The organism is Paraplanobispora takensis (assembly GCF_016863195.1).
Classification (GTDB): Bacteria; Actinomycetota; Actinomycetes; order Streptosporangiales; family Streptosporangiaceae; genus Planobispora; species Planobispora takensis.
In genome coordinates this window covers 1-115,343 of record NZ_BOOK01000021.1, presented here as the reverse complement: position 1 = coordinate 115,343, position 115,343 = coordinate 1, and the positions used below count along the sequence as shown (strand labels likewise).

The following is a 115,343-nucleotide window of genomic DNA, read 5'->3' as shown; positions in this document are numbered from 1 at the left end:
GCAGGTCCGCCATGACCAGGTGTTCGAGCTGGATCTGGTGGACGTCCAGCAGGGCGGGGAGCGAGGCGAGCGTGGCGCCCCAGCCCGGCAGGCCGGCCAGCCGGCGCAGCAGGAGATAGACGCACACGGCGATGGCCAGCCCGAGCAGGTGCTGGGCCACCACCACGGTCTGGACGCTCTGCAGGGGGCTCAGCAGCCACAGGAACAGCGAGTAGCCCGAGGGACGCGACTCCATGGGCCGGGGGTCGAGGCCGGCGTTGAGGTAGACGAAGGAGTCCGCCCAGAACCACAGGGCGGGGCGGTAGCCGAGCACGGCCAGGGCGCGCAGCCCGCCGCCGACCAGCAGCGCGACCGCGAACAGCCAGTGCGCGCGGAGGAATCGCCCCACCGGCCGGGTTCCCGTCGTCACCGAGACCTCCAGACCTTCGTGAACAGGTCCCAAACGATAACCGCAGGGCTGCGGGCTACTGTACGAGATTGCGAACTTCGTGGTGATGTTTCCGGCGAGGTCAGCACTCGATGACGTTGACGGCCAGGCCGCCGCGGCTGGTCTCCTTGTACTTGTCCAGCATGTCGCGGCCGGTGTCGCGCATCGTCTTGATGGCCTTGTCGAGCGAGACGAAGTGCCGGCCGTCGCCGCGCAGCGCGATCCGCGAGGCGGTGATGGCCTTGATGGAGGCCACCGCGTTGCGCTCGATGCACGGGATCTGCACCAGGCCGCCGATCGGGTCGCAGGTCAGGCCCAGGTTGTGCTCGATGCCGATCTCCGCGGCGTTCTCCACCTGCTCGGGGGTGCCGCCCAGGACCTCGGTGAGCCCGGCGGCGGCCATCGAGCAGGCCGAGCCGACCTCGCCCTGGCAGCCGACCTCGGCGCCGGAGATGGAGGCGTTCTCCTTGAACAGCACGCCGACCGCCCCGGCGGTGAGCAGGAAGCGCACCACGCCGTCGTCGTCGGCCCGGTGGACGAACCGGTCGTAGTAGGTGAGCACGGCCGGGATGATGCCCGCCGCGCCGTTGGTGGGGGCGGTGACGATCCGGCCGCCGGCGGCGTTCTCCTCGTTGACCGCCAGGGCGAACAGTGAGACCCAGTCCATCGTCTGCAGGGAGTCCTTCTCGGGGGACTCGCTCTGCAGCTGCCGGTGCAGCTGGTGGGCGCGCCTGCGGACCTTCAGCCCGCCGGGCAGCACGCCCTCCTTGGCGATCCCGCGGTTCACGCACTCGGTCATGACCTGCCACAGGTGCAGCAGCCCCGAGCGGATCTCGGCCTCGGTGCGGCCGAAGGCCTTCTCGTTCTCCAGCATCAGCCCGGAGATCGACAGGCCCGTCTCGTGGCAGTGGGCCAGCAGCTCGGCGGCCGTGGTGAAGTGGTGGGGCAGGACGGTGTCGTCGGCCTTGATCCGGTCGGCGCCGGTGGCGTTCTCGTCCACGACGAAGCCGCCGCCGACCGAGTAGTAGACCTTCTGCCGCAGGATCTCCCCCGCCTCGTCGAAGGCGGTGAAGCGCATGCCGTTCGGGTGGCCGGGCAGGGAGATCTTGCGCTCGAAGACGAGGTCCTCGCCGACCACGAAGGGGATCTCGCGGGAGCCGTACAGGCGGATGGTGCCCGAGTCCTTCATGGCGGCCAGCCGCCCGTCGACGGAGTCGACGTCGACGAGCTCGGGCTTCTCGCCGGACAGGCCGAGCAGGACGGCCTTGTCGCTGCCGTGGCCCTTGCCGGTGAGCCCGAGCGAGCCGTACAGGATCGCCTCGACCCGGGCGGTCTTGTCCAGCAGCCCGTCGCCGTCCAGGCCGCGGGCGAACTTGTGGGCGGCGGCCATCGGCCCGCCGGTGTGCGAGCTGGAGGGGCCGATGCCGACCTTGAAGAGGTCGAAGACGCTGATCGCCATTGATCCGGTCCTTCGTGCCGCCGTGACCGTGCGCGCCCGGTGGCGGCCCGCACGATCACGGCAATAGGTGAAATATCAGGACTCGCCAGAGGTGAGGGCGGCATACTCCTGGGCGGACAGCAGGTCGTCGGCGTCGCCCTCCAGGCGGACGCGGAACAGCCAGCCCTCGCCGTAGGGGTCGCTGTTGACCAGCGACGGGTCGTCCACGACGGCAGCGTTGACCTCGACGATCTCACCGGCCACGGGAGCGTAGATGTCGCTCACCGACTTGGTCGACTCGACCTCGCCGACCGCGTCACCGGCGGCGATGGAGGCACCCACCTCGGGGACCTGCACGTACACCACGTCACCGAGGGCCTCGGCGGCGTAGGCGGTGATGCCCACCGTCAGGGTCAGGCCGTCGTCGACGCCGGCGATCCACTCGTGCTCCTTGGTGTAGTTCAGCTCTTCGGGAATGCTGCTCACTTGTTCCTCCGATAGAAAGGCAGGTCGACGACCTCGACCGGCTCGTGGCTACCCCGGATGTCCACGGCCAGACCTTCGGTCGGGCCGTCGTCCACGTACGCCATCGCGATGGGCCTGCCCAGGGACTGGGAGGGCGCCCCGCTGGTGACCTCGCCGACGACCGCGCCGCCGGCGTCCACCACCGGATAGCCGTGCCGGGGAACCCGGCGCCCGGTCGCGACCAGGCCCACCAGGCGGCGGGACGGCGGGACGTCCTTGAGCGGTTCCAGGGCGGCCCGGCCGACGAAGTCGCCCGGTTTGTCAAACCTCACCACACGGCCCAGGCCCGCGTCGAACGGGGTCAGAGCGGCCGACAGCTCGTTGCCGTACAGCGGCATGCCCGCCTCGAGGCGGAGCGTGTCGCGCGCGGACAGCCCGGCCGGGCGCAGGCCGTACGGCTCACCGGCCTCGGTGAGCGCGGCCCACAGCGGCTCGGCGTCGGCGCCCTCGACGAACAGCTCGAACCCGTCCTCGCCGGTGTAGCCGGTGCGGGCGATGAGCGCCGGGCGGCCGGCGACCGTGGCGGGCAGGCCCGCGTAGTACTTGAGCCCGCCGAGGTCGGCGTCGGTGAGCGTGGCGAGGATCTCCTGGGACCGCGGCCCCTGCACGGCGACCAGCGCGTAGCGGTCCGAGCGGTCGTCCACGACCGCGTCGAACGCCTTGGCGCGCTCGGTCAGCTCGGCGGCGACCATCGGGTAGTTGGAGGCGTTGGCGACGACCATGAACTCCTCCGGCGCGAGGCGGTAGACGATCAGGTCGTCCAGCACGCCGCCCTCGGCGTTCACGATCATCGTGTAGCGGGCGCGGCCGGGCTCCAGCGCGGAGATGTAGCCGACGAGCGCGTAGTCGAGGGCCTCGGCGGCCTGCGGCCCGGTCACGAAGATCTCGCCCATGTGGGACAGGTCGAACAGGCCCGCCGCCTGGCGGACCGCGTTGTGCTCGGCGGACTCGCTGCCGTAGCGGAGCGGCATCAGCCAGCCCGCGAAGTCGGTCAGCGTGGCGCCGAGAGCCTCGTGGACGCCGCGCAGCGGCGTGGGTCGGGACATGTTCGCACCTCAGACAGGGGTCGGATGAGAGCATCCTCCCCCTCTGTCATGGTTGCCTGAGAGCTTCGCCCGGTTTTTACCGGACTTTCACCTTCGGCGAGACCCCGGAGGCCTGCTTTCCAGAGGGCACCTACCCGCACGGTCCTTTGCCTTGAGAGGTTCGCGGGGAGGGCTTGCTCCTTCAGGGGTCCTGGGCTGGATGTCAGGACGCTCTCCCGCACGGGTTCATCGGTGTCGCCGCCAGCCTAACGGCCAGGACCCGCCGAGCGAAATCCCCCATGCTGCCCCGTCCCGGCTCAGGCCTCCCCGGCCGCGGCCTCGGGCCGTACGGCGTGCACGTCCCCGGCCGCGGCCTCGGGCCGTACGGCGTGCACCTCCCCGGCGTGCGCGGCCGACGCGGCCAGGCGCTCCTCGGCGCCGTCGACGACCTGCAGGTCGGCCCGGGTGTGCGCGATCGCCGCGTCGACGAGCAGGGAGACCAGCGGGTCGTCCTGCTCGCGGCGCAGGCGGGTCAGCGCCGCCAGGTCCGACAGGTAGGCCTGGCGCTGCGCGGAGACGAACGCGGAGAGGGTCTGGGGGCCCAGCCGGGTGCCGGCGAGCAGTTTGAGGAACAGCTCGTCCCGGAACCCCGACACGCGGGCCCAGGGGGAGACAGCCCACTCACGCAGTTCCCCGGCCCCCGCCTCGGTGAGCCGGTAGAGCGTCTTGTCCGGGCGGTCGCTCTGCGCGACGTGGCTGCGGATGACGTGGCCGTCCCTGACCAGCCGGTCGAGGATCTGGTACAGGTGCCCGATGTTGAGGCCGCCCCACTGCGGGCCGACGGCCGACTCGAACTTCGACTTGAGCTCGTAGCCGTGGCTGGGTCCGTCGGCGAGGAGGGCGAGGACGGCGTGACTGAGCGGCATGGTCCCTACATTGTCACAAGATAGAGCCTTCCCGGCCTTCCTGCATTGTGACAATGTAGGGACATGGGCGTTGTGATCAGTGTGCGAGACGTCAGCCGTGCCTACGGGCCGGCCAGGGCGCTGGACGGGATCGACCTGGAGATCGAGGCCGGTCAGGCAGTCGCCCTCATGGGCCCGTCCGGGGCGGGCAAGTCCACGCTGCTCCACCTCGTCGGCGCGATGGACCTCCCGGACGGGGGCGAGGTCCATGTGGCCGGGGAGCGCGTCGACACCCTCAGGCGCCGGGGCCTCGACCGGCACCGGCGCCGGGTCGGCTTCGTCTTCCAGCGCTTCCACCTGCTGCCCGCGCTGAGCGTGCTGGACAACGTCCTGGCCCCGGTGCTGCCGCGCCGGGTGGACTTCGACCGCCGGGCGCGGGCCCGCGAGCTGCTGGAGGCGGTCGGGCTGGCGGACCGGGAGCGGGCGCTGCCCGGCGAGCTGTCCGGCGGCCAGCAGCAGCGGGTGGCCATCGCCCGCGCGCTGATCGGGCATCCGCCCCTGCTGCTGGCCGACGAGCCGACCGGCAACCTCGACAGCGTCACCGGGCAGGAGATCGTCGACCTGCTGTTCACCCTCCGCGAGGAGTACGGCATGACCATGCTGCTGGCCACCCACAACCCCGAGGTGGCGGCGGCGTGCGACCGGGTGGTGCGGATGCGCGACGGCCGGATCGTCGGTGACGACCGGGTGACGCCCGCCGAGAACGTCCTCGACCGGATCGGGCGCCTCGGGTGACCCGCCTGGTCCGGGCCCAGCTCCGCCACCGGATCGGCCGGGCGCTGGTGCTGCTGCTCGGCGTCGTGGTCGCGGCCACCGCCTTCACCGTGCTGACCGGCACCGCCGAGACCCAGCGCCTGGAGATCGTCGGCGCGGTCGGGAAGAACTTCCGCTCGCAGTACGACATCCTGGTCCGCCCCAAGGGCTCGGCCACCGCTCTGGAGCGCTCGCAGGGCCTGGTGCGCGCCAACTATCTGTCGGGCATCTTCGGCGGGATCGGCATGGAGCAGTACGAGAAGGTCAGGCGGATCGACGGCGTCGAGGTCGCCGCCCCCATCGCCATGATCGGCTATGTGACGCAGGGCGGCACCGAGGCGATCGACGTGACGGACCTGCTCCACGAGGGCGACCGCACCATGTTCCGGGTGGAGCGCACCCGGGTCACCGACCGGGGTCTGACCCGCATCCCGTTCCGGCAGCCGCAGTACGAGTACATGACCCGCCGTCCGGTCGCGCTCGGCTTCGACGAGCTCAAGCGGAAGAACGCCACTCTCGTCATGGGGGCCCAGGAGGTGCTCCCCGGCGATCGGCGGGCCCCCCTGAAGACCTCGCTCGGCTGGCCGGAGAATTCGGCGCGGGCGAGCTCCTATCCTTCCGAGGGGAGGCTTCCGGTCGCCCACTACTGGTCGCTGAAGACGGGCTGGGGAGAGTTCGACCCCTCCAACATCGGCCTGCGGACCGGGCGGGCGACCGTCGTGATCAGCCAGAGTTTCCCGTTCGTGCTCGCCGCCGTCGATCCGGACGCGGAGGCCCGGCTGACCGGCCTGGACCGCGCGATGGTGGGGGGACGCTATCTCAAGGACGACACGCCCGCCGAGACCTCCGGTGAGATCAAGCTGCTCGCCTCCTCGGTCCCCTACGCCGACCAGCAGGACGAGATCGTGATCCGCAGGCTGCCCCGGGAGGCGGCGGAGCGGGTCGTCCAGGGGGTGCCGGCCGGGAAGTTCCTGCCCTACCTGGACACGCACCGGGGCGAGGTGATCAGGCGGGTGACGATCGGCGCCGAGCAGGTCTACGAGCGGATGCTCACGCAGTGGTCGGACATTCCGGCAGGGCACTACCTGCCGTTGAAGCGGTACTGGACGTCGGGGCCCACCTCCTACCGCGAGCGGGGCGGGCGCAGGCTCGCCGCGCTCCCGGTGCGCAACGAGACGGAGGTCTGGAAGAACCCGCACGCCGGTGACGAGTGGGGGAGCGACCTGTCGATCGCGCCCGTGGGAGCGGCCGACACCCAGTTCCGGCAACTGACCCCGAGGACGGTCGAGGGCACGGTGGCCGACGGTCTCACCTCCCGCGTCGTCGGCCGGTTCGACCCCGCCAAGCTCCCCGGGTTCAGCGAGCTGACCCGGCTGCCGATGGAGACCTACAACCCGCCCGTCGCCGCGCCCGGCGACGGGCGGACCGCCGGCCTGCTCGGGAACCGGTCCCTGCTGCCCAATGACAACGTCGCCGGCTATCTCCAGTCGCCGCCGCTGCTCCTGGCCAACCTCCAGGACATGCGGAAGATCGCGGAGAAGACCGAGGGACGGCCCGCGGCGAAGGCGCCGCTGAGCGTGATCCGGGTGCGGGTCTCCGGCGTCGTGGGGACCGACCCGGTCAGCCGCGAGCGGATCAGCCAGGTCGCCCGGGACATCGTCGCCGCCACCGGCCTGGAGGTGGACATCACGCTCGGCTCCTCACCCTCGCCGGTCACCGTGGAGCTGCCCGCCGGGTCCTACGGCCGCCCCGCGCTCACCCTGGAGGAGGACTGGGTGGACAAGGGCGTCGCCTACCGGATCCTCAACGCCGCCGACCGCAAGTCGCTGGTGCTGTTCGTGCTGGTCCTGGCCGTGTGCGCGCTGTTCGTGCTGAACGGCGCGGCGGCGGCCGTGCGGGCCCGCCGGGCCGAGCTGGGCGTGCTGGCCTGCCTGGGCTGGTCGCGGCCGAAGCTGTTCGGGACCGTGCTGTCGGAGGTGGGCGTGATCGGCCTGCTGGCCGGTACGGCCTCGGCCGGGCTGGCCGGGCCGGTCGCGGCGTGGTCCGGGGTGGCCCCGCCGGGACAGCGGATCTGGCTGGCCGTCCCGGCGGCGGTGCTGCTGGCGCTGCTGGCGGGCCTGGTCCCGGCCTGGCGGGCCTCGCGGGTGCCGCCCGCCGAGGCGGTACGGCCCGCCGTACGGCTGCCGCGCCGGGCCCGCTCGCCCCGCGGGGTGGCCGGGCTCGCGCTGGCCGGGCTGTCCCGGGTCCCCGGCCGGACCCTGCTGGGCGCGGCCACGCTCGCGGTCGCGGTCTTCGGGCTGACGGTGCTGCTCGGCGTCACCCACGGCTTCCGGGGCCGGGTGGTGGGCTCGCTGCTGGGTGACGCCATCGTGGTCCAGGCCCGCCCGGCCGACTACGCGGCGGTCGCGGTGATGTTCGCGCTGGCCGCGCTGGCCGTGGCCGACGTGCTCTACCTGGGCATGCGCGAGCGTGACACCGAGCTGGCGGCGCTGCGCGGGTCCGGCTGGCCGGGCGGCGCGCTCGCCCGGCTGATCGTGCTGGAGGGGACGGGCATCGGCCTGCTCGGGGCGCTGGCCGGGGCGGCGGGCGGAGCGGCGGCGGCGTTCGCGCTGACGGGCGGGCTGCCGGTCGCGGTGATCACGGGGGCGCTGGCCGCGGCGGGGGTCGCCGTCGCGCTGGCCGCCCTCGCCTCGGCCGCCCCCGCCCTGCTCGTCCAGCGCCTCCCGCTGGCGCGGATCCTCGCCCAGGAGTGAGGTCCGGGGTCAGCGGCGGATGTGCTCGACCAGGCCGGCGAACAGGGCGCACTCCTCGTCGGCCTCCGGGTGCCACTGCACCCCCACCGCGAAGGGATGGCCCTGAAGCTCCGCGGCCTCGACCGTGCCGTCCTGCGCGTGGGCGGTCACGGTCAGGCCCTCGCCCGGCCGGTCGATCGCCTGGTGGTGATAGTGGGCCACGTCCGCGGGCCCGTCCCCCAGGATCTTCGCGACCCGGCTGCCCGGTGCGAGCCGTACCGGCATGCGGCCGAAGCGGCCCGGGGCCGGGGCGTGGCCGCCGTGTCCCACCACGTCGGGCACGTGCTGGTGCAGGGTGCCGCCCAGGACCGTGTTGAGGACCTGCAGGCCCCGGCAGACGCCGAGGAGGGGCAGGCCGCGGTCGAGGGCGGCGCGGACCAGCCCCAGCTCCGCTTCGTCACGGAACCGCCGGATGTAGCCGGTCCGCTCGTGGGGCGGCTCGCCGTACCGCGCCGGGTCGATGTCACCGCCGCCCGCCACGATCAGCCCGTCCAGCCGCCCGGCCAGCTCGGCCGGGTCGCCCGCCGGGGGCAGGATCACCGGCTGGCCGCCCGCGCGCACCACGTGCTCGACGTAGCCGTACGGCAGCAGCGCGGCGGTCATCTCCCAGACGGTGAAGCGCGCCGGCTCGACGTAGCAGGTGATGCCGATGACGGGACGGGACACGGCCTGCCCTTTCGCAGCGGGGTCTACAGCGGGGTCTACAGCGGGGTGACGTAGGCGCCGGAGATGCCGCCGTCCACCAGGAACTCCGCGCCGGTGACGAAGCTCGCGTCGTCGGAGGCCAGGAACGCCACCGCCGCGGCGATCTCGGAGGCCTCGGCGAAGCGGCCGAGCGGGATGTGCACCAGGCGGCGCTGGGCCCGCTCGGGGTCCTTGGCGAACAGCTCCTGCAGCAGCGGGGTGTTCACCGGCCCCGGGCACAGCGCGTTGACCCGGATGCCCTCGCGGGCGAACTGCACGCCCAGCTCGCGCGACATCGCCAGCACCCCGCCCTTGGAGGCGGTGTAGGAGATCTGCGAGGTCGCCGAGCCCATCACCGCCACGAACGACGCCGTGTTGACGATCGAGCCCTTGCCCTGCCGCTGCATGTACGGGATCACGTGCTTGCAGCACAGGTAGACGCTGGTCAGGTTGACCTCCTGGACCCGGCGCCAGGCGTCGATGCCCGTCGACAGGATGGAGTCGTCGTCCGGCGGGGAGATGCCCGCGTTGTTGAAGGCGATGTCCACGCTGCCGTAGGCGTCGAAGGCGGCCTGGTACATCCGCGCGACGTCGTCCTCGTTCGTGACGTCCGCCTTCACGAACATCCCGCCCACCTCGGCGGCGGCCTTGGCCCCGGCCGGCTCGTCGACGTCGACGCACACCACCCGGGCGCCCTCCAGGGCGAAGCGGTGCGCGGTGGCCAGGCCGATCCCGCTCCCGGCGCCGGTGATGACGGCCACTCGGTCCTGCAGGCGCTGCATATCCCCTCATTCCTCCGAAATGAAGACGTTCTTGGTCTCGGTGAAGGCGGCCAGGGCGTCGGGCCCCAGCTCGCGGCCCAGCCCCGACTGCTTGAAACCGCCGAACGGGGTCCAGTAGCGCACCGACGAGTGGGAGTTGACGCTCAGGTTGCCCGCCTCGACGGCCCGGGCCACCCGCAGCGCCCGCCCGACGTCACGGGTCCAGATGGACCCGCTCAGGCCGTAACGCGTGTCGTTGGCGATGCGCACGGCCTGCTCCTCCCCGTCGAAGGGCACGACCGACACCACGGGACCGAAGATCTCTTCGATGAACGCCGGGTCGTCCGGCTCGGGGGTCAGCACCGTGGCCGGGAACCAGAAGCCCGGCCCCGAGGGGCAGGAGCCCTGCAGGTACGGCGCGCCGGAGACGAAGGAGGCCACCCGGTCGCGGTGCGCGGCGCTGATCAGCGGGCCCATCTCGGTGCCCTCGTCGAGCGGGTCGCCGACCTTCACCCCGAGCACCGCCGCGCGGAGCCGCTCCATGAACTCGTCGTAGACCGGGCGCTCCACCAGGATCCGGGAGCGCGCGCAGCAGTCCTGGCCCGCGTTGTCGAAGACCGCGTACGGCGCGGTGGCGGCGGCCTTGGCCACGTCGGCGTCGGCGAAGACGATGTTGGCGCTCTTGCCGCCCAGCTCCAGGGTGAGCCGCTTGACCTGCCCGGCGCACGTGGCCGCGATCTGCTTGCCCACCTCGGTCGAGCCGGTGAACACGATCTTCGCCACGTCCGGGTGCCCGGCCAGCCGGGCGCCGGCCACCTCGCCCTCGCCGGGCAGGACCTGGAGCACCCCCTCGGGGATGCCCGCGGCCAGGGCCAGCTCGGCCAGGCGCAGCGCGGTCAGCGGCGTCTGCTCGGCGGGCTTGACGACCACCGTGTTGCCGGCCGCCAGGGCCGGGGCGACCCCCCAGGTCATGATGACCATCGGGAAGTTCCACGGCACGATCACCCCGACCACGCCCAGCGGCTCGGCGAAGGTGACGTCCAGCCCGCCGGGCACCGGGATCTGCTTGCCGTGGTTGCGCTCGGGCGCCCCGGCGTAGAAGTCCAGGACGTCCCGGACGTTGCCCGCCTCCCAGCGGGCGTTGCCGATCGTGTGCCCGGCGCCCGCGACCTCCAGGGCGGCCAGCTCGGCGGCGTGGGCGTCCACCAGCGCCGCGAACCGGCGCAGCAGCCGGGCGCGGTCGCCGGGGGCGACCTTCCGCCAGGACGCGAACGCGGCCCTGGCCTGCTCCACCGCGCGGTCCACCTCGGCCGCACCGGCGAGCTCAACCTCGGCGACGACCTCCTCGGTCGCCGGATTCAGGATCTTCATCGTCACATCCGCTCGAATCCCCGCAACAGCTCCCAGTCGGTCACCGCCGCCTCGAAGGCGGTCAGCTCGACCCGGGCGTTGTTGGCGTAGTGGGCCACGACCTCCTCGCCGAAGGCCTCCTGCGCGACCTTCGAGCCCTCCCACAGCGCCAGGGCGTCCCGCAGGGTGTGCGGGACGGTGTCGGCGCCCGAGGTGTAGGCGTTGCCGGTGAACGCCTCCTGAAGCTCCAGCCCGTTGTCGATCCCGTGCAGACCGGCCGCGATCATCGCCGCCACCGCCAGGTAGGGGTTGACGTCGCCGCCCGGCACCCGGTTCTCCACGCGCAGCGACGGCCCGTGCCCGACCAGGCGCATCGCGCAGGTCCGGTTGTCCACGCCCCACTTGACCGCGGTGGGGGCGAAGCTGCCCGGCACGTACCGCTTGTAGGAGTTGATGTTCGGCGCGTGGAACAGGGTGAGCTCGCGCAGGCAGGCGAGCTGCCCGGCGATGAAGCTCCGCCCGGCCGGCGACAGCCCGTGCGGGCCGTCCCCGGCCATGACCGGCTCGCCGTCGTCGGAGCGCAACGACAGGTGGATGTGACAGGAGTTGCCCTCGCGCTGGTTCGGCTTGGCCATGAAGGTGATCGACATGCCCTCCTGGGCGGCGATCTCCTTGGCGCCGTTCTTGTAGACGGCATGGTTGTCGCACGTGGCCAGGGCCTCGGTGAAGCGGAAGGCGATCTCGTGCTGGCCGAGGTTGCACTCGCCCTTGGCGGACTCGACGTACATCCCCGCGCCCTCCATGCCGAGCCTGATGCGGCGCAGCAGCGGCTCGATCCTGGCGGTGCCGAGCAGGGAGTAGTCGACGTTGTAGAGGTTGGCGGGGTTCATGTCCCGGTAGCCCCTGCGCCAGGCGTCCTCGTAGCTGTCGTTGTAGACCACGAACTCCAGCTCGGTCCCGACGAACGCCCGCCACCCCCGCCCGGCCAGCCGGTCGAGCTGCCGGCGCAGGACCTGCCGGGGCGAGGGGGGCACGGCCGAGCCGTCCTCCCACACCAGGTCGGCCATGAGCATGGCCGTACCCTCCTGCCATGGCACACGGCGCAGGGTGGACAGGTCGGGCCGCATCACGAAATCCCCGTACCCCCGATCCCAGGACGACATCGCGTAGCCGTCCACCGTGTTCATGTCCACGTCCACCGCGAGCAGGTAGCTGCAGCCCTCCGAGGCGTGGTCCAGCACCTCCTCCAGGAAGTAGCGCGCCGACAGGCGTTTGCCCTGCAACCGCCCCTGCATGTCGGCGACCGCCAGCAACACCGTGTCGATCCGTCCCGCCGCCACCTCGTCGCGAAGCTCGCTGACGTCCACGCCGCCCTCCTCGCCGGAGACTTATTGGGCTAGTGTCAGACCATTGATGTGCACGAAGGTTTCGCTTGTCAAGAGCCGGAGGGGAGATTGGACGAGTCGCCGATGCTGACGACCGTGCTGCGGCCGGTGCGGGCGGGCAACGCCTTCGAGGAGACCGTGGAACGGCTGCTCCAGGCCATCAAGCTCGGGGCCGTCGTCGAGAAGCTGCCGCCCGAGCGCGAACTCGCCGCGCAGCTCGGGATCAGCCGCGTCACCCTGCGCGAGGCGATCCGCGCGCTGCAGGAGGCCGGCTACCTCGACGTGCGGCGGGGCAGGTACGGCGGCGCGTTCGTCACCTACACCCCGCCCCCGCCCCGCCAGGAGGACCTGCGCCGGGCCGTGGCCGACATGGGCACCGACGACCTGGCCGACGCGCTCACCTTCCGGATGGCCGTCGAGTGCGGCGCGGCGCAGGTGCTGGCCGCCACCGCCTCGGCCGGAAGGCTGAGCCGGGAGCGGCGCGAGGAGCTGCGCCGGCGCCTGCGGGAGGTCAACTCCGCGGGCCCGGACGACTACCGCCGCCTGGACACCGCCTTCCACCTGGCCATCGCCGAGCTGACCGGCTCCCCGCTGCTGGCCGCCGCCTGCGCCGACGCCCGCCTGCGGGTCACCGACCTGCTCAACGCCATCCCGGTGCTCCAGCGCAACATCGAGCACGCGGCCGCCCAGCACGAGGCGATCGTGGAGGCGATCCTGGCCGGGGACACCGAGGCCGCCGGCCGCGCGGTGGCCGAACATCTGGAGGCGACGGCGGCGCTCCTGCGGGGTTTCCTCGCATAGCCTGGACGGGCTGTGGGGGATTGGTTCCAACAACGGATCATGGAGACAGGACGGCTGCCGCTGTTCTGTTTCTTCGTCGCGCTGATCCTCGCCTTCGTCTTCACCCGCATCAACGTCCGGCTCATCCGGGCCAAGATCGGCTGGTTCCGCAACGTCAACGTCGGCGAGATGCACATCCACCACGTGGTGTTCGGCGTGGTGCTGAGCCTGCTCGGCGGGGTGGCCGGGCTGCTCGTGTCGGGCGTCTCCGAGAGCTGGTACGCCGTGACGGCCGCGGTCTTCGGCGTCGGGGCGGCCCTGGTCCTCGACGAGTTCGCGCTGATCCTGCACCTGCACGACGTCTACTGGGAGGAGGAGGGCCGCACCTCGGTCGACGCCGTGTTCGTCGCCATCGCGGTCACCGGCCTGCTCCTGCTGGGCCTGCGCCCGCTGGGCTGGGACGACTCCGACGGCACCCCGCAGGGCTTCTGGCTGACCGGCGGCCTCATCGTGGTCAACCTCATGCTCGCCGTCGTCACGCTGCTCAAGGGCAAGATCTGGACCGGCCTGGTCGGCCTGTTCGTGCCGATCCTGCTGATCCCCGGCGCGCTCCGCCTGGCCCGTCCCGGCTCGCCCTGGGCCCACTGGTTCTTCGCCCCCGGCTCCCGCCGCCCCCGCCCCGGCAGGATGGCCCGCGCCGAACGCCGCGAGGAGCGCTGGCGCCGCCCCGTCATCCGAGCCAAGATCGCCTTCCAGGAGTTCGTCTCCGGCCGCCACGACCTGCCCTCCACCCGGCTCAGGCGCCGCTGATCGCGACCCCCTCCTGCAAGCGGAGCGCGGTCGGCATACTGGGAGGAGCGGGCGAGCCACGGGCGCGGCCGGCGGAGGAGCGCACGTGAGCGAGCGGAGCCATGGACACAGCAGGGCAGCGGACGCGGCCGGCGGAGGAGCGCACATGAGCACACTCCCGTCCCGCTGGGAGCACGTGGATCGGCTGATCCCCGACTCCCTGGCCGACCTGCGCGGCCCCGGTACGGGAACGGTCGCGCTCCCCCCCCATCTCGCCTGGTCCGGGCAGGCCGAGTTCGATCTGGCGAACCGGCGGCTCCGGATGAGCATGTACCGCACGGTCATCACCGGAGGCGGGCGCGCCGACGCCGAGCTGTATCTGAACGCGGACATCCTGGTCGCCGACTGGCCCCTGCTCCGCAGAGGACTCGGTCCGAGCTACCGCAGGGCCTGGGAAGACAAGATCTCCGCCTTGGGGGCGTAATGGGATTCCCGCCGTTCCAGGAGAAGATCCTGCGGGTCGCGATGCCCGCCTGCGATCGGTTCGGGCTGGTGCTGGCCGGAGGTCACGCCATGCGGATGCACGGCCTCACCGACCGGCCGAGCAGGGATCTCGACTTCGCGACGGCGGCCGAGACGCCGCTGCCGGAGGTCGCGGACGGGCTGGCGGAAACCTTCCGGCAGGCCGGATTCGAGGTCACGACGCATGAGGTGACGCCCCGCATGGGCCGCCTGCTCGTCACCGATCCGCTGACCGGGCAGAGCTGCGAGTTCGACCTGCTGCGAGAAGCCCTGCAGCACGGGCCCGTGACGATCGGAGACCTGTCCGTGGTCGGGCTGGCGGACGCCGTGGGGCTGAAGATGAGAGCCCTGCACGAGCGCAGCCTGGCCCGCGACGTCATCGACGTGGCCGCGGTCTCGGAGCTGTACGGCTTCCGCGAGCTGGAGCGCCTGGCCCGCCTGCACAACGAGGAGTTCTCCCTTGAGGAGCTGGTGATGCGGCTGGAGTTCGTCGACCTCATCGCCGACGAGGAGTTCGAGGCCTACGGGCTGGACGAGGAGCGGATCAGGGAGATCCGCCGCTTCGCCACCGCGTGGGTGGAGGACATCAAGCTCCGGCGCGCCGACGAGGGCGACGCCGAGTACGACTCCGACGTCCCCGACCTCGACTGAGCCCGCCCGGAACGCGGTGTCGGGCGGGACGGGACGCTCCCCGCAACGGGTCGCGGACGGCCGGGGGGCATGATCGGCCGGTTTCCGGGCAGGTGGTGGCTCACACTGACATGGAGGAGTGAGAACCGTGAGTCTCATGGAGAAGCTCAACCTGCGTGAACTGAAGGCCCGTGCCAAGCGCCGGATGGGCACCCGGACGGGGAACCGCCGCCTGGCCGCCGAGGGCCGGACCGAGGAGGCCGAGGCGAAGCTCCTCAAGACCCAGGACGAGATCCTGGACGCCGTCGCCGAGATGCGCCGCGAGTACGGCATCCGCCGCCGCGTCCGCTGAACCTTCCGGGCCCGCCGCTTCAGGCCGGGTCCCGCGCCACTCCCCGGCAGGCGACGGTGAGGTTGCCCAGGCGGTCGTGACCCGTCTCGGCGTCGATCCCGAAGACGCCTCGCAACCGGCCGGGGGTGAGCACGGTCCCGGGCGGGCCGGACGCGACGAGCGAGCCGCGGTGCATCAGGACGAGCCGGTCGCAGTAGCGGGCGGCCAGGGACAGGTCGTGCAGCGCGACGAGGACGGTCCGGTCCGTCCCGGCCAGCAGGTCCATCAGCTCGTACTGATGCCGCACGTCCAGGTGGTTGGTGGGCTCGTCCAGGAGGATGCACCGGGGCCGCTGGGCCAGGGCGCGCGCGATGTGCGCGCGCTGGCGCTCCCCTCCCGACAGCGTCCTCCACGCCCGGTTCCGCAGCCCGGTGAGGCCCAGCCGGGCCAGCGCCGCGTCGACTACCTCGCGGTCGGTGCGGTCCGGTCCCCTCCAGCGGCCCCTGAACGGCATCCGGCCCAGCGCGACGACGTCGCCCAGCCGGAGGTCGGTCTCCGCCTCGGTGGCCTGCTCCACGAAGGCGGTGTGCCGGGCGATCCGGCGGGCGCTCCAGCCCCGGATGTCCTGCCCGTCGTACCGGACCGCCCCCGCCGAGGCCGGCCTGATCCCCGCCAGGCAGCGCAGCAGGGACGACTTGCCGGAACCGTTGGGGCCGATCAAGCCGAGGGTCTCACCGGGCCTCACCTCCAGATCGACGTCCCTGACGATGTCCCTGCCCGAGGCGGACCAGCTCAGCCCCTCCACTGTGATCCTCACAGCTCACCCCGCCTGCGCAGGACGAGGAGGAACAGCGGGACGCCGAGCAGGGCGGTGAACACCCCGACAGGCACCTCCTGGGGCGAGAACGCGACCCGTGCCAGCGTGTCGGCCCACACCAGGAAGATCCCGCCCGCCAGCGCCGTGAACGGCAGCAGGACCCGGTGCAGCGGGCCGGCCAGGAACCGCACGCCGTGCGGCACGATCAGGCCGACGAATCCGATGGCGCCCACGGAGGCCACGGCCGTCGAGGTCAGCAGCGCCGTGGTGACCAGCAGGACCAGCCGCGTCGTCCGGACGTCGACCCCCAGGGATGCCGCGGTGTCCGCGCCGAAGGAGAACCCGTCGAGGGCGGGTGCGCACGCCTGCACCACGACCATCCCCGCCGCGCCCGTGACGGCGCACACGGCCACCGCGTCCCAGCGGGCCGACGCCATCGAACCGAGGAGCCAGTGCGTGATCGCCCGAGTGATGTCGGCGTCCCCCGAGGTCATCAGGACCAGCGAGGTGAGGGCGGTGAAGAGCTGCCCCACCACCACCCCCGTCAGCACGATCCTGGAGGAGTCCAGGCCGGTACGGCGCAGCAGGAGCATGAGCAGGCCGAACGAGACGAGAGCGCCGGCGAACGCCCCTCCGGTCAGGCCCAAGGAACCCGAGCCCACGCTGAGCACGGTCACGGCCACGGCACCGGTCGAGGCGCCGGAGGACACGCCCAGCAGGTAGGGGTCGGCGAGGGCGTTGCGGGTCACCGCCTGCAACGCCGCCCCGCAGACCGCCAGGGACGCCCCGACCAGCGCGGAGAGGAGGACGCGCGGCAGGCGCAGGTCCCAGATGAGTGAGTCGAGCAGCGGAGGGAGCGGCTCGGTCACCAGGCCCAGCCGCCGGCCCAGCGCGCCGGCGAGGTCGGAGTAACCCACGTCGCTGCTGCCGACGCGCACGCAGATCACCACCGAACCGGCCAGGGCCGCGATTCCGGCGGTGAACAGCGCCGCAGCCGAGAGCCCGGAGAGCCCGTCCCGGGCGGGCGTGGCGGAGGGCGCGCTCTCCCCGGCGTCGGGATGTGCGGCGGGCGGGTTCTGCGGGCTCTCGCCGGTGTCCGGGGACGGGTCCTGCGGGCTCTCCCCCGCGTCGGGGGACGTGGCGGACGGGAGCTTCCCGCGGGCCGCCGGGTGGAGGGCGGAGACGGACCCGTCCGGGGGACTAACGGACATGGCCGAACCTCTCCAGCCCTTCGGTGACGAGCCGCAGGGTGTTCACGGTGCGCACCGACGGGTCCAGCTCGATCCCCGGGACCTCGATGAGGCGGTTCTCCCGCACCGCGGTCAGTTTCGCGGCCAGCGGGTTGTCCCGCATCATCGCGATCTTCTCCGCGGCGGAGTCTCCCGGCCTGCCGCGCTCCGACAGGTCGCCGATCACGATGACGTCGGGGTCCCTTTTGGCGACCTCCTCCCAGGACACCTCCGGCCACAGCTCGTCGACGTCGCCGAAGGCGTTCTCGGCGCCGAGGAGCTCGCTCATCGCGCCGGGCATGCCGCCGTCGCCCGCGACGTACGGGACGCCGTTGAACATCGAGTACAACCAGACGATCGAGGGCCTGCCCGCCGCCTTCTTCCCGGAGGCCGCCGCCGCGTCGACCGCGGCCCGCTGCTCCGCGACGAGGGCGGCGGCCCGGTCCTCGATCCCGAAGATCCGTCCCAGGTTCTCGTAGTCCTGGAACAGCAGGTCGAACGGGGTCAGACCGGCCTTCGCCAGGTCGGGGCAGTCCACCGCGCTCACGTAGGTCGGCAGGCCCGCCCGGTGGAGCTCCTCCCGGGTGCCGGCCCGGTCCTTGGTGAAGAGGGAGGTGAACGGGGAGACGGCCAGGTCGGGGGTGGCCGCCCGGAGCTGCTCGGTGGTGATGATCTTGGGGTTGAGTACCGGGATCCTTCCGTACGCCTCCCGGTACCGCGAGGGGATCTCCGTCTTGAGGTTGGAGGTCCCGGCCATCCGGTCCTGCAGGCCGAGGGCCAGGAGGAGCTCGGTCGAGGACTGCTCCAGGGTGACGACCCGGGACGGAGGGCGCTGGAAGGAGAGCTCGTGGCCGCAGCTCGTCACCGTCGTCGCCCGCTGCGCGGGGGAGCCGCCGGAGGGTGGACCGGAGGAGAGGGTCTCGGCGGGGGTCGCGCAGCCCGCGACCGTCAAGGCGAGGGCGAGTGCGGCACCGAGGCGGGCGCGGGGGGACATGGGCTGCCTCCAGAGAGGTGCGACGAACATGTGCTGGTTTTTGAATCGATAACCGTTTTCGTTATCGTTCTCCGGAACCCTACACGAGATCGACGGCCGCCCACGGCCGCGGCCTCGCCTCCCGGCACGGCACCGTGCGGGAACGGCCGCGGAAACGCGCAGAGGAGCACAACCCCGTGACCACGACACCGGCGCCCGAAGCATCCGGCGCCCTTCCCGGACACCGGTCCGTCCTGCGCGACCTGCCCTTCCTGCGGCTGTGGGCGGCCACCACGGCCTCGGGCCTGGCCACCTGGGCGCTGCCGTTCGTCCTCGGGCTGGCGGTGCTCGACCGCGTTCTCACCCCGGCCGGCCTCGGTCTCGCGCTCGCCGCCCGTACGGCGGGCTTCCTGGCCGCCGTCCCCGTCGGCGGCGTGCTGGCCGACCGGTATCCGCGCCGGGTGGTCGTCCTGTGGGCCGGGCTGGCCGCGGCGCTGGCCACGCCGCTGATCGCCGCCGGTCTCGGCGGGTCCGCACCGCTCATGTGCGGGGCGGCCGCGGTGGTGGGAGCAGGACAGGGGGCCTGCCGTCCCGCGTTCCAGGCGCTCACCGCCGAGGTGGTCGACGCCTCACGCCGGCAGCAGGCCAACGCGGCGATGACGCTCGCCGTACGGATCACCACCCTGGTCGCACCCGGGCTGACCGCCCTTCTGGCCGCGGTCCTCGACACGCGGACGCTGCTGGTGGCCACCGGGCTGCTCTGGCTGCCGGCGGCGCTGCTGCCCCCGGCCTCCCCGGCGGTCGGTCCCACCACCGTCCCGGCCCGCCCGCGGGCCCCGTTCCTGACCGAGCTCGCCGACGGCGTGCGCGAGGCGCGCAGGCATCCCTGGTTCGTGGCCGGCCTGGCCGCGCTCACCGCCGTCATCGCCACGGGGTACTCCGCGACGGGCGTCGTCCTCCCCCTGGTGAGCAGGGACCGGTACGGCACCGAGGCGGTGCTGGCCGGGGCCACCACCGCCTACGTCGCGGGCGCGCTGGCCGGCGCTCTGATCATCGCGCGCTGGCGGCCCCGGGCCCAGGGCCGGGCCGCGCTCGCCGGACTGGCCTGCTACGGCTTCGCGCCGCTCAGCCTGCTGCTGCCGGTGCATCCGCTCGTGGTGGCGGGCGCCTACCTCGTCGCCGGCCTGGGGATCGAGCTGTTCAACGTCCCGTGGTTCACCGCGACGCAGCGCGAGGTCGACCCGGGCCTGCTGGCCCGGGTCTCCTCGCTGGACTTCCTGTTGTCCTACGGGCTCGCACCGGCCGGGCTCGTACTCATCGCCCCGGCGATGGACGCCTTCGGGTGGCCGGCGGTCCTGGGCGTCTGCGCGCTGGTCTGCTTCCTCGCTCCTGCGGCTGCGGCCCTGGTCCCCAGTGCACGCGGATTCTCCCGGCGGCCGGAGGCGGTCATACCGCGCCGGTGAGGCTGCGCAGGGCGAGGCCGAGACCGAGCAGGACGACGACCACGGCGGTGCCGACCGGGGCCAGGGCCGACAGGCGGGCCGCCAGGCCCCGGCCCGCCGTCGCGAAGCGGTCGAGCCGCCCGGCGAGCCTGACCAGGAGCAGGCCGGTGGCCGTGAGGGTCCCGGCCATGCCGATGCCGTAGGCCAGGACCAGCGCGATCCCGAACCAGGTCCGCCCGAGCGCGATCGCGCCGAGCAGGACGATCAGTGCCGAAGGGCTCGGCACCAGCCCGCCCGCTATGCCCAGGCCCACCAGCCCGCGTTGCGACTGTGCGGGCGCCGGTCTGTCGTCACGGGCCGGAGCGGCCGAGACCGGAGCCTCGGAGATCGGGGCGCCGGCGGCCTGTTGCGCGTCCGGCGTGTCCAGGACCGCCACCCGGACGGCCTGGCGGTCCGCGTCCGCGTCCGCGTCCCCGTGCCCGTGCCCGTGCCCGTGACTGTCCTCGTGCTCGTGACCGTGGTCGTGCTCGTCGTCATGGTCGTGCTCGTGCCCCTGCCCGCCCTCGGGCTCGTGAGCATGCCCGTGGCCGTGGCCGTGGCCGTGGCCGTGGCCATGGCCGAAAGCGCCGAAGTGGCCGTGGCCGTGACCGTGGGGGAGCGACTCGCCGGTGCGGTAGGCGCGCCAGGCGGTGGACAGCAGGCGGGTGCCCACGGCGACGATGATCAGGCCGCTGGCCAGGCCGAGCCAGGCGAGAACCGACTCCCCGGTGAGGAAGGAGAAGGCGCTCAGCAGCAGGCCCACCACCAGGACGCCCAGGGTGTGGGTGACGGTCACGGTGGCGCCGACGACCAGGGCGTCACGCGGCCGGCCGCGCCGTCCCGCCAGGTAGGCGGCCATGATGGTCTTGCCGTGGCCGGGGATGAGCGCGTGCCCCGCTCCCAGGAGCACGGCGATGCCCACCGCCAGCAGACCGAGCGGGACCGTCAGCGACTCGGTGCCGATCAGGCCGGTGAACGCGCGGTCCAGCGCGGCGAACGCGTCCCCGATCGGCCCCGGGGGCAGGAGTGGCGACACGGCCGAGGACGGTCCGGGGCCGGTGCCGGTTCCCGTGCCGGCATCGGGCCCGGCCCCGGCCGTGTCGCCGTTCCCGGAACCGGCTCCCACTCCGGTTCCGGTCTCGGCCCCGGGACCGGTCTCCAGTCCGGTCCGGGGCCCGGTCCCGGGAACGCCGTTGTTCCCGGGGCCGACGCTCAACCGCGCGGTGCGCTGGTCGAGCGGGCTCGTCAGCAGATCGTCGGGATAGCTGCGCAGTTCCCCGCTCACACTCGTCTCCGGCACCGAGGACTCCGTCAGCCGGACCCCGCCGAGGGCGACCGCGGTGGCCTCCCGCCAGCCCAGCCGGTCGTCCAGGAACCCGTCCTCGAACTCGACCGTCCGCGGCCGGGAAGCCGTGGCGGACAGCGAGCACGTCAGCCGGCTGGTCTCCAGGCCGCCCTGTCCCGGCGCGTAGGCGAAGTCCGAAGCGACGACCCGCCACGTCACAGCGGTGCCGTTCACGCTCAGCCGCTGCGCGGAGGCCAGCCCGGCGCAGCGGGCCGCGCCGTACGCCGACCGCTCGGCCGGTGACACCGCGCCCGAGCGGTCGGTGTCCGCCGCGGGGCGGCTCTGCAGGGTGGGCAGCTCGGCGCTGTCGATGATGGCGTGGTTCTCCACCCGGTCGGGGAAGACCCGCAGGCCGTTGTAGTGGTTGACGGTGAAGTTGCCCAGCGGGTGCGCGACGGCCGGGGTCGCGGCCGTCGCCGTCACCGTCGCCGTCCCTGTCACGGTCACGGTCACGGGTGCCGTCGCCGCCGCGGCCGGGGCGGCCGGCAGGGCGAGCGCCGTGCCCAGGGCCACGAGACCGGTGGCGATCCAGGCGGTCATCGGGCGGGACATCGTTCGGGGCGTCATGGAGAGAACCTCGGGTCGTTCCGGGAGGCCGGACGGACCTCGCCGGGGCGGGCGTGGGAGGGGCCGGGAGGGCCTGGAGCGGGTGGCGCCCACGAGAGCGGTCGTGAGATCGGGAGAGGCTCTGCGAGGGCGGCCGGTGGGATCGGAGGGTCCCGCCCCGGGCGGGCTGGGGAGGGTCGGGAGAGAGACCCGCCCGGGCGGGGGTCAGGAGAATCTCGCCAGGGCGGGCAGGCGAGGGGAGAAGGCCGGGTTGGCGTCGCGGGCCGCGTCGGCCGACCGGCGGGCCCGGTCCTTCATGCCGAGCGCGCGCTCGATCTCGGTGCGGTGGTGCAGCAGGAGGGCGTTGCGCCAGCCGGTGGCGGTGGCCTTCTCCGCGTACGGCAGGGCCTCGCGGCTGCGGCCGTCGCGGTGCAGCGACCAGGCCAGGGCGTCGGCGGCCACCACGTTGGGGTTGCGGGCGTACTCGGCGCGGGCGTGTTCGACGGCCCGGGCCGGGGAGCCGTGGTCGGCCTCGTACTCCGCCCAGGTCAGATCGTCCTTGACGCCGGCCTCGGCCATCAGGCGCCGCTGCGCGCGCAGCAGCTCCCACTGTCCCGAGGGGTCGGCGCCCGAGGCCTTGAGCACCTCCGCGTACTCGACCACGTACTGGGCCAGCGGCAGCCGCCCGACCACCGTGGCGTACAGGTCGAGCGCCTCGGCCGTCCTGCCGTCGAGCGCGGCGGCCCTGGCGGTGCCGGCCAGCGCGGGGGTGAAGTCCGGAGAGGCCTGCAGCGCCGTGCGGTAGCGCTCGGCGGCCCCGGCGAGGTCGCCGGCGTGCAGGTCGAGCTCGCCCAGGTAGTAGTGGCAGTAGGCGACGTCGGCGGGGGTGAAGGCGTCCTGCAGGGCGCGCTCCAGCATCCGGCGGGCCTCGGCGCGGTCGCCGCGCAGCTCGGCGGCGTAGGAGGCCCGGGTGAAGGCCGCGACGCCGGGCCGCAGCTCCATCATCCGGTCGATCGCCCGCTCGGCGTCGCCGTACCGGCCGAGCTGGGTGTAGGCGTCGGCCAGGACCGCCTGGGCGCCGGGGCCGTAGGGATTGACGGCGGCCGAGCGCCGCGCCAGCCGTACGGCTTCGGCGAAGTCGTGGCGTCCGGCGGCGAGCGCGGCCTGGCCGGTCAGGGCGGCGAAGTTGTCCGGGCTCAGCTCGGCGGACCGGGCCAGCGCCCGCTCGGCCCTGGGGTACAGGGACGGGTCGGCGGTGAGGCGGGCCTGCTGGATGTAGGCCGCACCCAGGCCCGCCCAGGCCTGGTCGTCCCGCGGCAGGCGGCGCAGCCGGTCGCCCAGCCCCTTGATCGCCTCCTCCACCGAGGCGGCGGAGGAGGGGAGCTCGGCGGGACCCGCGATCTGGACCGGCACCTCGGCCGAGCCGGTACCCGGCGGGACTGTCTGCCAGGGGAACAGCGAGGCGCCCGCGGTCAGCGCCACGGCCAGCCCCAGGACGGCGATCCCCACCTTGACGCGGGTCCGCGCGGCGGACGTCCCACGACGGCCGGAGCCGTCGGAGCCGTCGGGGACGCCGGGGACGCCGGCGCGGCCGTCTCGCGGCGGTCTCCTCTCGGGGAGGGAAGTCTTCACGGTGATCTCTCCTGGGCGGGTGCGCGGTCACGGCGGGAACGGCTCGCGGAAGGGCGAGGAGTACGGGAGGCGCGGGGGCGGTCTCCCCGGAGTGCGGGAGTGCGGGAGTGCGGGAGGCGCGGAAGTGCGGGAACGGTCTCCCGGAAAGGCGGGAAACGCGGGAGGTGCGGGAGGTGCGGAGCCCGGACGGGCCGGGCTCCGCACCTGGGGGATCAGTTCTGGTTCACGGCCTTGTTGCTGGGGAGCGGGATGTAGGGGAACGTCTTGCCGGTCGGCTTGTCGTTGGCGTCCACCTTGTCCCCGGCTGCCAGAGCGTCGACGAGCTTGCCGCTCTGGGCGGCGCCGGCCACCACCTGCAGGGAGATGTCGACCGTGTCATCGACGAAGCGACGGCCGTTGGGGTAGCCCTGCGGGTCGCCGCCGATCACGCCGAGGCGGTTGGGGTCCTTGCTGGGCGCGATGGACATGTTCAGCCGCAGCATCTCCGAGGGGCGCAGCTTGACCGCGTCCTTGTTGAGGGTCTGCGAGTTGAGGTCCGTCTTGATCGGGCCGTTGTCCTTGGCGATACCGGTCAGGAAGATCTCGACCAGGTCGTTGCGCGGGGTCGCGGGCGCCTTGATGCCGTAGATGGCCTGCAGCAGCCGGGCCAGCTCGGGGTCGGTGACGCGGTTGACGACCGCCGGGATGCCGGCGTCCTTGTCGGGGCTGATCGAGTTGAAGGTGTCCTTCAGCCCGGCCGGCATCACGAGCTCGTTGACCAGCGGCTGTCCCAGCCGGGAGACCTGGACGAAGCCGTCGGCCCCCTTCTTGTCCACGGTGGACCACACGCCGATGACCGGGTTGTCCTTCGAGTTGCCCTTCAGGGCGACCTCGTCCTTGGGCAGCTGGAGCGCCAGCGTGTTGACGTTGTAGCCCTTGAGGGTGTCCTGGCCGACCTCGGACAGGTCACCGCCGTACAGCAGGTCGAAGACCCGCAGGTCGAGGAAGAACGACTCGTCCGACTGCCCGGCGTAGGTCTTGCCGTCGCCCGGCAGGGTGGTGATGGCCTGCGAGCGCAAGGTGCCGTAGTCGGGGATCGAGGCGGCGCCGACGTTGCTCGGCGCCACGATCCCGTTGGACACCAGCGTCTTGGTGCCCTGGGAAGTGATCTTGAGCAGTGTGTAGCGCTGCCTGAACAGCAGGTTCTCGTCGTTCAGCGAGGTGACGGGACCGTTGTTGTAGAGGAATGTGGCGTTTCCACGCTTGTCCTCATTACGGAAGCGCCACTGGTAGGTGATGTCGGGCTTCGCGTCGCCGTCACTGTCGATCTTGATGTTGTACCGGGAATTGACGTCGAACGAGTAGAAGTTCGGCCCGCCGTTCGGCTCCTGGAACGGGATGAAATTGGCGAGAAGCGTTACCGTGTCTGTTTTGTCGGGGCTGACGAACGCGTAGACGTCGGTGTTGTCGTTGCGCGGGTCACCTGAGATCATCGGGGCCTCGCGGTGCGAGGACGCCGTGCCGGTCGCGGGGCTGAGCAGGGCGAACGAGGAGGCGATCAACGCTCCGGACACGCCCAGTCCCAGCAGGGCGCGCCGGTTGATCCGGAACTCCATGTCGTAGGTCCTTTCGGCTGCCGGCCGCGGATGCGACCGGCCTCGGGATGGGGAGAGCAAGGATCCGGCCGGGTTCCTCGACGGGTTGTTCGTCGCCGGGAGGCCATCGGATTGCCGCGATTTCCCGGCCGCGGAAACCATCCGCAAATTCCCGGCCGCGGAAACCATCCGCAAATGAGTGGGAGGCGCGGGAATTCCGCCTCCCAGGGTCTAGACAGAACATGTGTCTAGAGGGCATAGTCCGGGGTCTGCATGGGCGCGAGCGAATCGAATCCCGTCAAAAGGTGGGCGAATGACAAGCCTTGACTCAGCCACGTCCGTCGTCAGGTCGGCGATCGCCGAGGTGCTCAGTGTGCCGAGCGACCAGGTGAAACCCAGTGCCACCATCGCCGACCACCAGATCGACAGCCTCGAGTGGGTGGAGATCGCGGTCATCATCGAGGAGCGGCTCGGCGTCCAGCTCGAACCGGCCGACTTCGCCGGCGCGCGGACCGTGGCCGACATGGCCGGCATCCTGCACGCCGCGATGGCGGCCCGGTGACCGGCGGGAGGGGCGGGAACGGCCCGGGGGGCGGGGAGGCGGACGTGCGCGTCGTCGTCACCGGGATCGGGGTCAAGAGTCCGGCGGGCAACACCGCCGGGGAGGTCCTCTCCACGGTGCTGGCCGGCAAGTCGACGGCCACCGTGATCCCCGGCCTGGCCGGCGGTCCCGTGCCCATCGGATGCCCGCTGGCCCCCTTCGAGCCGCTCGACTACTTCACCGGCCGCGAGCTGCGCACCCTCGACCGGACCGCGCAGATCGGCCTGGCCGCCGCGATCGACGCCGTCACCGACGCGGGCGGCCTGTCCCCGGAGGACCGCGGCGTCTACGTCGGCACCGGCGGCGGCGGGTTCGCCACCCTGGAGAACCTGATCGTGGGGCACACCCTCGGCAGGGAGAAGGTGCCCGTGCACGCCGTACCGGCGCTGATGTCCAGCTCCACGGCCGCGCGCATCGCCATCCGGTACGGCTACCGCGGGCCGTGCCTGACCTTCAACACGGCCTGCGCGAGCGGGGCCACCGCGATCGGCGAGGCGCTGCGCGCGATCCGCTCGGGCACGGTCGGCTCGGCCGTGGCCGGCGGCCTGGACGCGCTGCTGTCCCCGCTGGTCATGGAGGCCTTCGCCAAGGTGGGCGCGCTGTCGGAACGGCTGGACGCGCCCGCGGAGGCCTCGCGCCCCTTCGACGAGAAGCGCGACGGCTTCGTCATGGGCGAGGGCGCGGCCTTCCTCGTCCTGGAGCGCTCCGATCTGGCCGAGGCGCGCGGCGCCCGCGTCTACGGCGAGGTGAGCGGCTACGCGGCCAACTGCGACGCCAACCACATCGTCGCGCCGCTGCGGGACGGCTCCGTCGCGGCCGGCTGCATGCGCGCGGCGCTGGCCGACGCCGGGCTGTCGCCGGGGGACGTCGGCCACGTCAACGCGCACGGCACCTCCACCCCGCACAACGACGACGCCGAGGCGCTCGCCCTGCGCGACCTCTTCGGCGGCTCCGGCGGGCGCACGCCCCCGGTGACCTCCACCAAGGGCGTCAGCGGCCACCTGGTCGGCGGGGCGGGGGCGTTCGAGGCGGTGGTCGGCCTGCTCTCCGCCCGGGAGGGCCTGGTCCCGCCGACGGCCAACTTCACCTCGGGCCCGGCCACGGAGATGATCGACCTCGTCCACGGAGCGCCGCGCCGGATCCCGGCGGGCCCGGTGCTGTCCAACTCCTTCGGCTTCGGCGGCAGCAACGCCTGCCTGGTCCTGACCCCGGCCTGACCCCCCTCTCCGTCCGCTCCTTCACGGCTGCGCCCCGCGAAGCGCCGGCCGCCGCACCCCTCCCCGGTGCGCGGTCCGGCGCTTCTCGCCGTTCCCCCTCCCGCCGCATCGCCGCCCCTCGGCGCCGTCCTCCTCTCCGGAGTGTAAGTCAACTTGGGTTGACATGGCCATCGAGTCAACTTATGTTGACAAAGTCGACTTTGGTCTATGGAAACGGGCGAAACGCTCGGGGAGAAGGCATGAGCGGTAGACAGGAAGAGCGGCGGCCGGGGGCCGGTCGCGTTCGTCCGGAGGGGAACCCGGAAGGGGAGAGAGTGACCGCGACCGCATCTGAACACGCGCCCGGGGGGCCGGCAGCCGGATCCGGGGACACGGCGTCGTGGAGCCTGCTGTTCGGCTACGTCCGGCCGTACTGGCGCGTCCTGCTGGCCGGCGGGGCTCTCAGCCTCGTCAGCTCGCTGGCCGGGCTGGCGATGCCGCTGCTGGCCAAGTCGGTGGTCGACGCGTTCGGCCGGGAGCAGTCCCTGGCCGGGCCGGTGCTCGCGCTGACGGCCGCCGTGGTGCTGGGCGCGGGCATCGGGGCGCTGGGCCGGTACGTCCTGGAACGCATGGGCGAGGGCATCGTGTTCTCGGCCCGGCAGAGCCTGGTGGGACGCATGATGAGGTTGCGCGTCTCCGAGGTGGACCGGCTCAAGCCGGGCGACCTGCTCTCCCGGGTGACCTCCGACACCACCCTGCTGCGCGCGGTGTTCACCGACGGGATCGTCGAGTCGGTCAGCTCCCTGTTCATGCTGGTGGGCGCGATCGTGATGATGGCCTTCATGGACGGGGTGCTGCTCCTGGTCACGCTGGCGGTCCTCGTCGTGGTCGGCGGGCTCGTGGGCCTGGTCATGCCGCGCATCCAGCGGGCCTCGATCAAGGCGCAGGAGGCGGTGGGCGAGATGGGCGCGGTGCTCGACCGGGTGCTCCAGGCCTTCCGCACCGTCAAGGCCAGCGGCGCCGAGGAGCGTGAGATCGCGACAGTGGGCGCCGCGGCGCGCGAGGCCCGCGACCGCGGCATCGCCGTCGCCTGGCTGACCTCCATCGTGGGCATCTCCGCGTGGGTCTCCGCGCAGCTCGCCTTCGTGGCCGTGCTCGGCGTCGGCGGGGCGCGGGTCGCCGCCGGCGAGATGGAGGTCTCCGCGCTGATCGCCTTCCTGCTCTACCTGTTCTTCCTCGTCGCGCCGGTCGGCCAGCTGGTCCAGGGATTCACCCAGGTGCAGAGCGGCCTGGCGGCGGTCAAGCGGATCCGGGAGATCGAGGACCTCCCGGCCGAGGAGACCGCCGGGCCGGTCCCCGCGCCCGGCACGGTCCCGGCGGGGGTGAGGTTCGAGTCCGTGGGCTTCCGCTACGGCGACGACCGGCCCGTGGTCCACCACGACGTCTCCTTCGCCGTCCCGGCCGGCGGCATGACCGCGCTCGTCGGCCCGTCCGGGGCGGGCAAGTCCACGGTGTTCGCGCTGCTGGAGCGCTTCTACGAGCAGCAGAGCGGGAGGATCACGGTCGACGGGCGCGACATCCGGCACTGGCCGCTGGCCGAGCTGCGCGCCGCCGTCGGGTACGTCGAGCAGGACGCGCCCGTGCTGGACGGCTCGCTCCGGGAGAACCTCCTGTTCGCCGCGCCCGGCGTGGCGGAGGAGGAGGTGCGCCGGGTGCTCGCGCTGACCCGCCTGGAGGACCTGGCCGCCCGCCTCCCCGAAGGGCTGGAGACCAAGGTCGGCCACCGCGGGGTCCTGCTGTCGGGCGGGGAGCGCCAGCGCGTCGCCATCGCCAGGGCGCTGCTGCGCCGGCCCCGGCTGCTCCTGCTGGACGAGGCCACCTCCCAGCTCGACGCGGTCAACGAGCTGCGGCTGCGCGAGGTCATCGCGGAGGTGGCCAGGGAGACGACCGTGCTGGTGATCGCGCACCGGCTGTCCACGGTGACCGGCGCCGACCGGATCGTGGTGATGGAGGCGGGCAGGGTCAGGGCCGTCGGCACCCACGACGAGCTCCTCGACGGCGACGACCTCTACCGCGAGCTCGCCGCCACCCAGTTCCTCCTGCCGGCGACCTAGACGGGCAAGCCCGGACCGTCCGCTCCGTAGACTCCTGGCAAATTCCTGGGACCGTTACGGGGCGGTTCGGGCAAGACGGTCCGGCGGCCCGGTTGACCATGGGGGAAACCGGGAACCCCCGCTCTGCGAAGCCTCTCCTTCGCGCCGGAGCGCCCGTGGTGCGCTCACCGGTCCACCGCCCGGTCCCGTTCGTGCGGGACGCGGCCGGGACGGAGACCGCAGGAGGGGCATCCCGGAGATCGTTCCGGGATGCCCCCTCCCGGGGTCGACCTGTGACCCTCTCCGGGTTGACCTGTGGCCTCCGAGTGACAAATATGAATGCGTTCATTCAGGACGATGGGGAGGCCATTCATGACCGGCAGCCGGACCGTCCGCGCGCCGCGCGGCACCACGCTCACCGCCAGGGGCTGGCCGCAGGAGGCCGCGCTCCGCATGATCCAGAACAACCTGGACCCCGAGGTGGCCGAGCATCCGGAGCAGCTCGTCGTCTACGGCGGTTCGGGCAGGGCGGCCCGCGACTGGCGCTCGTTCGACGCGATCACCCGCACGCTGACGACCCTGGAGGGCGACGAGACGCTGCTGGTGCAGTCCGGCCGCCCGGTCGGCGTCTTCCGCACCCACGAGTGGGCGCCCCGCGTGCTCATCGCCAACTCCAACCTGGTCCCCGACTGGGCGAACTGGGAGGAGTTCCGCCGCCTGGAGGCCGCCGGCCTGACCATGTACGGGCAGATGACCGCGGGCTCCTGGATCTACATCGGCACCCAGGGCATCCTCCAGGGCACATACGAGACCTTCGCGGCCGTGGCCGACAAGCGCTTCGGCGGGTCCCTCGCCGGCACGATCACCCTGACCGCCGGGCTCGGCGGCATGGGCGGCGCCCAGCCGCTGGCCGTGACCATGAACGGCGGCGTGGCGATCTGCGTCGACTGCGACCCGCGCAGCATCGAGCGCCGGATCGAGCACCGCTACCTCGACGTGCGGGCCAAGGACCTCGACGAGGCGCTGCGCCTGGCCTACGAGGCCCGCGACGCGCGCCGCCCGCTGAGCATCGGCGTCGAGGCCAACGCGGCCGAGGCCGTACCCGAGCTGCTGCGCCGCGGCGCCGAGATCGACGTCGTCACCGACCAGACCTCGGCCCACGACCCGCTGATGTACCTTCCGCTGGGCGTCGCCTTCGCCGACATGGCCGCCGAGCGCGACAAGGACCCGGCCGGGTTCACCGCGAAGGCGCGCGATTCCATGGCCAGGCACGTGGAGGCGATGGTCGGCTTCCAGGACGCCGGGGCCGAGGTCTTCGACTACGGCAACTCGATCCGGGGCGAGGCCGAGCTCGCCGGTTACGCCCGCGCGTTCGACTTCCCCGGCTTCGTGCCCGCCTACATCCGGCCGCTGTTCTGCGAGGGCAAGGGCCCCTTCCGCTGGGCCGCGCTGTCGGGCGACCCCGCCGACATCGCCGCGACCGACCGGGCCGTCCTGGAGCTGTTCCCCGACAACGAACCGCTGGCCCGGTGGATCCGGATGGCCGGGGAGAGGGTCCACTTCCAGGGCCTGCCCGCCCGCATCTGCTGGCTCGGGTACGGCGAGCGCCACCTGGCCGGCGAGCGGTTCAACGACATGGTCGCCTCCGGGGAGATCCAGGCGCCGTTGGTCATCGGCCGCGACCACCTCGACTGCGGCTCCGTCGCGAGCCCGTACCGCGAGACCGAGGGCATGCTCGACGGCTCCGACGCCATCGCCGACTGGCCGCTGTTGAACGCGATGCTCAACGTGGCCTCCGGCGCCGCCTGGGTCTCCATCCACCACGGCGGCGGGGTCGGCATCGGCCGGTCCATCCACGCCGGGCAGGTCACCGTCGCCGACGGCACCGCGCTCGCCGCCGAGAAGCTCAACCGGGTCCTGACCAACGACCCCGGCACCGGCGTGATCCGCCACGTCGACGCCGGGTACGACGAGGCCGTCGCCGTCGCCGAGGAGCGCGAGGTCCGCGTCCCGATGCGCGAGTCCTGACCGGCCGCGGACGGAAGGCGCCGCCCCGGGGCCCGGCATCGCGCGGGCACCGGGACGGCCCGGGGAGACCGGCACCCGGGACCCGCTCCGGCGGGACCGGCCGCGCCCCGGTGGATGAGACGGGAGACCGCCGGGGTCCGGCGCTTGGGTACGGTGAGGCATCCTCCGCCTCCCCCGGCGGGGAATGATCACGGGTGGCGGATCGGTTGGAGGGGACGTGGGCGACGGACTCGACCGGCTTCTGGAAGGCCACCGGCTCTCGCCGGTGCAGCGGCGGATCGCGCGTTACCTGGACGACCACCTCGACGAGGCGATCTTCCTGTCGAGTGTGGAGCTGGCCGAGCGGGCCGGGGTGAGCCAGCCCTCGGTGACCAGGTTCGCGATGGTCCTGGGCTTCGCCGGCTACCCGGAGCTGCGCCAGGCGCTGCGACCCCTGGTCGTCGGCGGCCAGGACCCGTCGCGGGCCAACGACCTGCAGACCGCGATCGACGTGGAGATCGGCAACCTCCGGGCGGTGCGGGAGGGGCTGGCCGACGCCTCGGCCGTCACGGAGCTGGGCGCCGCGCTGGCCGCCTGCGAGCCGCTGCCGGTGCTGGGCCTGCGGGTCTCCAGCGGGCTGGCCACCACCTTCGCCTACTACGCCCGCCGGATCCACCCGGACGTGCGGCTGCTGACCCACGGCGGCTCCGAGCTGGCCGACGGCCTGCACGCCGCCCGCCGGGCCGGAGCCGGCTGGCTGCTCGCGGTGGTCCTGCCCCGCTATCCGGCCGAGGCCGTACAGGCCCTCAAGGACGCCCAGGGGCTGGGCCTGCGCACCGCGGTGATCACCGACCGGCGGGACGTGCCGTTCGACGCGGACGTGATCCTGGACGCCCCGGTCGGCGAGCGGCTGGTGTTCGACTCGCACGCGGCGCCGCTCGCCCTGGCCATGGTGCTGGTGGAGGCCATGGCGGACGCGGCGCCGCTGCGCACGCAGGCCCGGCTGGAGGAGTACGAACGGATGACCGACCGGGCGGGGGTCTTCACCGGCTGAGCCGGTGCGGTCGGGTGGCTAGCCCGCCAGCTTGCGCAGGGAGCGGACCGACCAGGTCAGGGCCAGCACGCCCAGGACCAGGAAGATGCCGAAGGCGATCGGGATGTCGCCGTCGGAGAAGTCCCCGGCGAACAGGGCCCGGCCCGCCTCGACGGCGTAGTAGAGCGGGTTGAACTTCGCCACCGTCTGCATCCACTCGGGGGCGAGCGACATCGGCAGCATCAGGCCGGACAGCAGCATCAGCGGGAGCAGGAAGAACTGCACGATCTGCGACATGCCGTTCTCGTCGCGCACGGCCAGCGCCAGGCCGTACGACAGGTTGGCGGCGAACAGGCCGGTCACCGCCATGAGCAGCAGCATCAGGCCCATCGCGGCCAGGCTGATCCGCAGGCCCATCAGCGCGGCCACACCCAGCACCAGGAGCGACTGCAGGACGAGCATGAGCATGTCCTTCACCACCCGGCCGAGGATGATCGCGGGCCGCCAGGCCTGGCTGACCGCGAGCCGCTCCAGCACCCCGTTCCGGGTCTCATTGATCATGCCGAAACCGGCGAACATCGAACCGAACAGCGCGATCATCACCAGCGCCGCCGGAGTGAACACGATCAGTGCCTCCGTCAGCTCCCCGTTCGGGGTGATGCTGGTCAGCAACGGGGCGAACAACAGCAGATACAGGACGGGCTGCATGATGCCGATGATCGGCCATGCCAGGTTGCGGCGCATGACGCCGAGCTCGTAGCCCGTGAACAACAAGGTGTGTCGAAGCATGGGGGGATTCCTCGCGGGATAGTGGGGTCAGGCGGCGTCGCGCAGGGAGCGGCCGGTGTGCTTGAGGAAGACGTCGTCGAGCGTGGCCCGGTCGAGCGAGATGGACCGGATGGCCAGGCTCTCGGCCTCCAGCGCGCGCAGCAGCGCGGGCAGGCCGTGCTCGCCGTCGTCGAGATAGGCGCGCAGGGAGTCGCCCTCCACCTGGGTCTCCTTGATGTACGGCTGCGCCGCCAGGACCCTCCGCGCACCGTCCAGGTCGTCGAGCCGGAGCGTGACGACGTCGCCCGCGAGCTCCTTCTTGAGCTTCTCCGGAGTGCCCTCGGCGACGATCTTCCCGTGGTCGACGATGACCAGCCGGTCGCACAGCGCGTCGGCCTCGTCCAGGTAGTGGGTGGTCAGCAGCACGCTGGTGCCCGCCTCGCGCAGGGCGCGGATCTCGTCCCAGAGGTTGGCCCGGTTCTGCGGGTCGAGGCCGGTGGTGGGCTCGTCCAGGAAGACCAGGGGCGGCCGGTTCACCAGCCCGATGGCCAGGGAGAAACGCCGCTTCTGGCCGCCGGAGAGGGTCTTGACCGGGCGGTCGGCGATCTCGCTCAGGCTGAAGGCGGCGAACAGCTCCTCCGCGCGGGCCAGGGCCTCCCTGCGGGACATCCCCGCGATCCGGCCCGCCAGGACCAGGCTCTCCCGGCCCGGGGCGTTGTCGTCCACGCCGCCGGCCTGGCCGACGTAGCCGATCTTCTCGCGGACCCTGGCCGCCTCCTTGACCACGTCGAACCCGGCCACCCGGGCCGTGCCGGAGGTGGGGACGGTGAAAGTGGCCAGCATCCGGACCGTGGTGGTCTTGCCGGCGCCGTTCGGGCCGAGGCAGGCGAAGATCTCACCCTCGTCGACGGCCAGGTCGATGCCCCGGACGGCCTCGACCGTCTCGGTCTTGCCCCTTCCCCGTTTGGCGACGAACGTCTTGCGCAGGTCGTGCGCCTCGATGATCATGTTCTCTCCGTTCTTCGGGATGTCGAGCATGAACCCTCCCGTCGTGGGAGGGGCAACAGGTTTTCCGGTGCGGCCGCCCCCCGCGGGCCGCCGGGCGGGCGGCTACGGCAGCTCGCCGTCCCTGACCTTGCCGATGCTCTCCTCGACCCAGCCGAGCTGGGCCTGGAACTGGGCGGCGTGCAGGCGCAGGGTCTCGTCGATGTGCCGGGGAGCCCCGTGGGCGCGCTTGGCGGGGATCGCCCGTTCGAGCATCGTGATGGAGGCCCGCAGCTGCTCCGCCCTGGCCTCCATGGCGGCGGTCAGGTCGGCGGGGGAGAGCCGGTCCATGAAGGTCAGCGCGACCTGGAAGGGATCCACGATCGGCCGGATCTCCCACCAGTGCCGCATCAGCTGCACCATGAACTCGGCCCGGCCGGCCTCGGTGATCTCGTACACGGTCTTGCCGCCCCTGCCTTCCTCCACGCGGTGCAGCAGGCCCTCGTCGGCCATCTTGGACAGGCCGTGGTAGATCGAGCCGTAGGCCACGTTGGCCCACCCGTCGGCACCCCACATCTCCAGGCGGCGCCGTACCTCGTAGCCGTGCAGAGGACCGTCGAGCAGCACACCGAGAAGGAGAACACGCGTAGAAGACATATGCAAATTTGTATATAAATTTTAATACGCAAGCAAACACCTCCGCGGCGCGTCGCCGCCGGGGGCCGACAGTCGGAGCGTTCCATGACCTCGTAGGATTGCCGCCATGTCAGCACGCCCCACCGCTCTGATCACCGGCGCGTCCCGGGGGATCGGGGCCGCCGTCGCGCACGCTCTGGCCCCCACGCACGACCTGCTGCTCGGCGGGCGCGACCGCGAGGCCCTGGAGAAGATCTGCGCGGAGCTGCCGGGCGCGCGGCCCTGGCCGGTGGAGCTGACCGCCGTCACCCCGGCAGACGTCGCCGGGATCGACCGGCTCGACGTGCTGGTGCACAGCGCCGGCGTGGCGCTCCTGGGCCGCGTCGAGCAGGCCCGGGCCGAGTTGTGGCGGCGCACGATGGAGATCAACGTGATCGCCGTCGCCGAGCTGACCCGGCTCCTGCTGCCCGCCCTGCGCGCCGCGCGCGGCCGGGTCGTGATGATCAACTCCGGTGCCGGGCAGCGGGCCAACCCGAACTGGGTGCCGTACGCCGCCAGCAAGTTCGCCCTGCGCGCCCTGGCCGACGGGCTCCGGCTGGAGGAGCCCGACCTGCGGGTCACCACGGTCTATCCGGGCAGGGTCGACACCGACATGCAGCGCGAGGTCCGCGAGCAGGAGAAGGGCGCCTACCAGCCGGAGCGCTATCTCAACGCCGACTCGGTGGCCAGGGCGGTCCTGGCGGCGGTGATCGCCTCGCCGGACGCCCACATCACCGACATCACCGTCCGCCCCGCCGCGGGGCCGCTCACCTGACGGCCGCTCATCTGACGGCCGTGCGCCCCGGCTCGCCAATGAATGACTCCATTCACATAATGGAGGGGTGTTCGACGAGATGTGGGGTGCCATCGAGCACCTCGGACGCGACGGCCGGACCGGGGGCTACCTGCGCGACGCGTGGTCGCCCGCCGACTTGGAGCTGCGCGAGTGGTTCCGGCAGGAGGCCGAAAGGCGCGGCCTCGACCTGGAGCAGGACCGCAACGGCAACCTGTGGGCCTGGCGGGGCGACCCGTCGGCGGGGGACGGGGTGGTCACCGGCAGCCACCTCGACTCCGTACGGCAGGGCGGCGCCTTCGACGGCCCCCTGGGGGTCGTGTCGGCCTTCGCCGCCCTCGACCTGCTCGACGAGCGGGGCGCCGAACTCGCCCGGCCGCTGGGGATCGCCTGCTTCACCGACGAGGAGGGGGCCAGGTTCGGCGTCCCGTGCATGGGCTCCCGGCTCCTCACCGGCGCCCTGGAGCCCGACCGGGCCCGCGGCCTGACCGACGACGCCGGCGACAGCCTGGCGGAGGTGCTCCGCCGGGCCGGCCGCGACCCCGGCGCGCTCGGCCGCGACGAGGAGACGCTGCGCCGCGTCGGCGTCTTCGTGGAGCTCCACGTCGAACAGGGCCGGGGGCTCGTCCACAGCGGCGACCCGGTCGGCGTGGCCAGTGCGATCTGGCCGCACGGGCGCTGGCGGTTCGACTTCCGCGGCCAGGCCAACCACGCGGGCACCACCCGCCTGGAAGACCGCGACGACCCCATGCTGCCCTTCGCCCGCACCGTGCTGCAGGCACGCGCTCTCGCCGAGCGGGCGGGCGTGGTCGCCACCTTCGGCAGGCTCCACGTCTCGCCGGGCAACGCCAACGCCGTCCCCGGCCTGGTCAGCGCCTGGCTCGACGCCCGCGGCGGGGACGAGCGGGCGGTGCGGGCGCTGGTGGAGGAGCTGACCGCCTTCTCCGGAGCGGAGGTGAGCACCGAGTCCTGGACCCCGGCCGTCGACTTCGGAGAGGTCCTCCGCGACCGCCTGGCCACCGTGATCGGCACCGCGCTCGCCCGCCGTACGACGGCGCCGGAGACCGCCGCCCCGGATCTCGCCGTACCGGCGCCGGACGGGGGAGAACCACGGCCGGACGGGGAAGCCGGGCGGGTGCCGGTGTCGCCGGGGGAGGCCGGGCGTGGTCAGGGGCGGGTGCCGGTGTTGCCGACGGGGGCGGGGCACGACGCCGGGATCCTCGCCGCCGCGGGCGTTCCCAGCGCGATGGTGTTCGTGCGCAATCCGACGGGAATCTCTCACTCTCCCGAAGAACATGCGGAAAGATCCGACTGTCGTCTCGGAGTCGCCGCCCTCGCCGCAGTCTTGGAGGACCTGTGCCGGAGCTGACCTACTGGTGCGAGCTGGCCTGGCTGCCGCCGGGCGAGGTCGTCGCCGGCGTCCTCGTCGAGACCTCGGGATCGCGGATCACCGCCGTCACGCCCGGGATGGCCGAACCGCCGGCCGGGGCGACCAGGCTGGCCGGGCTCACCCTCCCCGGCCTCGCCAACGCGCACTCCCACGCCTTCCACCGGGCCCTGCGCGGGGCGGCGCAGACAGGCAAGGGCAGCTTCTGGACCTGGCGCGAGCAGATGTACGGCGTGGCCGGCGTCCTGGACCCCGACTCCTACCTCCGGCTGGCCAGGGCGGCCTTCGCGGAGATGGCACTGGCCGGGATCACCTGCGTCGGGGAGTTCCACTATCTGCACCACGCGCCGGGCGGCACGCCGTACGACGACCCGAACGCCATGGGCCACGCGCTCGTCCAGGCCGCCAGGGAGGCGGGGCTGCGAATCGCGCTGCTGGACGCCTGCTATCTGGCCGGCGGGGTGCGGGCACCGCTGAGCGGCGTCCAGCTCCGCTTCGGCGACGGCGACGCCGAGCGCTGGGCCGTGCGGGCCGAGGCGCTGGCCGCCGCCTACGCCGGTGAGCCGGACGTCGAGGTCGGCGCGGCCATCCACTCGATCCGCGCGGTCCCGCCCGAGCAGATGCCCACGGTCGCCGCGTTCTCCCACCACCACGCCGCCCCGCTGCACGCCCACGTGTCCGAGCAGCGGGAGGAGAACTCCTCCTGCGTGGAGCAGTACTCCGCCACACCCGTCCAGGTGCTGCACGAGCACGGCGCCCTCGGCCCCCGCTCCACGGCCGTGCACGCCACGCACGTGTCGGAGGTGGACATCGCGCTGCTGGGCCAGTCCCGGACCCACGTGTGCATGTGCCCCACGACGGAGCGCGACCTCGCCGACGGCATCGGCCCCGCGCGGGCGATGGCCGAGGCGGGCTCGCCGATCACCCTCGGCTCCGACAGCCACGCGGTCGTCGACCTGTTCGAGGAGGCCCGCGCGGTCGAGCTGGACGAGCGGCTGGCAACCGAGCGGCGCGGGCACTGGCGGGCCGCCGAACTGCTCCAGGCCGCCACCGTCACCGGGCACGCCTCGCTGGGCTTCCCCGACGGGGGGATGCTGTGCCCCGGGGCGTGGGCCGACCTGGTCTCCGTCCGGCTCGACTCGGTCCGCACGGCGGGCGTCGGACCGCCCGCCGAGACCGTGGTGTTCGCCGCGACGGCGGCGGACGTGCACTCCGTGGTCTCCGGCGGCAGGCAGACCGTCGCCGAGGGCCGCCACATCCTGGGCGAGGTCGGCACGATGCTCGCCGAGGCGATCCACGAGACGCGGCGGGTGAGGGCATGACCACGCGAGAGGGCGGCGCCCGGGCGGGCAGCACGTTGTTCGACCGGATCGGCCTGCTGTACACCGGCGACCCCGGCCGCGAGGAGATCGAACAGGCCGCCCTGGTCGTCGAGGACGGCCGCGTGGCGTGGACCGGCCCTGCCCGGCAGGCCCCGGACGCCGACGAGCGGGTGGACGCCGGCGGCCGCTGCGTCATCCCCGGGTTCGTCGACAGCCACGCCCATCTGGTCTTCGCCGGCGACCGCACCGCCGAGTTCACCGCCCGGATGTCGGGAGAGCGCTACACCGCCGGGGGCATCCGCACCACGGTCGCCGCGACCCGGGCCGCCGACGACGACCTCCTGGCGGAGCGGACGTCCCGGCTGGTCGCCGAGATGCTCGCCCAGGGCACGACCACGGTCGAGATCAAGAGCGGTTACGGCCTCACCGTCGCCGACGAGCGCCGCAGCCTGCAGATCGCCCGCAGGTTCACGGAGGAGACGACCTATCTGGGGGCGCACGTCGTCCCCCCGGACGCCGCCTCCGCCGACGACTACGTCCGCGCGGTCACCGGGGAGATGCTCCGGGCCTGCGCGCCGTACGCCAGGTGGGTGGACGTCTTCTGCGAGCGCGGCGCCTTCGACGCCGACCAGACCAGGGAGATCCTGACCGCCGGGATCAAGGCCGGGCTGCAGGCCCGCCTGCACGCCAACCAGCTCGGCCCGGGACCGGGGGCGGCCATCGCCGCCGAGCTGGGGGCCGCCTCCGCCGACCACTGCACCCACCTGTCCGACGCCGACGTCGAGGCGCTCTCCTCGGCCGGTGTGGTGGCCACCCTGCTGCCCGGCGCCGAGTTCTCCACCCGCTCGCCGTACCCCGACGCCCGTCGTCTGCTGGACGCCGGGGTGACCGTCGCGCTGGCCACCGACTGCAACCCGGGCTCCTCCTTCACCTCCTCCATGCCGTTCTGCGTGGCGCTGGCGGTGCGGGAGATGGGCATGACGCCGCTGGAGGCGATCAGGGCCGCCACCGCGGGCGGGGCCCGCGCGCTGCGCCGTACGGACGTCGGGACGCTGCGGACCGGGGCCAGGGCCGACCTGGTGGTCCTGGAGGCCCCGTCGTACGTCCACCTGGCCTACCGCCCCGGGGTACCCCTGGTGGCGCAGGTCTGGCAGGGGGGACGCCACCGGGCGTGAACCGCCCCGCGCGGGTATGCGGATTCATTCGGGGGCCGCGACATCCTCCTTGAGGAGGAAAGCGAAACCATTCTGCGGACGTAGTCCTTTAGGGAATCTTTGCCCTGGACCGCACGTTGATTGAGCAAGCGGCGTGTCCGTTCGCGCGGGGCGTGGAGCGAGCGGGCGGGCAGGCCATAAGCAGGCGGAACGAGGTGCCACCGAATGGCAAGGCCGACGGGGAATCGCATGCAGGACCAGCAGGTCTCGGACCGAGACCTGCTGGGGACCTACCTGGCGGAGATCGGGCGGGTCCCCCTGCTTACCGCGGAGGAGGAGGTCGAGCTCGCGAAGCGGATCGAGGCCGGCCTCTTCGCGGAGCAGTTGCTGGACAGTGGGTCGACGGAGCCGCGAATCGCGGACGCCGCCGATGAGGAGTTGGAACGGCTGGCCATTTCGGGACAGCGGGCCAAGGACGAATTCATCCAGGCCAATCTACGTCTTGTGGTGGCGGTCGCGCGCAAATACTCCGGACGGGGAATGCCGCTCATCGATCTGGTCCAGGAGGGGAACCTGGGACTGGTGCGGGCGGTGGAGAAATTCGACTATCGGCGTGGTTACAAGTTCTCGACCTACGCCACGTGGTGGATCCGCCAGTCAGTGGGACGCGCGATCCACGAGCAGGCCCGCCCGGTCCGGCTGCCGACCCACGCGGGGGAGCAGATGACCCGGCTGATGCGCGTCCGACGCGACATGCTCGCCGAGTTCGACCAGGAGCCGACGGACGCCGACCTGGCGGCGGTGCTGGAGCTCCCCATCGAGCGGGTCCGCGAACTGCGCCGCTGGGCCTCCGACCCGGTCTCGCTCCAGCTGGGGGTCGGCGACGAGGACGAGACGGAACTCGGCGACATGATCGCCGACGAGACCTGGGCGGACCCCGAGCAGCAGGCCATGGACATCCTCGAGCGCGAGCGCCTGGAGGAGTGGCTGACCGGCCTCGAGGGTCAGACCCGCGAGATGCTCCGCTGGCGCTACGGCCTGATGGACGGCCGCGAGCACACCCTCACCGAGGTCGGCGAACGCTACGGCATCGGCCGCGACCGCGCCCGCCGCATCGAACGCGACGCTTTGGCCCGCCTGCGCAAGATGGCCATGGCGGCCTGAGCGCCGGGGTGTACGCCGGGTACGGCGGATGTGGAGGGGAGTCGGCGGCAGTGATCACCGAGCGGGTCGGTCCGCCCTTCATCGGGGGTGAGCGGGAGATGCTCCGTGCTTTCCTCGACTATCACCGGGCGACGCTGGCCATGAAGTGCGACGGGCTCTCCGACGAGGAGCTGAGACGTCAGTCGATGCCGCCCTCGACGCTTTCGCTGCTCGGGCTGGTGCGGCACATGGCCGAGGTGGAGCGGACCTGGTTCCGGCGGGTGATCAACCGGGAGGACATCCCGCTCGTGTGGTCGGATGAGGGCGACTACCAGGTGGCGTACGACGCCTCCGGTGCCACGCGGTCGGAGGCGTTCGAGGCCTGGCGGGCGGAGGTCGAGCACTCCCGCCGGATCGAGCGGGAGGCCGAGTCGCTCGACGTGACCGGTTACCAGGTCCGGTGGGAGGCGGAGGTGTCGCTGCGGATGGTGATGCTGCACCTGATCCACGAGTACGCCCGGCACAACGGGCACGCCGACTTCCTGCGCGAGGGGATCGACGGGACCGTCGGGGCGTGAGCGTCGCGCGGGATCGACGGCGGAACGGGCAGCGGCTGCCGCGGATGATCCGCGGCAGCCGCTGATCCGGTTTCGAGCCGGAGACGACGATCAGACGAGGTCGAACCGGTCGAGGTTCATGACCTTGAACCACGCCGCGACGAAGTCGTTGACGAACTTCTCCTCGGCGTCGTCGCTCGCGTAGACCTCCGCGAGGGCGCGCAGCTCGGAGTTGGCGCCGAAGACGAGGTCGACACGGCTGCCGGTCCACTTGACCTCGCCCGTGACGGAGTCACGGCCCTCGAAGGCGCTCTGGTCCTCGGAGGTCGACTTCCACGTCGTGCCCAGGTCGAGCAGGTTGACGAAGAAGTCGTTGGTCAGCGACCCGGGGGTCGTGGTGAAGACGCCGAGCGGCGACTGCTGGTGATTCGCGCCCAGGACGCGCAGGCCGCCGACGAGGACGGTCAGCTCGGGGGCGCTGAGGGTCAGCAGGTTCGCCTTGTCGAGCAGCAGGTACTCGGCCGGCAGCCGGTTGCCCTTGCCGAGGTAGTTGCGGAAGCCGTCGGCCGTCGGCTCCAGGGCGGCGAACGACTCGACGTCGGTCTGGTCCTGGGAGGCGTCCACGCGGCCCGGGGTGAAGGGGACCTGGACGTCGTAGCCGGCGTTCTTGGCGGCCTGCTCGACGGCCGCGCTGCCGGCCAGGACGATGAGGTCGGCCAGCGAGATCTGCTTGCCGCCGGCCTGGGCGGTGTTGAAGGACTGCTGGATGCCCTCCAGGGTGCGCAGCACCGTCGCGAGCTGGTCGGGGTCGTTGACCTCCCATCCGCTCTGCGGCTCCAGGCGGATGCGGGCGCCGTTGGCGCCGCCGCGCTTGTCGCTGCCGCGGAAGGACGAGGCCGAGGCCCACGCGGTGGACACGAGCTGGGACACCGACAGCCCCGAGGCGAGGATCTGGGCCTTGAGGGCGGCGATCTCCTCGGCGCCGACGAGCTCGTGCGTCACCGGGGGAAGGGGGTCCTGCCAGATCAGCGTCTCGCTCGGGACCTCCGGGCCGAGGTAGCGCACGACCGGGCCCATGTCACGGTGGGTCAGCTTGAACCACGCCCGGGCGAAGGCGTCGGCGAACTCGTCGGGGTTGTCCAGGAAGCGGCGCGAGATCTGCTCGTAGATCGGGTCGATCCGGAGCGCGAGGTCGGCCGTCGTCATGCCGGGGGCGTGACGCTTCGACGGGTCGTGGGCACCGGGGACGGCGTCGGCCCCGGCGCCGTCCTTCGGCATCCACTGGTGCGCGCCGGCGGGGCTCTTGACCAGCTCCCACTCGTAGCCGAAGAGGGTCTCGAAGAAGCTGTTGTCCCACTGCGTCGGAGTGGGGGTCCAGGTGACCTCGATACCGCTGGTGATCGTGTCACCGCCCTTGCCGGTGCCGTGGGTGCTCTTCCAGCCGAGACCCTGGTCCTCGATCGAGGCGGCCTCGGGGTCGACGCCGACGTGCTCGGACGGGCCCGCGCCGTGGGTCTTGCCGAAGGTGTGGCCGCCCGCGATCAGGGCGACCGTCTCCTCGTCGTTCATCGCCATCCGGCGGAACGTCTCACGGATGTCGCGGGCCGAGGCGAGCGGGTCCGGGTTGCCGTTCGGGCCCTCCGGGTTGACGTAGATGAGGCCCATCTGGACCGCGCCCAGGGGGTTCTCCAGCTCGCGGTCACCGGTGTAGCGCTGGTCGTCGAGCCAGGCGGTCTCGGGACCCCAGTAGACGTCCTCCTCCGCCTCCCAGACGTCGGCGCGACCGCCGGCGAAGCCGAAGGTCTTGAAGCCCATGATCTCCAGGGCGACGTTGCCGGTGAGGATCATGAGGTCGGCCCAGGAGATCTTCTGGCCGTACTTCTTCTTGACCGGCCACAGCAGGCGGCGGGCCTTGTCGAGGTTGGCGTTGTCCGGCCAGCTGTTGAGCGGGGCGAAGCGCTGCTGACCGGCGCCGGCGCCGCCGCGGCCGTCGCTGATCCGGTAGGTGCCCGCGCTGTGCCACGCCATCCGGATCATGAGCGGGCCGTAGTTGCCGTAGTCGGCCGGCCACCAGTCCTGGGAGGTCGTCAGCACCTCCGCGATGTCCCGCTTCACGGCCGCGAGGTCGAGGCTCTTGAACGCCTCGGCGTAGTCGAACTCCTCACCGAGGGGGTTGGCCACGGCGGGGTTCTTGGCGAGGATCTTCAGGTTGAGCCGCTCCGGCCACCACTGACGGTTTCCGCCACCCTGGGTCGGGTGCAGGGCGCGCTCGTGCGCGACCGGGCAGCCGCCTGCGTTCTCGGGCTTCGGGTCGGTGACGACTGCATCATGGTTCTCGGACATGTGAATCCTTCTGGACTAGGGGGATCACGGTGCTCAGGAGGCTTTGGCGGTGGAACAGGCGGGGCACAGCCCCCAATAGACGACCTCGGCCTCCTCGATCGAGAAGCCGTTGTCGTCGGACGCCGTCAGGCACGGCGCGTGGCCGACCGCGCAGTCGACGTCGGCGACGGCACCGCAGGACCGGCACACGACGTGATGGTGGTTGTCCCCGACGCGTCCCTCGAACCGGGCCGGGCTGCCGGCCGGTTCGATGCGCCGGATGAGGCCCGCCGCGGTGAGCGCGTGGAGGGCCTCGTACACGGCCTGAAGCGAGATGTGGCCTACACGGTCGCGCACCCCGGAGGCGATCGTCTCGGCGTCGAGGTGGTCACCGTCCCTGACGGTCTCGAGCAGTGCGACGCGAGCAGCGGTCACCCGCAGTCCCACGCCACGCAGTTCCTCGGCGGGGGTCGGAGTCCCGGGTGCGCTCATGGCGCCAAACCTACTGCCATAAACACGAACAATACAAGATAACGAACAATGCAAGTTACGGTCGTTCCAGGAAACGTCGCCTGTGACATGCCGGCCCGCCCGCCGCGTAAAAGCGGCGACCCCCGCCTCGCCGTACCGGCGCTGCGGGGGTCGCGTGTGCGCGTCAGGGGTCAGGGCTTGGCGTACTTCTCGAGGTCGTCGAGGATCTTGCCGGCCGCCGTGACGCCGATGCCGAGCATCCAGGTCTCGTCGTCGACGTTGTGGGCCTTGCCGTCCTTGACGGGGGTGAGGTTCTTCCAGAGGGGACCGGCGGTCACGGCGGCCTGGCTCTCGGCGGCGTCCTGGCCGTAGGCGCTGTAGAACAGCACGTCGCCCTCCGCCTGGGCGAGGTTCTCCTGGCTCAGCTCGCCGAAGCGCTTGTCCTCGGCGCTCTCCAGGCGCTGCGGTTCGGGGCGGCCGAAGCCGGCGTCGCCGACGACGATGCCGCTGAACGACTCGGGGCCGTACATCCGGATCTGGTCGGGCATGAAGCGCACGATGCTCACCTCGACCTCCGAGGTGCCGCCAAGGTTCTCGGCCCTGTCCTGGTAGGCGGCCAGGAGCCTGTCGGCCTCGGCCTTCTTGTTCAGCGCCTCGGCGTCGAGGAGGAAGTTCTCCTTCCAGGTGATGCCGACCTTCTCGGTGAAGACGGTGGGCGCGATCTGGCTGAGCTTGGCGTAGAACTGCTCCTGCCGGAACTTCGAGCCGAGGATCAGGTCCGGCTTGAGGGCGGTGATGGCCTCCAGGTTGGGCGACTGGAGCGTGCCGACGGCCTTGGTGGAGGCGAGCGCGGAGCCGAGGTATTTCGGCCATGCCTGATTCTCGGAGGCCTGCGCCGCGCCGACCGGGGAGAGCCCCAGGGAGACCAGCGTGTCGAGCTTGTCGGTGTCGAGGACGACGACGCGCTTGGGTGATTCGGGCACCTTGGTCTCGCCCATCGCGTGCTTGACGGTGCGGGTGGGGCCCTCCTGCGCGGCCGTACCGTCTCCCGGGGAGCCGGAGGAGCCCGGGGAGCCGCAGGCGGACAGGACGAGGGCGGACAGAAGCACGGCGGCCGCGGCCTTGGCGAGTCCGTCCGGGCGCGTGGTCATCAATTCTCCTTCGATCATCAGGTAAGGCAGGCCTAAGTCTATTTCCGGCCGATCCGGCTACTGAAGGTGAGCTGTCCGAAACAAGGTCGAAACACCATCCCGCCGAGTTTCACAGATGCGAAACACCCGGGGTCGTGCCCCGAAACCGGCGGAGAACACGCTGTGGCGCACGGGAGAGAGAACCGGGCCGGGGAGTGATCCGGGTGGCGGAAGTCACCAGGCGGCGCGGCCCGCTCTGCCCGGCAGGAACGTCAGTGCGCGGCCGGTCGAAGGAGCCCTGGAAGCGCCCACTGCGACTGTGCAACCGGCCACACGCCAATCGGAAGGAGGGTCGCGTCGAATGAAGATCGATAGCGGCTCCACTGCCTGGATGCTCATAAGCACCGCCCTCGTGCTGCTCATGACGCCGGGACTCGCGTTCTTCTACGGGGGCATGACCAGGGCCAAGAGCGTCCTGAACATGATGATGATGTCGTTCGTCAGCATCATCACCGTGACGATCACCTGGGTGCTCTTCGGGTACTCCCTCGCGTTCGACACGGTCGGTGAGGGCGACGGCTTCCTCAACAAGCTCGTCGGCGGGCTCGACAACATCGGCCTGATGGGCGTCAACGAGGCCGCCTACAACGACACGTTCCCGATGATGGTCTTCTCCGCCTTCCAGCTGACCTTCGCCATCATCACCGTCGCACTGATCAGCGGCGCGATCGCCGACCGGGCCAAGTTCGGCGCCTGGGTGGTCTTCAGCGTCGTCTGGGCCTCGATCGTGTACTTCCCGGTCGCCCACTGGGTGTGGGGCGGCGGCTGGCTGACGCAGCTGGGCATCGAGGACTTCGCCGGCGGTACGGTCGTGCACATCAACGCCGGAGCCGCGGCCCTGGCCCTGGCGCTGGTGCTGGGCAAGCGCGCCGGATGGCGCAAGGAGCCCATGCGCCCGCACAACCTCACCCTGGTGCTGCTGGGCGCGGGCCTGCTGTGGTTCGGCTGGTTCGGCTTCAACGCGGGCTCCGAGCTGGCGGCCGACGCCACCGCCGGACTGGCGTTCATGAACACCCAGATCGCCACCGCCGTCGCGGCGGGCGCCTGGCTCGTCGTGGAGAAGATCCGCGACGGGCACGCCACCTCGCTGGGCGTCGCCTCCGGCGCGGTCGCCGGTCTGGTCGCGATCACCCCGGCCTGCGGTTTCGTCGACCCCTGGGCCGCGATGGTGATCGGCCTGCTGGCCGGTGCCGCCTGCGCCTACGCGGTCGGCCTGAAGTACAAGCTCGGCTACGACGACTCGCTCGACGTGGTGGGCGTGCACCTGGTCGGCGGTGTGATCGGCGCCGTGGCGCTCGGCTTCGTCGCGGCCTACCCCTTCCTGGACGGCCAGAACAAGGGCCTGTTCTACGGCGGCGGCTGGACCCAGCTCGGACTCCAGATCCTGGGCCCGGTGGCGGTCGGCGGCTACTCCTTCGTCGTGACCTACATCCTGGGCAAGATCATCGACAAGACGATGGGCTTCCGGATCACCGCCGAGGACGAGGTCGCGGGCATCGACATCACCACGCACGCCGAGACCGGCTACGACCTGGGCACCTTCCACGCCTCCGGCGTGGCCGCCCCCAACGGCCCGGCGGTGGCCCCGGCGGGTAAGAAGGTGGACGCATGAGACTCATCACGGCGGTCATCAAGCCCTTCAAGCTCGATGACGTGAAGGCGGCCCTGGAGCAGTTCGGCATCAAGGGCATGACGGTCAGCGAGGCCAGCGGGTACGGCCGGCAGCGCGGCCACACCGAGGTCTACCGCGGAGCCGAGTACCAGGTGGACCTGGTCCCCAAGGTCCGGCTGGAGGTGCTCGCCGAGGAGGACGACGCCGAGGACGTCATCGACGTCATCGTCAAGGCGGCGCAGACCGGAAAGATCGGTGACGGCAAGGTCTGGTCCGTCCCGGTGGACACGGTGATCCGGGTCCGCACCGGGGAACGCGGGCCCGAGGCGCTCTGACCGGTGAGAGGCGACACCCGCTCGTACGCCGCGGCCCGCAAGGAGCGGGCCGCGGACGTCGACCGCTGGCTGACGGACCTGCTCCGCACCGCCTGCGGCACGCCGTACGGGCGCGACGGGGACATCAGAGGAATCGACGAGCGCGGCGCCCTGAGCGGGGTCGCGCTCGTCGCGGTGGGGAGCCTGGGCCGTTCGGAACTGGCCCCGGGCAGTGATCTGGACCTGGTCCTGCTGCACGAGGGCCGCGAGGACGTCGCCCGGATCGCGGACCGCGTCTGGTACCCGATCTGGGACTCGGGGGTGAACCTCGACCACTCCGTGCGGACCGTGGACGAGGCGGCCAAGGTCGCGCGCGAGGACCTCAAGGCGGTGCTCGGGCTGATCCAGGCCAGGCACGTGGCGGGGGACCCCGAGCTGACGCGCGCGGCCCGCGAGATCGTGCTCGCCGAGTGGCGGGCCGACTCCCGGCGCCGTCTGGGCGAGCTGCGCGAGGCCGCCGACCGGCGGACCGAGTCCAGCGGCGAGCTGGCCTTCCTGCTCGAACCCGACCTGCGCGACGCCCGCGGCGGACTGCGCGACGTGCAGGCGATGCAGGCGGTGGCCGCCGCCTGGGTCGCCTCCGCGCCCGGCCCCCGGGTCCGCGAGGCCTACGAGCTCCTCCTGGACATCAGGCACGGCCTGCACCTGGTGACCGCGCGCGGGACCGACCGGCTGGTGCTGCAGGAGCAGGACGCGGTCGCCGGGACCCTGGGCCTGCTGGACGCCGAGGCGCTCATGCGCAGACTGGCCGAGGCGGGCCGTACGATCGCCCACGCCTTCGACGGCACCTGGCGCACCGTGGAGCGGCTGCTGTCGGGCCCGGCCCCGCGCGGGCGCCGCCCGCTGGCCGACGGCGTCGTCGAGCACGGCGGCGAGGTGGCGCTGGCCCGCGGCGTCAGCCCCCGCAAGGATCCCGTGCTCGTCCTGCGCGCCGCCGCCGCGGCGGCGGAGTCGGGCCTGCCGCTGGCCCCCGCGACGGTGAACGCCCTGGCCTCCCAGTCGCCGCCGATGCCGGTCCCCTGGCCGGACGAGGCGCGCGACGCGCTGGTGGCGCTGCTGGGCGCCGGGCGCGCGGCGGTGCCGGTCTGGGAGGAACTGGACCAGGCGGGCGTGCTGGTACGGCTGCTGCCCGACTGGGAGCGGGTACGGCACCGCCCCCAGCGCAACCCGGTGCACCGCTACACGGTGGACCGGCACCTGATCGAGACCGCGGCCGGAGCCGCCGCCTTCACCCGCGAGGTGTCCCGGCCCGACCTGCTGCTCATCTGCGCTCTTCTGCACGACATCGGGAAGGGCTACCCGGGCGACCACTCCACGACCGGCGCGGTCGTCGCCCGCGACATCGGCACCCGGATGGGGCTGCCCCCGGCGGACGTGGACATCCTCGAAACGGTCGTCCGCCACCACCTGCTGCTGCCGGAGACCGCCACCCGGCGCGACCTGGACGACCCGGTGACGATCTCCCGGGTGGCCGAGGCGGTCGGGTCGCGCGAGGTCCTGGAACTGCTCGCCGCGCTGGCCGTGGCCGACGGCAACGCCACGGGACCGGCCGCCTGGAACACCTGGAAGGCCTCGCTGGTCACCGACCTGGTGCGCCGGGTGCGCTCGGTGCTGTCGGGCACCCCCCTGCCGCCCGCGCCCTCCCTGTCGGCGGAGCAGGCGTCCCTGGCGCGGCACGGCGGCGGCGCGATCCGGGTCAACGGGGGAGCGGTCACCGTGGTCGCCCCCGACCGGTCGGGGCTGCTGTGGCGCGCGGCGGGGGTGCTGGCCGCGCATCGGATGGTGGTGCGGGCCGCCTCCGCGGCCTCGGCGGGCGCGACCGCCGTCATCGAGTTCTCGGTCGTCCCCGAGTACGGCACGCCGCCCGACCCGGCGACGCTGGAGGCCGATCTGCGCCTGGTGCTGGCCGGAAGGCTCGACATCGAGCAGCGGCTCGCCCGCCGGACCCGCTCGATGCGCCCGGCCCGGGTGCCGGTGGCGCCCCCTCGGGTGACTCTGGTCGATGACGCATCTCACACGGCGACTGTCATAGAAGTACGCGCCCACGACCGTCCGGGGCTATTGTGGCGGATTGGCAGAGCTTTTGGCGAATGTGGTCTTGACGTGCGGGCTGCGCGGGTCGAGACTCTCGGCGCAGAGGCGGTGGATGTCTTCTACGTGGTCGACAGGGCCGGACGTCCTCTTACGGATGAGGCCCAGCGTGCACAGGTGCGCGATCAGATACTGGCAGCGCTGCGATAACCATCGCAAATCAGTCTCTAGTCACCTTTGTAACGATTAAGTCCGGTTTGTCGGCTATGTCGGTTCTGTCCCGTGAGCGTGTGGTCTTATGAGGCCACTCATGTCGTGATGGTGAAGGGTAGCGAGAGCGGTGACGACGGGACCTACCGATAGCGAGAACGCGTCGGTGCGAGACCGCGGCAAGCGGCCTGCCGCCCGATTCGGTCTGCGGAACTGGCGCGTGCGGACGCGTCTGACGGCGCTGATCCTGGTGCCGACGACCGTGGGCGTCGTGCTCGCCGGAGCGCGTGTGGCGGCCTCCGTCGACAGCGTCGCCGGTTACCAGCGCACGGCGGCCGCGGCGGAGTACTCCTCCCGGCTGCGTGATCTGGCCCAGGCGATGGGATTGGAACGTGACCGGGGGACCTGGGCCGCGTTCCAGCCCTCGAACAAGACTTTGGTGAGCACCTTCGAGGCGCAGCGCAAGACGGTCGACAGCGTGCTGCAGAAGGTGCGCCAGGACCTGCGGGCGATCGACGACTCCTACGGCCCCCGAGCGGTCAAGGCCGCCCGGGACGCCGGCTACCAGCTCGACAGCCTGAACACGACGCGCGAACTGCCCGGCACGGTGCGGGCCGAGCGTTACAGCTTCCTGATCAACCCGCTGCTCCAGCTGCACGACGAGCTCGCCCTGGTCGGCGACGACCCGGGGATCACCGGCAACGCCCGCGGCCTCAGCGCGCTGGCCTACGCCAAGGAGGAGATCTCCAAGCAGCGGGCCCGCCTGCTGGCCGGCTACTACGAGCCCTCGCTGATCAGCGCGCAGCAGGTCGAGGAGTTCATCGCCTCCCGCTCGCGGATGGAGGAGCGCACGACCGAGTTCGCCATCGAGGCGGGTGCGACCAACGGCCAGCTCCTCAGCACCACGCTCGTCGACGAGAGGGTGCACCGCGCCGAGCTGACCAAGTCCAAGGCGATCGCGCTGGCGAGCAACCCGAACGCCAGCGGCCGTCTGCTGAGCGACCTGGCCGAGGTCAGGCAGTGGTTCAACGACAACACCGAGGTTCTGGACCGTATCAAGAAGGTCGAGACCAAGGTCGCCGGTGACGTGATCACCCGGGCCCGCGAGCTGGAGGACACCGAGCAGCGCGTCGCGATCATCGCCTCCGGCATGATCCTGGCCCTGCTCCTGCTGGTCCTGGGCCTGACCGTCCTCATCGCCCGCTCGATGGTCATGCCCCTGCGCCGCCTGCGGGCCGAGGCGCTGGACGTCGCCGGGTTCAAGCTCCCCGAGGTCGTGCGCCAGCTGCGGGTCTCCGGTGACACCGCGGCCCCCGACGTGGCTCCCATCTCGGTCGACAGCCACGACGAGATCGGGGAAGTCGCCAAGGCCTTCGACGAGGTCCACCGCCAGGCCGTACGGCTCGCGGCCGAGGAGTCCGAGCTCCGCTCCAACATCAGCGCGATGTTCGTCAACCTCTCGCGCCGGACCCAGACCCTGGTGGAACGGCAGATCTCGCTCATCGACGGTCTGGAGAAGGGCGAGCAGGACGGCGGCCGGCTGGCCGACCTGTTCAAGCTCGACCACCTGGCCACCCGCATGCGCCGCAACTCCGAGAACCTCCTGGTCCTGGCCGGCCACGAGCCGACCCGCCGGCGCAGCCAGCCGGCCAAGCTCGTCGACGTCGTGCGCGCCTCGCTGTCGGAGGTCGAGGACTACGAGCGGGTCCAGGTCAAGGTGCACCGCGCGATCTCGGTCGCCGGAAGCGCCGCCAACGACATCGTCCACCTGGTGGCCGAGCTGGTGGAGAACGCCATCCAGTTCTCCCCCCGGGCCAGCCAGGTCGTCGTCTCCAGCAGCATGATCGAGGGCGGCGGCGCGCTGCTCGCGGTCAGCGACGCGGGCATCGGCATGACGGCCGAGGAGCTCGTCGAGACGAACCGCCGCCTGGCCGACCCGCCCGTCGTGGACGTGTCGGTGTCGCGCCGGATGGGCCTGTTCGTGGTCGGCCGCCTGGCCCTGCGCCACGGCATCCGCGTCCAGCTCCGCCCGCAGGAGGCCGGCGGCCTCATCGCCATGGTCCTGTTCCCGCCGGAGCTCATCGTCGCGGCGGCGCAGCAGGTCCCGACCCCGTCGTGGGGGGCCGAGCCCTCCATGTCGCAGAACTCCTTCGGGCAGGGCTCGTTCGGGCAGCCGTCCTTCGGCCAGACGTCCTTCGGGCAGAGCTCGTTCAACCAGGCCTCGATCGGCCAGGGCTCGTTCGGGCAGAACTCGCTGCCGCCGGCGCACTCTCCCGGGCCGGCCCCCGAGCGCCCGGTGCCGGACCCCCGGCAGCCGGTCTCGTCCTCCTTCAGCTCCTTCACGCAGAGCAACGACACCTTCTCCCGTAACGGAGAGGCGTTCACGCAGAGCGCCGAGGCGCCCCTTCCCAAGCGCCAAGCCGGTGGTGGCCTGAACGGGTTGAACGGGGCCTCCGCGGCACCGGGCGTCTCCGGCGACCCCGCCGCGGGTGCGTTCTCCGCCTGGGGGCAGGTCTCCCACGACGACCCCGTCACCGCCTCGATGCCCGCGGTGGGCGTCTCCCCGCTCGACGCCGAGCAGGAGGAGTTCCTGCCGATCTTCGCCTCCGTGGAGTCGGCCTGGTTCCGCAGGTCGGAGAGCGTCGAGGAGCCCGTGGAGGAGCAGGGGAGCCCGGTTCAGGACGCCGAAGAGGTCGCGGACGACGTCCCCGCGGAGGAGATCACGCCCGCGGTCGGCATCGCCGCAGGCGTGCCGGCCGAGGAGGAGATCCCGGTCCCGGTCAGGGAGCCGGTCTCCGTGCGGACCAGGACGCCGGCCCCGGTGCGTGAGCCGGAGAACTGGCACACTCCCGCCGACGCCGGTTGGCAGGCCGCCCAGGCGGCCAGCGACCCCAGCCTCGGAGGGATCACCGCGGCGGGCTTGCCCAAGCGGACCCCCAAGGCCAATCTGGTGCCCGGTACCGCGGCCAGTGTGCCCTCGACTCCGATGCCTCCCATCTCCGCCGAGCGGGTTCGGAACCGGTTGTCGAGCTTCCAGCAGGGTGTGCGGCGGGGCCGTGCGGAACTATATGAGGACACCGCCAGCAACATGGCGGAAAAGGAGGAGGGCCAGTGACCACCCTGAGCCATGAGGCCCGCAGGTTCGACTGGTTGATCACCGAGTTCGTCCGCGGCACTCCCGGTGTCGCGCACGCGGTGGTCGTGTCGGCCGACGGGCTGCGGATCGCCAGCTCCGAGGGCTTCCCGGACGACCGCGCCGACCAGCTCGCCGCCGTCGCGGCCGGACTGCTCAGCCTGACCGTGGGCGCCTCCCGCGTCTTCGAGGGCGGTGCCGTCACCCAGACCGTGGTCGAGATGGAGCGGGGCCTGCTGCTGGTCATGGCGATCAGCGACGGTTCGGTCCTCGCCGTTCTGGCCTCTCCCGAGTGCGACATGGGTCTGGTGGCCTACCAGATGACCCTGCTCGTCGACCGGGCCGGTCAGGTTCTGACCCCGGCGCTCCGGGCCGAGCTGCAGTCCTCCCGGGGGCGATGATGAGCCGGGTCGTGTCGCCGGTTCCGCAGGATCGGGCGGTGAGCGCCTCCCGCCGCTCGCCTTCGGTGTCCCGGCCGGGAGAGGGCCGTGCTGGGCTCTGACGGAACCGGGGACGAGGAGCCCCTGTTCCGTCCGTACGCGGTCACCGGCGGTCGCGCCGAGCCGCGCTATCACCTGGCGATGGAGACACTGGTCTCCTCCTCGGCCATCATGGACGAGGAGCTGGCCCTGCTCACCCCCGAGCAGGATGCCATCATCAGGCTCTGCCGTTCGTTCCGGTCGGTCGCCGAGATCTCGGCGTTGCTGAGGGTCCCTCTCGGCGTGGCCCGGGTTCTGGTGGTGGACATGGCCGACGAGGGCCTCGTCCGGCTCCACCAGCCGCGCCTCGACCAGGGACAACCGGATCTCAACATGCTCGAAAGGGTGCTCAGTGGACTTCGCAGGCTCTAACCGCGGCGGCCTGACGTCGACGAAGATCGTCGTCGCGGGCGGGTTCGGCGTCGGCAAGACCACATTCGTGGGCGCCGTGTCCGAGATCCTCCCGCTGACCACGGAAGCGGTCATGACGGAGGCGAGCTCCGGGGTCGACGACCTCGGCCTGACGCCGAACAAGGCGACGACCACCGTCGCCATGGACTTCGGCCGCCTCTCGCTCGACAGCGACCTGATCCTGTACCTGTTCGGCACGCCGGGCCAGCACCGGTTCTGGTTCATGTGGGACGACCTGGTCCGCGGCGCGATCGGCGCCGTGGTCCTGATCGACACCCGCCGCCTGGCCGACGGCTTCCCGGCGATCGACTACTTCGAGGAGGCCAAGCTTCCCTTCGTGGTCGGCATCAACGGCTGGGACGGGCAGTTCCCGCACACGGAGGACGAGGTGCGGGAGGCCCTGGCGCTGGCCCCGCACGTCCCCATCGTGCGCACGGACGCCCGCTCCCGCGACTCGGTCAAGTCCACGCTGATCACGTTGGTCGAGCACGTCCTGCGGGTCCGCGCCGCCTACGGCATGTCGGTCTGAGGCGGGCCTGACGTACGGCGATCTCCCGGTACGGCTCCGCTGAGCCGTACCGGGAGATCGCATGCCCGCCCTCAGGCGGTGTGGCGGTAGAACTCCACGTGCTCGGGCGGCAGGGGGGTGTCGCCGCGGACGAGGTCGGCGGCCTTCTCGGCGAGCATCATCACCGGGGCGTAGATGTTGCCGTTGGTGACGTACGGCATGGCCGAGGCGTCCACCACGCGCAGCCCCTCCACGCCGTGGACCCGCATGGTCGCCGGGTCGACGACGGACATCTCGTCCACGCCCATCCGGCAGGTGCACGAGGGGTGCAGCGCGGTCTCGCCGTCGCGGGCGACCCAGTCGAGGATCTGCCCGTCGGTCTCCACGGAGGGCCCGGGGGAGATCTCGCCGCCGCTGAGCTCGGCGAAGGCCGGCTGGGAGAGGATCTCCCTGGCCTTGCGGACCGCCTCGACCCACTCGCGGCGGTCCTGGTCGGTGGACAGATAGTTGAACCGCAGGGCGGGCTTGCGGCGGGGGTCGGCCGAGGTGATCCGCACGCTGCCGCGCGCGTCGGAGTACATCGGCCCGACGTGGACCTGGTAGCCGTGGCCGGAGGCGGGGGCCGAGCCGTCGTAGCGGATCGCGATCGGCAGGAAGTGGAACATCAGGTTCGGGTAGGCCGCCTCGTCGTTGGAGCGGATGAACCCCCCGGCCTCGAAGTGGTTGCTCGCCCCCGGTCCCGAGCGCCGGAACAGCCAGTCCGCGCCGATGAGGGGCCGCCGCCACATCGCCAGCGACGGCGCCATGGAGACGGGCCGGACGCAGGCGTGCTGGACGTAGACCTCCAGGTGGTCCTGGAGGTTCTCGCCCACCCCCGGCAGGTGGTGCACGACCTCGATCCCGAGCCTCTTGAGCATGTCCGCGTCGCCGACGCCGGACAGCTGCAGCAACTGCGGGGAGTTGATCGCGCCGCCGCACAGGATGACCTCTCCGGCGCGCACCCGCTTGCCGTCGAACTCGACCCCGACCGCCCGCCTCCCATGGAAGATGATCTTCGAGACGTACGTGCGGGTCCGCACGGTGAGGTTGGGGCGGCCCATCACCGGGTGCAGGTAGGCGCGGGCGGCGCTGAGCCGGCGGCCCCGGTGCAGGGTGCGGTCGAAGGCGGCGAAGCCCTCCTGGCGGAAGCCGTTCACGTCGTCGGTGAGGGGGTGGCCGGCCTGCTGCACCGCGGCGAAGAACGCCTCGAACAGCGGCCCGTCGGCCGGGCCCCGCTCCAGCCGCAGCGGCCCGTCGTGGCCGCGGAAGGGGGTGCCGGGATCGGCCAGGCAGTTCTCCATGCGCTTGAAGTACGGCAGGCAGTGGGCGTGGTCCCACTCCCGCATGCCCGGGTCGGCCGCCCACCGCTCGTAGTCCAGGGGGTTGCCGCGCTGGAAGATCATGCCGTTGATGCTGCTCGATCCGCCGAGCACCTTGCCGCGGGCGTGGTAGACGCGGCGGCCGTTCATGTGCGGCTCGGGCTCCGACTCGTACTTCCAGTCGTAGAACCGGTTGCCGATGGGGAACATCAGCGCCGCCGGCATGTGGATGAACACGTCCCACCGGTAGTCGGGCCGGCCCGCCTCCAGCACCAGCACGCGCACCGAGGGGTCGGCGCTCAGCCGGTTGGCCAGGACGGAGCCGGCGGATCCGCCGCCGACGATGACGTAGTCGTAGCTCAACTGGGTACCCAGTCCTTCCAGATGATCTCGTTGGCGTCGATCCACTTGCGGGCCGCCTGGTCGGCGCTGAGCCCGTTGTTGGTGATGTCGTTGGCGACGGTGTTCTGGTTGTCGTTCGTCCAGGCGAAGTTGCGCACCAGCTCGTAGGCCTTGCCGCCGGTGTCGGCGAACCTCCTGCTCACGATCTTGTCGAGCAGGTAGGGCGGATAGTCGCAGGTGACCTTCTCGGCGTCGGCGTCGCAGCCGATCGAGTAGGGCGGGAGATTGATCTTGGCGAGCTTGAGCTGGGTGAACAGCCACTGCGGCTCGTAGAAGTACATGAGCAGCGGCTCGCGCTTTTCCGTGGCGCGCTTGGCGGCCTTTATCAGCGCGTCCTCGCTGCCCGAGTAGATCACCTTGTAGTCGAGTTCGAGATTGCGCACCAGCGCCTCGTCGTTGGTGACATAGGTCGGGTCGCCGTCGAGGACCTGACCTAAATCCCCGGTTTTGTCGGTCCGGAACAGGGAGGCGTATTTATTGAGGTTCCGCCAGTCGGTTATGTCTGGATATTTCTCCACCATCCACTGGGGAACGTACCAGCCGATGATCCCTTTGTTGCCGTTCCTCCCGGCGGAGACCGCGACCTTCTTCTCCTCGATGTAGGTCTTCTTCTCCGCCTCGCGCCCCCAGTTCTCGACGATGACGTCCACGGTGCCCTTCTCGAAGCCCTCCCAGGACTTGGCCTCGTCGAGCTCCACCGTCTCCACCCGGTAGCCGAGCTCGTCCTGCAGCAACCGGCCGAGTACGGCGGCGCTGGCCTCGTAGCCGACCCACGGGTTGACGGCGATCCGCACGGTGCCGCCGGTCTGCCGCGGGACGGGTTCCTGCGCGCTGCACGAGGACAGGAGCAGGAGTGCCGCGACGCCCGCGGCGATTTTCGTGCCACGTCTCATCAGGTACCTCCAGACGGAGGCCCCGGCACGGTCGTGGCAGGGCCGCGCGGCCTCCGGAGAACGGGCCCGGCGGGGGCACGGCCGCCCGCCGGGCCGGGTCAGGTCACTTCGGGATCCACGCCGCCCACACCGTGGGGTTGGCGTCGACCCACTTCTTGGCCGCCTCCTCGGCGGACATGCCGTTGTTGGTGATGTCGTTGGCCACCGAGTTCTGGTCCTCGTTGGTCCACTTGAAGTTCTTGACCAGCTCGTAGGCCTTGCCGCCGGTGTCGGCGAACCTCTTGCTCACGATCTTGTCGAGGTCGAGCTCGGCGTAGTCGCAGGCGACCTTCTTGGGATCGGCGTCGCAGCCCTCGGTGTACGGGGGCAGGTTGATCCGGGTCAGCTCGACCCGGTTGAACAGCCAGTGCGGGTCCCAGAAGTAGAACAGCAGCGGCTTCTTCTGCTGCTGGGCCTGGGTGGCCGACTCGATCAGGGCCGCCTCGCTGCCGCCCACCACGACCTTGTAGTTCAGCTTCAGGTTCTTGATCAGCGCCTCCTCGTTGCTCACGTAGGAGGGGTCGCCGAACAGCAGCTGGCCCTTGTCGCCGGACTCGGAGGTCTTGAACAGGCCGGCGTACTTGTTGAGGTTCTTGTAGTCGGTGATGTCGGGGTACTTGTCGGCCATCCACTTGGGGATGTACCAGCCGATGACGCCCTTGTTGCCGGTGGAGCCCGCCTCGAGGGCGACCTTCTTCTCCTCGATGAAGGACTTCTTCAGGTCCTCGTGGCCCCAGTTCTCCACGATGACGTCGACGTCGCCGTTCTCGAAGCCCTCCCAGGAGACCTGCTCGGCGAGCTCCTTCTTCTCCACCGTGTAGCCGAGCTTGTCCTCCAGCAGGTGGGCGATCACCGCGGCGCTGGCCTCGTAGCCGGCCCACGGGTTGATGGCGATCTTCACGGTGCCGCCCGCCGCGGGCGCCGACGATCCGGCGCCGGCGGACGGCTGTGCCGAGCTGGTTCCGGTGTCCACCGTGGCGCCGCCGCAACCGGCGGCGGCCAGCCCCACGGTGAGCAGGCCGGCGAGCAGGCGGATCCGGGATGCGATCCTCATGCGATCCTCTTCTTTCGCGTGGTCGTGCGATCGGACGTGCGGGGGGAGGGGCGCCGGTCGGCGCCCTGCGTGATCCGGTCGAGCAGGATCCCGAGCAGCACCGTGGCCACGCCGGCGGCGAAGCCCATGCCGAAGTCGGTGCGCTGGGAGAACCCGGAGACGACGTCGTAGCCCAGGCCGCCCGCGCCGACCAGCCCGCCGACCACGACCATGGCGAGCGTCATGACGATGCCCTGGTTGGCGGCCAGCCGGATCGCCGGCCGGGCCAGCGGCAGCCGTACCTTCCACAGCAGCTGCCGCTCTGTGGAGCCGCAGGAGAGCGCGGCCTCGACCGCGGCCGGGGACACGTTCCTGATCCCGTCCTCGACCAGGCGGATGACCGGCGGCACCGCGTAGATCACCGAGGCGAAGATGGCGGTGAAGCGGGTCGCGCCGAACAGGGCCAGCGCGGGGAGCAGGTAGACGAAGGCGGGCATGGTCTGCGCGGCGTCGAGCAGCGGCCGCTGCACAGCGGCGAACCGGGGGGAACGGGCCGCGGCGACGCCGAGCAGCAGCCCGATGAGCAGGGTGAGCGCCACCGCCACCAGGACGGTGGTGAGCGTCTCCATCGTGTGCTGCCACAGGCCGATCAGGGCGACGGCCGACAGGCAGCCCGCGGCCACGACGGCGGTCCGCAGACCGCCGGTCCGCCACGCCACCGCGATCGCGACCGCCGTGACGAGCCACCAGGGCGCGCCGGTGAGCACGGCCTGCAGCGGGTTGAGCAACACCTCCGTGGTGAGGTTCCTGATCGCGTCGGTGACGCCGTACCAGGAGAACTTGGCCCAGTTCACGGCCTCGTTCACCGGTGCGGCGAAGCGGAGCACCCACTCCTCGGGGAACTCCGCGGGCAGGACCCGGCCCAGCGCGAGACCGGCCGCGACGAGCACGGCCGCCACCGCCCACCGCAGGCGGGGACCGATCCGGGCACGTCCGCCGGTGACGGGGTACGGCGGGCGCGCGGCGGCGGACATCGTCATCCGGTCGAGCACGATCGCCATGATCACGATGGCGATCCCCGCCGGGAGCATCAGGCCGACGTTGGCCCGCGTCAGCCCCCGGATGATGTCCGATCCCAGCCCCGGTGCGGCGATCAGCGCCGCGATCACCACCATGGACAGCGCCATCATGATGGTCTGGTTGACGGCCAGGCCGAGAGTGGCACGTGCCATCGGCAGCTCGACCTTGAACAGGGTCTGCCGCCGGGTCGCGCCCAGGGAGACGGACGCCTCGACGGCGGTGGGCGAGACCTGCTCCATCGCGAGCGCGGCGATGCGGATCGCGGGCGGGATGGAGTAGATCAGCGTGGCGACCGCACCCGAGGCGGGACCGATCTGGAAGAACAGCACCATCGGCGCCAGATAGGCGAACGTCGGCATGATCTGCATGACGTCCAGGACGGGGGAGAGCAGGCGGCGCAGGCGCGGGGAGTGCCCCGCCCAGATCCCCAGCGGCAGGCCTATGACCAGCGAGAGCAGCACCGCCGTCAGCACCAGCGCGAGCGTGGCCACGCTCGCCTCCCACAGCCCGAGGACCCCGAACGAGGCGAACCCGAGCGCGGACAGCAGCCCGATCCGCCACCCGCCCGCCAGCCAGCCGAGCGCGGCCGCGATCCCGATCAGGCCCGCCCAGCCCGGGGCCTGCAACGCCAGCAGGAAGGTGTCGTAGAGGCCGCCGATGAACAGCCGGACGTAGTTGACGAAGAACAGGAAGACCGGGCTCTGGTTGCGGTTGGCGTCCACCCAAGCCCGTACGTCGTTGACGAACCGGAACGGGGCGGCGTCGTCGTCGTGCGGCAGGGTCGCGGCGCCGCGGAAGGCCAGGTAGACGGCGACCGCCGCGACGATCCCGGCGACCGGGACCACCCAGCGCGGCGGCCGTACGGCGGCGCGGGGGGCGGCGGGCGGTACCGCCTGCACGGGCGCGGCCGGGGGTGCCTGGGACGTCATGACCCGGTCCCGGCGCGCCCGGACATGGCGGTGAGGATGTCGAGGCGGTCCACCACGCCGAGCAGCTCGTCGCCCTCGACGACCCGGATCGGCCGGGCGGACTCCATCGCGGCGGGGACCGCGTCACGGATGATCGTCCCCGCCGGGAGCGCGGGGCCGTCGAGGTGCTCGTCGTCGGCGGGGGAGCGGCAGATCCAGCGCAGCGACAGGACCTCGCTCCTGGGCACGTCCCTGACGAAGTCGGCCACGTAGTCGTCGGCGGGAGCGCCGACCAGCTCCTCCGGGGTGCCGAGCTGGACGATCGAGCCCGCCCTCATGATCGCGATGCGCTCGCCCAGCTTGAGCGCCTCCGACAGGTCGTGGGTGATGAAGAGCATGGTCTTGCCCACCTCGCGGTGCAGGCGGACGACCTCGGCCTGCATGTCCCGGCGGATCAGGGGGTCGAGCGCGCTGAACGGCTCGTCGAACAGCAGCACCTCGGGGTCGGCGGCCAGGGCCCTGGCCAGGCCGACCCGCTGCTGCATGCCGCCGGACAGCTGGTCGGGCCTGGCCTCGGCGAAGCCGTCCAGGCCGACCAGGGACAGGATCGCCCGGGCCCGCTCGTGCCGCTGCCGGCGCGGGACGCCCTGGACCTCCAGCCCGTAGGCCACGTTGTCGACGACCTTGCGGTGCGGCAGCAGTCCGAAGTGCTGGAAGACCATGCTGACCCGGTTGCGGCGCAGGTCCCGCAGCTGGGCGGGGGAGGCGGCGCGCACGTCCTCGCCGGAGATCGCGATCTCTCCGGCGGTCGGCTCGACCAGCCGGGTCAGGCAGCGGACCAGGGTGGACTTCCCGCTGCCGGAAAGGCCCATCACCACGAACACCTCGCCGGGCCGTACCGTGAAGCTCACGTCCCTGACGGCGGCGACGCATCCGGTCTTCGCGCGGAGTTCGCCCGGATCGAGTTCGGCGTCGGGACCGCCCAGCACGCGTTCCGCCCGTGGCCCGAAGATCTTCCACAGGCTGCGAACCTCGATCGCGACGCCGTCGGGTGAGGTCACTGTCTCCTCCAAAGCTCAGCGCTCGGATGCAGTGAGGTTACGGGCGCACGGGGAACGATAAAGCGGAAATATCCGGAATCACAATGCTGTGATCTTCAAGAGACCGTCGCGGTCCCGATGTGTTACGTCGGAGTATCGTTATGGAACGGTGCAAACACCCATTTGTGTGCTTTGTCCACTAAATGCGGTATGGGTCGCCCGAAATTGAACATTCAACCTTTAAATGGAGCTCCAGGTTCTCGCCTCACTTGTCTCATGAGTGGCCATTTGTGTGGCTATGGTCGGTGGCCTTCACGGGTTGAAGTGTGCTCGAATTGCCGTGAAGCGCGGCTAATTCGGTCAGCGAGGGTCATCCACCGAGAGGCAGCGTCCGGTGAGTACAGAAAGAGCCGGTGACGCAGGGAGCGGTCTTCGGCTGCGCAACTGGCGGGTGCGCTCCAGGCTGGTCGCGCTCATCCTGGTCCCGACGGCCGCGGCGGTGCTGCTCGGCGGCATCCAGGTGATCGCCTCGATGAACGCCGCCGCCGACTACCAGAGGGTCAACGACCTGGCCCGGCTCTCCGACGACATCGGCGCGCTCACGCACGAACTGGCCGAAGAACGCGACCGCACCGCCTGGTTCATCGCCCTGGGCCGTCCTGAACGCGGGCTCAAGGGGATCAACGACCAGAGGGACGCGGTCGACACCGCGGCCGAGCGCGTCCGCGAGGGCGGCGCCCTGCTGCGGGGCGAGCTGACCGGCCGCACCGGTGACGAGGTCGAGGCCGCGCTCACCCGGCTGGACGACCTGACGCCGCTGCGCCGGCAGGCGCTGGAGACCAACCTGCTGCCCGACGCCGCCGTCGACGCCTACACCCTCGTGGTGGAGGACCTGTTGTCCCTGCACGACGAGCTCGGCAAGGGCAGCGACGACGACCTGCTGTTCGGCCAGGCGCTCACGCTGACCGCGCTCGCCCGTGCCAAGGAGAGCCTGTCGCAGCAGCGGGCCCTGCTCTCGGTGGTGCTGGTGGCCGGCCGGTTCGAACAGGACCAGATGGAGAAGTTCCTCGGCGCGCTCTCCTCCGAGCGCAACGGCCGCAAGTCCTTCGCCGCCGAGGCCGGCACCGCCGACCGGCGCTTCTTCGACGAGACCGTCAACGGCCGCAGCGCCGACCGGGCCGACTTCCTGCGGGAGCTGGTCCTGCTGCGCGCCGCCTCGGGTGCCCCGCTCAAGGGGCTGGACCAGGCCGAGAGCGACGACGCCCGGCAGTGGTTCGACGCGGTGTCGGTGACGATCGACCGGACGCGCGCCGTCGAGCAGCGGCACGCCCAGGGGATCGTCGCGCGCAGCGGGGCGCTCGGCGACGCCGAGCAGAATCGCGCCCTGCTGGTCATCGGGGCGGTCGCCGCCCTGCTGCTGGCCGTACTGCTGATCACCACCGGAGTGGCGCGCTCGCTGGTACGGCCGCTGCGGCGACTGCGCACCGAGGCGCTGGAGGTGGCCGGCGAGCGGTTGCCGTCGTACGTCCAGCGGGTGCGCGAGACGCGCGACGGAGAGTTCGAGGTGGACGTGCCGCCGATCGGGATCGTGTCCCGCGACGAGATCGGCGAGGTGGCGCGGGCCTTCGACGAGGTCCACCGGGAGGCCGTACGGCTGGCCGGTGACGAGGCCAAGCTGCGCAACACGGTCAACGCGATGTTCGTCAACCTCTCCCGCCGCAGCCAGACGCTGGTGGAACGCCAGCTCAGCCTGGTCGAGCGGCTGGAACGCGGAGAACGCGACGACAACCGGCTGGCCGACCTGTTCAAGCTCGACCACCTGGCCACCCGCATGCGCCGCAACTCCGAGAACCTGCTCGTCCTCGCCGGCCAGGAGGTCGCACGGCGCTGGCGGCAGCCGGTCGAGGTCATGGACATCGTCCGGGCCGCGCTGTCGGAGGTGGAGAACTACGACCGCGTGGTCACCCGGATCCACTCGGAGGTGGCCGTGGCGGGCCCGGCGGTGAGCGACGTGGTCCACCTGCTCGCCGAGCTGGTGGAGAACGCGGTCGCGTTCTCGCCGGGGGAGACCAAGGTCGTGGTGTCCAGCAGCCGGATCGACGGCGGCGGAGTGATGATCGGGGTGAGCGACCAGGGCATCGGCATGACCCTCGAAGAACTCACCCAGGCCAACGCCCGCCTGGCCGGCCCCCAGGCCGCCGACGCCGCCGCGGCCCGCCGCATGGGCCTGTTCGTGGTCGGCCGCCTGGCCTTCAAACACGGCATCCGGGTCCAGCTCCGCCCCCAGGAGACCGGCGGCCTGACCGCGATGGTCCTGCTCCCCGAGAGCCTCATCGCCACCCTCCCCGGCCACTCGTTCCCTCCCGGACCGCAGTCGCCTTTCGCCGGCGCGGACCCGTCCTTCGCCGGAGCGCAGTCGTCTTTCGCGGGTGCGGAGCCGTCCTTCGCCGGGGCGCAGTCTCCCTTCGGGAGCACCGATCCGCCGTTCCCCCCCGGGGCGCAGCCGCCTTTCCCGGGCGCCGACCCGTCCTTCGCCGGGGGGCAGCCTGCCGTCTTCGGGACCCCCACCCCGCCCTTCCCCGGCGGCCCCGGACCTTCCCGGGAACGGGGCGCCTTCGCGGACACGCCGCCGTTCCAGAGAGCGGCGGACGGCACCGGGCCCACCCCGCCCGCCGGCATGCCCGCCTTCCCCCCGTTGTCCACCGGCTCCGCCGGCGCGTTCCCTCCGGGACCCGCCGGCCCGCCCTTCCCCCCGCCTCCGGCGGCTCCGTCCTTCCCCCCGGGGGCGCCCGCGTCCGCCTCCCCTGCGGGAGCCGTACCACCGCAGGGCAGGCCGCCCGGGGCGACCGGGCCCAGCGTATGGAACTCGCCGGAACGCTCCGGCCCTCCGGGGAACCCGCCCTTCGTCCCGCCCGGACCCATCCCGCCCGGGCCCATCCCGCCCGGACCCGTCTCACCCGGACCCTTCGACCGCTTCGCGCTGAACTCCACCGACGGACCCGGCTCGCTCGAACGCTTCGCGGTCAATCCCGCGGAGGAGACCGGACCGTTCGACCGCTTCACGAAGCGGTCCGTCGAGGAGCCGGCACCGGTCGACAGCCTCCCGACCCCCGGAGAGCCGGCCGTGAGCGGCGCGCTTCCCACGGTGGAGACCTCGGCGCTGGACACCGAGGACGAGTACCTTCCGATCTTCGCCTCGGTCGAGTCGGGATGGTTCCGTACGATCGACCGGACGAAGGCCGCGACGCAGGAGCCCTCCGGTGACGGCGCTCCGGACGAGGTGTCGTCGCCGGCACCGGAGCAGTGGGCGTCCCCGGCGGACAGCGGCTGGCAGGCGGCCCAGGCCGCGAGCGAGCCGGTCTACGGCGCCGTGACCTCCTCCGGCCTGCCCCGGCGCACCCCCAAGGCGAACCTGGTCCCCGGTTCGGTGACGCCCGCGAACCCGGCCGAGCCCTCCTCTCCGAGCCCGCCCCAGCCGCCGCCGGCGACACCGGTCTCCCCCGAACGGGTGCGCAGCCGTATGGCGAGTTTCCAGCAGGGCGTGCGCCGGGCGCGCAACGAACTCCCGAACCGGGAGAGCTGAGCCATGACAGGTCCCCACTGGAACGACCCCCGGGGCGGGGCCGACGGCTACGGCCCGCCTTACGGAGGACCGCCGCAGGAAGAGGAGAGCTCGCTGGTGCGGATGTACGCCGTCACCGGCGGCAGGACCGCTCCGCGCAGCCAGCTCGCCATGGAGGCCCTCGTCTCCTCGGCGACCTCCGGCACGCTCGGCATGTCCTTCACCCGCGAATACCGCGCGATCAGCCAGCTGTGCCGCCAAGTCCGCTCGGTCGCCGAGGTCTCCGCCCTCCTCGGCATCCCCCTGGGCGTCGCCCGAGTCCTGATCTCCGACATGGAGTCCGAGGGCCTGGTCCGGATCTACCACCCCCAGATCCAGGAACGCGGTCCCGACCTCGGCCTCCTGGAACGCGTCCTCAGCGGCCTCCGCCGCCTGTGACGCCGGGCGGCCTTCCCTGCCGGGGAGAGGTCGTCGCCCTTGCCGAAACGCTCCCGGCCGTGGTGGGAGACATGGTCGTGCCGTGCGGGCAGCTGTTCCGGCCGGCCGTCTCAGCCGATGTCTCGTTCATCAGGCCTGAGGCCTGGCGGGCGCACGGAGTGCGGTCCTTCTACACGCCGGCCTCCACACCCGCCCGCTCCGCACTCCTCGCGCACCGCCGTACCCATGCGGACCGTATGGCGCGGCCCTTTCCCGGACGACCAGAGGGCGGTGGGCGGCTGAAGCGCAGACGCGGGGCCGTTCACGGCGGACCGCCGTAGCTGAAGCCATCGTGCGGGAAGGAGCCCAGGGCTGATCGGCGAACACGGAACACGTCGACGGCGGGAGGCGCCACATCCCTGAAGGCGTGACCTGGGCGTCGTTACGCTGAGACACATGGCGCCTGCGGAGTGGGAGATCTCTGACGAGTCCTATCGGCTCGTCGATGAGGAGGATGCGTTCGACGCCCTCGACCACGGCCCGCCGCCCCTTCCGGCGACCCTCCCGCCCGGCTCGGCCGCGATCGCCGCGGCGGGCCGGTGGGGCCGCTACGGGTCGCTGGTCGTGCTGTTCCGCGATCGCGAAGACGGCGAACTCTACGACGACACCTATCTGGTGGTGCGCTCCCCGGCCGGGCAGTGGCAGTACCCGCCTCCCACCTCGGGAGGAGGCGGCATGCCGGAGTGGGTGCTGCACCGGCCCGATGAGCCGCTGCCCACCTGGCGCGGCAACCACCTGAGAGATCTGTCGGCCCGGCTCGACAAGCCCGACACCGAGTGGGTGACCGACCTGACGGTGATGGCCACGCGGCAGGTGGCCGCCGTGCAGGTGCGCTATGCCGGAGAGGCCATCGACGTCCCCGTTCCACCCGGCGGCCTGGTCACCGTGCCCCACCCGATCCGCCACGTCGACGACAGCGCCGAGTTCCGAGGCTTCGATGCCTCGGGTGCTCTGATCGCCGTCACGCACCATCGGCCGCTGACCGACTCCGACCGCAGGAGCAAGTGGCCGGACCCCGCCTTGTGGGACGACTGATCCGGACCCCGGGCGCGAGCTACGGCGATCAGCCCTGAGCTCCTTCCCGCAGGCAAAGCCGCAAGGCTACGGCGAGCAGCCCTGAACGGCCCCGCACCTCGCTTCAGCCGCCCTCACAGCACGACCATGCCTCCAGCGCGCACCCCGCTATCGAACACCCCCGACCCCGCCCACCCCGGCCTGCTCGCCGTACATGCGGCGCCGAGTGCCGCCGTTCACGGTCTCGCCGTACCGGCGCCGGTGCCTCGGTCTGAATCTGCGCCGTACCCGGCGCCTACCCGGCGAGCCACCAGCGGGCGGCGATGAGTTCGGCCACCAGGGTCTCGGTCAGCAGGGAGACGTCGGGGTCGTGGTCGTGGCGGTAGCGGATGGCGGACTTGGCCCCGGGAAGGTCTCCGCCGACGGTCAGGACGGTGGAACCGCGCTGGCGGATCCAGTCCATGGCCTGGTCGTCGTAGGGGGAACCGGGGAACACCAGGGCGCGGTAGTCGAGGGTCTTGGTGAGGTAGACGTCGACGTGGGACCAGTCGCCCGTCTCGCAGGCGGTGGCCGCCCGGCGGGGGCCCTCGCGGACCATCAGGGCCGACTGCTCGGCCGAGGACAGCCGCTCGGCGGGGGCGAGCGTGTAGACGCCGTCCGGGCCGTCGAGCAGGTCCGACGCGGACTCCAGCCACTCGCCGCGCCGGTCCAGCAGGTCCGACGTCGCCTCCGCGGCGCGGTACAGCAGCGCGGGCACGTCCGTGTCGGTGCGGGTCAGGCGGTTGCGCAGGGACATCAGCAGGGCGATCGTGTGCTGGAACGTACGGCAGGCCACCCCGCCGTGTTCCTCGCCGGCGAGCATCGGGACCACCAGGTCGGCGTTCTCGGCGATGGGCGAGCCGGGCCGGTTGGTCATGGCCAGCACCGGGGCCCGGTCGCGATAGCGGGCCACCGCGTCCAGGGTCTCCCGGCTGCCGCCGGTGGCGGAGATGGCGACGACCAGGGTGTCCGGGGTCGCGGGATAGGAGACCGTGGCGGAGGCGTACTCCGCGACCGCGTCGAAGCCGGCGGCCCGCAGGTGGAGCGCGGCGACCCGGGCCGCGTAGCGGGAGCTGCCCATGCCGAGGAAGACCACCCGCCGGATGCCGTCCGGGACCGGCTCGAACGGGTCGGCGGCCTCCAACGCGTCGGCGAGCTCGGCCAGGGCGGCCGGTTTGGCCTCCAGGTCGGCGAGATACAGCTCGGCGTTCACATGCGCTCCTTCGGGTCGGGGGTGCGGTCGTGTCTCTCGGTTGTGTCTCTCAGGCATACCAGGACCGCAGCACGCCCATGGGCGCGTACCGCCAGCGTGGCAGATGCCTGGCGGCGTAGATGAGCTCGCGGCACTCCTGCTCGACGGCGAAGGCCCGCAGCAGCCCGTCGTGGAGCAGGTCCGCGTGACCGCGCTCGCGCAGGCGCCGTCTGTAGGCGTCCTCCAGCGAGCCGACCGCCTCGGCCGCCCAGCGCCCGACCGCGGCGGGGTCGGCGTCCCGGCGTCTGACGGCGACCTGGCCGGCGTGCTCCAGGCTGGTGGTGAGCTGGGCGAGGTCGCGGGCGGCCGGCTGGTGGCGGTCGGTGTCGGAGACCGTCGGGTTGCCGTCGAAGTCGATCACCGCGTACCCGTCCCGCCACCTGAGGATCTGGCCGACGTGCAGGTCGCCGTGGATGCGGATCAGCGGGGTCGCGCCGGGATCCTCCAGGGCGTGGAAGTCGCGCTCCACGCGGTCCGCGCGGGCGGCCAGCCACCGGCCGTCCTCGCCGTCGGTCAGCTCCAGCGCCTCGCGCAGCGCGGTCCGGGCGCGGCCGGGCCACGGGCCCGGCGAGGCGGGCGAGAGCCGTACCGGGTCGGGGAAGGCCGGGGACGGGGTGGCCAGGGCGGCGTGCAGGTCGGCGGCGAGCAGGCCCAGGTCGGCGGCGAAGGCGGTGCGGCCGGCGGCGGCCTCGTCCACGCACCACTCCCAGCCGTCGCGGGCGTCCGGCAGGTAGGCGGTCACCAGCGCCAGGAGCTCCCCGTCGCGGGAGATCGCCGCGTACGGCGCCGCCGTGGCGGTGAAGCCCACCGCGGTCAGGTGGGCGAACGCCTCGGGGGTCGGCTGGGGGAGCGGGGCGGGCGGGGTGAGCCACTTGACGACCACGCTCTCGCCGACGACGACGGAATGATTCGTCTGATCCACATCGAAGCCCCGTTCAGCGGCTCCTGGGGGCGTCTCGGGGAGCGGGTGGAAGCGCCGTACGACGTACGGCGGAGGGATCTCCGAGGTCAGGGCCATCAGGAGGTCGACGGTCCGTCCGTCGCCGGCGCGGGGGACGGTGGCGAGCCGCTCCCATATTGAAGATCGGTTCAACAGGCAGATCAAACTTCCAATGTGACGATGTCATGAAAAGTGTTGCCGATGTTGATGTTGCCTGCAACACTCCTGCTTTGGTCTGTCGTGTCCTTATCGCCGGACCGCTCCATAAATCTGAATTTTGAAGGAGTAGCGGCCGTGTCCCGTTCCCGGTACAGCCGTCGTCTTCCGGCTGCCGCTCTGGTCGCCGGTCTCGCGCTCGCGGTCTCGGCTTGTGGCGGAGAGGCCGCCGACACCGCCGCGCCCGCCGCCAGCGCATCGTCCGCCCAGCTCGACCCCAACGCGGACCTTTCCAAGCAGAGTGTCACGATCTCGGTCTGGGACGGTTACACGCCCAAGGAGCTGCCGCAGCAGGTCAAGGAGAAGCTCAAGACCGAGCTGAAGGTGACCCTGCACGACACCAACGAGACGATCATGGGCAAGCTCACCTCGGGCACCGACACCGGTCTCGACGTGGCCTTCGTCTCCGGCCAGTACGCCCAGGCCCTCAACGAGGCCGGGCTGCTGGAGCCGATCCACCCCGAGCTGGTGCCGAACCTGGCCAACCTGTTCCCCGAGGCCAAGGAGCTCTCCTACGACAAGGGCAACGTCTTCTCCGTCCCCTACACCTGGGGCACGACCGGCATCTGCTACCGCACCGACCTGCTGAAGACGCCGCCGACGAGCTGGAACGACCTGCTCGACCCGCCGGCCGAGGCCAAGAAGAAGGTCACCATGATGACCACCGAGCGCTGGCTGGCCCTGCCCGCCATCAAGGCGCTCGGCTACTCGGTCAACACCCGCAGCGACGAGGAGATCGCCAAGGTCAAGGAGAAGCTCCTGGCGGCCAAGGCGAACCTGCTGGCCTACGACGACACGACCTTCGGCGAGCGCCTGAAGAAGGGCGAGGCCGTGATGGTCGAGGCGTGGGACGGCTGGTGCCCGGCCGGTGAGAAGAACATCGACTTCGTGGTCCCCAAGGAGGGCAGCGACCTCTGGGTGGACACGATGGTCGTGCTGAAGTCCTCCAAGAACAAGGAGGCCGCGCACGCGTTCATCAACTACATCCTGGACCCGCAGGTCCACGGCTGGGCCGCCTCGAACATCCTGTACAGCGTGCCCAACAAGGCCGCGATGGACATCGTCGACGCCGACCTGAAGGCCAAGACGCCGTCGCTGCAGATGACCCCGGCGCAGCTGCTCCAGGGTGAGTCGATCATCGACCTGGGCGAGGACTCGCAGAAGTTCACCCGCCTGGCGACCGAGGTCGCGGCGCAACAGTGACACGTTCCACCGTCTCCGGCGCGGCCGCGGCATCGCGGTCGCGCCGGTCGCGTGCGCTGGGACGCTTGGTCTTCCTCGGTCCCGGCCTGACCTATCTGATCGTTCTGCTGCTGATCCCGCTGGCGCTGGTCCTGAGCTACACGCTGTTCCGCAGGGGCCGGTTCGGCGGGGTCGTCTACGAGGCGACCGGGGAGAACTTCACCCGGTTGTTCGACCCCCTCTATCTCGACGTCATCCTGGGCTCGCTGCGGCTGGCCACGATCGCCACGGTGATCGCGCTGCTGGTGGGATACCCGACGGCGTACCTGATCGCGATGCTCCCCCGGAAGTGGAAGACGGTCGCGCTGGTCGCGATCGTGCTGCCGTTCTGGACGAACTTCCTGGTCCGGATCTACGCCTGGATCGTGCTGCTCAGCGGTCCCGGGCTGGTCAACTCCACGCTCGGGGAGCTGGGGCTGGGCCCGTTCGAGTTCCTGTACAACCAGGGCACGATCGTCACCGGCCTGGTCTACTCCTACCTGCCGTTGATGGTGCTGCCGCTGTACGCCGCGATCGAGAAGCTCGACCCGCAGCTCCGGGAGGCCTCGGCCAACCTCGGCGCCCGGCCCGCCCGCACGTTCGTCTCGGTCACGCTGCCGCTGACCCTGCCGGGCGTGGTCACCGGGTGCCTGTTCGTCTTCGTGCCGAGCTTCGGCAACTTCATCATCCCCGAGCTGCTCGGCGGCGGCCGTTCGATCATGGTCGGCAACCTGATCAGGGACCAGTTCCTCAAGGCGCGCGACTGGCCGTTCGGCTCGACGCTCGCGCTGGCGCTGATCGCCGTGCTGGTCGTCCTGCTGCTCCTGCAGGCCTGGAGTGCCCGCCGTGCGTAGACCCCGCCTGCTGTACGTCCCGTTCTGGGCGACCTACCTCTTCCTGTACGCGCCCATCGCGGTACTGGTCTTCATGTCGTTCAACTCCGGCGACTCGCCGTACTCCTTCGAGGGCTTCAGCCTGAAGTGGTACGGCGAGCTGGCCGGCAACGCCGAGATCCGCCACGGACTGGTCAACACCCTGGTCGTCGCCCTGGGCGCCACGGTCCTGGCGACCGTGCTGGGCACGCTCCTGGCCGTGGGCATGGCCCGCCACAGCAGGTCCAAGCTGCTGGACGCGGTCAGCGTGCTGCCGGCCGTACTGCCCGACCTCGTGCTGGCCATCGGGCTGCTGGTCTTCTACGGAATGATCAAGATGACCCTCGGCCTGCACTCGGTGCTGCTGGCGCACACGGTGTTCGGCATGGCGTTCGTGGCCGCGGTGGTCCGCACCCGGCTCACCCACGCCGACACCTCCCTGGAGGAGGCCTCGCGGGACCTGGGAGCCGGTCCGGTGACGACCTTCCTGCGGATCACGCTGCCCCAGCTGGCTCCCGGGATCGCCGCCGGCGCCCTGCTGGCCTTCACCCTGTCCGTCGACGAGTTCGTCATCGCGTTCTTCACCGCGGCGCCGACGGAGCCGACCCTGCCCATCGTCATCTACTCAATGGTCCGTTTCGGGGTCACCCCCGAGATCAACGCGCTGGCCACGCTGCTGCTGGCCGTGAGCTTCACCGTGGTGATCGTGGCCCAGCGGATGACCCGACTGACGGAGTCCCTTTCCTGATGCTGCAGATCACTGGTGTCAGCCGCCGCTTCGGCGACGTCACGGCGCTGGCGGACGTCTCCCTGGAGATCCGCCAGGGCGAGTTCTTCGCGCTTCTGGGCCCCAGCGGCTGCGGCAAGACCACGCTCCTGCGCATCCTGGCCGGGTTCGAGTCGCCGGACTCCGGGGCCGTCACCCTCGACGGGGAGGACCTGCTGGGCCGCCCCGCGCACCGCCGCCCGGTCAACCTGATGTTCCAGTCCTACGCGCTGTTCCCGCACATGACCGTGGCAAGGAACGTCGCCTACGGCCTGGAGCGCGAGAAGCTGCCGAAGGCGGAGGTCCGCTCGCGGGTCGCCGAGGTGCTGGAGAAGGTGGGCCTGTCCGCGATGGCCGGGCGCCGGCCGCAGCAGCTGTCCGGCGGCCAGCGCCAGCGGGTCGCGCTGGCCCGCGCGATCGTCAAGCGGCCGCGGCTGCTGCTGCTGGACGAGCCGCTGTCGGCCCTGGACAAGAAGGTGCGCGCGGAGATGCAGCTGGAGCTCAAGCGGCTGCAGCACGAGGTCGGCATCACCTTCGTCGTGGTCACCCACGACCAGGAGGAGGCCATGTCGCTGGCCGACCGGATCGCGGTCTTCAGCGCGGGCCGGGTCGAGCAGGTGGACGCGCCGGTGGCGCTCTACGAGCGGCCGCGCACCCCGTTCGTCGCGGGGTTCGTGGGGGCCAACAACATCTTCTCCGGGCGGGCGTGCTCGGTCGGCCTGGCCTCAGACGGCCTCGGGGTGCTGCCCGGCTCCTCCGACCTGCCCGACGGCACTCCGGCGCTGCTGGCCGTACGGCCCGAGCGGCTGCGGCTGGACGGCGGGCGGGACGGGGAAGGGGTGCTGAAGGGCGAGGTCGCCGACGTGAGCTTCTACGGCGGCGTGTCGCACGTCTCGGTCGCCGTGCCGGGCCGCGCGGAGCCGGTCCTGGCGGCCACCCAGGGGGCCACGCCGATCCGGGCCGGTGCGCAGGTGAACCTGTCGTGGGCGGCGGGGGACGGGGTCCTGGTGCCTCAATGAGACGTCTTCAGCGGGTTGCCCGTGGCCGTCCGGGCGTAGGCGAGGATGAGGTCGACCGCCTCGTCAGGGCCGATAACCGGGTGGCGGGCCGTTATGCGGTAACCGTACGCATCCTCGAGCGCGACCAGGTTGCGCGCGATGACCAGAGAGTCGTCGGTCAGCGTGAAGGTCCCCAGCGCGCCGCCGGTCTCCAGAATGCTCTGGTACATGGCGACCTGCCGATCGTAGAGCGTGGTGAGCAGCAGCGCGTACATGCGGTTGCGGGCCGCGGCGCCGCCCAGCTCGTTGAGCAGCCGCACGTCCGGATCGTCCGGGCCGTGCGGCAGCCCGGAGCGGATGGTCACGACGAGCTTCTCCACCGGGTCGCGCATGCCGCTGATGCGCTTGAGCCGCAGTTCGTAGAAGCGCTCCATGCCCGCGTGGTGGGCGTCCACCAGCAGTTCGCCGAGGTTGGGGTAGTGGTAGAGCACGGCGCCGGAGGTCAGTCCCGCCTCCTCGGCGACGTGGTTGAGTCCCACACCCTCGGTGCCGTGCCTGATGATGGCGCGGCGTGCCGCATCGATGAGATCCACGCGCCGGTCCGTCCGGCTCTTGCGCGTCATATTCCCCCGTCCGTCCCTACTGACGATTTATGCCGGGGTCCATAGTGACCGCTCGATGACATTTCCGCTAGATCAAGATTTAAACCCGTATTCAAAAACAAGTTGCCAGACCTGGAGTCAGGATGCCCCTCACTATCCTGTTCATGCCGGAGAGCGCCTACGGGCCGACGAACAACTGCATCGGCATCGGCGACATTCTCCGCAAGCGCGGTCACCGCGTCGTCTTCGCCGCCGAGGCGTCCTGGAAGGGGAAGCTGGAGGCGCTCGGTTTCGAGGAGGATCTGGTCGATCTGGCTCCTCCGTCGGAGGAGGAGCAGGACGCCGGGCAGTTCTGGAAGGACTTCATCCGGGACACCGCGCCGGAATATCGCAAGTCGACCACCGAGCAGCTGGAGACGGTGACCAAGCCGATCTGGGACGCGCTCATCGACGGCGTGAAGTACTGCGAACCGCAGCTCAAGAAGATTATCGAGCGGGTTCGGCCGGACGTCATCGTCGAGGACAACGTCATCACGTTCCCGGCCCTTCTGACTGCTGGCAAGCCTTTCGTGCGAATCGTCTCCTGCAACCCGCTGGAGGTCCGCGGCGAGAACGTGGCCCCGGTCTTCTCCGGCCTGCCGGCCGACGACCGCTCCGAGTGGGACGCCTTCCGCGCCGAGTACGACCGCACCCACCGTGAGATCTGGACCGCCTTCAACGAGTGGTGCGTGGCCCAGGGCACCGCGCCCCTGCCCGAGCTGGACTTCATCCACGAGGGCGACCTGAACCTGTACGTCTATCCGGAGATCGCCGACTACGTCGACGCCCGCCCGCTGGGCGCGAACTGGCACCGCCTGGACTCCTCGGTCCGCGAGACCGACCAGGAGTTCGAGGTGCCGGAGTCGCTGCGGGGCGACAGCCCGCTGATCTACTTCTCGCTCGGCTCGCTCGGCTCGGCCGACGTGGAGCTGATGCAGCGGGTGATCGACGTGCTGGGCACCACCCCGTACCGCTTCATCGTCTCCAAGGGCCCGCTGCACGAGGAGATCAAGCTCGCCGGCAACATGTGGGGCGCCGAGACCGTCCCGCAGACGAAGATCCTGCCGCTGGTGGACCTGGTCATCACGCACGGCGGCAACAACACCACCACCGAGGCGCTGCACTTCGGCAAGCCGATGATCCTGCTGCCGCTGTTCTGGGACCAGTACGACAACGCCCAGCGCGTGCACGAGCTGGGCTACGGCGTGCGCCTGTCCACCTACGGCTTCACCGACGAGGAGCTGACCGGCGCGCTGGAGCGGCTGCTGGGCGACACCGAGCTGCGCGCGCGCCTGGCCGCCGCCGGCGAGGAGATCCGCCGCCGCGACGGGCTGCGCAGGGCCGCCGACCTCATCGAGCAGGCCGGCGCCTGAGGTTTTCCGAAAAAGCGAGTAGGGACGTTCCATGGGCAAGTTGATCAATCCGGCGACGGGCGAGCCTCTCCCGGAGGCGGCCGAGACCCCGGTCTCCGAGGTGGCGCAGGCCGTACGGCGGGCGCGGGCGGCGTTCGAGGAGTGGAGCGCGGCGACCCCGGCCGAGCGGGCCCGGGTGCTGCTGCGCCTGGCCGACCTCGTCGAGGCCGACGCCGAGGAGCTGACCCGGCTGGAGGTGTGCGAGACGGGCAAGCCCGCGGCGGTCTTCCGCGACGGCGAGCTGCCCTTCGCCGTCGACAACCTCCGGTTCTTCGCCGGGGCGGCCCGCTCGCTGGACGGCACCGGGGCGGGGGTGTTCAGCTCCGGCTACACCTCCGTGCTGGTCCGCCGCCCGGTGGGCGTGGTCGCCTCGATCGCCCCGTGGAACTTCCCGCTCGTGATGGCGGTCTGGAAGGTCGGCCCCGCGCTCGCCGCGGGCAACGCCGTGGTGATCAAGCCGGCGCCGCAGACGCCGGGCACCACGCTGCGGCTGGCCGAGCTGTTCGCCCGCGCCGGGGCGCCCGAGGGGCTGCTGCAGGTCGTGCTCGGCGACGCCGGAGTGGGCCAGGCGCTGGTGACCGACCCGGGCGTGGACATGGTCAGCGTCACCGGCTCCACCGAGACCGGCCGCGCCGTCATGCGCGGGGCCGCCGGCTCCCTCAAGCGGGTCCACCTGGAGCTCGGCGGCAAGGCTCCGGCGCTGGTCTTCGGCGACGCGGACCTGGCCGGGATGGCCAGGGGCGTGGCGATGGGCGCGACCTACAACACCGGCCAGGACTGCACCGCCGCCACCCGGGTCTACATCGCCCGGGAGGTGTACGGCGAGGCCGTCGAAGCGCTTCACGCCACGCTGGCGGGGATCGGGGCCGGCGACCCCTGGGATCCGCAGACCGACATCGGCCCGCTGATCTCGGCCGGTCACCGGGATCGGGTGCACGGCTTCGTCGAGCGGGCGAAGGCCGCGGGCGCCGCGGTGCTGTGCGGCGGCGCCCCGGTGGAGGGCCCCGGCTTCTTCTACCCGCCGACGCTGGTCGACGGGGCCCGTCAGGACAGCGAGATCGTCCAGGGCGAGCTGTTCGGCCCGGTGCTGGTGACCCTGCCCTTCGACGGGGAGGACGAGGCGGTACGGCTGGCCAACGACACCCCCTACGGTCTGGCCTCCTCGGTCTGGTCCCGGGACGTGGCCAGGGCGCTGCGCGTCTCCCACCGCCTCGACGTGGGCGTGACCTGGGTCAACGACCACCTGCCGATCGCCTCCGAGGCCCCGCACGGCGGGGTCAAGGGCAGCGGGTTCGGCAAGGACATGAGCCAGGAGGCCGTGCAGGAGTACTCGGTGACGCGCCATCTGATGATCAAGCATCAGGCTCCGGAGGCGAGGGACTCGTTCCGGCCAGCCTAGAAATCTGGGGCTTTTTGTCGGCTTAAATCCCTTTCAGGGTGATTTGTAGATATCTACCCCATTCGTAGTGACATAAAGGATGTGCTCAAATTGTTTGCGCCGCTTCCCTACTCGGCGAGGGGTTACGTAGGCCAGTGAAGACACAAGACCGCCGGAACCGTCGTGCGGCAGGGATGGGCAGCCGGCTCCTGCCGTCGAACTGGCGCGTGCGTCCCCGCCTGGTCGCGCTGATCCTTCTGCCGACCGCGGCGGCCGTACTGCTGAGCGGATTCCAGTTCACCACGGCGCTGTCCACCGCGACCGAGTACCGCCGGATGTCCGAGGTCGCCTCCCTGGTCGAGCGCCTGGGCACCCTCTCCCACGAGATGGCGGAGGAGCGCGACCTCACCGCCTGGTACATCGCCGACAACCGCCGCCCCGCCCGGCTCGCGCAGGTCAAGAAGCAGCGCGAGGTGGTCGACCGGGCCGGCACCCAGGTGCTGGCCGCCGTCTCCGCCATCACCGACGGGCACGCGGCCCGGGTGCAGACCGAGGCCTCCCAGGTGCGCCGCTGGCTGAACGGGCTGCGCGGCCTGCGCAGCCTGATCACCGAGGGCAGCGTGCTCCCGCGTGCCGCCCTCGGCATGTACTCGCGCATGATCGCCGACTTCGTCACCCTCCACGACGACCTCGGCCGCAGCGGTGGAGACGAACGGCTGATCGGTGACGCGCTGGCCCTGGGCGCGCTGACCCGCGCCAAGGAGCAGGTCGCCAGGCAGCGGGGCATCCTGCTCGTCGCCCGGCTCGAAGGCCGCTTCGACTTCGACGACCCCGCCGACTTCATCGGCGCCTACCGCAGCCAGGTGAGCGAGGTGGCGGCCTTCCAGGCCACCGCCTCCGCCGCCCAGATCCAGCGCTTCCAAGACGCGGTCAGCGGCCCGAAGGTCGACCGCGCCGACGCCATGCGCGCCCTGGTCATGTCGCGCATGCGCGAGAACAAGGGCCTGGGCGCCCTGGGCGTGCGGACCTGGTTCGACGCCCAGAGCGCGATGGTGGACGGCATGCGCACCGTCGAGCGCGACATGGCCGCCACGGTGGTCGCGCGCAGCCAGGAGCTGGAGAGCGCCGAGCAGCGCAACGCCATGATCTCCGGTGGCACGATCCTGGTCCTGCTGGTCCTGATCCTGCTGATCACCGCCTGGGTGGCCGGGACGCTCGTGCGTCCGCTGCGCAGGCTGCGCAGCGAGGCGCTGGAGGTGGCCGGAACCAAGCTCCCCGACACCGTCCGCGCGCTGCGCGAGTCCGGCGACCTGGCCCCGAGCCTCGAGGTGTCCTCCATCGGCGTGCTCACCCGCGACGAGATCGGTGAAGTGGCCCGGGCCTTCGACGAGGTCCACCGCGAGGCCATCCGGCTGGCGGGCGACGAGGCCCGCCTGCGGGCCAACGTCAACGCGATGTTCGTCAACCTCTCCCGGCGCACCCAGTCGCTGGTGGAGCGCCAGATCGACCTCATCGACGACCTGGAGCAGGGCGAGCAGGACGACGACCGGCTGGCCAGCCTCTTCAAGCTGGACCACCTGGCCACCCGCATGCGCCGCAACTCCGAGAACCTGCTCGTCCTCGCCGGTCAGGAGCAGAGCCGCCGGTGGAGCGAGCCGGTCCCGCTGAGCGACGTCGTGCGGGCCTCGCTGTCGGAGGTCGAGAACTACGAGCGGGTCAACCTGCGCGTGGAGTCCGGCACCCTGATCATCGGACAGGCCGTCAACGACATCGTCCACCTGATCGCCGAGCTCGTCGAGAACGCGATCTTCTTCTCGCCGCAGGACACCAAGATCACGGTGACCAGCAACGGCAACGAGATGGGCAGCGTCATCGTCGCGGTCACCGACCAGGGCATCGGCATGAGCGACGAGGAACTGGCCGAGGCCAACCGCCGCCTGGCCGAGCCGCCCGCGGTGGACCTGTCGGTCTCCCGCCGGATGGGCCTGTTCGTGGTCGCCCGCCTGGCTCAGCGCCACGGCATCCGCGTCCAGCTCCGCAGGCCGGAGACCGGCGGTCTGAGCGCCGTCGTCCTGCTGCCGGTCCAGGTCGTCGCGCAGTCGATGGCGGCGCCGGCCCTGGCGATGGCCTCCTCGAACCGGGGCGCGGCCCCGGCCCTGGAGACCAACCCCTTCGCCGGCGGTCTGCGTCAGGACCCGTTCGGCTCCACCCCGTCGGCGGGCTCCTCCTTCGGTTCCTTCGGCGCCTCCCTGCCGGGGGAGACCTCGTTCTCCGGCCCGCCCTCGATGGAGGAGCCCGGTGCGGAGCCCCGCACGCAGGGCCTTCCGCGCCGGGACGCCGAGCGGCCGCCCTTCGGGATGCCGCCGCTGCGCGAGCAGCAGGAGCGTCCCCCGTTCGGGATGCCCCCGCTGCGCGAGAGGAACGAGCGCCCGCCGTTCGGGATGCCGCCCATGGGCGACACGCCGTTCGGCGAGCCCCCCGCGGCCCTCGCGCCGGAGTCCCCGGCCGCCCCGCCGTCGGTGTCGGACCTGTGGTCCAAGCCGGTGGTGTCCGCCTCCGAGGTGGAGAGCCTGTGGGCCTCGCCGCTGACGCCGGCCCCGGCGGCCCCGCTGCCGGCGCCCCCGGCCGCCCCGCCGGCCCCGCCGCCGGTGCCGCCCGCCGTTCCGTCGCCGTTCTCCTCGGCCCCGCCGTCCTTCCCGCCGTCCTGGCCGGAGGTGCCCCCGGCGGACCCCTGGGGCGAGACGTCCTCGGCGGACCCGTGGTCGCCGCGGCGGCTGGAGCAGGCGGAGAACACCCAGACGCTGCCCGCGGTGGAGGTCTCGGCGACGGACCCGGAGCCCGAGGAGTTCCTGCCGATCTTCGCGGCGGTGGGCTCCGACTGGTTCCGCAGCAGCGTCCCGGTGGAGGCGCCCGGGACCGGGCCCGAGGGGAGGGCACCGGCCGATCCCGGCGGCGACCCGGTGGAGTACGGCGCCGGCCCTGCGGAGTACGGCGCCGGCCCGGTGGAGCCCGAGACCCGGACCCACCCGGCCGAGCCCCCTGCCGCGCCCCCCGCGCGGCAGCCCTGGAGCAGCACCCCCGCCGACCAGGGCTGGGCCGCGGCCGCGGCCGCCAGCAACCCCGTCGAGGGCGGGGTGACCGGGGCGGGCCTGCCCAAGCGGGTGCCCAAGGCCAACCTGGTCCCCGGCTCGGCTCCGTCCGCGCCGGCCCCGCTCGTTTCCCCGATGCCCCCGCTCTCGGCTGAGCGGGTGCGCAGTCGTCTGTCCAGTTTCCAGCAAGGCGTACGGCAGGGTCGCGCCGAGATGAACGAGCGACTCAACGCCGGCGAGGGAGAGAAGCAGTGAACCACCAACTCAGTCAGGCCGCTCGCGGCTTCAATTGGCTGATCACCGAGTTCGTCAAGGAGATGCCGGGTGTGGCGCACGCGGTGATCGTCTCCACGGACGGCCTCCCGCTGGCCTACTCCCAGGGGTTCCCCAAGGACCGTGCCGACCAGCTCGCCGCGATCACGGCCGGTCTGATCAGCCTGACCCAGGGTGCCGCGCGGGTCTTCGAGGGCGGCCCGGTGGTGCAGACCGTGATCGAGATGCAGCGGGGCCTCCTGCTGACCATGTCGATCAGCGACGGTTCCGCGCTCGCCGTGCTGGCCTCTCCCGACTGTGACATGGGCCTGGTGGCCTACCAGATGACACTTCTTGCCGAGCGGGCGGGCCAGGCGCTGACCCCGGCCCTGCGCGCCGAGCTTCAGGCGTCCCAGCGGTAGACGAGCGTCGCTCGCGAAACGCCGGGACAACAACCGAGAAGGAGGGATAGCATCCGATGAACGAGCCGCCGCCTCAGGCCAAGAGCGGGCGGAATCGTCTGATTCGCCCGTACGCTGTGACCGGGGGAAGGACCGCTCCTCGGACGCAGCTAGCGCTCGAGGCGCTGGTCTCCTCGGCGACTGCTCCGAGCGTGGATTTCGCCATGCTCTCCACGGAGTATCAGGCGATCACCTCGTTGTGCCGGCAGATACGCTCGGTCGCCGAGGTCTCGGCCATGCTGCACATGCCGCTGGGCGTGACCCGGGTGCTGATCGCGGACATGGCGGCCGAGGGTCTGGTGCAGATCCACCATCCGTCGCTGGATGCCGGAAAGCCGGATCTCAACTTGCTTGAAAGGGTGCTCAGTGGGCTTCGCAGGCTCTGACGCCGGGATGACGTCGACGAAGATCGTCGTCGCCGGCGGCTTCGGTGTCGGCAAGACGACCTTCGTCGGCGCGGTCTCCGAGATCATGCCGCTGACCACGGAAGCGGTCATGACGGAGGCGAGTTCGGGGGTCGACGACCTCTCTCAGATCCCGACGAAGCGGACCACCACGGTGGCCATGGACTTCGGCAGGGTCTCCCTGGACCGTGACCTGATCCTGTACCTGTTCGGTACGCCGGGCCAGCACCGGTTCTGGTTCATGTGGGACGACCTCGTGAAGGGCGCGATCGGCGCGATCGTACTGGTCGACACGAGGCGTCTGGCCGACAGCTTCCCGGCCATCGACTACTTCGAGGAAGCCGGTCTGCCCTTCGTCGTCGCCCTCAACGGCTTCGACGGGGATCACCTCCACGGCGAGGAGGAGGTGCGGGAGGCCCTGACGATCTCCCCGCACATCCCGATCGTCCGGACCGACGCCCGGTCCCGCGACGCGGTGAAGTCGACCTTGATCACCCTGGTCGAGCACGTCCTCACCCTTCGCGTCTGACCCGGCACCGCCGTGTGGCGCGTGCTCCGTGATGCCGGCGAAGCACGCGCCTTTCCGCACCGCCGTCCCGACGATGTGACGGCGGTCGTACGGAGGATCCCCGCCTCCGGTCACCGGCACGTGAGGCCGTGCCCTCCTGCGCCGTGAGCGCCTCTCCTCTGTCTCCGCGGCCCCCGCCCGTACGGCGGGCCGCCCCGTTCCCCGTGGTCGCCGCATCGGCGGCCTTTTTTGTTTGAGGCGGGGAATGTTTCCGCCGAGCATATAAAACGGTCCCTCCTCAATACCCTTTTGTTCTCATGGCCGGCGGGTTGACGCCGTGCCGTACCGCCCTCCATGGAATGCGCATTGTCTGTTGCTTCTCTGTCGTTTGCGTGATTGCTAGAGTCTGTCGGGAATCGGCGCCACAGGAATGGCGGAATGGCCGTGCGCGGACTGCGCGGATTCCGTCACCGTCGGATCGCCGCCTGATTTCACATTCGCGGCCGGCGCGTCGGGGGTCTCATGCACGTATTGGTCATCGGCGGCGGCATCGGGGGCCTCACCGCCGCGCTCAGCCTGCACGCCGCGGGGATCACCTGCACGGTCGCCGAAAGCGCGGGTGAATTGCGCCCGCTGGGCGTGGGAATCAACATCCAGCCCCACGCGGTCAGGGAGCTGACCGAGCTCGGGCTGGGCGACCGGCTCGCCGGGATCGGCGTCCCCACCAGCTTCCAGACCTACACCGACCGCTTCGGGGGCGTCATCCTGTCCCTGCCGCGCGGCAGGGCGGCCGGTTACCGCTGGCCGCAGTACTCCGTCCACCGCGGCCTGCTGCAGATGCTGCTGCTGGAGGCGGTCCGTGAGCGGCTCGGCCCCGGGGCGGTGCGGACCGGACTGTGCTTCGAGGACGTCGAGCAGGGCCCGGCGGGGGTCGTGGCGTCCCTGCGGGAGGTGCGCACCGGCGCGCGGGCGGCCCTCGCGGCCGACGTGCTGGTCGGCGCCGACGGGGTGCACTCGGCCGTGCGGGCGAGGCTCCACCCGGGCGGCGGGCCGCTGCTGTGGTGCGGCGTCAGGATGTGGCGCGGCATCACCGAGGACGAGCCGTTCCTGGACGGGGCCACGGTGGCCGTCGCCGGCTCCAACCGGTCGTGCAAGTTCGTGGCCTATCCCGTCTCGGCCGACCGGCGGCAGATCAACTGGGTCGCCGAGGTGAAGGTGGGCGACGGCGGCGAGGTGCCGCCCGCCGACTGGTCGCGCGAGGGGCGCCTGCAGGACGTGCTGCCGCACTTCGAGGGCTGGACGTTCCCCTGGCTGGACGTGCCGCGCCTGATGAAGGGGGCCCGGAGCGTCCTGGAGTATCCGATGGTCGACAGGGACCCGCTGCCCTCGTGGGGCCGCGGGCGGGTGACGCTGCTCGGCGACGCCGCCCACCCGATGTACCCGGTGGGTTCCAACGGCGGCTCCCAGGCCGTGCTCGACGCGCGGGCGCTGGCCCGGTCGCTGGCGGCGTCCGGGCCGGTGGAGGGCCTGGCCGCCTACGAGGAGGAGCGCAGGGCCGCCACCACCCCGCTCGTCCTGGCCAACCGGGAGATGCCGATGGAGCGGACCCTCGCGCTGGTGGAGGAGCGGGCGCCGCACGGCTTCGGGGACGTCTCCGAGGTGCTCACCGCGGAGGAGCTGGCCGAGATGGCGGCCGGGCAGCGGCGGATGACCGACATGGACGTCCGGCTGCTCAACGAACGGGCCTCGTGGAGCGTCGGGTGAAAGCCGCGGCGGCCCCGCCCTCCGCGTGGAGGGCGGGGCCGCCGTCGTGTCACGTCCCGGCGAGCTCCTCGGGACGGGCTCTCGAAAGGGCCCTTCAGATGGGCCCTTCAGATGGGCCCTTCAGATGGGCAGGGCCTCGACGATGCTGGCCCCGGCGGTCAGCTCGACCTGGCGGTTCAGGCGGAGCCCGGCCTTGCCGAGCAGCTCGCCGTACTCCGACGTGCTGCGCTCCATGCCGTCGCCGAACAGGGCGAGCATGCGCATGTCCACATCCTTGGAGATGTGCGGGCTGTCGTCGTCGGGCACGACCATCTCCACCAGCAGCACCCTGCCGTCGTCGGTCATGGCCTCGCGCACGTTGCGCAGGATCCGCACGGCGTCCTCGTCGGACCAGTTGTGGATCACGCTGCCCAGCATGTAGGCGTCCGCCCCGGCCGGCACGGAGGCGAAGAAGTCGCCGCTGACGCATTCGCAGCGATCTTCAAGACCCGCCTCGGCGAAGAACTCCCTCGCGCCCGGGACCACCTGTTCCAGGTCGAACAGGATGCCGCGGACATTTGAATGGGAGTTCAAAACGGCGGCCAGGACGTGTCCCTTGCCGCCCGCCACGTCGACGAGGGTGCGCACCCCGGAGAAGTCGTAGCGGGAGGCGACCGCCTCGGCGAACGGCCGGGCCCTGGCCACCATGTAGTCGTCGAACAGCCGCCCCGCCTCGGGGTTCTCCTTGAAGTAGCCGCCGTACATCGGCCCGAAGCGCTCCACGAAGGCCGACCTCCCGGTGCGCACGGTCCGCGGGAGCGAGCCCAGGCCGTACCAGAAGCCCTCCTGGGCGATCATCCGTACGGCGGGCCGCATCGAGTCCGGCGCGTCGCTGCGGAGCGTGGCACCGGCCTCGGTCAGCCGGTACACGCCCGGCGCCGTCGTCGTGACGATGCCCATGGAGGCGAGCTGGCGCAGCACCCGGCCGAGCGCGGCCGGGGCCGCGCCGCAGCGGGCCGCCAGCTCGTCGGCGCTCATCGGCCCCTCGTGCAGATGGTCCGCGCAGCCCAGCTCGGCCATCACGGCCAGGGCGGCGAACCGGGACACCCCTCCGATCGCATCCCAGATCGGCGCCTGCGGGTCGTCCATTGACATTCCTCTCTCGGGTTCAGGAAGCGGCGGCCGGGTGGCTCCGCATGCCGCGGACCAGGCGGCCGACCTCGGCACGCAGGTGCACGAAGGCGGGGTTCTCCCGGGTGGTGATCTGGTCGCGGGGGCCGGGCAGGTCCACCCGCAGGTCCCCGACGACGGTGGCGGGGGCCTTGGCCAGCACCACGACGCGGTCGCCGACGTAGACGCTCTCGTCGATGTCGTGGGTGATGAGCAGGATGGTCATGTTGTGGTGGTTGCGCACGCGCAGGGTCAGGTCCTCCAGGTCCTCGCGCGTCTGGGCGTCGACCGACCCGAAGGGCTCGTCCATCAGCATCAGGGAGGGACGGTAGGCCAGGGCGCGGGCGATGGACACGCGCTGCTGCATGCCGCCCGACAGCTGCCACGGATACTTGCCGGAGGCGCCGGCCAGGCCCACCTGCTCCAGGGCCTCCTCCGCCGCCGCCCGCCGCCGCCCGCGGTCCATGCCCTTGCGCCGCAGCGGCAGCGCGACGTTGTCGGCCACCGACATCCACGGGAACAGGGACCTGCTGTAGTCCTGGAAGACCACGGCCAGGTCGTCCGGGGTCCTGTCGACGGGGGTGCCGCCCAGGGTGATCGTGCCGCCGGTGGGCTTCAGGAGGCCGGCGATGGAGCGCAGCAGGGTCGACTTGCCGCACCCCGAGGGGCCGACGATGCACACCAGCTCGCCCTGGGTGACCCGCAGGTCGATGCCGCCCAGAGCGTGGTGCGCGCCCGGTCCGCTGCCGTAGGTGTGGGTCAGGTTCGAGATCTCAAGCACAGCAGGTCCTCAGGTCGTCTGGTTGGCGGTCCGGTGCCACGACAGGATGCGCCGCTCGGCCGCGAGGAACGCGGCGTTGAGGAGGTATCCGAGGACGCCGAGCAGCACGATGCTTCCCCACACGCCGGGGTAGTCGTAGGACCGCTGGGCGTCGAGGAGCTGGAAGCCGATGCCGTTGGTGCTGCCGACCAGCTCGGAGATGACCATCAGGATCAGCGCCAGCGACAGGCTGAGCCGCAGACCCGCGAAGATCTTGGGCATCGCCGAGGGCAGGATGACCCGCGTCAGCCGCTGGCCGCGGGAGAGGCCGAAGGCCGCGGCGGTCTCCAGGTGCAGCCGGTCGACGTGGCGTGCCCCGTCACCGGCGTTGAGCAGAATCGGCCAGATGATGCCGAACACGATCGTGGCGATCTGCATCTGCGCGCCGACGGCGAACAGCGCGAGGAAGAAGGGGAGCAGGGCGGGAGGGGGGATGGCGCGCCCGAACTGGATGAGCGGGTCCACGAACTGGGAGAACCGCTCGGAGCGCCCCAGCATGATGCCGAGGGCGGTCCCGATCACGCCCGCGAGCAGCCATCCGGCGAAGATCCGGCCGAGGCTCGTGGGGATGTTGTCCAGGGCCCCCTCGGTCAGCCAGAGCTGCTGGGCGGGACCCGAGAACCACAGCTCGTGCATGCGGGCCGCGATCGTGGTGGGCGGCGGGAAGAAGATGTCCTCCGCCATCCGGGTCGCGACCTCCCAGGCCACCAGGACGACGGGCACCAGCCACAGGCGGCCGGCGGCGCGCAGGAACCGCATCACCGCACCCATCACCGTGCCCCCTCGGTGCGGGCGAGGTGCCAGTGGAACAGACGCCGTTCGGCGAGGGTGAACAGGCCGTTGGAGACGACTCCGATGACCCCGGCCCAGAGGGTGGCGGCGATGATGTACTCCAGGGCGTCGGGGCTGCCGCCGGCCTCGATGATGAACGTGCCGATGCCGCTGGCGCCTCCGGCCAGCAGCTCGGCGCTGATCGCCAGGATGAGCGCGATCGCGGCGGCCAGCCGTACCCCGGTGGCGATGAAGGGCGCCGTGCTGGGCAGCGAGACGCGCCACAGCACGGCCATCCGGCCGAAGCCGAAGCTGCGCAGGGTCTCCTTGGCCAGCGGGTCGACGTCCTTGAGGCCGTACATGGTGTTGATCAGGACCGGCCACCAGGCGGCGTAGACGATCACCGCCACCTTCATGTCGAACCTGTCGGAGAACAGCAGCAGGGCCAGTGGGATCAGCGCCACCGACGGGATCGGGCGCAGGAACTCCAGGACGGGCCGCAGTGCCGCCTCCACGCGCGGCAGTGTGCCGAGCAGGAAGCCGGTGGGGACGGCGACCAGTACGGCGATCAGCAGGCCGGCCGCCCAGGCGCCCAGGGTGGAGGCGACGTCGGCGAGGAACTCGCCGTCGGCCGCCAGCGCCGCCGCGCGGCTCACCACCGTGGAGGCCAGCGGGAACACGATCGGGTCGATGAGCCCGGAGCGCCCGGCGAGTTCCATGACGCAGAACAGCCCTGCGACGCCGGCGGCGCCGCAGAGCAGTCTGCTGCTGAGCGGGGGACGCCCGGTCATCAGCCGCTGGCACCCGGGAGGATGGTCTTGGCCGAGATCGCGCTCTTGAGGTAGCCCTGCTCCAGCATCAGGTCCGCCACCCGCTGCAGACGGGTCTCGTCGAGGCTGGTGGGGAAGGTGCCCATCGTGATGACGGCGGCGGTGGCCGCGTCGATCTTGGTGTAGGTCGGCAGGATCTCCTCCACGGCCTTGCGGTCGGAGGCGGCGATCTCCTGGGCCTTGGCGAGCGCGCGCTGGAAGGCGGCGACCGTCTTGGGGTTCTTGGTCGTGAACTCCTCGGTGACGACCACGCCCGCGATGGGGAAGTCCGCGGTGGGGCCGGTCATGGTGTCGGCGAGCTTGGTGGCGCCGATGTTCTTCTGGACGGCGGTCAGGTGCGGCTCGGTCATCCAGGCCGCGTCGACGACGCCCTGCTGGAGCTTGCCCGCCATCTCGGGGAAGGGGAACTCCAGGAACTCGACGTCGGTCTCGGCGAGGCCGTTGGCCTTCAGGACCGAGGTGACGGCCAGCGTGCCGATGTTCTTCTTGCTGTTGACCGCGATCTTCTTGCCCTTGAGGTCGGCGGGGGTCTTGATCCCGGAGTCCTTCGGCACCATGAGGTTGAAGGAGTTCGGCGTCGCCTGGTACAGGTCAGAGATGATCTTCAGCTTGTTGCCGGCGGAGACGGCCAGGAAGGTCGAGACGTAGTTGGTCTGCGTCGCGTCCAGGGAGCCGCCCAGGAGACTCTGCTGCGCCTGCGCGCCGCCCTGGACGGGCTCGATCGTCACGGTGAGGCCCTCTTCCTTGAAGAAGCCCCTCTTGTTGGCGATGTAGAGCGCGGCGGAGTCCGGGATGGGCAGGGCGCCGATGGTGATCTCGGTCTTCTCCAGTCCGCCGGCGTTGGCCGCGGTCGTCTCCGTGGGGGTGTCCGAGCCGCCGCAGGCGCTGAGCGCCAGCATGGCGGTGACTCCTACGGCGGCGACCCGGCTCGCGAGTCTGAACCTCATCAGCTCTCCTTAGCTGCATTTCACCCCGGTGGGACTCGCCGGGGCATGCGGCGGCACGGAGACGGTCCCGTGAGGTGTGTGATCAGGGGGGTGTCGATCGTGGATCAGAGTAGCGGAGCTGATCGCCCAAATAACAAATATCGGTCTATTGGGCTAAACCGGTCATAGACTCACTTATCTCATTTCGACGCGTCGTTTGCCATCGTTTGTCGCGTCCGCCGAAGGTTGAGACCGCAAGCGTTTGCGGGGCGGAGAACATGGCGAACCGGATATATGGGAAGAAGTATTGTCCGGTTAGTGGGGAGATGTACCAGTTGATAGTAATTAGTGGCTTATGCACCGTTGGCCGAACTCCTCCGGCTGTGCTCCAATAACCCCTACCCCATGGATGTGTCGGCGTCCCTTGCTTATCAGCTGATGTGACGCGATCCCCCTCTACTACATGAGGATCCGAGGAGAGGCAGCGGAGCCAGTGAGGACAGCGTCAATCCCCAGCCAACGTGGACCGGATCCGGCCGTGGCCGCCGTTCCCGCCGCTCAGAGGGGATCTGCGGGCGGTGATAAGGACCCGGACCCCGACGCCCCCGACGCCCGCACGGGCGGGAAACTGGCTCTGCGCAACTGGCGGGTGCGATCCCGTCTGATCGCGCTCATCGCCATCCCGACCATCGCCGCGATCATCCTGGGTGGGCTGCGAGTGATCTCCTCGCTGAGCAGCGCGGCCGACTACGAGCAGGTGCGCATCAGCGCCGAGCTCGCCGCCAAGCTCAGCGAGCTGGCGCACGAGCTGGAGGAGGAGCGCGACCTCTCCGCGCGCTTCGTGGCGCAGGGACGGACGCAGAGCGGCCTGGCGGCTGTGCGGGAGCAGTACGGCCTCGTCGACGATGTGGCGCGGGACGTCGGCGACCGCGTCGACCTCATCCTCGGCGGGAACGACGCCGAGCTGTTCGGGGACCGGGGCAGGACCGAGCTCGCGCAGGTGCGCAACCGCATCGACGAGCTCGGGAGCGTGCGCAAGACGGCGACCGAGACCCAGCTGCCCGCCCAGCCCACGATCGCGATGTACACGCGGACGATCACCGACCTCCTGTCCCTGCACGACGAGATCCTCCAGGGCGCCACCGACCAGGACCTGGCCAGTTCCGCGCTCGCCTTCGGCGCGCTGACCAGGGCCAAGGAGCTGGCCTCGCAGGAGCGGGCCATTCTGGCCGTCGCCCTCGCCGCCAGGGAGTTCAGCTCCGAGGGCCTGGACTCCTTCGTCGGCGCCCGGGCCCGGCGCGACAGCGAGCTGGCGACCTTCCAGGCCGAGGCGACGGTCGCCCAGCGCCAGCTGTTCGACGACACCGTCAGCAGCCAGCGCAAGGACCGCGCGGAGTCCATGCGGCAGCGCGCGCTCGTACTGGCCAAGAACACTCCTCCCCGCCTCGTGCGCGTTGACGTGTCCAGCACCCGGACCAACGACCAGACCACCTGGTTCGAAGCCTCCTCCGAGGTGGTCGAGCGCATGCGCGAGGTGGAGAAGAAGGTGGCCGACGAGGTCATCGCGCGAAGCCTCACCCTGCAGGAGGCCGAGCAGCGGGGCGCCCTGATCGCCGGCGCCCTGACCGGTCTGCTGCTCCTGCTGGTCCTGGCCGTCACGACGGTGATGGCGCGCTCGCTGGTCAAGCCGCTGCGCCGGCTGCGCACCGAGGCGCTGTCCATCGCCGGCCAGCGCCTGCCGGACACCGTGCAGGCCATGCGTGAGAGCGGCGAGGCCACCGCCGTCGACGTCCAGCCGATCGGCGTGTCCTCCGACGACGAGATCGGTGAGGTGGCCCGGGCCTTCGACGAGGTCCACCGCGAAGCCGTACGGCTGGCGGGCGAGGAGGCGTCGCTGCGGAGCAACGTCAACGCGATGTTCGTCAACCTCTCCCGCCGCAGCCAGACCCTGGTCGAGCGCCAGCTGGCGCTGATCGAGAGCCTGGAGCAGGGCGAACAGGACGAGAACCGGCTCGGCAGCCTGTTCCGGCTGGACCACCTGGCCACCCGCATGCGCCGCAACAGCGAGAACCTCCTGGTCCTCGCCGGCCAGGAACCCGCACGCCGGTGGAGCCAGCCGGTCCCGCTCATCGACGTGGTCCGCGCCTCCCTGTCGGAGGTCGAGAGCTACGAGCGGGTGGAGCTGCGCATCTCCGGCGGGGTGTCCGTGGCCGGAACGTGCGTCAACGACGTCGTCCACCTGGTCGCCGAGCTGGTGGAGAACGCCATCTCCTTCTCTCCCCGGGAGACGAAGGTCGTCGTGTCCAGCAACCGCATCGACGGCGGCGGCGTGATGATCTCGGTCACCGACATCGGCATCGGCATGACGGCCGAGGAACTCGCGCAGGCGAACTGGAGACTGGCCCACCCGCCCGTCGTGGACGTGTCGGTCTCCCGTCGGATGGGCCTGTTCGTGGTCGGCCGCCTGGCCCTGCGCCACGGCATCCGGGTCCAGCTCCGCCAGCAGGACAGCGGCGGCCTGACCGCCATGGTGCTGCTCCCCGAGAACCTGCTCGCCGCCGCGCCCCAGATGCCCGGGATGCCGCCGATGGCGCAGGGGTCCATGGGACAGGGCCACGGGGACTGGGCCTCGGCCTCCTCGATGGAGCGGCCGCCGGTCATGGCCAGCCCCGTCACGCTGGACTCCGCGCGGCCCGCGTTCGCCTCCTTCGAGGCCGCCCGGCAGGACTTCAACTCCTTCGACGCCGGGCAGGGCTTCGCCTCCTTCGACCCGCAGGGGTTCACCTCCTTCCAGGGCTCCCAGTCCTTCGGCTCCCAGCCTCAGCAGGCAGGCGGCCACTACGGCCAGGCGCCGCTCGACACCCCGTGGCCGGGCCACGTGCCGCCGCCGGGTTCCGCTCCGGCGGCACCGAACTGGCCCTCCGCCTTCCAGGACTCGGGACCGTGGCCCTCCGGGCCGATGCGCGGCGGCGACAGCGGGGGATGGAACTCCCCGGCCGGCCGGCCGAACCGGCGCGGTTTCGGGCCGGAGTCCGACAACACGGGGCCGCTGCCCGTGGTCAACGACTCCTACTCCCTGGAGGAGGAGCGGGAGGAGTTCCTGCCGATCTTCGCGGCGGTGGAGTCCGACTGGTTCAGGAAGGCCGAGCCCCCTGCCCCCGCCCCCGCCCCCGAGATCCCGGCCGAGCCGGTGCGGAGCGAGGACGTCCAGGAGACCGCCGCGGTCCCGGCGCCGCCGCCCCCGCCGGTGCAGAGCAACTGGTCCTCGCCGGCCGACGCGGGCTGGCAGGCGGCCCGTGCGGCGAGCGAGCCCTCGCTCGGCGGGGTGACCGGTGCCGGACTGCCCAAGCGGGTGCCCAAGGCGAACCTGGTGCCCGGCGCGGTCACCTCGGAGGCGGGCGGCACCCCGCAGGCCCCCGCCGCCCCGCGCCCCTCGGTCTCCCCGGACGCGGTGCGCAACAGGCTGGCGAGCTTCCAGAGAGGTGTACGGCAGGGCCGGGCGGTCGCCCGGGGCGAAGTCGGCACAGAGCAGGCGTATCCCGGCTTCGCCGGGAGCGTTGAAGGAAACGAGGAGGACCGGTGAGCGAGCCCATCCGATCGCCGAGGAGGATGACGCGTGCGTGAACTGAGCCAGGCAGCTCGCGGGGTCAACTGGTTGATCACCGACTTCGTGAACAACGTCCCCGGAGTCGCCCACACAGTGGTGGTCTCGACGGACGGACTGCCGCTGGCCTTCTCGGACGGGTTCCCCCGCGACCGGGCCGACCAGCTGGCCGCGGTCGCGGCCGGCCTGATCAGCCTGACCCAGGGCGCCTCACGGGTCTTCGAGGGCGGTGGGGTGACCCAGACCGTGGTGGAGATGCAGCGGGGGCTGCTCCTCATCATGTCGATCAGCGACGGCTCCTGCCTCGCGGTCCTGGCCTCCCCGGACTGCGACATGGGCCTGGTCGCCTACCAGATGACGCTGCTCGTCGAACGTGCCGGCCAGGTGCTGACGCCGGCCGTCCGGGCCGAGCTCCAAGCCTCCCATCCGCGATGAGGGTCCGCGAAGGCGCCGCTCGCCGGCGCCCGCCGCGACGCTCCCGCGTCGCGGCAGACACTGTCCTAGGAGGGTGCCGTGGCAGGCCCTGGCTGGCCCGATGACAGGGGACCGATGAGCGGTCCCCCCTATCGGCCGACGGACGACGCCCACCTGCAGCAGGGTGGTCCCGCGCATCACGTGCAACCGCCGCCGGCGGAGCAGAGCTCCCTGGTCAGGCCGTACGCCGTGACCGGGGGGCGCACCGCCCCCCGCACGCAACTCGCGATGGAGGCCCTGGTCTCCTCGGCGACGTCGATCCATCTCGATCTGTCTACCCGCACGCCGGAGTACCAGGCGATCAGCGCCCTGTGCCGGCACGTGCGTTCGGTCGCTGAGATCTCCGCGATGCTCCGCATCCCGCTGGGCGTCACCCGGATCCTGATCGCGGACATGGCGGCCGAGGGTCTGGTCCAACTGCACCAGCCGCAGCTCAACGCGGGCAAGCCGGATCTCAACCTGCTGGAAAGGGTGCTCAGTGGACTTCGCAGGCTCTAGCCGCGGTGGCGGCCTCACATCGACCAAGATTGTCGTCGCCGGTGGTTTCGGTGTGGGCAAGACCACGTTCGTGGGGGCGGTGTCGGAGATCCTCCCGCTGACCACGGAGGCGGTGATGACCGACGCCAGCGCCGGCATCGACGACCTCGGCCTGACCCCCAACAAGACCACCACCACGGTGGCGATGGACTTCGGCCGGGTGTCCCTGGACCGCGACCTGATCCTGTACCTGTTCGGCACGCCGGGCCAGCACCGGTTCTGGTTCATGTGGGACGACCTGGTCCGCGGCGCGATCGGTGCGATCGTGCTGGTCGACACGCGCCGCCTGGCCGACAGCTTCCCGGCCATCGACTACTTCGAGGAGGCCAGGCTCCCCTTCGTCGTGGCGCTCAACGGCTGGGACGGCACCCACCCGCACGGCGAGGAGGAGGTGCGGGAGGCCCTGACGCTCGCCCCCAACATCCCGATCTCGCGGACCGACGCGCGCTCCCGCGACGCGGTGAAGGCCACGCTCATCACCCTGGTCGAGCACGCCCTGACCATGCGGATGGCCGTGCCCGGGTGGGGCCGCTAGGCGGCACGTCCCGACGTGACCGGGCGCCGCGCCCGCGCCGGGGCGCCAGGCGCATCCCCCAGCGGATAGGCTGGGAGGTCGAGTCGCAGACCCTGTAGCGCAGAGGCTGGCCAATCACGTGTTCGAGACGCTTTCCGACCGGCTCACATCGGTCTTCTCCTCCCTTCGGTCCAAGGGTCGGCTCTCCGACGCCGACATCGACGCGACCTGCCGCGAGATCCGCATCGCACTGCTCGAGGCCGACGTGGCGCTGCCCGTCGTCAAGAGCTTCGTCGCCCAGATCAAGGAGCGCGCCCGCGGTGCCGAGGTCTCCCAGGCGCTGAACCCGGCCCAGCAGGTCGTCAAGATCGTCAACGACGAGCTGATCGAGATCCTGGGCGGCGAGACCAGGCGGCTCCGCCTGGCCAAGAACCCGCCGACCGTCATCATGCTCGCGGGTCTCCAGGGTGCCGGTAAGACCACGCTGGCGGGCAAGCTCGCCCGCTGGCTGCGGGAGCAGAACCACGTCCCGCTGCTGGTCGCCGCCGACCTGCAGCGTCCCAACGCGGTCCAGCAGCTGTCGGTCGTGGCCGAGCGGGCGGGAGTGGCGGTCTACGCCCCCGAGCCCGGCAACGGCGTCGGCGACCCGATCGCGGTGGCCCGGCAGTCGATCGACCACGCCCGGCGGCAGCAGCACGACATCGTCATCATCGACACCGCGGGCCGCCTGGGCATCGACCAGGAGATGATGAAGCAGGCCGCCGACATCCGCGACGCGGTCTCGCCCGACGAGGTCCTGTTCGTGGTCGACGCCATGATCGGTCAGGACGCCGTCTCCACGGCCCAGGCCTTCATGGAGGGCGTCGGCTTCGACGGCGTCGTGCTGACCAAGCTCGACGGCGACGCCCGCGGCGGTGCCGCCCTGTCGGTCCGCCACATCACCGGCAAGCCGATCATGTTCGCGTCCACGGGTGAGAAGCTCGAGGACTTCGACGCCTTCCACCCCGACCGGATGGCCTCCCGCATCCTCGACATGGGTGACATCCTCACCCTGATCGAGCAGGCCCAGAAGACCTTCGACGAGCAGGAAGCCGCCAAGATGGCGGGCAAGCTCACCTCGGGCGAGGGCTTCACGCTGGAGGACTTCCTCGAGCAGATGATGATGGTCCGCAAGATGGGCCCCATCAAGAACCTGCTCGGCATGATGCCCGGCATGGGGCAGATGCGCGACCAGCTCAACCAGATCGACGACCGCGACCTGGACCGCGTCGCGGCGATCATCCGCTCGATGACGCCGGCCGAGCGCGCGGACCCGAAGATCATCAAGGGGTCGCGCCGCGAGCGCATCGCCAAGGGCTCCGGCGTCACGGTGACCGAGGTCAACAACCTGGTCGTGCGCTTCTTCGAGGCCCAGAAGATGATGAAGCGGGTGACCAGCGGGATGGGCATCCCCGGCATGCCGGGCGGGCGCAAGGCCAAGGCCGCGCAGAAGAAGGCCGGCAAGGGCCGCCGGGTCAGCGGAGACCCGCGCAAGGCCGCCCTCGCCAAGGGCGCTTCCGGCGGGGCGGGCAAGTCGCCCGACCTCGGCGGCGCCCTGGGCAACCTCGGCGCGGGCCAGCTCCCGCCGGGCATCGAGCTGCCGCCCGGCTTCGACCCCTCGAAGTTCAAGTTCCCCGGACAGAAATGAGCGACGACAAGTTCTTCGGGCGTGCCCGGTGGATCTGGGTGATCATCATCGTGGGCTTCATCGCGATGGCGACGCTGGAGCTGCTGGGAGTCCGGCCCAAGTGAGGCCGCCTCAAGCGGGTCGCCCCGAGCAGGTCGGTGAGGTCGCCCCGTGAGGCCGCCTCGGTGAGGTCGTAGGAGGGCCGTCGCGCACGCGACGGCCCTCCTGGCGTTACGGGGGATCGGCGCGTCGGCGGCGTCGCGGGGCGGGTGCGTCGGCGGCGTGGCGGTGGTCGGCGCGTCCGCGGTGCGACAGGGACCGGTTCGTCCGTGGCGGGGCGGGTGCGCCGGGTCCGCCGCGTGTGGATTGCCGAGATTTTCCCCCTCGGAACCGGAGGAGACGGGCGTCGGTTGGCCGGGCACCCCCGCGCATCTGGCACAATGGCATGTTGGAACATCTCGACCACGCGGGCGCCCTCTAACCCCCGCCGGTCGTGCCTGTCCCTGCAGCGATCCGCTCTTCGTGCCCCACTCGATGAGCCGTCGCTCACCCACGCCCCAATGCATGGAGAGACCACACCCGTGGCAGTCAAGATCAAGCTCAAGCGGCTCGGCATGATCCGCAACGCGCAGTACCGTGTCGTCATCGCCGACAGCCGCACCAAGCGTGACGGCCGGGCGATCGAGGAGATCGGCCTGTACCACCCCAAGGAGAACCCCTCGCGCATCGAGATCGACGCCGAGCGGGCGGCCTACTGGCTGGGTGTCGGCGCGCAGCCGACCGAGCCGGTCATGAAGCTCCTCAAGATCACCGGTGACTGGCAGAAGTTCAAGGGCGAGCCCGCCCCGGCGCCGAAGCTCGTCGCCGAGCCCAAGCCGGACCGGCACGCCGCCTACGAGGCCGCGGCCAAGGAGACCCTGTCCCTCGACGCCGCCACGACTCCGAAGAAGTCGGCGAAGAAGGCCCCCAAGGCCGACGAGGCCGCCGCCGCCGAGGCCCCGGCCGAGCCGGTCGCCGCCGAGGAGAAGCCGGAAGGCGAGGCCTGAGGTGCTCGAGGAGGCCCTCGAGCACCTGGTGAAGGGCATCGTCGAGCATCCCGACGAGATCCAGGTCCGGGCCCGCCGCATCCGCAGCGGGCGCGTGCTTGAGGTCCGGGTCCACCCAGAGGACCTGGGCAAGGTCATCGGCCGTGGTGGCCGTACGGCCAAGGCGCTCCGCACCGTCGTGAACGCTCTTGGCGACGGAAAATACGTCCGGGTCGACCTGCTGGACCTGGACGAGGTCCGCTGACACGAGATCCACGAGATTCATCGAGCGGACGGGTCATCCACCGGTGTGGGTGACCCGTTTGCGTTGTCCTCGCACACGGTTTTCAGACACGGTTTCCGCACACGACGATTTCAGGAGACGGGCGTGCAGCTTGTCGTAGGCCGCATCGGCCGCCCGCACGGGCTCCGCGGCGACGTGACCGTGGAGGTCCGCACCGACGACCCGGAGCGGCGCTTCACCCCTGGAGCGGCCGTCTCCACCGACCCCGCCTCGGCGGGACCGCTCGTCGTCGCCTCCCGCCGCTGGCACTCCGGGGTCCTGCTGGTGCGCTTCGAGGGCGTGGACGACCGCGACCGCGCAGAGGAGCTGCGCGGCACCATGCTCGTCATCGACTCGGCGGACATCCCGCCCTCCGACGACCCCGACGAGTTCTACGACCACCAGCTCATCGGCCTCACCGTGGTCACGCCCGACGGCGAGCGGGCCGGTGAGGTGACCGACGTGCTGCACCACGGCCAGGACCTGCTGGTCGTACGGCGCGGTGGCAGGGACGTCTACGTACCGTTCGTCAAGGCGCTGGTCCCGGAGATCGACCTGGAGGCAGGCACGCTCCTGGTGGTCGCGCCGGCGGGCCTGCTCGACCCCGATCAGGCCGTCTGACGACATGCGCATCGACATCATCTCGATCTTCCCCGAGTACTTCGCCCCCCTTGACGTCTCGCTCATCGGCAAGGCGCGCGAGCGCGGCATCCTCGACGTCCACCTGCACCAGCTGCGCGACTGGACGCACGACGTGCACCACACCGTGGACGACACGCCCTACGGCGGCGGCCCCGGCATGGTCATGAAGCCCGGCCCCTGGGGCGAGGCCATCGACGGCGTCCTGGCCGCCGACCCGGCCGCCCGGCCGCGGATCGTCGTGCCGACGCCGAGCGGGGTCCCCTTCACCCAGAAGCTCGCCATGGAGTACGCCGCCGAGCCCTGGCTGCTGTTCACCCCGGCGCGCTACGAGGGCATCGACTCCCGGGTCATGGCCGAGTACGGCTCCCGCCTGCGGGTGGACGAGGTCAGCATCGGCGACTACGTGCTGGCCGGGGGAGAGGTGGCCGTCCTGGTGATGGTCGAGGCGGTCGGCCGGCTGCTGCCCGGGGTGCTGGGCAACGCCCGCTCGGTCGCGGACGACTCCTTCGCCCCCGGGGCCATGGAGAACCTGCTCGAAGGCCCCGTCTACACCAAGCCGCCGCAGTGGCGGGGGCGCGAGGTGCCCGAGATCCTGCTCTCCGGCCACCACGGGAAGATCGCCCGGTGGCGGAGGGACGAGGCGCTGCGCCGTACCGCGGAGAACCGTCCCGAGCTGCTCGCGGCGCTCGATCCGCAGAGCCTCGACAAGCACGACCGGAGGCTGCTCGGGGAGCTCGGATTTCCGGTGAGCGGCGAAAATATGGCACACTGAATCGTTGCCGCAGACTGTTCACAGGTCGGCGCGCGCCGCCGGGCCGACGGGCCCGGCTTCCAGGACACATCCAGCCCAGCATGTGCGTCCACCGCGATGCCGCCTTCCGTGCGGCCGGGTGGACCTCCGCATGCTCGCGTAAATGAGGTACCACTGTCATGCACACGCTGATCACCGAGCTTGAGAAGGCCACGCTCCGCAGCGACGTCCCGAACTTCCGTCCCGGTGACACGCTTGAGGTGCACGTCCGCGTCATCGAGGGCAACCGGTCCCGTGTCCAGGTCTTCAAGGGCTTCGTCCTGCGCCGTCAGGGCAGCGGCGCCCGTGAGACCTTCACCGTCCGCAAGATCAGCTACAGCGTCGGCGTCGAGCGCACCTTCCCGGTGCACAGCCCGGTCATCGAGAAGATCACCGTCGTGACCCGCGGTGACGTCCGTCGTGCCAAGCTCTACTACATGCGCGACCTGCGCGGCAAGGCCGCCCGCATCCGCGAGAAGCGCGAGGCCCGCTGACGCCCCGCGCGGTCCCTTACGGGCCCGCGCGACAGCGGCTCCGGCCCGTCCCCTGGGGGGCGGGCCGTTTTCGCATGTGGTGACGGCGTGTTTCCGCATACGGAGGTGGTTCGGCGGGTATGGAGCCGCCGTTCCCGCTGTCGTCGCGAGACGGTCGGAACCGGCAATGACGGACGAAGGCGGACCAACGATGATGGAATCAAGAGCAGTCCATAACCACCGGCTCGACCACCGAGCCCCGGTCATCATCTAGGCTCGTCAACGATGACTAGCGAAGACCAGGCGTACGACGCTCCCTCGCGTCGACCTGTCGAGGACGAGGTGGGTGTGGTCGCCGAAGACACGAAGAAGACCGCCAAGAGCGGCAAGGAGAAGAAAAAGGGCTCCTTCTGGCGGGAGTTGCCCGTCCTTGTCGTGGTCGCGCTGGTCCTCGCGTTCCTGATCAAGTCCTTTGTCGTCCAGGCGTTCTACATCCCCTCGGAGTCGATGGAGAACACGCTCCTGAAGAACGACAGGGTCCTGGTCAACAAGCTCGTCTACCACGTCCGCGACATCGAGCGCGGCGACGTGGTGGTCTTCTCCGGGGTCGACTCCTGGGACGGCGAAGTGGAGTACGAGGAGCCGTCCAACCCGGTCACCGCGTTCTTCCACTGGGTCGGCACCGCGTTCGGCGTGGTCCCCGGCGAGAAGGACTACATCAAGCGCGTCATCGGCGTACCGGGTGACACGGTGAAGTGCTGCGACAAGGCCGGACGCGTCACGGTCAACGGGGTGCCGCTCGACGAGAAGAGCTACCTCTACCCGGGCAACGACCCCTCCCAGAAGACCTTCGAGATCAAGGTCCCGCAGAACCGCCTGTGGGTGATGGGCGACCACCGCGAGGTCTCCCTCGACTCCCGCGAGCACCAGGGCGACCCGGGCGGCGGCACGATCCCGGTGGACCAGGTGATCGGTCGGGCCTTCGTCATCGTCTGGCCCTTCTCCCGGGCCACCACCCTCCCCATTCCCGACACGTTCGCCCAGCCGGCGCTGAAGGCCGCCGGCGTCGTGGGAGGGGCGACCCCGCTCCTCGCCGGCGTCGCGGGTGCCCTCCCGCTGGTGCTCTGGCGTCGTCGCAGGCAGGCAAGGCGGTAGCCGTACCTCATGTCCGTTGAACCAGAGAGCACGCAGGCCGAGACCGTGCAGGCCGAGGAGGCGCAGGCCGGCGAGACCGGGAGCGCGCAGGCCGGCAAGGACGACAAGGGCGGGAAGTCCCGCAAGGGCAGCCTGCGCGAGACGCTGTTCCTGCTGGTCTCCGGCGTCGTGGTGGCGCTGCTGCTGCAGGCCTTCGTCTTCCAGTCGTTCTACATCCCCTCGGAGTCGATGGAGAACACGCTCCTGAAGGACGACCGGGTGGTCATCAACAAGCTGCACGGCGAGGTCGAGCGCGGCGACGTGGTGGTCTTCAAGGGCTGGGGTGACGGCAAGGACACCATCAAGCGGGTCATCGCGATCGGCGGGGACACCGTGAAGTGCTGCGACGCGCAGGACCGCATCACGGTGAACGGGGTGCCGCTCGAAGAGAAGGCCTACATCCACCCCGACGACCTGCCGTCGGGAGACGACTTCGAGAAGGTGATCCCGCAGGGGCGCCTGTGGGTCATGGGCGACCACCGCTCCGCCTCCTACGACTCCCGCGGCCACGAGGAACAGGACGGAGACGGCACGATAGCGGAGGACGACGTCATCGGCCGGGCCGCCGCGATCTACTGGCCCTTCTCGCGGGCGACCCTGCTGACGACCCCGGACACCTTCGCCCGGAAGTTCCCCGGTGATGACTAGCGCCTCCAGCCGCCGTCCGCCGCGATCCGCGGCGGTGCGGTCCGAATCCGGTACGGCGATGGGCAAGAATGATGTGGGGGCCGGTGTCGTCTGATCGGGCGGGACCGGGAAGGCGTGTGACAGGAGGAACGGGATGAGCGCAGAGGATCTCGAGAAGTACGAGACCGAGATGGAGCTGCAGCTTTACCGTGAGTACCGCGATGTCGTCGGCCTGTTCACCTACGTCGTGGAGACCGAACGGCGTTTCTACCTCACCAACTCCGTGGACCTGGACGTCCGGACGGCCGAGAACGGTGATGTGTTCTTCGATGTGAAGATGCAGGACGCCTGGGTCTGGGACATGTACCGCCCCGCCAGGTTCGTCAAGAACGTCCGCGTCGTCACCTTCAAGGACGTCAACGTCGAAGAGCTGGCCAAGCCCGACCTCCAGATGCCCAAGGAGGGCTTCTCCGGCTGAGCCCGCCCGGCTTCGCCGACCGGCCTCGAAAACCCACCGCTCCCGACCCCGTCGCTCCCCGCCGGGCCCCTGCCGTCCTGCCCTGGGCGCACCTCGCGGCCGGCGCTTTCTCGCTGGGGTCCTTGATGTCCGGCGTTACGCTCTCGCTGCGGGTCCGACATCCTGGTGCTGCGCCCCGCTGAGGGGTCTTTGATGTCCGGCGTTACACCCCGCTGAGAGTCTTTGACGTCCCGGCCGGACGTCCCGCGGTCGTCACGTGTCCTTGGCGGAGGGTCCTCGGCACGTCCTCGCGCGGGCACCTCGTGCCCGCCCTCGGTGCTCCCGCCCGCCTGATCCCTGTGGCCACGCCATCCCCGGGCTTTTCCAAGATCATGTCCGTGGCCGTCCGTCTCGTCGTGCTCCCACGGGACTGGATCTTCTCGGCATCTCCTCGGCGCCGGTACGGCGGGGCGTGGCGGGGATCTCACCGGCGCCGCTGTACGGCGGGCGGCCGGGCCTGCTCACTCCCGCGCGCCGGGCCGGGCCTGTTCGGAGGGCGGGGATCGGAAGGCGGGGGATCGGAGGACGGGGGATCGGAGAGCGGGGGAGAGGTTCTCCACAGGTGACGGAGGGCTCCGCGTGTCGTCCACAGAAAGGCGTTCGCCTTCCCGCCGGAGGCGTGCGCTGCGCGAAGGTCGGGGACCGGAGGTGGTTCCATGGCCGCGAAAGACGAGCTCGGCAGGCACGGCGAACAGATCGCCGTCGGATACCTGCTGCGAAACGGCATGCAGATCCTGGACCGCAACTGGCGGTGCCCGGACGGTGAGATCGATGTGCTCGCCCGAGACGGGCGGGCGCTCGTCGTGGTGGAGGTGAAGACCCGCTCCGGCCGGACTCACGGGACCGCCCTCGAAGCGGTCAACAGAGCCAAGCTCGTACGGCTGCGCGGGCTCGCCGTCCAGTGGCTGAGCATGCAACGCGAGCGCTTCGAGTCGGTCCGGATCGACGTGGTGGCGCTGGAGCGGTTCGCGGGAGACTTCGCCATCCGCCACGAGCGGGGAGTGTGCTGAATGCCTCCCGGACTGTCGTGGATCACCGGAGTCATCCGGGGGGTGGCGTGAGTGGCCGTCGCACGCACGCGATGCGTCTGCCTGATCGGGGTGACCGGTCACGTCATCGACGTCGAGGCCGACGTCGGCAACGGCCTGGCCGGCATGCACCTCATCGGCATGCTGGACACCGCGCTCAGCGAGGCGCGGGACCGGGTCCGCTCGGCCGTGGTCAACAGCCACTACGCCTGGCCCGACGCGCGGATCACCGTGAGCCTGTTCCCCGCCAGCCTGCCCAAACGGGGCAGCACGTTCGATCTCGCGATCGCCGTCGCCCTGCTCGCGGCGGCCGGACTCGTGCCCAGGGCCAGAGCGGCCGACTCCTTCTTCCTGGGTGAGCTGGGCCTCGACGGCTCGCTCAGAACCGTGCGGGGAGTGCTCCCGTCCGTCCTGGCCGCGGTCGGCGCCGGTGCCGGCACGGTCGTCGTCCCGGCCCGCAACGGGCCCGAGGCCCGTCTCGTGCCCGGGGTGACGGTGATCCCGGTCAGCACGCTCGGCGAACTGGTGGGATGGCTGCGCAGCGGAGACCCGATCAATCTGCCGACTCTCACGGACCACCTGTTCGGGGAACCCGCCCCCGGCACGTCCGATGACCCCGGCAGCGAGCCGGGCGAAGGGACGGATCCCTCCAGCGGTCCGGGCCGTCCGGGAGACGGCCCCACCGGCTTCCCCACCGGCCTGTCCGCCCGCCTCTCCGCCGGGCCGGACATCCTGCGGACGCCGAACGACGGCGGCTCAGAGGCGCCCGCCCCCGACCTGTGCGACGTTGCGGGTCAGCCGTTCGCCCGCCGGGCTCTGGAGGTCTGCGCGGCCGGCGGTCACAACCTCTGGATGCTGGGACCGCCGGGCACCGGCAAGACGATGCTCGCCGAGCGGCTGCCCACCCTGCTCCCGGCTCTCGACCGCGACGAGGCGCTGGAGGTGACCGCGATCCACTCGGTCGCGGGGACGCTCCCCGCCGACCGGCCGCTGCTGGAACGTCCGCCCTTCATGGCACCCCACCACACGGCGACCATCGCGGCCATCGTCGGCGGAGGCAGCGGAACGATCCGCCCCGGCGCGGTTTCCCTTGCTCACAAGGGTGTTTTGTTTATGGACGAAGCTCCTGAATTCCCTACGAACGTCCTGGACGCGCTCCGCCAGCCTCTCGAGTCAGGTCAGGTGACGGTGTCCAGGGCGCTGGGCTCGGTCACGTTCCCGGCCCGGTTCATGCTGGTGCTGGCCGCCAACCCCTGCCCGTGCGCGCAGCGGACCCGTCCGGAGGAGCCGTGCCGGTGCACCCCCGCCGCCCGCCGCCGCTACCTGGCCAGGCTCTCCGGCCCGCTGCTGGACCGCATCGACGTCAAGGTCAGCGTCATGAGGGCGACCCGGAGAGAGCTGTTCGCCGACCGCCGCTTCATCGAATCGAGCCGGGTCGTGGCCGAGCGGGTGCTCCTGGCCCGCGAACGCGCGGCCAAGCGCTTCGCCGGCACGCCGTGGCGGTGCAACGCCGAGGTGCCCACCGGTGCCCTGCACAGCGAATACCGCCTACCGGCGAAGGCGATGACGCCGCTGCTCGGCTGCCTGGACAACGGGGTGCTGAGTGCCCGAGGGCTGGATCGGGTGCTCAGAGTCGCCTGGAGTCTGGCCGATCTCAAGGGTCGGGGAAGACCCGGCGTCGAGGAGACCAACGCCGCCCTCGGACTGTGGCTGGGAGAAGAGCGGTGAACGACCGATTCGCACGACTCACGCTGATGAGGCTGGCCGAGCCCGGTGACGCGGTGATGGGCAGGCTGGTGGCCGCGCACGGACCCGAGGCGGTGGTCGCGCAGATCCGCGCCGGACGGCTGGACGCAGGGTTCACCCGGTGGTTCGCGGGCACCTGCCGCCGCGGCGCGGACGGAAGGGCGGACGACGAGGCGGCGGCGAAGCTCGACCGGATCCTCGCCTCCTGGACGGCCCGGCTGAAGACGGCCGACCCCGGCTGCGACCTGGCCGACGGAGAGCGGATCGGAGCGCGCCTGATCGTGCCGGGCGACCCGGAGTGGCCCACCCAGCTGGACGACCTCGGCGACTCCCGGCCCCACGCACTGTGGCTGCACGGTGAGGCGAACCTGCGCTTCTCCTGCGTCCGGTCGGTCGCGATCGTCGGTTCCCGGGTGGCCACGCCGTACGGCACGCACGTCGCGACGGAGTTCGGCGCCGGGCTGAGCGAACGGGGATACGGGGTGGTCTCCGGCGGTGCCTACGGTGTGGACGGCGCGGCGCACCGCGGTGCCCTCGCCTGTGACGCGCCCACCGTCGCCGTGCTCGCCTGCGGCGCCGACGTGACCTATCCCACCGCGCACCACGATCTGTTCGCCGCCGTGCGCACGCAGGGCCTGCTGGTGAGCGAGTGCCCGATGGGCGTACGGCCGACCCGGCCACGTTTCCTGGTCCGCAACCGGCTCATCGCCGCACTGTCCCGGGGAACCCTCGTCGTCGAGGCTGCGGTGCGCAGCGGCGCCCTCAACACGGCCGGGCACGCGACCGGGCTCAACCGCCACCTGGCGGCCGTTCCCGGACCGGTCACCTCCGACACCTCTGCCGGATGCCACCGGCTTATCCGCCAGGGCGCGGCGGCCTGCGTCACCACCCCCGAGGAGATGATCGAACTCGTCGGCGCCATCGGAGGCGATCTCGCCCCCGAGCCCCGCGGCCCGGTCTTCTCCCGCGACCGGCTCTCCCCGGAGACCCGCCGCGTCCTGGAAGCCGTACCCACCCGAGCCGGAGCAGGTCCGGCGATCATCGCCCTCACGGCAGGCGTCGACCTCGACACGGTCCTGTCCTGCCTCGGCGGCCTCGCCGCAGCCGGATACGTCGAACGCGTCCCCCGAGGCTGGCGCCTACGCCCCAGCGCCCCACCCGACCACCCATGACCCATGACCGATCAAGCTGACCGACGCTGAGCCGCTGACCGTGGCCGTCGAGTCGCTGACCGACATCGAGCTGCTGACCGCGGCCGTGGCCCGCGTGCTGCTCGATATCCGCCTTGAGGCCCGTCGACCGCACTTCCTGCCGCGGCACCTCTCCCGGCGCACCCTTGTCTACCGGCCGGACCGGTTCGGTGGCATGAACCGCCTGAACGCCACTTCGACCTGGTGCTGTGAGACCTGGGCGTGCCCGACGTCACGTGAATCACGCCATCACCAAAGAGAGCGTGGCCGATGCGCAACGCATCGGACGCGGCATCGCCGTCGAAGAACTGGCGGGGATCCGGCGGGTACGGCTCCAGCCATCCCAGCGGGCCACGCTTTCGTCCTGGCCGTTCCACCGGTTGGGTGCTTTCCTGGCCTACGAGGCTTGCTGTAGCGGCGTGCCGTACGCGCAGGTGGATCCGGCCTGCGCCTCGCAGGTGTGCCCGGTGCTCCGGTGCCGGAACACCAGCCGGGGCAACCGTCCCCACCGGGGTGTCTTCTGCTGCCGGTCGTGTGGGTTCGCTGGGCCCGCCGATCACATCGCCGTCTGCAACGTCGCAGGACGGGCCCAGGTGGCCTGGGCGTTCGTCAACGCGCCCAACGACCCGGCCGTAGAAGACGGGGCGGTGTGTCCTGCGCATGTCGGCCAGGCGGCCGAGAAGGGCGCAGGTCTGGGGCTCCAGCCCTGGGGTGTTGGCTAGGGTGCACCGATGGGAGACATCTACGAGCTTGTGTTGTCGATGGACATCCGCGCTGACATCACCGATGACGAGCTTGCCGAACTGCGGTGGCATGTGGGGGTAGGGCCACGGCCCGAGCGGCTGCCGTTCGGCACTGACAATTACCTGGATGCCTATCCGCTCGGTGATCCCAATGACCCTGACTGCGAGTGGGAGACCGCGGAACCGGAGCCGGCGTTCGCGCAGCGTGGCGCCGCCTGGAAAGTGGGCGGCGCGCTCGTCGCCGAGCTGGTACGGCGGGAGCAGCCGGACGGCTGGTCGCTGACGGTCCGCCAGGAACTGCATCCCGACGCTTTCTACCAGCTCAGAACGTTGCTGGCCTGGCTCGGTCGTTCCTCGCTCAACGCACATGCCGCCGGTATCGAGTTTTTCGTCGGACACCTGCGTTTCTACGAGAGCGTTGAGATCGCACCACTCATTCTGCTGGACGGACGCATCCGCGTGCCGTCGGCGGTCGAATCGCACACCCCGCACTGGGTGGGCGCCTGAAAGATCCGTACGCGACGAGGTGAAGCGTCTTCGGCTTCATCGGTGACTGAGGAGCGAGGGGAGGGGCTCGGCCCGGTGGCATATCCCGGGTGATCTCATGGGGGAGCGGCCAGGGCGGCATGAAAGGCGGTCGGGGCGGTCTCGTGGAGGGCGGTCCAGGTGGGCAGGAGGCGGACCTGGCCGAGGCCGAGGAGGAGGAGCGGGTCGAGATAGTCTCGCGCCCGGAGCAGGCCCCAGTGGAGACAGGTGACCGGGCAGTGCCCGGGGACGTCCTCCACGGTGCCGATCACATCACCCGACGCGACCTCCTGGCCCAGCCGTACTGACGCGCGGACCGGCAGGTAGGTCGTCCGCAGTCCGCCGGGATGGAGCACGGTGACGACGCCACGTCCGGCGAGTGGCCCGGCATAGCCGATGGTTCCGGCACCCGCCGCGTGGACCTCCTCTCCTGCGGATGCGGCGAGATCGACGCCCCGGTGCCCGGCCAGCCAGGGCTGAGGGGGCGGGGCGAAGCCCTTCAGAACCCGGGGCCGCTCGGCGAAGGGCCACTCCCACCGGGGAAAGGACTCTCCCCACGGGTCACTCGGCCGCGCCGGGACGACCCGCTCAGTTGAGGCGGTGGGTCGCGTCCGCAGAACGGATGGCTGTTTCGGGGAGGAGAGCGGCCTCGCCCTCTGGGGAGACAGCGGCGCCGTGCTCACCGGGACCGGCGGATCCGTGACGGCCGATCCTGGAACGGCGATCAGCAGGGCCGTGAGGAGGGCGGCGATCGGATGAGAGGACACGGTCGGAAGGATGCTGCTCAGCGGAGGCGCTCAACGGGACCGATCGGGATTCTGTGGACAGCGGCCGTTCCTGTGGACAGCGGCCGTTCCTGTGGATGAGGGCCGGGCCGGGCGGATGGTGCTGAGGGTGCATCTGCGGATGGGGGCCGGGGCAGGGCAGATGGCGCCTGGGATGAACCGGCGCCGCAAGCCGGTGCAAGGGGAGAGGGGAACACTCGCCCGTCTGGTAGTGAGGCGCCCTGTGGGAGGCGGCATCCCGGGACTCGCGCCTGGGATCCATGTCAGGGATTCACGGCCGGGACTCGCGTTCGGAGGTGCGGAGGGGGGAGAGCCAGATGACGGGGATCGTCACCAGCACTCCCGCCGCGCACAGCCACAGCACCGGGCGCAGGCCCAGGAACTCGCCGAGGAGGCCGCCGGCGAGGCCGCCCAGGGCCGTGACGCCCTGGATGGCGAAGGTGATCGTGGCGTTGACCCGGCCGCGGAGGGTGTCGGAGGTCTCGCGCAGGACGACCGAGCCGAAGCAGACGGAGAAGGCGACGACGGCCGTACCGGTGATCAGGGTGCTGGCGGACATGAGGGCGAACTTGGCCCAGACGGGGCCGGAGGCCAGGGCGGCGACCACGAAGTCCAGGGGGAACAGCAGCACCGAGTAGACCAGCATCCGGTTCTCGCCGATCCGGGGGGCGAAGCGCATGGCGACGACCGCGCCGAGCAGGCCGCCCACACCGAAGAAGGCGGTGAGCGCGCCGATCATGCCGCCGGGGAGGTCGAGGGCCTTGACCGCGTAGATGACGAAGAGTGCCATGTAGGCGCTGCCGAAGAAGTTGATCGCGATCCCCGCGCCGCAGAGCGCGCGGAGCACCCGGTGTCCCGCCACCGCGGCCAGTCCCTCGCGGATCTCGGTCCACATGCCGCGGGGTTCGGCCGGAGTGTGGGTCTCCGGGGCCCTGATGCTCTGGATCAGGAATGCCGAGGCCAGGAACGACACCACGTTGACCAGCATCGCGAACGGCGCGGTGAAGATCTGGACGAGCGCGCCGGCGAGGCCGGGCCCGCCGACGGAGGCCAGGGAGTAGGCCGACTGGAACCCGGCCAGGGCCTGGGTGCGCTGGCTCTCGTGGACCACCGAGGTCAGGTGCGGGAAGTTGAACGTACGGAAGATCACGGAGCAGGTGCCCACGACGAAGGTCACCGCGATCAGCCACGGCACGCTCAGCAGTCCGGCGATCCAGGCCAGGGGGATCGTGGCCACGGCGACGGCCGAGATCGCCTCGCAGGTGACCATGGTCGGCCGGTGCCACCGCGCCCGGTCGGCCAGGGTCCCGGCCGGAAGCCCGATCAGCAGGTAGGGCAACGAGGCTGCGGCGGTGAGCACGCCCATGTGGGCGGGCGAGGCGCCGAGCAGGGTCGCCGCGACCAGCGGTACGGCCAGCCGGGAGACCTCGGTCCCGGCCTCGGAGACGGCTCGCGCCGAGAGCAGCAACCGGTAGTCACGCTGTTTGCGCAAGGGGGCGGGCTGGAGCATCGGAACCTCACACGCCTTTCTGAAGGATTCGCTTCATATGTATGAAGGTAACCCTTCAGAGTTGTGAAGGCAATGCTTCACATCTGGGAGCGGGTGCGGCCCGGAGCGGGTACGGTCTGCGTATGGCCGAGGAGAAGCGCAGGGAGGAGCGGGAGCTCAGCGATCCCCGGGCGATGCGGGCGCTGGCCCATCCCGCCCGGCTCGCCATCCTGAACAAGATCCAGACGGACGGCACCTCCACCGCCACGGAGGTCGCCGAGGTCGTCGGAGTCACGCCGAGCGCGGCGAGCTACCACCTGCGCATGCTGGCCAAGTACGGCTTCGTCGAGGACGCGCCGCCGCGCGGCGACGGCCGTGAGCGGGTGTGGCGGCGCGTCAGGACGAGCTGGACCGTCAGTCCCGACGTCGACGACCAGCCCGAGGTGCGGGCGGCGAAGAACGTGCTGATCAACCTCGTCCGCGACGAGGCGGCGGCCGAGGCGAAGCGCGCGCTGGAGAACTTCGACCGGGAGCCGCAGGAGTGGCGGGACGCGAGCACGTTCGCCCGCTCCGTGCTGTTCGTCGACGCCGCCGAGCTGAAAGAGCTGATCCGGCGGATCGACGAGCTCATCGATCCCTACCGGGTCAGCGTCCGGGACCGGAGTCAGGCCCCTCCGGGCGCGAGGATCGCCGAGGCGCAGGTCTCGGTGTTCCCCCGCGCCGAACGGCGGCCGCACGGGCTGCCCTCCGAGGACCACGGGGAGCCCTCCTCCGCCGCGAACACCGGGAACACCGGGAACACCGGGAACACCGCGAACACCGCGGACATCAGGGACGGCGAAGGATCGCTCTAAGGGCGCCCCGGCTCGTTCCGGGAGGGCGCCCCGGGGCCGCTTCCGCGGGAGCCGGGGCCGGGCGTTCCGGGGGCGCCGGGCGTGGCCCGGCCCCGGAAGGTCGGCCGGAGGTGCCGCTACGGGTACAATTTCCGATGGCCTGTCACTGGCGGGCCGACTTCGCATGCCCCCTCAGGGGTCGCTCCCTCGGTCCGGGTCCATGACTCGGCGGGAGTGATCCGGGGGCATCAGGGTGGCGGCCGAGGGCCGCCGCGCCAACCGAAACGCATCCGATCACGGGTGCCCCGACCTGGAGGACAATCACATGTCCACCCCCGTCGTCACCATGCGACAGCTCCTTGAGAGCGGCGTTCACTTCGGTCACCAGACCCGTCGCTGGAACCCGAAGATGAAGCGCTTCATCTTCACCGAGCGCAACGGCATCTACATCATCGACCTGCAGAAGTCGCTGTCGTACATCGACCGTGCCTACGACTTCGTCAAGGAGACCGTCGCGCACGGCGGCACGATCATGTTCATCGGCACGAAGAAGCAGGCGCAGGAGGCCATCGCCGAGCAGGCCGCCCGCGTCGGCATGCCGTACGTCAACCAGCGCTGGCTGGGTGGCATGCTCACCAACTTCTCCACCGTGCACAAGCGGCTGCAGCGTCTGAAGGAGCTCGAGGAGCTCGACTTCGACAACGTCGCGGCGTCGGGGCTCACCAAGAAGGAGCTCCTCATGCGCCGTCGTGAGAAGGAGAAGCTGGAGCGCACCCTCGGCGGTATCCGCGACATGTCCCGCGTGCCCAGCGCGGTGTGGGTCGTCGACACCAAGAAGGAGCACATCGGGATCAGCGAGGCCCGCAAGCTCAACATCCCGGTCGTCGCGATCCTCGACACCAACTGCGACCCGGACGAGGTCGACTACCCGATCCCGGGTAACGACGACGCCATCCGCGCCGTCGGCCTGCTGACCCGCGTGGTCGCCGACGCCGTCGCCGCCGGCCTGATGGCCCGCGCCGGCGCCGGTCGCGGCGGCGACGACAAGCCGGCCGTCGCCGGTGGCGCCGAGCCGCTGGCCGAGTGGGAGCAGGAGCTCCTCGAGGGCTCGGCCGCTCCGGCCGCGGAGGCCCCGGCCGCTGAGGTCACCGAGGCCCCTGAGGTCACTGAGGTCACCGAGGCTCCTGAGGCCACTGAGGCTGCCGAGGCCGCCCCGGTCGCCGAGAACGACGCCGAGGCCGAGACCGCTCAGGCCGACGACGCCGAGCAGGCCTAGCCTCCCCTCGTACGGCGCAGGCCGTACGATCCGCAAGGCTCCTTCCGGGTGGGTGCGCCCGTCACGGCGCACCCGCCCGATCCACCCAGACACCGATCCGTGCCGACTTCCGGGATCGGTGATGATTCCCACGAGGAAAAGACAATGGCTTCCGTGAACATGGCCGACGTCAAGCGGCTTCGTGAGCTGACCGCGGCCGGGATGATGGACTGCAAGAAGGCGCTGGAGGAGGCCGAGGGCGATTTCGACCGCGCCGTCGAGCTCCTGCGCCTCAAGGGCGCCAAGGACGTCGGCAAGCGTGAGGCCCGCACCGCCTCCAACGGCCTCGTCGCCCTGAAGCAGGACGACGAGTCCGCCGCCGCGCTGCTCGAGCTCAACTGCGAGACCGACTTCGTCGCCAAGGGCGAGCGCTTCCAGGAGCTCGCGGCCCAGGTCGTCGGGCACATCCTCGCGAGCAAGCCGGCCGACGTGCCGACCCTGCTCGAGTCGCAGCTCGAGGGCAAGAGCGTCAAGGAGCTGCTCGACGAGGCGAACGCCGCGCTCGGCGAGAAGATCGAGATCCGCCGCTTCGCTCTCCTGGAGGGCGGCTACGTCGGCGCCTACATGCACAAGAGCGACCCGCAGCTCCCGCCGACGGTCGGCGTTCTGGTGCAGCTCGACACCGCCAACGCCGAGGTCGCCAAGGACATCGCGCAGCACGCCGCCGCGATGGCTCCGAAGTACCTCACCGCCGAGCAGGTCCCCGCCGACGTCATCGAGAAGGAGCGCGCGCTCTTCGAGGAGATGACCCGCGAGGAGGGCAAGCCCGAGGCCGCCATCGCCAAGATCGTCGACGGTCGCGTCAACGGCTGGTACCGCGACTTCACCCTGCTCCAGCAGGCGTTCGTCAAGGACAACAAGAAGTCCGTGGAGAAGTACGCCGACGAGAACGGCGTGAAGGTCCAGGCCTTCGTCCGCTTCAAGGTGGGCCAGGCTTAGTCTTAACCCAGCTTCTCTCAACAGAACACCTACGAGGAGGCCGCCGTCGTGCAGGAGAACTCAGAACCCGCTACGTCGGCGGTTTCGTCGTACGCGGGCACGCTCCGCTGGAAGCGCGTCATGCTGAAGCTGTCCGGTGAGGCCTTCGCCGGCGGCGAGCCGCTGGGCATCGACCCCTCGGTGGTCGGCCACCTGGCGGACTCGATCGCCGAGGCCGTCCGGGTGGGCGTGCAGGTGTCGGTCGTGGTCGGCGGGGGCAACATGTTCCGCGGCGCCGCGCTGTCCGAGCGCGGTATGGACCGCGCCCGCGCCGACTACATGGGCATGCTCGGCACCGTCATCAACTGCCTGGCGCTCCAGGATTTCCTGGAGAAGCGGGGGATCGACACCCGCGTCCAGACGGCCATCACCATGCAGCAGGTGGCCGAGCCCTTCCTGCCCCGCCGCGCCATCCGCCACCTGGAGAAGGGGCGCGTGGTCATCTTCGGGGCCGGGCTCGGCTCGCCGTTCTTCTCCACCGACACCTGCGCCGCGCAGCGCGCGCTGGAGATCGGCGCCGAGGCGCTGCTCAAGGGCACCCAGGTGGACGGCGTCTACGACGCCGACCCCAGGAAGAATCCCGACGCCGTCCGGTTCGATCACCTCGAGTACGGTGAGGTGCTCACCCGGGGCCTCGGCGTCATGGACGCCACCGCCATCAGCCTGTGCATGGACAACGGTCTGCCGATCGTGGTCTTCGATCTGATGGGTGAGGGCAACATCCTGAGGGCGGTCCGTGGTGAGAAAATCGGCACGCTGGTGAGTCCGGCAGGGAAATAGGACGCGAACCTGACGGAGCGGAGCGGTACGCGGCGAGCGGCCCGTGAAGCGCGCGGGAACGGTGAGTGACGTAGAAGACAGGGAGCCGCTGTGATCGACGAAACCCTCCTCGAAGCCGAGGAAAAGATGGACAAGGCCGTCGCGGTGGCGAAGGACGACTTCGCCGGCATCCGCACGGGCCGCGTCACCCCGTCCATGTTCAACAAGATCAACGCTGAGTACTACGGGACGCCCACCCCCATTCAGCAGCTGGCCTCGTTCCACGTCCCCGAGGCTCGCATGGTCATCATCCAGCCCTACGACAAGGGGTCGATGGCCGCGATCGAGCGTGCCATCCGAGACTCCGACCTGGGCGTCAACCCGGGCAACGACGGTCAGGTCATCCGCGTGGCCTTCCCCGAGCTGTCGGAGGAGCGCCGCAAGGAGTACATCAAGGTGGCCCGCACCAAGGCCGAGCAGTCCAGGGTCTCGGTGCGCAACATCCGCCGCCACGCCAAGGAGACCCTCGACAAGATGGTCAAGGACGGCGAGGCCGGCGAGGACGAGGTGCGTCGCGCCGAGAAGGAGCTCGACGACCTCACCCAGAAGCACGTCGCCAAGATCGATGAGCTGCTCAAGCACAAGGAAGCCGAGCTGCTCGAAGTGTGAGCAACGGTCCTTGTCCCGCGTGGTCTCGGCCGCGCGGGACAAGGATTTTTCGTACGAGAGTGGGACCAGTGGAACCAGCGGCGGGCGCTAGCCGTACAGGACGGAATCTCCCCGCCGCGATCGCGGTGGGCGTGGGCCTGGGAGCGGCCGTCATCGGCTCCCTCTACACGGTCAAGGAGCTCTTCCTCGCCGTGGTGATCGCGGCGGTCGGCGTCGGGGTGTCGGAACTCGTCCAGGCGTTCGCGAGCAGGCAGATCGGCGTCCCGCTGATCCCCGCGCTCGCCGGGATGACGGCCATGCTCGCCGGCGCCTACTGGGGCGGGCCCGGCTGGCTGCTCGCGATCTTCGCGACGGTCGTCGTGGGGCTGATGATCTGGCGGATGTTCCGGGGGACGGACGGCTACGTCCGCGACGTCACCGCGACGATCCTGGTCACGGTCTACCCGGCGATGCTGGCCGGGTTCGTGGCGCTCATGCTCGCCCAGGATCAGGGGCCGGACCGGGTGGTGGTCTTCATCGCGACCACCGTCGCCAGCGACATCGGCGGGTACGCCGCCGGGGTCCTGTTCGGCAGGCACAAGATGTCCCCGGTGATCAGCCCGAAGAAGACCTGGGAGGGCTTCGCCGGTTCGGCGCTGGCCTGCATGGCCGTGGGCGGCTGGCTGACGGTGTGGCTGCTGGAGACCGAGATCTGGAAGGGCGTGCTGATCGGCGTGGTCGTCGTTGTCCTCGCCACGCTCGGCGACCTGGTCGAGTCGGTCATCAAGCGGGATCTCGGGATCAAGGACATGAGCAGCGTGCTGCCGGGCCACGGCGGGATGATGGACCGCCTCGACTCTCTGGTCGCCGCGGTGGTCCCGGTCTGGGCGCTGCTGAGCCTGCTGGCGTGAGCCCGGCCGCGGTCCCGTCGGGCCTCTCCTAGGAGGCCCGGATGAGACGGTCGGCCGACAGCAGGGGGAGCAACTCCCGATAGTCATGCGCCGCCGTCTCCAGCTCCTCGGCGGTGACGGGCACCAGCCACAGCCACTGCACGGCGTCGCCGCCGAAGGTGAAACCGGACGGGTCGGGCAGGCCGGGCAGTCCGGCGAGCAGGATGACGCCGCTGTAGGCGGAACCGAGCGGGAAGGTCTCCGGCCGGTGGTACCACCGGGCCGTGTGGCCGTGGCCGAGCCAGGTGACCGAGTGCCACGGATACTGGCCCAGCCACATGAACAGCCGGGCCGCGTCCCGCGGGTCGCCGGGGGTGGCCACGGCGAGCTCGACCCGGGCGTAGGCGTCCGGCCGGTCGATGTACTGCTCCACGGTGGGCATGCGCTGGCAGCTCATCCCGACCGTGGACAGGATGGTGTACCGGCGGCTGCGCTCCGGGGGCCGCTCGGTGATCCCCACGGTCGGCAGCCGCCCGCCGCCCGCGTCCCAGAACCGGCCCGCCGACCCCACGGCCCGGTCCAGGTGCCCCATCACGAACTGCTGGAACGACGCCCACGCGCCGTCGCCGCCGCGCCATTCCCAGTAGGAGCGGGCCTTGGCCAGCCGGGGGGCCAGCCCTTCGCGGGCCTCCTCCAGCGACCACGCGAACGGGGTCTCGCCGATGGCGTCGCGGGAGTAGCCGGGCATGGCCCTGGTCATGTCCGCCCAGCCAGGAATGACCGCGAGCAGTTCGTCGTTCTCGTACAGGGCGACGCCGTCGCCCTCCTCGAACCAGAGCGGCCGCAGCGTGCCCAGCGGCGGCCGGCCGGAGGGGTGCCGGGTGTTGGCCCGGGGCGCCACCGGGGGGCGGCCGGAGTTCAGGCGGTTGAGATCGATCGCCGGCGGGGCCGGGGCGTGGTTGGCCAGCCAGACCGCTCCGTGCACCGCCCCCGTGGGTTCGCACAGGTAAGCTACCGAGGAAATCTCGTCGCGCTCGACCACCAGGGTCCGGCTTCCGTAGGGATTGACGTCGGTGAGCACGACCTCGACGCCGTCTCCCCGCTCACCCGTGGAGCGGAATGTCGCCATACATCCGGACTTTAGATCAAGGGCCGGGTGCCGCTTCGAGTATTCGCACAATCGTCGAGAGAAGGCTTCGGACGTGTCGACTGCCAGCCCGACCGGGACCCCCGCTCCCGGCCAGCTCACCTTCGTGGCGCCCCGCCGGGCCAAGCCCGCGCGCCACCTGGCCGACCTCACCATGGCCGAGCGCCGGGCGGCCGTCGTCGAGCTGGGCGAGAAGCCCTTCCGCGCCGACCAGCTCTCCAAGCACTACTTCGACAAGCTCAACGGCGACCCGGCGACGATGACAGACCTGCCCGCCGCGGCGCGCGAGAAGCTCGGGACCGCCCTGTTCCCCACGCTCCTGACCCCCGTACGGGAGCTGACCAGCGACGGCGGCACCACCCGCAAGACGCTGTGGCGGCTGTTCGACGGCGCACTGGTGGAGTCGGTGCTCATGCGCTACACCGACCGCACCACGATGTGCGTGTCCTCCCAGGCGGGCTGCGGCATGAACTGCCCGTTCTGCGCCACCGGCCAGGCGGGGCTGACCCGCAACATGTCGACGGCCGAGATCGTCGAGCAGGTCGTCGCCGGCGCCCGGGCGCTGGCCGCCGGCGAGGTGCCCGGCGGTCCCGGCCGGGTCAGCAACGTGGTCTTCATGGGCATGGGCGAGCCGCTGGCCAACTACAAGGCCGTGATCGGCGCCGTCCGCCGGCTGGTCGAGCCCTCGCCCTCCGGCCTGGGCATCTCCGCCCGCGGGGTCACCGTCTCCACGGTCGGCCTGGTCCCCGCGATCGGCAAGCTCGCCGACGAGGGACTGCCGGTGACGCTGGCGCTGTCCCTGCACGCCCCCGACGACGAGCTCCGCGACACCCTGGTGCCGATCAACACCCGCTGGAAGGTCTCCGAGGTCCTGGCCGCCGCCTGGGACTACGCGGCGAAGACCAAGCGCCGCGTCTCCATCGAGTACGCCCTGATCAAGGACATCAACGACCAGGAGTGGCGGGCCGACCTGCTCGGCAAGCTCGTCAGGAACAAGCTCGTGCACGTCAACCTGATCCCGCTCAACCCCACGCCCGGCTCCAAGTGGACGGCCTCGCGCCCCGAGGACGAGCGGGCCTTCGTCCGCCGCCTGGAGTACCACGGCATCCCGGTCACGGTCCGCGACACCCGCGGCCGCGAGATCGACGGCGCCTGCGGCCAGCTCGCCGCCGCCGAATAGCGGTCCCGGACGACGGGCGGACCCCGGCTCCCCGAGGGGAGCCGGGGTCCGCCCGTTACCAGAGGGTTCCAAGTGGCACGCAAGCCCGCCGGTGGATCCTCAGAGGGTGAACATCGCGAGAATCTCCCTGACGGCGCTCCTGGCGGGCGTCCTGGCGGGGTGCACCTATACCGTCGAGGCCGACCTGACCGCGGACGCGGCGTCCCCGGAGAAGACGAAGGCGCCCGGCACCTTCGCCGAGCCGTTCCCCGACAGGCTGTTCACGATGGACCGCGTCTCCGTCGTGCCCGCCGCGGGGGACGCCGTGGTCCCGGACGGGCCGCACCACAAGGCCGCCGGCCGGCAGCTGACCGTGACCTACCGCAGCGGTGAGGGACCCACTGCGGGCCAGCAGGTCACCGCCACCGGAGCCCAGGCCCAGGTGAGCGACCTCAAGGCCGCTCTGGACTGGCTGACCGAGAAGGCCGGCACGCCGGCCGGGGCGAGGACGGGCTGGGTTCCGGTGAGCCCCGGAGTGTCCCCCGCCGCGGCCGCCTGCCAGAACCTCGCCGAGGGCGAGGGCACCCGCTGCTACTGGGTCGACGCCGACACGGTGGGCTTCCTGCACATGTCGAAGGAGGCGGCGCCGTACATCCCCTTCGGCAAGACCCGGCTCGCGCTGGAGGACCTGCAGGAGAAGTAGCCCGTCACGGGCCGAGACGGTGCGGGTGACGGCGATCGGCGTGGCGCCGATCCGCCCGGCGACCCGGATGGCGGCCAGGCCGACGCTGCTGGACGCCGCGTTCAGCACGACCGTGTCTCCGGGGCGCATTCCGCCGACCTCCACGAGCCCGCCGTAGGCGGTGACGTACGGCATCCACACCGCCGCGCCCTCGACCGCGTCGAGTCCCTCGGGACGCCGTACCACCGCCGCCGCGGGCACGATCGCCCGCTCGGCGTAGACGCCGTAGTCGTTCTGCGAGAACGCCGGTACGGTGCTGATCGCGTCCCCGGGCCGGAACCCGGTCACGCCCTCGCCCACCGCCTCGTCCTCACGTCGTGATGAATGTGATCCACTCAAACACGAAAGTACGATGGAGATCAAACTTTGATGGCTGTCGTACTATGGGGCCATGGAGGCCGACCGAATCCCCCACCACCCCGATGTACGGACGATCACGCTGCAGCGGGTCCTCGAAGCCGTCGTCGACCCGGTACGGCGGAGCATCGTCACGCAGTTGTGCGATGCCTCCGGCGACATCGCCTGCGGCGGGTTCGACCTGCCCGTGAGCAAGTCCACGGCCACACACCACTTCCGGATCCTGCGCGAGGCCGGTCTCATCCGGCAGTACTACGCCGGCACCTCACGGATGAACGCCCTGAGACGCGATGAGATCGACGAGGTCTTCCCCGGTCTCCTCGACGCCATCGTCACAGCCGAGCGACCGGCGAGTGATGCCGAACGCGCCACGGCCGGTTAGGCGTGCGGCGTGGGCGGGTCTATCGGCTGGACGAGTAAATCCGAAGGCAGGTCAATGGTCGTAAGCGATCAATGACCGGGTGATGGGCCGGCCGGTGCCCGGGTGATGGGCAAGCCCGCCGGCGTGCACAGCAGATGCAGGCGCAGCCTCAAAACCAGCGTGAATGGGAACGGCACTGGCCATAACCGGCCCAGCCGGCCAGCTGCGAGCGGTAGACGGTCGGGCGCGAGCGGCCGCACTCGATCGAGGGTGGAGTCGATGACCCGCACCGGATCGGCCCACAGGTCGGCGTCGGTCAGCCGCGGCGGGCGTCCCGGTCGCGCTGGGCACCCGAGCCGGCCGTCGGTCCTGACCTGCCGTGCGATCGCAAAGGGTGTCGGTCACCCGTCGATCCCCGACACCCTTCGTTGCGTGCGCTCCGGCGTGGCGGCCGGGTTCGGCTGCCGTGCGGCGCAGCGTGGGTGGGCGACACCCGGCCCACCGGGGACGCGCCTGATGGGTGGGCTCACCCGCCCGGTACGCATCGCCGTACCGCTCTCCGCGTCAGGACTTATTCAT

The 115,343-nt window shown here is 71.3% G+C and carries 104 protein-coding genes, 1 pseudogene and 2 riboswitches (1 of these 107 running past the window's edge); of the genes and pseudogenes, 67 read left to right on the top strand and 38 right to left on the bottom strand.

All coding sequences use genetic code 11. The annotated features are described in order from the left end of the window. The 5 genes from Pta02_RS15825 to Pta02_RS15805 form a co-directional block, all read right to left on the bottom strand. Positions 1-388, bottom strand: the start of a protein-coding gene (locus Pta02_RS15825; protein WP_239130668.1) for a hypothetical protein. It extends 1,478 nt beyond the left edge of the window; only the first 388 of its 1,866 coding nucleotides appear in the window; it begins with the start codon at positions 386-388; its stop codon lies beyond the left edge, outside the window. A gap of 121 nt (positions 389-509) precedes the next feature. Further along, positions 510-1,886 (bottom strand): L-serine ammonia-lyase, encoded by a 1,377-nt coding sequence (locus Pta02_RS15820; protein ID WP_203875570.1) that lies wholly within the window; start codon positions 1,884-1,886, stop codon positions 510-512. Positions 1,887-1,961: 75 nt separating this feature from the next. Beyond that, positions 1,962-2,351, bottom strand: a complete 390-nt coding sequence (gene gcvH, locus Pta02_RS15815) for a glycine cleavage system protein GcvH (protein WP_203875569.1) — start codon at positions 2,349-2,351, stop codon at positions 1,962-1,964. Then, positions 2,348-3,436, bottom strand: a complete 1,089-nt coding sequence (gene gcvT / locus Pta02_RS15810; RefSeq protein WP_203875568.1) for a glycine cleavage system aminomethyltransferase GcvT — start codon at positions 3,434-3,436, stop codon at positions 2,348-2,350. The genes gcvH and gcvT overlap by 4 nt, the downstream gene beginning before the upstream one ends. Positions 3,437-3,469: 33 nt before the next feature. Beyond that, a riboswitch (glycine riboswitch) is annotated at positions 3,470-3,565 on the bottom strand. Beyond that, positions 3,566-3,664, bottom strand: a riboswitch (glycine riboswitch). A gap of 68 nt (positions 3,665-3,732) precedes the next feature. After that, the gene (locus Pta02_RS15805) at positions 3,733-4,341 is read right to left on the bottom strand and encodes a helix-turn-helix transcriptional regulator (protein WP_203875567.1); all 609 of its coding nucleotides are present in this window, start codon (positions 4,339-4,341) and stop codon (positions 3,733-3,735) included. Positions 4,342-4,404: 63 nt separating this feature from the next. Here Pta02_RS15805 and Pta02_RS15800 point away from each other — a divergent pair, with 63 nt between their 5' ends. Further along, positions 4,405-5,115, top strand: coding sequence for an ABC transporter ATP-binding protein (locus tag Pta02_RS15800; protein ID WP_203875566.1), 711 nt, complete (start codon positions 4,405-4,407; stop codon positions 5,113-5,115). Then, positions 5,112-7,886: an FtsX-like permease family protein gene (locus Pta02_RS15795; RefSeq protein ID WP_203875565.1), complete on the top strand. Its 2,775-nt coding sequence runs from the start codon at positions 5,112-5,114 to the stop codon at positions 7,884-7,886. The genes Pta02_RS15800 and Pta02_RS15795 overlap by 4 nt, the downstream gene beginning before the upstream one ends. Positions 7,887-7,895: 9 nt before the next feature. Here Pta02_RS15795 and Pta02_RS15790 read toward each other — a convergent pair whose 3' ends face one another. The 4 genes from Pta02_RS15790 to Pta02_RS15775 are packed head-to-tail and all read right to left on the bottom strand — an operon-like array spanning position 7,896 to position 12,087. After that, complete coding sequence (locus tag Pta02_RS15790; protein ID WP_203875564.1) at positions 7,896-8,591, bottom strand: gamma-glutamyl-gamma-aminobutyrate hydrolase family protein; 696 nt, start codon at positions 8,589-8,591, stop codon at positions 7,896-7,898. 35 nt (positions 8,592-8,626) lie between these two features. Beyond that, positions 8,627-9,391, bottom strand: coding sequence for a 3-oxoacyl-ACP reductase (locus tag Pta02_RS15785; RefSeq protein ID WP_203875563.1), 765 nt, complete (start codon positions 9,389-9,391; stop codon positions 8,627-8,629). 6 nt (positions 9,392-9,397) lie between these two features. Beyond that, positions 9,398-10,741 carry an aldehyde dehydrogenase family protein gene (locus Pta02_RS15780; RefSeq protein WP_203875562.1) on the bottom strand — a complete coding sequence of 448 codons (1,344 nt, stop codon included), beginning with the start codon at positions 10,739-10,741 and terminating at the stop codon, positions 9,398-9,400. A 2-nt stretch (positions 10,742-10,743) separates the two neighbouring features. After that, positions 10,744-12,087, bottom strand: coding sequence for a glutamine synthetase family protein (locus Pta02_RS15775; RefSeq protein WP_239130666.1), 1,344 nt, complete (start codon positions 12,085-12,087; stop codon positions 10,744-10,746). 102 nt (positions 12,088-12,189) lie between these two features. Here Pta02_RS15775 and Pta02_RS15770 point away from each other — a divergent pair, with 102 nt between their 5' ends. The 5 genes from Pta02_RS15770 to Pta02_RS15750 all read left to right on the top strand — a co-directional run bounded on the left by Pta02_RS15770 (position 12,190) and on the right by Pta02_RS15750 (position 15,178). Further along, complete coding sequence (locus Pta02_RS15770; protein WP_203875608.1) at positions 12,190-12,906, top strand: FadR/GntR family transcriptional regulator; 717 nt, start codon at positions 12,190-12,192, stop codon at positions 12,904-12,906. 39 nt (positions 12,907-12,945) lie between these two features. Then, a complete protein-coding gene (locus Pta02_RS15765; protein ID WP_239130664.1) occupies positions 12,946-13,695 on the top strand; it encodes a hypothetical protein in 750 nt (249 codons plus the stop codon). A 145-nt stretch (positions 13,696-13,840) separates the two neighbouring features. Continuing rightward, complete coding sequence (locus tag Pta02_RS15760) at positions 13,841-14,158, top strand: hypothetical protein (protein ID WP_203875560.1); 318 nt, start codon at positions 13,841-13,843, stop codon at positions 14,156-14,158. After that, positions 14,158-14,847, top strand: a complete 690-nt coding sequence (locus tag Pta02_RS15755) for a nucleotidyl transferase AbiEii/AbiGii toxin family protein (protein WP_203875559.1) — start codon at positions 14,158-14,160, stop codon at positions 14,845-14,847. Before Pta02_RS15760 ends, Pta02_RS15755 begins: the two co-directional genes overlap by 1 nt. A 127-nt stretch (positions 14,848-14,974) precedes the next feature. Beyond that, entirely contained in the window at positions 14,975-15,178 is a 204-nt protein-coding gene (locus tag Pta02_RS15750) for a hypothetical protein (protein ID WP_203875558.1), read from the top strand. Positions 15,179-15,197: 19 nt separating this feature from the next. On the opposite strand, the gene Pta02_RS15745 is transcribed toward Pta02_RS15750, so the two are convergent. Genes Pta02_RS15745 through Pta02_RS15735 form a run of 3 tightly spaced genes read right to left on the bottom strand, consistent with a single transcriptional unit; the run spans position 15,198 to position 18,197 of the window. Further along, positions 15,198-15,974 carry an ABC transporter ATP-binding protein gene (locus Pta02_RS15745; RefSeq protein WP_203875557.1) on the bottom strand — a complete coding sequence of 259 codons (777 nt, stop codon included), beginning with the start codon at positions 15,972-15,974 and terminating at the stop codon, positions 15,198-15,200. After that, a complete protein-coding gene (locus Pta02_RS15740; protein WP_203875556.1) occupies positions 15,971-17,185 on the bottom strand; it encodes an iron chelate uptake ABC transporter family permease subunit in 1,215 nt (404 codons plus the stop codon). The genes Pta02_RS15745 and Pta02_RS15740 overlap by 4 nt, the downstream gene beginning before the upstream one ends. Then, positions 17,175-18,197, bottom strand: coding sequence for an ABC transporter substrate-binding protein (locus tag Pta02_RS15735; RefSeq protein WP_203875555.1), 1,023 nt, complete (start codon positions 18,195-18,197; stop codon positions 17,175-17,177). Before Pta02_RS15735 ends, Pta02_RS15740 begins: the two co-directional genes overlap by 11 nt. 176 nt (positions 18,198-18,373) lie before the next feature. On the opposite strand from Pta02_RS15735, the gene Pta02_RS15730 reads away from it, so the two are divergent. Next, complete coding sequence (locus Pta02_RS15730) at positions 18,374-19,639, top strand: MFS transporter (RefSeq protein ID WP_203875554.1); 1,266 nt, start codon at positions 18,374-18,376, stop codon at positions 19,637-19,639. Here the strand turns inward: Pta02_RS15730 and Pta02_RS15725 are convergent. From Pta02_RS15725 to Pta02_RS15715, 3 genes are all read right to left on the bottom strand, one after another. Further along, a complete protein-coding gene (locus Pta02_RS15725) occupies positions 19,623-21,569 on the bottom strand; it encodes a High-affinity nickel-transporter (RefSeq protein ID WP_203875553.1) in 1,947 nt (648 codons plus the stop codon). The genes Pta02_RS15730 and Pta02_RS15725 overlap by 17 nt on opposite strands. 204 nt (positions 21,570-21,773) lie before the next feature. Continuing rightward, positions 21,774-23,180, bottom strand: a complete 1,407-nt coding sequence (locus Pta02_RS15720; RefSeq protein WP_203875552.1) for a tetratricopeptide repeat protein — start codon at positions 23,178-23,180, stop codon at positions 21,774-21,776. A gap of 212 nt (positions 23,181-23,392) precedes the next feature. Further along, entirely contained in the window at positions 23,393-24,775 is a 1,383-nt protein-coding gene (locus Pta02_RS15715) for a DUF4331 domain-containing protein (protein ID WP_203875551.1), read from the bottom strand. Positions 24,776-25,067: 292 nt separating this feature from the next. Here Pta02_RS15715 and Pta02_RS15710 point away from each other — a divergent pair, with 292 nt between their 5' ends. From Pta02_RS15710 to Pta02_RS15690, 5 genes are all read left to right on the top strand, one after another. Next, complete coding sequence (locus tag Pta02_RS15710) at positions 25,068-25,316, top strand: acyl carrier protein (protein ID WP_203875550.1); 249 nt, start codon at positions 25,068-25,070, stop codon at positions 25,314-25,316. 44 nt (positions 25,317-25,360) lie between these two features. Further along, complete coding sequence (locus tag Pta02_RS15705; RefSeq protein ID WP_203875549.1) at positions 25,361-26,572, top strand: beta-ketoacyl-[acyl-carrier-protein] synthase family protein; 1,212 nt, start codon at positions 25,361-25,363, stop codon at positions 26,570-26,572. Positions 26,573-26,886: 314 nt separating this feature from the next. Next, on the top strand, positions 26,887-28,665 hold the full coding sequence (locus tag Pta02_RS15700) for an ABC transporter ATP-binding protein (RefSeq protein WP_239130662.1): 1,779 nt from the start codon (positions 26,887-26,889) through the stop codon (positions 28,663-28,665). A 351-nt stretch (positions 28,666-29,016) separates the two neighbouring features. Further along, positions 29,017-30,672 (top strand): urocanate hydratase, encoded by a 1,656-nt coding sequence (gene hutU, locus Pta02_RS15695; RefSeq protein WP_203875547.1) that lies wholly within the window; start codon positions 29,017-29,019, stop codon positions 30,670-30,672. Between the two features lie 217 nt (positions 30,673-30,889). Then, the gene (locus tag Pta02_RS15690) at positions 30,890-31,705 is read left to right on the top strand and encodes a MurR/RpiR family transcriptional regulator (protein WP_239130660.1); all 816 of its coding nucleotides are present in this window, start codon (positions 30,890-30,892) and stop codon (positions 31,703-31,705) included. Positions 31,706-31,723: 18 nt separating this feature from the next. Here Pta02_RS15690 and Pta02_RS15685 read toward each other — a convergent pair whose 3' ends face one another. From Pta02_RS15685 to Pta02_RS15675, 3 genes are all read right to left on the bottom strand, one after another. After that, positions 31,724-32,473 carry an ABC transporter permease gene (locus tag Pta02_RS15685; protein WP_203875545.1) on the bottom strand — a complete coding sequence of 250 codons (750 nt, stop codon included), beginning with the start codon at positions 32,471-32,473 and terminating at the stop codon, positions 31,724-31,726. Positions 32,474-32,500: 27 nt separating this feature from the next. Beyond that, a complete protein-coding gene (locus Pta02_RS15680; RefSeq protein WP_239130658.1) occupies positions 32,501-33,490 on the bottom strand; it encodes an ATP-binding cassette domain-containing protein in 990 nt (329 codons plus the stop codon). A 72-nt stretch (positions 33,491-33,562) separates the two neighbouring features. After that, a complete protein-coding gene (locus Pta02_RS15675; RefSeq protein WP_203875544.1) occupies positions 33,563-34,093 on the bottom strand; it encodes a PadR family transcriptional regulator in 531 nt (176 codons plus the stop codon). 106 nt (positions 34,094-34,199) lie between these two features. On the opposite strand from Pta02_RS15675, the gene Pta02_RS15670 reads away from it, so the two are divergent. From Pta02_RS15670 to Pta02_RS15645, 6 genes are all read left to right on the top strand, one after another. Next, a complete protein-coding gene (locus tag Pta02_RS15670; protein WP_203875543.1) occupies positions 34,200-34,886 on the top strand; it encodes an SDR family oxidoreductase in 687 nt (228 codons plus the stop codon). Between the two features lie 79 nt (positions 34,887-34,965). Beyond that, complete coding sequence (locus tag Pta02_RS15665) at positions 34,966-36,273, top strand: allantoate amidohydrolase (protein WP_203875606.1); 1,308 nt, start codon at positions 34,966-34,968, stop codon at positions 36,271-36,273. Then, a complete protein-coding gene (locus Pta02_RS15660; RefSeq protein WP_203875542.1) occupies positions 36,261-37,613 on the top strand; it encodes a formimidoylglutamate deiminase in 1,353 nt (450 codons plus the stop codon). The genes Pta02_RS15665 and Pta02_RS15660 overlap by 13 nt, the downstream gene beginning before the upstream one ends. Continuing rightward, complete coding sequence (gene hutI / locus Pta02_RS15655) at positions 37,610-38,788, top strand: imidazolonepropionase (protein ID WP_203875541.1); 1,179 nt, start codon at positions 37,610-37,612, stop codon at positions 38,786-38,788. The genes Pta02_RS15660 and hutI overlap by 4 nt, the downstream gene beginning before the upstream one ends. A 204-nt stretch (positions 38,789-38,992) precedes the next feature. Next, entirely contained in the window at positions 38,993-39,931 is a 939-nt protein-coding gene (locus tag Pta02_RS15650) for a sigma-70 family RNA polymerase sigma factor (protein ID WP_203875540.1), read from the top strand. Positions 39,932-40,029: 98 nt separating this feature from the next. Then, the gene (locus Pta02_RS15645; RefSeq protein WP_203875539.1) at positions 40,030-40,488 is read left to right on the top strand and encodes a DinB family protein; all 459 of its coding nucleotides are present in this window, start codon (positions 40,030-40,032) and stop codon (positions 40,486-40,488) included. Between the two features lie 90 nt (positions 40,489-40,578). Here Pta02_RS15645 and katG read toward each other — a convergent pair whose 3' ends face one another. The 3 genes from katG to Pta02_RS15630 form a co-directional block, all read right to left on the bottom strand. Continuing rightward, the gene (gene katG, locus Pta02_RS15640) at positions 40,579-42,810 is read right to left on the bottom strand and encodes a catalase/peroxidase HPI (RefSeq protein ID WP_203875538.1); all 2,232 of its coding nucleotides are present in this window, start codon (positions 42,808-42,810) and stop codon (positions 40,579-40,581) included. 33 nt (positions 42,811-42,843) lie between these two features. Next, the gene (locus Pta02_RS15635) at positions 42,844-43,281 is read right to left on the bottom strand and encodes a Fur family transcriptional regulator (protein ID WP_203875537.1); all 438 of its coding nucleotides are present in this window, start codon (positions 43,279-43,281) and stop codon (positions 42,844-42,846) included. Positions 43,282-43,451: 170 nt separating this feature from the next. Next, positions 43,452-44,411, bottom strand: a complete 960-nt coding sequence (locus Pta02_RS15630) for an ABC transporter substrate-binding protein (RefSeq protein WP_203875536.1) — start codon at positions 44,409-44,411, stop codon at positions 43,452-43,454. Positions 44,412-44,751: 340 nt separating this feature from the next. On the opposite strand from Pta02_RS15630, the gene Pta02_RS15625 reads away from it, so the two are divergent. The 7 genes from Pta02_RS15625 to Pta02_RS15595 all read left to right on the top strand — a co-directional run bounded on the left by Pta02_RS15625 (position 44,752) and on the right by Pta02_RS15595 (position 53,229). Next, on the top strand, positions 44,752-46,062 hold the full coding sequence (locus Pta02_RS15625; protein WP_203875535.1) for an ammonium transporter: 1,311 nt from the start codon (positions 44,752-44,754) through the stop codon (positions 46,060-46,062). Then, positions 46,059-46,397: a P-II family nitrogen regulator gene (locus Pta02_RS15620; protein ID WP_049576418.1), complete on the top strand. Its 339-nt coding sequence runs from the start codon at positions 46,059-46,061 to the stop codon at positions 46,395-46,397. The genes Pta02_RS15625 and Pta02_RS15620 overlap by 4 nt, the downstream gene beginning before the upstream one ends. A 3-nt stretch (positions 46,398-46,400) precedes the next feature. Further along, on the top strand, positions 46,401-48,677 hold the full coding sequence (locus Pta02_RS15615) for a [protein-PII] uridylyltransferase (RefSeq protein WP_203875534.1): 2,277 nt from the start codon (positions 46,401-46,403) through the stop codon (positions 48,675-48,677). Between the two features lie 220 nt (positions 48,678-48,897). Then, on the top strand, positions 48,898-51,792 hold the full coding sequence (locus tag Pta02_RS15610; RefSeq protein WP_203875533.1) for a nitrate- and nitrite sensing domain-containing protein: 2,895 nt from the start codon (positions 48,898-48,900) through the stop codon (positions 51,790-51,792). Then, the gene (locus Pta02_RS15605; protein WP_068921742.1) at positions 51,789-52,211 is read left to right on the top strand and encodes a roadblock/LC7 domain-containing protein; all 423 of its coding nucleotides are present in this window, start codon (positions 51,789-51,791) and stop codon (positions 52,209-52,211) included. The genes Pta02_RS15610 and Pta02_RS15605 overlap by 4 nt, the downstream gene beginning before the upstream one ends. Before the next feature lie 87 nt (positions 52,212-52,298). After that, complete coding sequence (locus tag Pta02_RS15600; RefSeq protein WP_203875532.1) at positions 52,299-52,661, top strand: DUF742 domain-containing protein; 363 nt, start codon at positions 52,299-52,301, stop codon at positions 52,659-52,661. After that, positions 52,642-53,229, top strand: a complete 588-nt coding sequence (locus tag Pta02_RS15595) for a GTP-binding protein (protein WP_373872382.1) — start codon at positions 52,642-52,644, stop codon at positions 53,227-53,229. Before Pta02_RS15600 ends, Pta02_RS15595 begins: the two co-directional genes overlap by 20 nt. Before the next feature lie 71 nt (positions 53,230-53,300). Here Pta02_RS15595 and betA read toward each other — a convergent pair whose 3' ends face one another. The 5 genes from betA to Pta02_RS15570 all read right to left on the bottom strand — a co-directional run bounded on the left by betA (position 53,301) and on the right by Pta02_RS15570 (position 59,982). Continuing rightward, complete coding sequence (gene betA / locus Pta02_RS15590; RefSeq protein WP_203875531.1) at positions 53,301-54,929, bottom strand: choline dehydrogenase; 1,629 nt, start codon at positions 54,927-54,929, stop codon at positions 53,301-53,303. Further along, positions 54,926-55,861, bottom strand: a complete 936-nt coding sequence (locus Pta02_RS15585; protein WP_203875530.1) for an ABC transporter substrate-binding protein — start codon at positions 55,859-55,861, stop codon at positions 54,926-54,928. Before Pta02_RS15585 ends, betA begins: the two co-directional genes overlap by 4 nt. A gap of 103 nt (positions 55,862-55,964) precedes the next feature. Beyond that, positions 55,965-56,954 (bottom strand): ABC transporter substrate-binding protein, encoded by a 990-nt coding sequence (locus Pta02_RS15580; RefSeq protein ID WP_203875529.1) that lies wholly within the window; start codon positions 56,952-56,954, stop codon positions 55,965-55,967. Continuing rightward, on the bottom strand, positions 56,951-58,942 hold the full coding sequence (locus Pta02_RS15575; protein WP_203875528.1) for an ABC transporter permease: 1,992 nt from the start codon (positions 58,940-58,942) through the stop codon (positions 56,951-56,953). Before Pta02_RS15575 ends, Pta02_RS15580 begins: the two co-directional genes overlap by 4 nt. Next, a complete protein-coding gene (locus tag Pta02_RS15570; RefSeq protein WP_239130644.1) occupies positions 58,939-59,982 on the bottom strand; it encodes a quaternary amine ABC transporter ATP-binding protein in 1,044 nt (347 codons plus the stop codon). Before Pta02_RS15570 ends, Pta02_RS15575 begins: the two co-directional genes overlap by 4 nt. Before the next feature lie 373 nt (positions 59,983-60,355). On the opposite strand from Pta02_RS15570, the gene Pta02_RS41220 reads away from it, so the two are divergent. From Pta02_RS41220 to Pta02_RS15555, 3 genes are all read left to right on the top strand, one after another. Next, positions 60,356-63,544, top strand: coding sequence for a sensor histidine kinase (locus Pta02_RS41220; protein WP_239130643.1), 3,189 nt, complete (start codon positions 60,356-60,358; stop codon positions 63,542-63,544). A 3-nt stretch (positions 63,545-63,547) separates the two neighbouring features. Next, positions 63,548-63,961, top strand: coding sequence for a DUF742 domain-containing protein (locus Pta02_RS15560; RefSeq protein WP_203875526.1), 414 nt, complete (start codon positions 63,548-63,550; stop codon positions 63,959-63,961). Between the two features lie 435 nt (positions 63,962-64,396). After that, entirely contained in the window at positions 64,397-65,035 is a 639-nt protein-coding gene (locus Pta02_RS15555; RefSeq protein WP_203875525.1) for a hypothetical protein, read from the top strand. A 274-nt stretch (positions 65,036-65,309) separates the two neighbouring features. Here Pta02_RS15555 and Pta02_RS15550 read toward each other — a convergent pair whose 3' ends face one another. Further along, positions 65,310-66,266 (bottom strand): SIS domain-containing protein, encoded by a 957-nt coding sequence (locus tag Pta02_RS15550; protein ID WP_203875524.1) that lies wholly within the window; start codon positions 66,264-66,266, stop codon positions 65,310-65,312. 49 nt (positions 66,267-66,315) lie between these two features. Further along, positions 66,316-67,398 (bottom strand): hypothetical protein, encoded by a 1,083-nt coding sequence (locus Pta02_RS15545; RefSeq protein ID WP_203875523.1) that lies wholly within the window; start codon positions 67,396-67,398, stop codon positions 66,316-66,318. Positions 67,399-67,539: 141 nt separating this feature from the next. On the opposite strand from Pta02_RS15545, the gene Pta02_RS15540 reads away from it, so the two are divergent. The 4 genes from Pta02_RS15540 (at position 67,540) to Pta02_RS15525 (ending at position 71,339) form a co-directional block, all read left to right on the top strand. Then, positions 67,540-68,664, top strand: coding sequence for a polyamine ABC transporter substrate-binding protein (locus tag Pta02_RS15540; protein ID WP_203875522.1), 1,125 nt, complete (start codon positions 67,540-67,542; stop codon positions 68,662-68,664). Positions 68,665-68,729: 65 nt separating this feature from the next. Next, positions 68,730-69,536: an ABC transporter permease gene (locus Pta02_RS15535; RefSeq protein WP_239130641.1), complete on the top strand. Its 807-nt coding sequence runs from the start codon at positions 68,730-68,732 to the stop codon at positions 69,534-69,536. Continuing rightward, entirely contained in the window at positions 69,529-70,302 is a 774-nt protein-coding gene (locus tag Pta02_RS15530) for an ABC transporter permease (protein WP_203875520.1), read from the top strand. The genes Pta02_RS15535 and Pta02_RS15530 overlap by 8 nt, the downstream gene beginning before the upstream one ends. Further along, positions 70,302-71,339, top strand: coding sequence for an ABC transporter ATP-binding protein (locus Pta02_RS15525; protein WP_203875519.1), 1,038 nt, complete (start codon positions 70,302-70,304; stop codon positions 71,337-71,339). Before Pta02_RS15530 ends, Pta02_RS15525 begins: the two co-directional genes overlap by 1 nt. Here Pta02_RS15525 and Pta02_RS15520 read toward each other — a convergent pair. Continuing rightward, positions 71,333-71,911 (bottom strand): TetR/AcrR family transcriptional regulator, encoded by a 579-nt coding sequence (locus Pta02_RS15520; RefSeq protein ID WP_239130639.1) that lies wholly within the window; start codon positions 71,909-71,911, stop codon positions 71,333-71,335. The genes Pta02_RS15525 and Pta02_RS15520 overlap by 7 nt on opposite strands. Before the next feature lie 152 nt (positions 71,912-72,063). On the opposite strand from Pta02_RS15520, the gene Pta02_RS15515 reads away from it, so the two are divergent. The 7 genes from Pta02_RS15515 to Pta02_RS15485 all read left to right on the top strand — a co-directional run bounded on the left by Pta02_RS15515 (position 72,064) and on the right by Pta02_RS15485 (position 81,227). Beyond that, positions 72,064-73,332 (top strand): glycosyltransferase, encoded by a 1,269-nt coding sequence (locus tag Pta02_RS15515; RefSeq protein WP_203875517.1) that lies wholly within the window; start codon positions 72,064-72,066, stop codon positions 73,330-73,332. A gap of 31 nt (positions 73,333-73,363) precedes the next feature. After that, positions 73,364-74,770: an aminobutyraldehyde dehydrogenase gene (locus tag Pta02_RS15510; RefSeq protein WP_203875516.1), complete on the top strand. Its 1,407-nt coding sequence runs from the start codon at positions 73,364-73,366 to the stop codon at positions 74,768-74,770. Positions 74,771-74,943: 173 nt separating this feature from the next. Then, complete coding sequence (locus tag Pta02_RS41915) at positions 74,944-78,093, top strand: sensor histidine kinase (RefSeq protein WP_203875515.1); 3,150 nt, start codon at positions 74,944-74,946, stop codon at positions 78,091-78,093. Next, entirely contained in the window at positions 78,090-78,512 is a 423-nt protein-coding gene (locus tag Pta02_RS15500; protein WP_203875514.1) for a roadblock/LC7 domain-containing protein, read from the top strand. Before Pta02_RS41915 ends, Pta02_RS15500 begins: the two co-directional genes overlap by 4 nt. 56 nt (positions 78,513-78,568) lie before the next feature. Further along, positions 78,569-78,937, top strand: coding sequence for a DUF742 domain-containing protein (locus Pta02_RS15495; RefSeq protein WP_203875513.1), 369 nt, complete (start codon positions 78,569-78,571; stop codon positions 78,935-78,937). A gap of 7 nt (positions 78,938-78,944) precedes the next feature. Continuing rightward, positions 78,945-79,484 carry a GTP-binding protein gene (locus Pta02_RS15490; RefSeq protein ID WP_203875512.1) on the top strand — a complete coding sequence of 180 codons (540 nt, stop codon included), beginning with the start codon at positions 78,945-78,947 and terminating at the stop codon, positions 79,482-79,484. Positions 79,485-79,985: 501 nt separating this feature from the next. Next, positions 79,986-81,227 carry a flavin-dependent oxidoreductase gene (locus Pta02_RS15485; RefSeq protein WP_203875511.1) on the top strand — a complete coding sequence of 414 codons (1,242 nt, stop codon included), beginning with the start codon at positions 79,986-79,988 and terminating at the stop codon, positions 81,225-81,227. Between the two features lie 120 nt (positions 81,228-81,347). On the opposite strand, the gene Pta02_RS15480 is transcribed toward Pta02_RS15485, so the two are convergent. The 5 genes from Pta02_RS15480 to Pta02_RS15460 are packed head-to-tail and all read right to left on the bottom strand — an operon-like array spanning position 81,348 to position 85,744. Then, positions 81,348-82,355, bottom strand: a complete 1,008-nt coding sequence (locus Pta02_RS15480) for a methyltransferase (protein ID WP_203875510.1) — start codon at positions 82,353-82,355, stop codon at positions 81,348-81,350. Between the two features lie 19 nt (positions 82,356-82,374). Next, positions 82,375-83,157, bottom strand: coding sequence for an ABC transporter ATP-binding protein (locus Pta02_RS15475; RefSeq protein ID WP_203875509.1), 783 nt, complete (start codon positions 83,155-83,157; stop codon positions 82,375-82,377). Between the two features lie 9 nt (positions 83,158-83,166). Continuing rightward, positions 83,167-83,967, bottom strand: coding sequence for an ABC transporter permease (locus Pta02_RS15470; RefSeq protein ID WP_239130637.1), 801 nt, complete (start codon positions 83,965-83,967; stop codon positions 83,167-83,169). Next, complete coding sequence (locus Pta02_RS15465; protein ID WP_203875508.1) at positions 83,967-84,758, bottom strand: ABC transporter permease; 792 nt, start codon at positions 84,756-84,758, stop codon at positions 83,967-83,969. The genes Pta02_RS15470 and Pta02_RS15465 overlap by 1 nt, the downstream gene beginning before the upstream one ends. Beyond that, a complete protein-coding gene (locus Pta02_RS15460) occupies positions 84,758-85,744 on the bottom strand; it encodes an ABC transporter substrate-binding protein (RefSeq protein WP_203875507.1) in 987 nt (328 codons plus the stop codon). The genes Pta02_RS15465 and Pta02_RS15460 overlap by 1 nt, the downstream gene beginning before the upstream one ends. A 628-nt stretch (positions 85,745-86,372) precedes the next feature. Between Pta02_RS15460 and Pta02_RS15455 the strand changes: the two genes are divergently transcribed. The 18 genes from Pta02_RS15455 (at position 86,373) to Pta02_RS15370 (ending at position 103,283) form a co-directional block, all read left to right on the top strand. Further along, positions 86,373-89,306, top strand: a complete 2,934-nt coding sequence (locus Pta02_RS15455) for a sensor histidine kinase (protein ID WP_203875506.1) — start codon at positions 86,373-86,375, stop codon at positions 89,304-89,306. A gap of 33 nt (positions 89,307-89,339) precedes the next feature. Further along, positions 89,340-89,762 carry a roadblock/LC7 domain-containing protein gene (locus Pta02_RS15450; protein WP_275423584.1) on the top strand — a complete coding sequence of 141 codons (423 nt, stop codon included), beginning with the start codon at positions 89,340-89,342 and terminating at the stop codon, positions 89,760-89,762. Between the two features lie 114 nt (positions 89,763-89,876). After that, on the top strand, positions 89,877-90,299 hold the full coding sequence (locus Pta02_RS15445; RefSeq protein WP_203875505.1) for a DUF742 domain-containing protein: 423 nt from the start codon (positions 89,877-89,879) through the stop codon (positions 90,297-90,299). After that, entirely contained in the window at positions 90,280-90,873 is a 594-nt protein-coding gene (locus Pta02_RS15440; protein ID WP_203875504.1) for a GTP-binding protein, read from the top strand. Before Pta02_RS15445 ends, Pta02_RS15440 begins: the two co-directional genes overlap by 20 nt. Before the next feature lie 118 nt (positions 90,874-90,991). Further along, positions 90,992-92,539, top strand: a complete 1,548-nt coding sequence (ffh, locus tag Pta02_RS15435; RefSeq protein ID WP_203875503.1) for a signal recognition particle protein — start codon at positions 90,992-90,994, stop codon at positions 92,537-92,539. Between the two features lie 560 nt (positions 92,540-93,099). Next, entirely contained in the window at positions 93,100-93,564 is a 465-nt protein-coding gene (gene rpsP, locus Pta02_RS15430) for a 30S ribosomal protein S16 (protein ID WP_203875502.1), read from the top strand. Between the two features lies 1 nt (position 93,565). After that, positions 93,566-93,808 carry an RNA-binding protein gene (locus tag Pta02_RS15425; RefSeq protein ID WP_184945466.1) on the top strand — a complete coding sequence of 81 codons (243 nt, stop codon included), beginning with the start codon at positions 93,566-93,568 and terminating at the stop codon, positions 93,806-93,808. Positions 93,809-93,931: 123 nt separating this feature from the next. Continuing rightward, positions 93,932-94,447, top strand: coding sequence for a ribosome maturation factor RimM (gene rimM, locus Pta02_RS15420; protein WP_203875501.1), 516 nt, complete (start codon positions 93,932-93,934; stop codon positions 94,445-94,447). Between the two features lie 4 nt (positions 94,448-94,451). Then, complete coding sequence (gene trmD, locus Pta02_RS15415; RefSeq protein WP_203875500.1) at positions 94,452-95,240, top strand: tRNA (guanosine(37)-N1)-methyltransferase TrmD; 789 nt, start codon at positions 94,452-94,454, stop codon at positions 95,238-95,240. Between the two features lie 158 nt (positions 95,241-95,398). Next, positions 95,399-95,752, top strand: a complete 354-nt coding sequence (rplS, locus tag Pta02_RS15410) for a 50S ribosomal protein L19 (protein WP_184945461.1) — start codon at positions 95,399-95,401, stop codon at positions 95,750-95,752. Between the two features lie 264 nt (positions 95,753-96,016). Beyond that, positions 96,017-96,886, top strand: a complete 870-nt coding sequence (lepB, locus tag Pta02_RS15405) for a signal peptidase I (RefSeq protein ID WP_203875499.1) — start codon at positions 96,017-96,019, stop codon at positions 96,884-96,886. A gap of 9 nt (positions 96,887-96,895) precedes the next feature. Then, a complete protein-coding gene (lepB, locus tag Pta02_RS15400; RefSeq protein ID WP_203875498.1) occupies positions 96,896-97,573 on the top strand; it encodes a signal peptidase I in 678 nt (225 codons plus the stop codon). Positions 97,574-97,706: 133 nt separating this feature from the next. Continuing rightward, positions 97,707-98,030, top strand: a complete 324-nt coding sequence (locus Pta02_RS15395; RefSeq protein ID WP_089208053.1) for a DUF2469 domain-containing protein — start codon at positions 97,707-97,709, stop codon at positions 98,028-98,030. A 695-nt stretch (positions 98,031-98,725) separates the two neighbouring features. Next, positions 98,726-99,079, top strand: a complete 354-nt coding sequence (locus tag Pta02_RS15390; RefSeq protein ID WP_203875497.1) for a YraN family protein — start codon at positions 98,726-98,728, stop codon at positions 99,077-99,079. Positions 99,080-99,130: 51 nt separating this feature from the next. Then, complete coding sequence (locus Pta02_RS15385; protein WP_239130629.1) at positions 99,131-100,825, top strand: YifB family Mg chelatase-like AAA ATPase; 1,695 nt, start codon at positions 99,131-99,133, stop codon at positions 100,823-100,825. After that, positions 100,822-102,015 (top strand): DNA-processing protein DprA, encoded by a 1,194-nt coding sequence (gene dprA / locus Pta02_RS15380; RefSeq protein WP_239130627.1) that lies wholly within the window; start codon positions 100,822-100,824, stop codon positions 102,013-102,015. The genes Pta02_RS15385 and dprA overlap by 4 nt, the downstream gene beginning before the upstream one ends. A 227-nt stretch (positions 102,016-102,242) precedes the next feature. Next, on the top strand, positions 102,243-102,755 hold the full coding sequence (locus Pta02_RS42305; protein WP_373872381.1) for a zinc ribbon domain-containing protein: 513 nt from the start codon (positions 102,243-102,245) through the stop codon (positions 102,753-102,755). Positions 102,756-102,764: 9 nt separating this feature from the next. Next, positions 102,765-103,283 (top strand): hypothetical protein, encoded by a 519-nt coding sequence (locus Pta02_RS15370; protein ID WP_203875495.1) that lies wholly within the window; start codon positions 102,765-102,767, stop codon positions 103,281-103,283. Between the two features lie 95 nt (positions 103,284-103,378). Here Pta02_RS15370 and Pta02_RS15365 read toward each other — a convergent pair whose 3' ends face one another. Both Pta02_RS15365 and Pta02_RS15360 read right to left on the bottom strand, forming a co-directional pair. Further along, entirely contained in the window at positions 103,379-103,984 is a 606-nt protein-coding gene (locus tag Pta02_RS15365; protein ID WP_239130697.1) for a murein hydrolase activator EnvC family protein, read from the bottom strand. A gap of 373 nt (positions 103,985-104,357) precedes the next feature. Continuing rightward, positions 104,358-105,578 (bottom strand): MFS transporter, encoded by a 1,221-nt coding sequence (locus tag Pta02_RS15360; protein WP_239130619.1) that lies wholly within the window; start codon positions 105,576-105,578, stop codon positions 104,358-104,360. 140 nt (positions 105,579-105,718) lie between these two features. Between Pta02_RS15360 and Pta02_RS15355 the strand changes: the two genes are divergently transcribed. The 6 genes from Pta02_RS15355 (at position 105,719) to Pta02_RS15330 (ending at position 111,019) form a co-directional block, all read left to right on the top strand. Beyond that, positions 105,719-106,429 carry an ArsR/SmtB family transcription factor gene (locus Pta02_RS15355; RefSeq protein WP_239130617.1) on the top strand — a complete coding sequence of 237 codons (711 nt, stop codon included), beginning with the start codon at positions 105,719-105,721 and terminating at the stop codon, positions 106,427-106,429. Between the two features lie 304 nt (positions 106,430-106,733). Next, complete coding sequence (gene rpsB / locus Pta02_RS15350) at positions 106,734-107,684, top strand: 30S ribosomal protein S2 (protein WP_203875492.1); 951 nt, start codon at positions 106,734-106,736, stop codon at positions 107,682-107,684. A gap of 144 nt (positions 107,685-107,828) precedes the next feature. Beyond that, positions 107,829-108,662, top strand: coding sequence for a translation elongation factor Ts (tsf, locus tag Pta02_RS15345; protein WP_203875491.1), 834 nt, complete (start codon positions 107,829-107,831; stop codon positions 108,660-108,662). Between the two features lie 48 nt (positions 108,663-108,710). Then, positions 108,711-109,481 (top strand): UMP kinase, encoded by a 771-nt coding sequence (gene pyrH / locus Pta02_RS15340; RefSeq protein ID WP_203875490.1) that lies wholly within the window; start codon positions 108,711-108,713, stop codon positions 109,479-109,481. Between the two features lie 90 nt (positions 109,482-109,571). Further along, the gene (frr, locus tag Pta02_RS15335; RefSeq protein ID WP_203875489.1) at positions 109,572-110,129 is read left to right on the top strand and encodes a ribosome recycling factor; all 558 of its coding nucleotides are present in this window, start codon (positions 109,572-109,574) and stop codon (positions 110,127-110,129) included. A gap of 59 nt (positions 110,130-110,188) precedes the next feature. After that, entirely contained in the window at positions 110,189-111,019 is an 831-nt protein-coding gene (locus Pta02_RS15330; protein ID WP_373872380.1) for a phosphatidate cytidylyltransferase, read from the top strand. A gap of 28 nt (positions 111,020-111,047) precedes the next feature. On the opposite strand, the gene Pta02_RS15325 is transcribed toward Pta02_RS15330, so the two are convergent. Further along, complete coding sequence (locus Pta02_RS15325; RefSeq protein WP_203875488.1) at positions 111,048-112,127, bottom strand: suppressor of fused domain protein; 1,080 nt, start codon at positions 112,125-112,127, stop codon at positions 111,048-111,050. A 73-nt stretch (positions 112,128-112,200) separates the two neighbouring features. Between Pta02_RS15325 and rlmN the strand changes: the two genes are divergently transcribed. The 3 genes from rlmN to Pta02_RS15310 all read left to right on the top strand — a co-directional run bounded on the left by rlmN (position 112,201) and on the right by Pta02_RS15310 (position 114,785). Then, a complete protein-coding gene (gene rlmN / locus Pta02_RS15320) occupies positions 112,201-113,325 on the top strand; it encodes a dual-specificity RNA methyltransferase RlmN (RefSeq protein ID WP_203875487.1) in 1,125 nt (374 codons plus the stop codon). A gap of 106 nt (positions 113,326-113,431) precedes the next feature. Then, complete coding sequence (locus Pta02_RS15315; RefSeq protein ID WP_203875486.1) at positions 113,432-114,007, top strand: hypothetical protein; 576 nt, start codon at positions 113,432-113,434, stop codon at positions 114,005-114,007. A 430-nt stretch (positions 114,008-114,437) separates the two neighbouring features. Then, on the top strand, positions 114,438-114,785 hold the full coding sequence (locus tag Pta02_RS15310; RefSeq protein ID WP_203875485.1) for an ArsR/SmtB family transcription factor: 348 nt from the start codon (positions 114,438-114,440) through the stop codon (positions 114,783-114,785). An 83-nt stretch (positions 114,786-114,868) separates the two neighbouring features. Here the strand turns inward: Pta02_RS15310 and Pta02_RS42465 are convergent. Continuing rightward, positions 114,869-115,078, bottom strand: a pseudogene (locus Pta02_RS42465) (IS982 family transposase); the annotation flags it as partial. Between the last annotated feature and the right edge of the window lie 265 nt (positions 115,079-115,343).

Excerpts from the sequence above, each read along its gene's own strand:
- Pta02_RS41915 (WP_203875515.1), top strand. The coding sequence starts at position 74,944 with ATGGGCAGCCGGCTCCTGCCGTCGAACTGGCGCGTGCGTCCCCGCCTG.
- Pta02_RS15735 (WP_203875555.1), bottom strand. The coding sequence starts at position 18,197 with ATGTCCCCCCGCGCCCGCCTCGGTGCCGCACTCGCCCTCGCCTTGACG.
- Pta02_RS15480 (WP_203875510.1), bottom strand. The coding sequence starts at position 82,355 with ATGGACGACCCGCAGGCGCCGATCTGGGATGCGATCGGAGGGGTGTCC.
- rpsB (WP_203875492.1), top strand. The coding sequence starts at position 106,734 with ATGTCCACCCCCGTCGTCACCATGCGACAGCTCCTTGAGAGCGGCGTT.
- tsf (WP_203875491.1), top strand. The coding sequence starts at position 107,829 with ATGGCTTCCGTGAACATGGCCGACGTCAAGCGGCTTCGTGAGCTGACC.
- Pta02_RS15665 (WP_203875606.1), top strand. The coding sequence starts at position 34,966 with ATGTGGGGTGCCATCGAGCACCTCGGACGCGACGGCCGGACCGGGGGC.
- Pta02_RS15710 (WP_203875550.1), top strand. The coding sequence starts at position 25,068 with ATGACAAGCCTTGACTCAGCCACGTCCGTCGTCAGGTCGGCGATCGCC.
- Pta02_RS15555 (WP_203875525.1), top strand. The coding sequence starts at position 64,397 with ATGGCGCCTGCGGAGTGGGAGATCTCTGACGAGTCCTATCGGCTCGTC.
- Pta02_RS15355 (WP_239130617.1), top strand. The coding sequence starts at position 105,719 with ATGGCCGAGGAGAAGCGCAGGGAGGAGCGGGAGCTCAGCGATCCCCGG.
- Pta02_RS15525 (WP_203875519.1), top strand. The coding sequence starts at position 70,302 with ATGCTGCAGATCACTGGTGTCAGCCGCCGCTTCGGCGACGTCACGGCG.
- Pta02_RS15685 (WP_203875545.1), bottom strand. The coding sequence starts at position 32,473 with ATGCTTCGACACACCTTGTTGTTCACGGGCTACGAGCTCGGCGTCATG.
- Pta02_RS15470 (WP_239130637.1), bottom strand. The coding sequence starts at position 83,967 with ATGGGTGCGGTGATGCGGTTCCTGCGCGCCGCCGGCCGCCTGTGGCTG.
- Pta02_RS15625 (WP_203875535.1), top strand. The coding sequence starts at position 44,752 with ATGAAGATCGATAGCGGCTCCACTGCCTGGATGCTCATAAGCACCGCC.
- Pta02_RS15785 (WP_203875563.1), bottom strand. The coding sequence starts at position 9,391 with ATGCAGCGCCTGCAGGACCGAGTGGCCGTCATCACCGGCGCCGGGAGC.
- Pta02_RS15780 (WP_203875562.1), bottom strand. The coding sequence starts at position 10,741 with ATGAAGATCCTGAATCCGGCGACCGAGGAGGTCGTCGCCGAGGTTGAG.
- Pta02_RS15805 (WP_203875567.1), bottom strand. The coding sequence starts at position 4,341 with ATGCCGCTCAGTCACGCCGTCCTCGCCCTCCTCGCCGACGGACCCAGC.
- Pta02_RS15390 (WP_203875497.1), top strand. The coding sequence starts at position 98,726 with ATGGCCGCGAAAGACGAGCTCGGCAGGCACGGCGAACAGATCGCCGTC.
- Pta02_RS15765 (WP_239130664.1), top strand. The coding sequence starts at position 12,946 with ATGGAGACAGGACGGCTGCCGCTGTTCTGTTTCTTCGTCGCGCTGATC.
- Pta02_RS15680 (WP_239130658.1), bottom strand. The coding sequence starts at position 33,490 with ATGCTCGACATCCCGAAGAACGGAGAGAACATGATCATCGAGGCGCAC.
- Pta02_RS15620 (WP_049576418.1), top strand. The coding sequence starts at position 46,059 with ATGAGACTCATCACGGCGGTCATCAAGCCCTTCAAGCTCGATGACGTG.
- Pta02_RS15770 (WP_203875608.1), top strand. The coding sequence starts at position 12,190 with ATGCTGACGACCGTGCTGCGGCCGGTGCGGGCGGGCAACGCCTTCGAG.
- hutI (WP_203875541.1), top strand. The coding sequence starts at position 37,610 with ATGACCACGCGAGAGGGCGGCGCCCGGGCGGGCAGCACGTTGTTCGAC.
- Pta02_RS15395 (WP_089208053.1), top strand. The coding sequence starts at position 97,707 with ATGAGCGCAGAGGATCTCGAGAAGTACGAGACCGAGATGGAGCTGCAG.
- Pta02_RS15325 (WP_203875488.1), bottom strand. The coding sequence starts at position 112,127 with ATGGCGACATTCCGCTCCACGGGTGAGCGGGGAGACGGCGTCGAGGTC.
- Pta02_RS15670 (WP_203875543.1), top strand. The coding sequence starts at position 34,200 with ATGTCAGCACGCCCCACCGCTCTGATCACCGGCGCGTCCCGGGGGATC.
- Pta02_RS15460 (WP_203875507.1), bottom strand. The coding sequence starts at position 85,744 with ATGAGGTTCAGACTCGCGAGCCGGGTCGCCGCCGTAGGAGTCACCGCC.
- Pta02_RS15560 (WP_203875526.1), top strand. The coding sequence starts at position 63,548 with ATGACAGGTCCCCACTGGAACGACCCCCGGGGCGGGGCCGACGGCTAC.
- Pta02_RS15630 (WP_203875536.1), bottom strand. The coding sequence starts at position 44,411 with ATGACCACGCGCCCGGACGGACTCGCCAAGGCCGCGGCCGCCGTGCTT.
- Pta02_RS15760 (WP_203875560.1), top strand. The coding sequence starts at position 13,841 with ATGAGCACACTCCCGTCCCGCTGGGAGCACGTGGATCGGCTGATCCCC.
- lepB (WP_203875499.1), top strand. The coding sequence starts at position 96,017 with ATGACTAGCGAAGACCAGGCGTACGACGCTCCCTCGCGTCGACCTGTC.
- Pta02_RS15445 (WP_203875505.1), top strand. The coding sequence starts at position 89,877 with ATGAGCGGTCCCCCCTATCGGCCGACGGACGACGCCCACCTGCAGCAG.
- Pta02_RS15650 (WP_203875540.1), top strand. The coding sequence starts at position 38,993 with ATGGCAAGGCCGACGGGGAATCGCATGCAGGACCAGCAGGTCTCGGAC.
- trmD (WP_203875500.1), top strand. The coding sequence starts at position 94,452 with ATGCGCATCGACATCATCTCGATCTTCCCCGAGTACTTCGCCCCCCTT.
- Pta02_RS15715 (WP_203875551.1), bottom strand. The coding sequence starts at position 24,775 with ATGGAGTTCCGGATCAACCGGCGCGCCCTGCTGGGACTGGGCGTGTCC.
- Pta02_RS15585 (WP_203875530.1), bottom strand. The coding sequence starts at position 55,861 with ATGAGACGTGGCACGAAAATCGCCGCGGGCGTCGCGGCACTCCTGCTC.
- katG (WP_203875538.1), bottom strand. The coding sequence starts at position 42,810 with ATGTCCGAGAACCATGATGCAGTCGTCACCGACCCGAAGCCCGAGAAC.
- lepB (WP_203875498.1), top strand. The coding sequence starts at position 96,896 with ATGTCCGTTGAACCAGAGAGCACGCAGGCCGAGACCGTGCAGGCCGAG.
- Pta02_RS15820 (WP_203875570.1), bottom strand. The coding sequence starts at position 1,886 with ATGGCGATCAGCGTCTTCGACCTCTTCAAGGTCGGCATCGGCCCCTCC.
- Pta02_RS15490 (WP_203875512.1), top strand. The coding sequence starts at position 78,945 with ATGACGTCGACGAAGATCGTCGTCGCCGGCGGCTTCGGTGTCGGCAAG.
- Pta02_RS15495 (WP_203875513.1), top strand. The coding sequence starts at position 78,569 with ATGAACGAGCCGCCGCCTCAGGCCAAGAGCGGGCGGAATCGTCTGATT.
- Pta02_RS15310 (WP_203875485.1), top strand. The coding sequence starts at position 114,438 with ATGGAGGCCGACCGAATCCCCCACCACCCCGATGTACGGACGATCACG.
- Pta02_RS15675 (WP_203875544.1), bottom strand. The coding sequence starts at position 34,093 with ATGTCTTCTACGCGTGTTCTCCTTCTCGGTGTGCTGCTCGACGGTCCT.
- Pta02_RS15755 (WP_203875559.1), top strand. The coding sequence starts at position 14,158 with ATGGGATTCCCGCCGTTCCAGGAGAAGATCCTGCGGGTCGCGATGCCC.
- Pta02_RS15515 (WP_203875517.1), top strand. The coding sequence starts at position 72,064 with ATGCCCCTCACTATCCTGTTCATGCCGGAGAGCGCCTACGGGCCGACG.
- Pta02_RS15800 (WP_203875566.1), top strand. The coding sequence starts at position 4,405 with ATGGGCGTTGTGATCAGTGTGCGAGACGTCAGCCGTGCCTACGGGCCG.
- Pta02_RS15510 (WP_203875516.1), top strand. The coding sequence starts at position 73,364 with ATGGGCAAGTTGATCAATCCGGCGACGGGCGAGCCTCTCCCGGAGGCG.
- gcvT (WP_203875568.1), bottom strand. The coding sequence starts at position 3,436 with ATGTCCCGACCCACGCCGCTGCGCGGCGTCCACGAGGCTCTCGGCGCC.
- rplS (WP_184945461.1), top strand. The coding sequence starts at position 95,399 with ATGCACACGCTGATCACCGAGCTTGAGAAGGCCACGCTCCGCAGCGAC.
- Pta02_RS15725 (WP_203875553.1), bottom strand. The coding sequence starts at position 21,569 with ATGACGCCCCGAACGATGTCCCGCCCGATGACCGCCTGGATCGCCACC.
- Pta02_RS15575 (WP_203875528.1), bottom strand. The coding sequence starts at position 58,942 with ATGACGTCCCAGGCACCCCCGGCCGCGCCCGTGCAGGCGGTACCGCCC.
- Pta02_RS15465 (WP_203875508.1), bottom strand. The coding sequence starts at position 84,758 with ATGACCGGGCGTCCCCCGCTCAGCAGCAGACTGCTCTGCGGCGCCGCC.
- Pta02_RS15580 (WP_203875529.1), bottom strand. The coding sequence starts at position 56,954 with ATGAGGATCGCATCCCGGATCCGCCTGCTCGCCGGCCTGCTCACCGTG.
- Pta02_RS15645 (WP_203875539.1), top strand. The coding sequence starts at position 40,030 with ATGCTCCGTGCTTTCCTCGACTATCACCGGGCGACGCTGGCCATGAAG.
- hutU (WP_203875547.1), top strand. The coding sequence starts at position 29,017 with ATGACCGGCAGCCGGACCGTCCGCGCGCCGCGCGGCACCACGCTCACC.
- Pta02_RS15485 (WP_203875511.1), top strand. The coding sequence starts at position 79,986 with ATGCACGTATTGGTCATCGGCGGCGGCATCGGGGGCCTCACCGCCGCG.
- Pta02_RS15740 (WP_203875556.1), bottom strand. The coding sequence starts at position 17,185 with ATGTCCGTTAGTCCCCCGGACGGGTCCGTCTCCGCCCTCCACCCGGCG.
- Pta02_RS15370 (WP_203875495.1), top strand. The coding sequence starts at position 102,765 with ATGGGAGACATCTACGAGCTTGTGTTGTCGATGGACATCCGCGCTGAC.
- Pta02_RS15635 (WP_203875537.1), bottom strand. The coding sequence starts at position 43,281 with ATGAGCGCACCCGGGACTCCGACCCCCGCCGAGGAACTGCGTGGCGTG.